Source organism: Streptomyces sp. NPDC007917 (assembly GCF_042959105.1).
In the GTDB taxonomy this organism is placed as follows: domain Bacteria; phylum Actinomycetota; class Actinomycetes; order Streptomycetales; family Streptomycetaceae; genus Streptomyces.
In genome coordinates this window covers 397,669-487,980 of the sequence record NZ_JBIBKK010000007.1, presented here as the reverse complement: position 1 = coordinate 487,980, position 90,312 = coordinate 397,669, and the positions used below count along the sequence as shown (strand labels likewise).

34 protein-coding genes (1 of these 34 only partly in view) are annotated in these 90,312 nt (G+C 74.7%); 19 read left to right on the top strand and 15 right to left on the bottom strand.

Annotated features, from left to right (window positions below; translation table 11 throughout):
- Positions 1-35 precede the first annotated feature (35 nt).
- The 8 genes from ACFZDL_RS17040 to fabD all read left to right on the top strand — a co-directional run bounded on the left by ACFZDL_RS17040 (position 36) and on the right by fabD (position 60,956).
- Positions 36-12,653 (top strand): SDR family NAD(P)-dependent oxidoreductase, encoded by a 12,618-nt coding sequence (locus ACFZDL_RS17040; protein WP_353593307.1) that lies wholly within the window; start codon positions 36-38, stop codon positions 12,651-12,653.
- Positions 12,650-16,204: an amino acid adenylation domain-containing protein gene (locus tag ACFZDL_RS17035; protein ID WP_353593308.1), complete on the top strand. Its 3,555-nt coding sequence runs from the start codon at positions 12,650-12,652 to the stop codon at positions 16,202-16,204. Before ACFZDL_RS17040 ends, ACFZDL_RS17035 begins: the two co-directional genes overlap by 4 nt.
- A gap of 70 nt (positions 16,205-16,274) precedes the next feature.
- A complete protein-coding gene (locus tag ACFZDL_RS17030) occupies positions 16,275-17,402 on the top strand; it encodes an OzmP (RefSeq protein WP_353593309.1) in 1,128 nt (375 codons plus the stop codon).
- Between the two features lie 13 nt (positions 17,403-17,415).
- The gene (locus ACFZDL_RS17025) at positions 17,416-20,289 is read left to right on the top strand and encodes a beta-ketoacyl synthase N-terminal-like domain-containing protein (protein ID WP_353593310.1); all 2,874 of its coding nucleotides are present in this window, start codon (positions 17,416-17,418) and stop codon (positions 20,287-20,289) included.
- Between the two features lie 71 nt (positions 20,290-20,360).
- Positions 20,361-46,322, top strand: a complete 25,962-nt coding sequence (locus ACFZDL_RS17020; RefSeq protein WP_353593311.1) for an amino acid adenylation domain-containing protein — start codon at positions 20,361-20,363, stop codon at positions 46,320-46,322.
- A gap of 3 nt (positions 46,323-46,325) precedes the next feature.
- Positions 46,326-51,347 carry a beta-ketoacyl synthase N-terminal-like domain-containing protein gene (locus ACFZDL_RS17015; protein WP_353593312.1) on the top strand — a complete coding sequence of 1,674 codons (5,022 nt, stop codon included), beginning with the start codon at positions 46,326-46,328 and terminating at the stop codon, positions 51,345-51,347.
- A gap of 49 nt (positions 51,348-51,396) precedes the next feature.
- Positions 51,397-57,408: an amino acid adenylation domain-containing protein gene (locus ACFZDL_RS17010; RefSeq protein WP_353593313.1), complete on the top strand. Its 6,012-nt coding sequence runs from the start codon at positions 51,397-51,399 to the stop codon at positions 57,406-57,408.
- A complete protein-coding gene (fabD, locus tag ACFZDL_RS17005) occupies positions 57,405-60,956 on the top strand; it encodes an ACP S-malonyltransferase (RefSeq protein ID WP_353593314.1) in 3,552 nt (1,183 codons plus the stop codon). Before ACFZDL_RS17010 ends, fabD begins: the two co-directional genes overlap by 4 nt.
- 87 nt (positions 60,957-61,043) lie before the next feature.
- Here fabD and ACFZDL_RS17000 read toward each other — a convergent pair whose 3' ends face one another.
- Together ACFZDL_RS17000 and ACFZDL_RS16995 are read right to left on the bottom strand one after the other, a co-directional pair.
- Entirely contained in the window at positions 61,044-62,423 is a 1,380-nt protein-coding gene (locus ACFZDL_RS17000; RefSeq protein ID WP_353593315.1) for a cytochrome P450, read from the bottom strand.
- 28 nt (positions 62,424-62,451) lie between these two features.
- On the bottom strand, positions 62,452-63,831 hold the full coding sequence (locus tag ACFZDL_RS16995; protein ID WP_353593316.1) for a cytochrome P450: 1,380 nt from the start codon (positions 63,829-63,831) through the stop codon (positions 62,452-62,454).
- A gap of 309 nt (positions 63,832-64,140) precedes the next feature.
- On the opposite strand from ACFZDL_RS16995, the gene ACFZDL_RS16990 reads away from it, so the two are divergent.
- The 3 genes from ACFZDL_RS16990 (at position 64,141) to ACFZDL_RS16980 (ending at position 66,933) form a co-directional block, all read left to right on the top strand.
- Complete coding sequence (locus ACFZDL_RS16990; protein WP_353593317.1) at positions 64,141-65,094, top strand: zinc-binding dehydrogenase; 954 nt, start codon at positions 64,141-64,143, stop codon at positions 65,092-65,094.
- Positions 65,091-65,828 (top strand): 4'-phosphopantetheinyl transferase superfamily protein, encoded by a 738-nt coding sequence (locus tag ACFZDL_RS16985; RefSeq protein WP_353593318.1) that lies wholly within the window; start codon positions 65,091-65,093, stop codon positions 65,826-65,828. The genes ACFZDL_RS16990 and ACFZDL_RS16985 overlap by 4 nt, the downstream gene beginning before the upstream one ends.
- A 64-nt stretch (positions 65,829-65,892) precedes the next feature.
- Positions 65,893-66,933, top strand: coding sequence for a dihydrodipicolinate reductase (locus ACFZDL_RS16980; protein ID WP_353593319.1), 1,041 nt, complete (start codon positions 65,893-65,895; stop codon positions 66,931-66,933).
- A gap of 39 nt (positions 66,934-66,972) precedes the next feature.
- On the opposite strand, the gene ACFZDL_RS16975 is transcribed toward ACFZDL_RS16980, so the two are convergent.
- Together ACFZDL_RS16975 and ACFZDL_RS16970 are read right to left on the bottom strand one after the other, a co-directional pair.
- Positions 66,973-67,650, bottom strand: coding sequence for a response regulator transcription factor (locus ACFZDL_RS16975; protein ID WP_353593459.1), 678 nt, complete (start codon positions 67,648-67,650; stop codon positions 66,973-66,975).
- Between the two features lie 65 nt (positions 67,651-67,715).
- On the bottom strand, positions 67,716-68,972 hold the full coding sequence (locus ACFZDL_RS16970) for a histidine kinase (protein ID WP_353593320.1): 1,257 nt from the start codon (positions 68,970-68,972) through the stop codon (positions 67,716-67,718).
- A gap of 77 nt (positions 68,973-69,049) precedes the next feature.
- On the opposite strand from ACFZDL_RS16970, the gene ACFZDL_RS16965 reads away from it, so the two are divergent.
- Positions 69,050-69,724 (top strand): hypothetical protein, encoded by a 675-nt coding sequence (locus ACFZDL_RS16965; protein ID WP_353593321.1) that lies wholly within the window; start codon positions 69,050-69,052, stop codon positions 69,722-69,724.
- Here the strand turns inward: ACFZDL_RS16965 and ACFZDL_RS16960 are convergent, their stop codons facing one another.
- Genes ACFZDL_RS16960 through ACFZDL_RS16950 form a run of 3 tightly spaced genes read right to left on the bottom strand, consistent with a single transcriptional unit; the run spans position 69,725 to position 71,892 of the window.
- Positions 69,725-70,297, bottom strand: coding sequence for a cob(I)yrinic acid a,c-diamide adenosyltransferase (locus ACFZDL_RS16960; RefSeq protein ID WP_353593322.1), 573 nt, complete (start codon positions 70,295-70,297; stop codon positions 69,725-69,727).
- 34 nt (positions 70,298-70,331) lie between these two features.
- The gene (locus tag ACFZDL_RS16955) at positions 70,332-71,087 is read right to left on the bottom strand and encodes an ABC transporter permease (protein WP_353593323.1); all 756 of its coding nucleotides are present in this window, start codon (positions 71,085-71,087) and stop codon (positions 70,332-70,334) included.
- Between the two features lie 22 nt (positions 71,088-71,109).
- On the bottom strand, positions 71,110-71,892 hold the full coding sequence (locus tag ACFZDL_RS16950; protein WP_353593324.1) for an ATP-binding cassette domain-containing protein: 783 nt from the start codon (positions 71,890-71,892) through the stop codon (positions 71,110-71,112).
- Positions 71,893-71,988: 96 nt separating this feature from the next.
- On the opposite strand from ACFZDL_RS16950, the gene ACFZDL_RS16945 reads away from it, so the two are divergent.
- The 4 genes from ACFZDL_RS16945 (at position 71,989) to ACFZDL_RS16930 (ending at position 76,961) form a co-directional block, all read left to right on the top strand.
- A complete protein-coding gene (locus tag ACFZDL_RS16945) occupies positions 71,989-72,630 on the top strand; it encodes a TetR/AcrR family transcriptional regulator (protein ID WP_353593325.1) in 642 nt (213 codons plus the stop codon).
- A gap of 90 nt (positions 72,631-72,720) precedes the next feature.
- A complete protein-coding gene (locus tag ACFZDL_RS16940) occupies positions 72,721-73,569 on the top strand; it encodes a 3-hydroxyacyl-CoA dehydrogenase family protein (protein ID WP_353593326.1) in 849 nt (282 codons plus the stop codon).
- 214 nt (positions 73,570-73,783) lie between these two features.
- A complete protein-coding gene (locus tag ACFZDL_RS16935) occupies positions 73,784-74,107 on the top strand; it encodes an STAS domain-containing protein (RefSeq protein WP_353593327.1) in 324 nt (107 codons plus the stop codon).
- Between the two features lie 190 nt (positions 74,108-74,297).
- Positions 74,298-76,961, top strand: a complete 2,664-nt coding sequence (locus ACFZDL_RS16930; RefSeq protein WP_353593328.1) for an ATP-binding protein — start codon at positions 74,298-74,300, stop codon at positions 76,959-76,961.
- A gap of 83 nt (positions 76,962-77,044) precedes the next feature.
- Here ACFZDL_RS16930 and nucS read toward each other — a convergent pair whose 3' ends face one another.
- Positions 77,045-77,707, bottom strand: a complete 663-nt coding sequence (nucS, locus tag ACFZDL_RS16925) for an endonuclease NucS (protein ID WP_353593329.1) — start codon at positions 77,705-77,707, stop codon at positions 77,045-77,047.
- A gap of 211 nt (positions 77,708-77,918) precedes the next feature.
- Between nucS and ACFZDL_RS16920 the strand changes: the two genes are divergently transcribed.
- The gene (locus ACFZDL_RS16920) at positions 77,919-78,311 is read left to right on the top strand and encodes an SCO5389 family protein (protein WP_353593330.1); all 393 of its coding nucleotides are present in this window, start codon (positions 77,919-77,921) and stop codon (positions 78,309-78,311) included.
- A gap of 71 nt (positions 78,312-78,382) precedes the next feature.
- Here the strand turns inward: ACFZDL_RS16920 and ACFZDL_RS16915 are convergent, their stop codons facing one another.
- A complete protein-coding gene (locus ACFZDL_RS16915; protein WP_353593460.1) occupies positions 78,383-79,462 on the bottom strand; it encodes an LLM class flavin-dependent oxidoreductase in 1,080 nt (359 codons plus the stop codon).
- A gap of 211 nt (positions 79,463-79,673) precedes the next feature.
- Between ACFZDL_RS16915 and ACFZDL_RS16910 the strand changes: the two genes are divergently transcribed.
- On the top strand, positions 79,674-80,000 hold the full coding sequence (locus tag ACFZDL_RS16910; protein ID WP_353593331.1) for an ATP/GTP-binding protein: 327 nt from the start codon (positions 79,674-79,676) through the stop codon (positions 79,998-80,000).
- A gap of 49 nt (positions 80,001-80,049) precedes the next feature.
- On the opposite strand, the gene ACFZDL_RS16905 is transcribed toward ACFZDL_RS16910, so the two are convergent.
- The 6 genes from ACFZDL_RS16905 to mce form a co-directional block, all read right to left on the bottom strand.
- Positions 80,050-81,099, bottom strand: a complete 1,050-nt coding sequence (locus tag ACFZDL_RS16905; protein WP_353593332.1) for an ABC transporter permease subunit — start codon at positions 81,097-81,099, stop codon at positions 80,050-80,052.
- Entirely contained in the window at positions 81,096-82,352 is a 1,257-nt protein-coding gene (locus tag ACFZDL_RS16900; RefSeq protein ID WP_353593333.1) for an ATP-binding cassette domain-containing protein, read from the bottom strand. The genes ACFZDL_RS16905 and ACFZDL_RS16900 overlap by 4 nt, the downstream gene beginning before the upstream one ends.
- Positions 82,353-82,431: 79 nt before the next feature.
- On the bottom strand, positions 82,432-83,277 hold the full coding sequence (locus tag ACFZDL_RS16895) for a hypothetical protein (RefSeq protein WP_353593334.1): 846 nt from the start codon (positions 83,275-83,277) through the stop codon (positions 82,432-82,434).
- Between the two features lie 163 nt (positions 83,278-83,440).
- Positions 83,441-84,379, bottom strand: coding sequence for a cellulose-binding protein (locus tag ACFZDL_RS16890; RefSeq protein ID WP_353593335.1), 939 nt, complete (start codon positions 84,377-84,379; stop codon positions 83,441-83,443).
- A 229-nt stretch (positions 84,380-84,608) separates the two neighbouring features.
- A complete protein-coding gene (gene scy, locus ACFZDL_RS16885; protein WP_353593336.1) occupies positions 84,609-88,610 on the bottom strand; it encodes a polarized growth protein Scy in 4,002 nt (1,333 codons plus the stop codon).
- A gap of 311 nt (positions 88,611-88,921) precedes the next feature.
- A complete protein-coding gene (mce, locus tag ACFZDL_RS16880; protein WP_353593337.1) occupies positions 88,922-89,392 on the bottom strand; it encodes a methylmalonyl-CoA epimerase in 471 nt (156 codons plus the stop codon).
- 135 nt (positions 89,393-89,527) lie between these two features.
- Here mce and ACFZDL_RS16875 point away from each other — a divergent pair, with 135 nt between their 5' ends.
- A protein-coding gene (locus ACFZDL_RS16875) for an acetyl-CoA C-acetyltransferase (RefSeq protein WP_353593338.1) crosses the window boundary here: on the top strand, positions 89,528-90,312 show its 5' portion. It continues 406 nt past the right edge of the window; the window shows 785 of its 1,191 coding nt (coding positions 1-785); its start codon is at positions 89,528-89,530; its stop codon lies beyond the right edge, outside the window.

Genomic DNA, 90,312 nt, shown 5'->3' with positions numbered 1-90,312 from the left:
TGCGGGTCACGGGTGGTGGTGTGGAGTCGGGTGCGGTGACGGTCGAGGTGTCACTGCTGGACCCGGACGGCACCGTCCTCGTCCGCATGCGCGACGTCGTCCTGCGGGTCACCCGCCCGGACCCGGCCGACGCCGCCACCACCGACGACGAAGCCGTACGCCTGCTGTTCCGCGGCGAGTGGGAGCAGGCCCCGCCGCCCGAGGGCGGCGAGCTGCCCGACGGCCCGTATCTGCTGCTGGGGACCGACGAGACCCAGCGCGACCGGCTGCGGGAGGCGCTGCGCGCGGCAGGCCGCCCGGCCGCGCCCGTGGTGCTCGCCCTGCCCGCGGACGCGTACGAGCGGCGCGACCGGCACACCTACGCCCTCGACCCGGCCGACCCGGAGCACTACGCCCGGCTGCTGTCCGACTGCGCCGAGGACACCGCCGCGCCCACCGCCGTCGTGCACGCCTGGGGCGGTGTGCCCGACCTGGAATCCGGTGTCCCGGACCGGGAGCTGACCCTCGGCGTCACCGCCCTGTTCCACCTCTCCAAGGCGCTGCTCGCCAGGCGCCGCGGCGGCCCGGTCCGCCTGGTGCTGGCGCACGCCGACGGCCCCGACGGGCCGTCCCCGCTCCATGAGGCGGCCGCCGGGTTCGCGCGCAGCGCCCGCCTGGAGAACCCGCGTCTGCGCTATCAGGTGGTGGGCACGGACGACGCCGACGGCGCGCTGTCCGCCGCCGTGCGCGAGCTGTCCGTCGCCGGAGAACCCCCCGCCCAGGTGCGGTACGCCGGCGGGCGGCGGCTGGTGCGGGTGCACCGGGCGGTCGAGGGCGCGCCGCGGGCCGACCGGCGGATCCCGGTGCGCGAGGGCGGCGTCTACCTCATCACCGGCGGCGCGGGCGGGCTCGGCCTGCTGCTCGCCGAACACCTCGCCGCCCGGGCCCGGGTCCACCTCGTACTCGTCGGACGCTCCGAGCCGGGCGCGCCGGTCCAGGAGCGGCTGGCGGCCGTACGGGCGGGCGGCAGCACCGTCACCCACCTGCGCGCGGACGTCGGCGACGACGACGCGGTCCGCGAGCTGATCGCCCGCGTCCGCGCGGAGCACGGCGCGCTGCACGGCGTCATCCACGCCGCGGGCACGCTGCGCGACTCGTTCCTGCTGAAGAAGACCGAGGCGGAACTGCGCGCCGTGACGGCCCCGAAGGTCGCCGGGGCACTGCACCTTGACCGCCACACCCGCGGTGCGGACCTGGACTTCTTCGTCCTCTTCTCCTCCATCGCGGCGGCCTTCGGCAACATCGGACAGACCGACTACGCCTACGCCAACGCCTTCCTCGACGCCTTCGCCGCGCACCGGGACCGCCTGGTGGCCGCCGGGCGGCGCTCCGGACGGTCGGTGTCCATCGCGTGGCCGCACTGGCGGGACGGCGGGATGGCGCTCGGCGAGCAGGACGCCGAGGCGCTGCGGGACCGGCTCGGGGTGGTGTCGATCTCCACCGCGCAGGGCCTGGCCGCCTTCGACGACGCGCTCGCGCTCACCGGCGGGGAGGTGCTGGTGGCCGCCGGGGACGCGGAGCGCATCGCCGAGCGGCTGGCCCCCGGCGCGCCGGCGCCGCGGCGGGCCCCGGACGACGGCGCCGGGGGCTCCGACGCCCCGGCCGAACTTCTGTCCGCCGCAGTGGAGTTGCTGCGCGGCCTCGTCGCGGACGCGATCGGCGCCGACCCGGCGGCGATCGACGGACGGGCACCGCTGCTCGCCCGCTACGGCATCGAGTCCATCGCCATCGCCCAGCTGAACCGGGCGCTGGAGGAACGCTTCGGCGACGGACTGTCCAAGACGCTGTTCTTCGAGCACGACACCCTGGAGGAGATCGCCGGACACCTGGCGGCCGAACACGGCGAGGCGCTGCGCCCGGCGGCCCCCGAAGCAGAAGCCGGGGCCGACACCGCGGTCGGCACCACCGGCCCCACGGCCGCCGTCGGCTGGCGCCTGCCGACCGCACAGACGTCGGGGACGACCGACGCGGAAGACACCGACGCCGACGACACCGACGCCGACGCCGACGCGGAAGACGCCGACGCCGACGACGCGATCGCGATCATCGGGCTGAGCGGCCGCTATCCGATGGCCGACGACCTGGACGCGTTCTGGCGCAACCTGGAGCAGGGCCGCGACTGCGTCACCGAGGTCCCCCGCGACCGCTGGGACCACGACCGCTTCTTCGACCCGGACCCCACCCGCAAGGGCGGCACCTACGGCAAGTGGGGCGGCTTCCTGCCCGACGTGGCGGAGTTCGACCCCCTCTTCTTCTCGATCTCGCCGCGCGAGGCCGAGCTGATGGACCCGCAGGAGCGGCTGTTCCTGCAGACCTCCTGGCACGCCGTGGAGGACGCCGGCTACCGGGCGGGGGAGCTGAGCCGCCGCCGGGTCGGGGTGTTCGTCGGCGTGATGTACGGCGAGTACCAGCTGTACGGGGCCGTGGACGCGCTGCGCGGCGGCCGCCCGGTCACCGAGTCCTCGTACGCGCTGATCGCCAACCGCGTCTCCTACGCGCTCGACCTGAACGGCCCCAGCCTCGCGGTGGACACCATGTGCTCGTCGTCGCTGACGGCGATCCACCTGGCGTGCGAGTCCCTGCGGCGGGGCGAGAGCGAGCTGGCCATCGCGGGCGGCGTCAACGTCTCCGTCCACCCCTACAAGTACGTGCTGCTCGGGCAGAGCCGGTTCCTGTCGGCGGACGGGCGGTGCCGGGCGTTCGGCGCGGGCGGCAGCGGCTATGTGCCGGGCGAGGGCGTGGGGGCGGTGCTGCTCAAGCCGCGCCGCAAGGCCGTCGAGGACGGCGACCACATCTACGGCGTGATCCTCGCGGGCGCCGTCAACCACGGCGGGCGGCCCAGCGGCAGCGGCTACACCGTGCCCAACCCGCGCGCCCAGCAGGAGGTCGTGCGGCGGGCGCTGGACTCGGCGGGCGTCGACCCGCGGTCGGTCTCGTACGTGGAGGCGCACGGCACCGGCACCTCGCTCGGCGACCCGATCGAGATCACCGGGCTGACGAAGGCGTTCCGCGCGCGCACGGCCGACACCGGCTTCTGCGCCATCGGATCGGTGAAGTCCAACATCGGCCACCTGGAGTCGGCGGCGGGCATCGCCGGGCTCACCAAGGTGCTGCTGCAGCTCAAGCACGGGCGCATCGCCCCGTCCCTGCACACCGAGGAGACCAACCCGAACATCGACTTCGCCGGCTCGCCGTTCACCGTGGCCCGCCGGGCCGCCGACTGGCAGCGCCCGGTGGTGGACGGGCGGACGCTGCCGCGCCGCGCGGGGCTCAGCTCCTTCGGCGCGGGAGGCGCCAACGCCCACCTGGTGATCGAGGAGCACCCGGCCGAGCGGCGCCACCCGGAGCCCTCGGCAGCAGCCGCCGCCCAGCGGGCCGCCGAGCCCCTGGTGTTCGTGCTGTCCGCGCGGGACGAGGAGCGGCTGCGGGAGTACGCGGGCCGGCTCGGCGCGTACCTGGAGCGCGAGCGGGCGGCGCTCGCCGACATCGCGTACACGCTGCGCGTCGGCCGGGAGCCGATGGCCGAGCGGCTGGCCGTGATCACCGCCGACGGCGGCGAACTGGCCCGGTCGCTGGCGGCGTTCGCACGCGGCGAGGACCCCGTCGGACTGCTGCGCGGCACCGCGGCGCCGGACGGCGACGCGGGCGGGCCGCCGCCCGCCCCGGCGGCGGGCGCGGGCGCGCGCGAGGCGGCCGCGCTGTGGGTCCGCGGGGAGCTCTCCGCCACCGGCCTGCCGGCGGGCGGTGCCCCTGGCGGCGCCGCGCCGCGCCGCGTACCGCTGCCCGGCTACCCGTTCGCCCGCGAGCGGCACTGGATCGCGACGGCCGCCGAAGCGCTCCAGACCGGTGTCGGCGCCCCGCTCCACCCGCTCGTGGACGCCAACGAGTCGACCGTCGAGGAGCAGCGCTTCCGCAAGACGCTGCGCGCGGACGACCCGCTGCTGACGGACCATGTGATCGGCGGCCGGCCCGTGCTGGCCGCGGCCACCACCCTCGAACTCGTGCGCGCGGCGGCCGAGCTGGCCAGCCGCCGCCCGCTGCGCGCACTGGCCGATGTGGTGTGGGGCCGCCCGGTGGCCGTGCCGGGCGAGGCCCTGGAGCTGTACGCGGGGTTCCGAGCCGACGGCGACGCGCTCACCTTCGAGGTGTACGGGGAGGCGGACGGGGCCCGCGTCACACATCTGCGCGGCAAGGCGTACTACGGCGACCGGGGCGCGGCCCCGGCCGTCCTCGACCTGGAGGCCGTGCGGCGGCGCTGCGCCACCCGCCGCGACGCCGAACTCGTCGACCGCGCCTACGAGGCCACCGGATTCCGCTTCGGGGCGGGCTTCCGCGTCATCCGGGGGGTGCACAGCGGGCCCCGCGAGGCCCTGGCCGAGCTGCGGCTGCCGCCCGCCGCACGCGGCGCGGACGGCTACACGCTCCACCCGGCCCTGCTGGACGGCGCGCTGCGCACCTGCCACTGGATCGGCCGCGAGAGCGCGCCGCGGGCGGACGAGCTGGCGGTGCCGTTCGGCATCGGCGCGCTGACGGTGGACGGCGCGCTGCCGGAGGTCGTCCATGCGCACGCCGAACTGCTGGAGGGCGGCGACGACCGGGAGACCTGGCGCTACGCCGTGACGATCGTGGACCCGGACGGGCGGCGGCTGGCCCGCGTCGAGGACCTGGTGGGTCGGCTGTTCACGGACGCCGGGGCGGCGCGGGAGCCGCGGGCCGTGGCGGAAACGCCCCGGGCCACGCGGTTCTACCGGCCCGTCTGGACGGCCGAACCGACCCCCGCGCCCGCCCGCCCGGCGGCCCGCACCCTGCTCGTCCTCGCCGACCGGACCGGCGCCGCTGCCGAACTGGCCCGCGCCGGGGGCTGGGGGCGGGCCGTGGAGGCGCTGGCGGGCGCGGGTTTCGAGCGCCGTACGGCGGACCGCTACACGCTCGACGCGGGCGACCCGGAGCACTACCGGCGGCTGCTCGCCGACCTCAGCGGGCCTGGTGAGGCCGGGCTCGACGTCGTCCATCTGTGGAGCCGTACGGCGCCGCCCCCGCCCGGCCACCCGGACCCCGGACCGGACCCCGAACCGGACCTGGCGGAGCTCGCGGCGCGGCACGAGGCGACCCTCGCCCGCGGGCTGGTGTCCGTGGTGCACCTGCTGCGCGCGGCCCACGAGGCCCCCGGCACCGGCCGGGTGCGCTGCGCGTACGTCCACGAAGGGGACGGGGAGGCGGGCGTTCCCGAGCACGAGGCCGTCGCCGGGCTCGCGCTGTCGACCGCGCGGCACGCACCGGACTTCGAGCTGTTCACGGTCCGCCACGACGCGGCGGGGCTGCCCGCGGACCGGCTCGCGGCCGAGCTGACCGCCGAGCGGCCGCGCCGCGGCGACGAGGTCCGTTACGCGGCCGGGGAGCGCACCGTGCGCCGCGTCAGCGGGCCCGCCGACCCGACGGGGCGGGACGCCGCACCGCTCGCCGAGCGCGGGGTCTATCTGATCACCGGCGGGGCCGGGGGCGTCGGGCGGCTGCTCGCCCGCCACCTGGCCGAGCGCTACCGGGCGCGGCTGGTCCTGCTCGGGCGCTCGCCACTCGAGCGGGAGCTGCGCGCGGAACTGGAGGAGCTGGGTTCCGAAGTGCTCGCGGTGCGCGCCGACGTGGCGGAGGCCGCGCAGGTGCGGGCCGCGCTCGTCGAGGCCCGGGGCCGCTTCGGCCGGCTCGACGGGGTCTTCCACCTCGCCGGGGTCGCCGACCGGCTGCCGGTGACCGGGACGGACGGCGACGGGTTCCGCCGGGCGCTGGCCGCCAAGGCGCGCGGTGTGGTCAACCTCGACGTGCTCACCCGCGCCGACGCCCTGTCCGTGTTCGCCGCCTTCTCCTCCGTCTCCTCACTCGCCGGGGACTTCGGCGCGGGCAGCTACGCGGCGGCCAACCGCTTCGTGGACAGCTACCTGACGGCGCGCCACGCGTGGGCCGCGAGCGGCGCGCGCAGCGGCCGCACGCTGTCGCTGGACTGGCCGCTGTGGGACGCGGGCGGTGTGGACGCCCTCGTACGCCCCGACGAGCTGGACACCTACCGGGAGGCGACGGGGATGGAGCGGCTGAGCCCGGCGCGGGCGCTGGAGGCGTTCGAGCGCGCCTGGGAGTTCGACGCGCCGGTCGTGGCGCCGGTGGCGGGCGACCCGGCCCGGGTGGCCCGGGCCCTGGGCGCCGCGCCCGCCCCGGCCGCGCCCGCCGCCACCGACCCTCCTGGCCCTGCTGCGTCCGTCCCCGCTGCGCCCGTGCCCGCTGTGCCCGTCCCGGCTGCGTCCGTCCCCGCTGTGTCCGTGTCGGCGTCCGTGCCCGGGGCCGCGTCCGCCCAGGCGTTCACGCCCGCGGTCGTGGACTATCTGCGGGAGCGGTTCTCCGAGGTGCTGCGGCTGGCCGCCACGGAGATCGACAGCCGCGCCCCGCTCGACCGGTACGGCATCGACTCCGTGATGATCATGGAGGTCAACGCCCTGCTGGGCCGGGACTTCAGCGGTCTGCGCGGCACGCTGCTGTTCGAGTACCGCACGGTGGCTGACCTGGCCGGGTATCTGGTGCGTGACCACGCCGACGACGTGGTCCGGCTGTTCGGCGCGGGACCTCGTACGGACGCCGGGAGCGGCACCGGCGCCGAGGCGGGCGCCGGGGAGCGGCCGGTCCCGGTCGCGGCGACGCGGCCGGCGGCGCCCGCCCCGCGCCCGGCGGCGCCCCGCCCGTACGACGGCGACATCGCGATCATCGGGATGAGCGGCCGCTACCCCAAGGCCCGCGACCTGGAGGAGTTCTGGGAGAACCTGAGCGCCGGGCGGGACTGCGTCACCGAGATCCCGGCCGACCGCTGGGACGCGGACGCCTTCTACGACCCGGACCCGGACGCGCCCGGCAAGAGCTACGGCCGCTGGGGCGGCTTCCTAGCGGACGTGGACGCCTTCGACTCGCTCTTTTTCGCGATCTCCCCGCTCCAGGCCAAGTCGATGGACCCGCAGGAGCGGCTGTTCCTGGAGTCGTCGTGGGCGGCGCTTGAGGACGCCGGCTACCGCCTCGACGCGCTGCCGCGGCCCGAGTACGGCGACGAGGGGCGCGACGTGGGCGTGTTCGTCGGCGTGATGTGGGACGACTACGCGATGCTGGGCGCCGAGGAGTCCTTCAAGGGCAACCACGTGGTGGCCATGGGGAACCGGGCGTCCGTCGCCAACCAGGTGTCCTACTTCGGCGACTTCCGCGGCCCCAGCGTCGTCGTCGACACCGCCTGCTCGGCCTCGCTGGTGGCGCTGCACATGGCCTGTGAGAGCCTGCGCGCCGGGGAGTGCGCCTACGCGATCGCCGGCGGGGTCAACGTCTCCGCGCACCCGCTGAAGTATGTGCACCTCAGCCGCAAGAAGATGCTGGCCGACGACGGCCGCTGCCGCTCCTTCGGGGCGGGCGGCAGTGGCTATGTGCCCGGCGAGGGTGTGGGCGCGGTGCTGCTCAAGCCCCTGGCGCGGGCCATCGAGGACGGCGACCAGGTGCACGCGGTCATCAAGTCGACGGTCGTCAACCACGGCGGCCGCACCAACGGGTACACCGTTCCCAACCCCAACGCCCAGCGGGCGCTGGTGGAGAAGGCCCTGGCGAGGGCGGGTCTCAGCGCCCGCGACATCGGCTGCGTCGAGGCGCACGGCACGGGCACCGCGCTCGGCGACCCGATCGAGCACACGGCGCTGGCCCAGGCGTTCCGCGCCCACACCGCCGACCGGGGATTCTGCGCCCTGGGGTCGGTCAAGTCCGCCATCGGCCACCTGGAGGGCGCCGCGGGCATCGCGGGGCTGACCAAGGCGGTGCTGCAGCTGCGCAACGGGCGGCTGCTGCCCTCGCTGCACGCCGAGGAGACCAACCCGGTGATCGACTTCACCGACTCCCCGTTCCGGGTCCAGCGGGAGGCGGCCGACTGGCCGCGTGAGCAGGGCGCCCCACGGCGGGCGGCGGTCAGCTCGTTCGGCGCGGGCGGCACCAACGCCCATGTGGTCCTGGAGGAGTTCGTGCCGGACCGGCCGCGTCCGGCGGCCCCCGGCGGGCCCGAGCTGATCGTGCTGTCCGCCCGCGACGAGGAGCGGCTGCGCGCGTACGCGGCCGAGCTGGGCGCCTTCCTGGGGCGCGCCGCGGAGCGGGCCGGGCTCCGGCCGGCCGACGTGGCCCACACCCTGCAGACCGGCCGGGAGCCGATGGCCGAGCGGCTGGCGTTCGAGGCCCGCGACCTGGCCGACGCGGCCGCGAAGCTGACCGCGTTCGCGCGCGGCGAGTCGGTCGCCGGGCTCTCGCGCGGCAACGCGCGGACCGACGGCGAGCTGGCCACCTTGTTCACCGAGGGCACCGGCGGGCGGGACTTCGTCCGGGCCCTGGCGGGCGCCGGACAGCGCGCCAAGCTGGCCGCGCTGTGGGTGGCGGGGGTGGAGCTGGACTGGGCCGCGCTGCGCGAGGGCCCCGCCGGGCGGGTGTCGTTGCCGACGTACCCGTTCGCGCGCGAACGCCACTGGCTGACGGCCACCCCGCCCACGGCCGCCGTCCCCGCCGCCCCGGCCGTCCCCGCCGCCCCGGCCGCCCCCGTGGCACGGAGCGCCGCCGAACTGCCGCTCACGCTGGAGCCGTCCGACCCGCTGGTGCGCGACCACGTCGTCAGCGGGCGCACCATCCTGCCGGGGGCCGGCTACCTCGACCTGGTCCTGGGCGCCCTCGGGGCCCGGGCCGGCGACGGGCCGGTCGACCGCGTGATCGACGACGTGTACTGGCTCGCTCCCGTCGTCGTCGGGCGCGAGGCCGAGCGGCTCACCGTGGCCACCCGCCCGGCGGGCGACACCGTGCAGTACGAGGTGCGCAGCGGGACGGGCGCGGCGCGCGCCGTGCACGCCCGCGGCATCCTGGCCCCCGCCGACGCCACCCCCGCCCCGCCGGACGTGTCCGTCGACGAGGTCAGGGCCGCCTTGCCCCGGTCGCTCGGCGGGGACGAGTTCTACGCGGGCATGGAGCGGCTCAGCGTCCGCTACGGGCCGTACTTCCGGCTCGTGGAGCGGATGTGGACCGGCCCGGGGCAGGCCCTCGCCCAACTGCGGCTGCCCGACCGGTTCACCGCCGACGCCGCGCGCCACCCGCTGCACCCGGCCGTGGTCGACGCGGCCCTGCACACGGTCGCCGCCCTGCACTTCGAGACCCGCGGCGCCGACGACCTGCCGCTGCTGCCGTTCGCCGTGGACCGGGTGCGGGCCCACCGCCCGGTGCCCCTCAGCGGCTACGCGCACGTTACCGACCTGGGCGCCAACCGCTACGACGTGGCGCTGCTCGACGCCGGCGGCCGGGTGTGCGTGCGCTTCAGCGGGCTGTCGGTGCGCGAACAGAAGGACCCGCACCCGCAGTTCGCGCACCGGCCCCACTGGGTGGAGAGCCCGCTGGGCGCCGACGCAGACGCCGACGCCGCCGATCACGCCACGGACGCCGAGCAGCGGCGCGGCGCGCGGGCGCGCGGCGTGCTGATCGCGGCCCCGCGCGAGGCCGGTCCGCTGGCCGCGGAGCTGGCCCGGGCGCACCCCGGTGCGCGCGTGGCGCGTCTGGAGATCGGCGCGGACGGGCTGTCCGCCGAAGCCGTCGAGGAGGCGCTGGCCGGTGGCCTCCGCCCGGACCTGGTGTACTTCCTCGCAGGCTCCGGCACGACCACCGCCACCGCCGACCGGGAGCAGGGCGTGATCGCGCTGTTCAGGCTGGCCAAGGCCGTGCTGCGGCACGCGGAACCGGGCCGCCCGCCGCTGCTGAAGACGGTCACCGCCGATGCCTTCCCGCTGCACGACGGCGACCCCGCCCGGCCCGGCCCCGCCGCCCTGCTGGGCCTGTGCTCGGCGCTGGAGAAGGAGCACCCCGGGCTGCGGATCGCCTGCGTGGACATCCGCGGGCGGGAGGCGGACGCCGCCGCGCCGCACATCCTCGCCGAGCCGTGCCGGGACCGGGTGCTCCCGGTGGCCATCCGCGGCGGTGTGCGGTACACCCGCCGGCTGGAGCGGCTGCGGCTGCCCGAGCCGGCCCGGCCGCCGCTGCGCGAGCGCGGTGTGTACGCCGTGGTCGGCGGCCTCGGCGTGATCGGCTTCGACACCAGTCTGCACCTGGCCCGCGCCTACCGGGCCCGGCTGCTGCTGCTCGGCCGCGGCGAGCTGGACGCCGAGCGCCGCGAGCGCGTCGCCACCCTCGAAGCGGCCGGCGCCGAGGTGCTGTACGTACGGTGTGACGCGGCCCGGACCGAGCAGGTGCGGGACGCCGTGGCCCGCGCCAAGGAGCGCTTCGGCGGACTGCACGGGGTGATCCACTCCGTGATGGACTTCGCCACCGCCACGCTGGCCGACATGGACGAGGGGCTGCTGCGCGCCGCCCTCGACTCCAAGGAGGCCACGACCCGGGCCACCTGGTCGGCGGTGCGCGACGAGCCGCTGGACTTCCTGGTGTTCTACTCCTCCGGCGCGGCCTTCCAGGGCGCCGCCGGACAGAGCGCGTACGCCGCGGCCTGCTGCGCCGCGGACGCTCTGGCGCTGAGCCTCGCCCGCACCGCGCCGTTCCCGGTCAAGGTCGTCAACTGGGGCTTCTGGCACGCCGCCGGGCGGCCCGAGCGGGAGCGGGTGCTGGAGGGCGCCATCGCCTCCGGCGCGACCCCGATCGGGGCGGCCGAGGGCATGGCGACCCTGGAACGGTTCCTCGGCAGCGCCCCGGCGCAGGTGCTGGCGGTGCGCGCCAAGGACCGGGTGCTGGCCGCGATGGGCGTGGACACCGGCACCGAGGCGCGCCCCCGGCCGGTCGAACTGCCCTCGCTCGTCGGCGCGCTGCCCGCGCCCGAGCCGCTCGCCCCGGACGAGCTGGCGCGCGTCGAGTCCTACCAGCGGGCCTCCCGCGAGGCCGAACACCTCGCCCGGCTGCTGCTGGTCGGGGCGGTGCGCCGGATGGGGGTCCTGCTGGCCGAGGGCGAGCGGCACACCCGCGCGGGGCTGCGCGAGCGGCTGCGCATCGCGCCCCAGTACGGGCGGCTCCATGAGTCCGTGCTCGACATGCTGACCGACGCGGGCTACCTGCGGGCCGAGGGAGCCGAGTTGGTGACCACCACCCTGGTCTCCGACGCGGAGGTGCTGCGCGTCAACGCCGACCCGCAGGCCGCCACCCGCGCCCTGATCGGCCGCTATCCGGAGATCGAGGCGGTGGCCACCTTGCTGGCCCGCTGCCTGGAGGCGTTCCCGAGGGTCGTCACCGGCGAGCAGAGCCACATGGACGTCCTCTTCCCGGACGGCTCCATGGACCTGGTGGTCGGCGTCTACCGGGGCAGCGCCCTCAGCGACGCCTACAACGAGCTGGTGGCACGGGCCGCGGCGGCCTGGGTGCGGCGGCGGCTGGAGGCGGAGCCGTCGGCCCGGATCAGGGTGCTGGAGGTCGGCGCGGGCACCGGCTCCACCAGCGGGCCCGTCCTCGCGGCGCTCGCCCCGTACGCCGACCGCGTCGGCTACACGTACACCGACGTCACCAGCGCCTTCGTCCGCCACGGGCGCAAGCAGTTCGCGGCCCGCTATCCCTTCGCCGAGTTCAAGGTCTTCGACATCGACGCGGACCCGCTGGCGCAGGGCATCACGCCGGACAGCTACGACATCGTCCTGGGCACCAACGTCTTCCACGTCACCCCGTCGATCGAGCGGACCATGCACCACACCAAGCGGCTGCTGCGCGCGGGCGGGCTGGTGCTGGCCAACGAGGGGACCGGGTTCGCCTGCTTCCTGCCGCTGATCTTCGGGCTGACCAGCGGCTGGTGGATGTACCAGGACACCGGGTACCGCATCCCCGGCTCCCCGCTGCTCACCGTCGCGACCTGGCGCGACGTGCTGGCGGTGTGCGGCTTCACCGGCACCGCCGTCCAGGAGCTGCCGCCCACGGCCGAGGGGCCGGTGCAGCAGAGCCTGATCCTGGCGGAGAGCGACGGCGTGGTGCGGATGGCGGGCGCCGATCGGCACGAGCCGGAACCGGAAGCAGAACCGGAACGGGAACCGCGGCAGGCGGCGGAGCCCGCGCGGGGCGGGGTGGCCGCCCCGGCGGCCGGTGCGGGACGCTCGGTGGACCTGGCCGAGGTGGCGGTGCGGCGGGTGACCGAGGTGTTCGCGCGGGTGCTGGAGATGAACGTCGCGCAGTTCGACCCCGACGCGCCGTTCGAGGCCTACGGCATCGACTCGCTGGTGGTGCCCGAGCTGAAGCGGGCGCTGGAGGCCGACTTCGGGCGGCTCCCGGCACCGCTGCTGTTCGAGCACACCACCATCGGCAGGCTCGCGGGCTACTTCCACGCCGAGCACGCCGAGGCGCTGAGGCGGCTCGCGGGCGGCGCGGAAGCGGAGCCGGAGCCCGCGGCGCCCGCGCCCGAGCCACGGCCCCAGGCCCAGCGGCAGCCACAGCCGCAACCACAGGAGCCACAACCACAGCCCCGTCCGCAGGCCGTGTCCGCCCCCGCGCCCGACCCCGCCGTGACGAGCGTCGTCGACGGGCTGTCGGACACCGAAGTGGACGAACTGCTGGGCGAGTTGATGACCGTGCTGGGCGGCGGCACCCGGGAGGAGACCTCGTGAGCGGGACCTTCAGCTGCTATGTGATCGGCGAGAACGCGCTCCTGGTGTCCTGCGCCGAGCTGCTGCTCGAAGCCGGCCACCAGGTGCTGGGCGTGGTCTCCCCCAACCCGGAGATCCGCGCCTGGGCCGGCGAACGCGGCCTCGCCACCGCCGACGTCGGCCCCGGGCTCGAAGGGTTCTTGTCGCAGCGCCCCTTCGACCACCTGTTCAGCATCGCCAACCTGCGCATCCTGCCCGCGCCGGTGCTCTCGCTGCCGCGCGGACTGGCCGTCAACTTCCACGACGCGCTGCTGCCGCGCCACGCCGGGGTGTACGCCACCACCTGGGCGGTGCTCGAGGGCGAACGGCGCCACGGCGTCACCTGGCATGTGATGACCGAGGAGGCCGACGCCGGTGACGTCCTCGTCCAGCGCGAGGTCGACGTCGCCGACGACGAGACCAGCCACACGCTCAACGTCAAGTGCCTGGAAGCGGGCGTGGCGTCCTTCGCCGAGCTGATCGCCGCGCTCGCCGAGGGGCGCGCCGAGCGCCGCCCGCAGGATCTGTCCCGGCGCGGCTACCACGGCCGCTACGACCGTCCCCCCGGCGGTGGCTTCCTCGCCTTCGACCGGCCCGCCGAGGAGCTGGCCGCGGCGGTGCGGGCCACCGACTTCGGCAGCCACCCCAACGAGTTCGGCACCGCCAAGGTGGCCGTCGGCGACCGGGCGGCGCTGGTGGGCGGCCTGGAGGTGCTGGGGGAGCGGTCCGGGGCCGCCCCCGGGACGGTGCTGGGGTGGGACCGGGCCGGCGCCGTCGTGGCGACGGCAACCCGCGACGTACGGCTGACCGGCCTGACCACCCCCGCCGGGGAACCGCTCGCCCCGGCACCGGCCACGGCCCCCGCCATGTCGTGGGCCGTGGCCGCCCCCCTGTCGGCCGCCGCGACGCGCGCCGAGTCGGCCGCCCTGCGCCAGGAGCGGTACTGGGCCCGCCGGCTGGGCGCGCTGCGCCCCGCCGAGCCGCCCTGCCGCGACGGCGCACCGGCGGGCGACGGCGAGCTGACGCTGTCCGTGCCGGTGCCCGCCGGCGCGCGGCGCGCGGCGGCCGACGCGGGGGTCTCCCGCCAGCAGTGGCTGCTCGCCGCCACGCTCGCCTTCCTCGCCAGGACCGCGCGGGAGGGCTTCGCCGACGTGGACCTGCGGATCGCGGACCGGACCGCCACCGGCACCGGACACCCCGTCACGGACACCCTGTACGCCCCGTACGCGCCGCTGCGCACACCCGATGTGGCGGACGGGTCGAGCATGGCGGAGTTCGCCCGGGAGGTGGCCCGGCGGGCCGAGGAGGTGGCCCGGCGCGGCCCCTACCCGCTGGATTTGTGGGTGCGCCGCCCCGAGCTGCGGGAGCGGCGCCCCGCGGCGCACGGGCTGCCGGTGGCCGTCGAACTCGCCGACCCGGCCGGGGCCGCCGCCCCCGCCGCGCCCCGCCCCGGCACCGCGCTGCTGGTACGCGTCCCCGCCACCGGAGAGCACTGTGAGTGGGTGGTGCGCGCCGACCCGCAGGCCCGGGCTGCCGCGGAGGAACTGGCCGGTCACGCGGGTGCGTTCCTGGCCGCCGTCGCGGGCCCGGCGGGCGCGGACCTGGCCGCCGCGCCGGTGTGCGACGACGCCGCGCGCCGCCGGGTCCTGGTGGAGTTCAACGACACCGCGGCCGACTATCCGCGCCACCGCGGCGTCCACCACCTCTTCGCCGAGCGCGCGGCCCGCAACCCCCAAGCGGTGGCCGTGACCTGCGGTGACACCAGCCTCACCTACGGGGAACTCGACCGGCGCTCCTCCGCACTCGCCGGGTACCTGCGGTTACGCGGTATCGGTCCCGGCGCACTCGTCGGCGTCTTCCTGGACCGCTCGGCCGATCTGCTGACGGCCCTGCTGGGGATCATGAAGTCCGGTGCCGCGTATGTGCCGCTCGACCCCATCTACCCCCGGGACCGCATCGCCCACATGCTGGAGGACACCGGGCTGCCGCTGGTGGTGACCGAGTCCGCGCTCGCCGGCGGGCTGCCCGCGGGCCGGGCCGAGGCGCTGGTCCTGGACCGGGACCGGCCCGAGATCGACCGGGCCGCCCCTGAGCCGGGCGCGGAGGTGAGCGCGGGGGACACCGCGTACGTCATCTACACCTCCGGCTCCACGGGACGGCCCAAGGGAGTGCGGGTCGGCCACCGGGCCCTGGTCAACTTCCTCACCTCCATGGCCCGCACCCCCGGCTTCACCGAGGCGGACCGGCTGCTGGCGGTCACCACCGTCTGCTTCGACATCGCGGGCCTGGAGCTGTACCTCCCGCTGATCACCGGCGGACAGGTCGAGATCGCCCCCACCGAGACCGCCGCGGACGGCTTCCGGCTGCGCGCCCTGCTGGAGGAGCGCCCGCCCACCGTCATGCAGGCGACCCCCGCCACCTGGAAGATGCTCATCGACGCGGGCTGGCAGGGCGGCGCCGCGGCGCCCCGGGTGTGGTGCGGGGGCGAGGCGCTGCCCCGCGACCTGGCCGGGGCGCTGACCGCGCGCGCCCCCGAGCTGTGGAACCTGTACGGGCCGACCGAGACCACCATCTGGTCCGCGGCCTGCCGGCTGGCGCCCGGCGACCCGGTCACCCTCGGACGGCCCATCGCCAACACCCAGTTCTATGTGCTGGACGAGCGGCTGCGGCCGGTGCCGCCCGGGGTGCCGGGCGAGCTGTACATCGGCGGCGACGGGCTGGCCTTCGGCTATCTGCGCCGCCCGGAGCTGACCGCCGAGCGCTTCGTCCGCAACCCCTTCGACCCGGCGGCGGGCGCCCTCTACCGCACCGGCGACCTCGTACGCCATCTGCCGCACGGCGCCCTGGAGTACCTGGGCCGGGTGGACAACCAGGTCAAGCTGCACGGCTACCGCATCGAGCTCGGCGAGATCGAGCAGGCGCTGCTGACGGACCCCGGCGTGGACCGGGCCGTGGCGGTCGTACGGGAGGACGAGCCGGGCGACCGCCGGCTCGTGGCGTACGTGGTGGCGCGCGGGCCGGGCCTCGACGTGGCGCGGCTGCGCGAGGGGCTGCGCGGCCGGCTGCCCGAGTACATGGTCCCGGCGGCTTTCGTGGAGCTCGCGGCCGTCCCGCTGACCGCGAACGGCAAGACCGACCGCAAGGCCCTGCCGCGCCCCGCGTCGGCGCCGTCCACCGGGGCCCCGCCGGCGGCAGCCGACAGCCGCACCGAGCGCGTCATCGCCGGGATCTGGCGCGAGGTGCTGCGCTCGGAGCGGGTGGGGGCCGAGGACAACTTCTTCGAGGCGGGCGGCAATTCGCTGCTGCTGATGCGGGTGATGGCGCGGCTGAAGGACGAGCTGCACCGGCCGCTGACCCGGGTCGAGATGTTCAGGTACCCGACCGTCCGGGCGATGGCCCGGTTCCTGGACGCGGGCGGCCCCGGGGCCGCCGACGCCAAGGGCACGCGCGCCGCCGGCCACGGCCGCGGCGCCCTCGGCACGCTGCGCCGACGGCGCCAGGCGCGCCCGGAGCGCAGACCGCTGCGCGGATGAAAGCGGATAAAAGCGGATGAAAGCGGTCATAGGTGAGCGCACTTATACGGGGAGTTGAGCAGAGATGCGCATGTGCACCACGTGTTCCCTCAAGGAAGGCCATCCCGGTGTCACGCTCGACGAGGACGGGGTGTGCAATCTGTGCAAGCTGGACTTCGCGAGTGAGCTGCTGGACAACTTCAACTACACCAACCGCGTCTACGAGGAGTTCACCAGCAGCGGCCCCAACCCGAACGGCGACTACGACTGCCTGTTCATGTACAGCGGCGGCAAGGACAGCACCTACATGCTGGACAAGTTCGTCAACGAGTACGGCAAGCGCGTCGTCTCCTACACCTTCGACGTCCCCTTCGAGAGCGCGCACGCCGCCCAGAACATCAAGCTGGCGCAGCAGAAGATCCCGGCGAAGTTCGTCCTCGACTCCGACGACGACAACATCAAGAAGATGATGCGGGACGTCTTCAACCGGCCCGCGCCCAAGAAGCCCGGCCAGTACCTCGACGAGAAGCTTCCGTGCGTCTCCTGCCGCACCTTCTTCGTGCTCCGCGCGATCCTCTACGCCTACCGCCACAAGATCCCCTACATCGCGCTGTGCGCCGACCCGCAGCAGATCCTGACCATGGAGTCCAACGCGCGCGAGGTCGTCCGCGGCTTCTACCGCACCTTCGGCCCGCGGATGACCGACGAACTGTTCCGCGGTGAGATCGAGGAGGTCCTGTTCGCCGAGGACAAGGACCTCCCCAAGATCGTCTTCCCGTTCATCGCGATGCGCTACGACTACGACCCCGACCGCATCGTCGCCGAGCTCAAGGCCAAGGGGCTGTACGAGTCCTCGCCGCTGGAGACCCACTGCACGCTCTTCCCGCTCCTGAACTACTACTCGTTCAAGAACTGGGACTGCATGTTCTACAAGCTCAACGCCTCCAGCCACCGCCGCTCGGTGCAGCGCAACAAGGACTACGACCGCTCCACCTTCTCGATCAAGTTCCCGCGCGCCGCCAACATCGCCGACATCGAGGAGCGGATGAAGCGGGTCGTGCTGGAGATCGCCGAGCAGCGCGGCGACCCGGCCGAGCACGAGCGGGAGCTCGTCGAGGTCTTCAAGCAGCTGGACGCGACCGAGGACGCCGCGCGGTTCGTCGCCCGCAGCTTCCTCGACATGCGCACCGTGGCCGCCGACATGGACATCAGGCTCTAGGGGGACGGACGGCATGGAGCAGGGCGACGAGATCAGGGACTCCGACGTCGCGATCATCGGAATGGTGTGCCGGTTCCCGGGCGCCGAGGGCGTGGACGCCTTCTGGCGGAACCTGACGGAGGGCCGCGAGAGCACCACGTTCTTCACCGACGAGGAGCTGAGCGCGGCCGGCGTCGGCCCCGACGAGCTGGCGCTGCCCGGCTACGTCAGGGCCGGGCAGATCCTGCCGGACATCGAGCTGTTCGACGCGGCGCACTTCAAGATCCCCGGCGATGAGGCGGAGATCCTGGACCCGCAGCACCGGCTCTTCCTCGAGTGCTCCCTGCACGCGCTGGAGGACGCCGGATACGCCCCGGGCACCCACGACGGCGAGGTCGGCGTGTTCGCCGGCGCCGGGCTGAACACCTACCTCCTGCACCACCTCGCCGCCCGCTACCGGGACGCCTCCTCCGTCGGGCACTACCGGCTGATGCTCGCCAACGACAAGGACTTCCTGGCCACCCGGGTCTCCTACAAGCTCGACCTGCGCGGCCCCAGCCTCAGCGTCAACACCGCCTGCTCCACCTCCCTGGTCGCCGTCCACCAGGCGTGTCTGAGCCTGCTGTCGGGAGAGTGCTCCATGGCCCTGGCCGGGGCGGTGCACCTGCGCGTGCCGCAGCACGCCGGCCATGTCCACCAGGAAGGCATGATCTTCTCCCCGGACGGGCACTGCCGCGCCTTCGACGCCGAGGCCCGCGGCACGGTCATCGGCAGCGGCGTCGGCGTGGTCGTCCTCAAGCGGCTCGCGGACGCGCTGGAGGACGGCGACACCGTGCACGCCGTCGTCAAGGGCTCGGCCGTCAACAACGACGGGGCGGCCAAGACCGGTTACACGGCCCCCAGCGTCGAGCGGCAGGCCGCGGTCATCGCCGACGCGCAGGACATCGCCGACTGCCCGCCGGAGACCATCGGCTACGTCGAGGCGCACGGCACCGGAACCCCGCTGGGCGACCCCATCGAGATCGCCGCCCTCAACGAGGCGTTCGGCGCCGCGGGCGGGCCCGGCAGCTGCGTCATCGGCTCGGTCAAGACCAACATCGGCCACCTGGACACCGCGGCCGGCATGGCGGGGCTGATGAAGACCGCGCTGATGCTCCGCGAGGGCACGCTGGTGCCCAGCCTCAACTACCGTTCCCCCAACCCCGACATCGACTTCGCCGCCGGGCCCTTCCGCGTGGGCACGGAGACCGCGGCGTGGCCCGCGGGCCCAGGGCCCCGGCGCGCCGGGGTCAGCTCCTTCGGCATCGGCGGCACCAACGCCCACGTCGTCCTCGAAGAACCGCCCCGGCGCCCTGCGGCCGCCCCGCCGCGCCCCGCCGAACTGCTGGTCCTCTCCGCCCGCACCCCGCAGGCCCTCGACCGGCTCGCCCTGGCCCTGGCCCGCCATCTGCGGCGCCACCCCGGACTGGACCTCGACGCGGTCGCCTACACGCTGACCGCCGGGCGGCAGCGGTACCCGCACCGGCGCGCCGTGGTCGCCCGCACCGTGCGCGAGGCCGCCCTGGCCCTGGCCATCGCCGACCCGGAGCGGATGGCACAGGGACAGCCGGGCGAGGAGACGCCCCGGCCCGCCTTCGTCTTCTCCGGCGCGCCCGGCGGCGCGGGCGGCGCGCGCGCCGTCGAGCTCTACCGGGAACTGCCCACCTTCCGGGCGGCGGTGCGGGAGTGCGCCGCCGCGCTGGACACCCCGCCCGGATACGGGGCCGACGCGCTGCTCACGGCGGACGACGGGGTCGCCGCGTTCATCACCGGGTACGCGCTGGCCCGGGTGTGGCAGGACGACTGGGGCCTCGCGCCCGGCGCGCTGCTGGGCACCGGCCCGGCGCAGGCCGTCGTCGGCGCCCTCGCCGGGGTGTTCGGCCTCGCCGACGCCCTCGCCCTGGCCAAGGCGTACGCCGCGGGCGAGGCCGCGCCACTGCCGCGCGCCCCGCTCGGCGCGCCCGAACTGCCGCTGGCCCTCGGCGCGGGCACCCGCTGGCTGACGCCCGAGGAGGCCCGCGACCCGGCCGTGTGGACCAAGCCGGTCGCGGCCGAGGCCGACGCCGAGGCGCGCTCCGCCCTGCTGGCCACCTCGGGGCTGATCCCGGTCGAGATGGCGTTGGATGACGAACCGGGCGAGCCCGGTGTGGCAGACGGGGCCGGGCAGCCGGCCGAGGGGGGCGGCTCCCCGGCGACGGCGGCGCTGCTGCGCGGCGTGGGCCGCGCCTGGGTCCAGGGCGCCTACCTCGACTGGGACGCCTGGTATCCGCGGGAGCGGCAGCGCCGGGTGCCGCTGCCCGGCTACCCGTTCGAGCGCGTACGGCACTGGGTGGAGCCCCCGCGGCGACAGACGGCACCGGCCGCGCCCGAGCCCGCCGCCGTCGCCCCGACCGCACCCGCCACGCCCGCCGTACCGGCCGGCCACGCCGTCGCCCCCGCGCCGCGGCCCGCGGACGGCGGCGGGCTGGCCGGCCGGATCGCGGGCGCCGACCGGGCCGAGGTGAGCCGCCTGCTGCAGGAGTACGTGCAGGGCCAGGTGGCCACGGTGCTCGGCCGGGGCCGCGACGACCTGCCCGAACTCGACCGCAACCTCTTCGACATGGATGTGGACTCGCTGATCCTCATCGACATCACCGCCCGGCTCGGCACCGAACTGGACCGGCCGGTGCCCTCCTCCGCGTTCGTCGAATACCCGACCATCCGCGCGTTCGCCGATCACCTGGTCGCCGAGTGGCACGGCGAGGCCGGTCCGGACGGCGGCCACGAGAAGGAGCCGGGCGGTGCGGCGGGGGGCGGCGAGGCCGTGAGGGGCCGTACGTCCCGCCGGGCCGCCGCCCGCAGGGGACCCGGGGGCGGGGGACAGGTGTGACACGCAGACCGAGCCAGGCCGGAGCGAGCGGACCGACCGGACCGACCGGGGGAGAGAACGGGGCACGGCACATGGACGACAAGCGCGCACTCCTGCACAAGCTGCTGCAGCGCGTCGCCGCCGGCCGGCGGCACGGCGCCGAGGCGGCCGACGAAGGCATCGCCGTCATCGGCCTGGCCGGGCGCTATCCGCTCGCGGACACCCCCGACGAGCTGTGGGCCAACCTGAGGGACGGCCGGAACTGCGTCACCGAGGTGCCCGCCGACCGCTGGGACGCGGACGCGCACTTCTCCCCGGACGGCTCCGACCCCGCCAAGGCGTACACCAAGTGGGGCGGATTCCTCACCGACGTCGACAAGTTCGACCCGCTGTTCTTCCAGATCTCCCCGACCGTCGCGGAGAACATGGACCCCCAGGAGCGGCTGTTCCTGGAGACCGCCTGGGCCACCCTGGAGGACGCGGGCTACCCGCCGGGCCGGCTGGGCCGTGACAACCCGGTCGGCGTGTTCGTCGGCCTGATGAACAGCAACTACGAGTGGATGGGCGGCGAGGCGGCGGCCCTGGGCGTGCCCACCGACGCCCACTCCGACCACTGGTCGATCGCCAACCGCGTCTCCCACGTGCTCGACCTCACCGGTCCCAGCCTCGCCGTGGACACCGCCTGCTCGGCCTCGCTCACCGCCGTGCACCTGGCTTGCGAGAGCCTGCGGCGCGGCGAGTGCCAGGCCGCACTCGCGGGCGGGGTCAACCTGATCCTGCACCCCAAGCACCTGGCCCTGTACGCCCGGCGCCGCATGGTCTCCCACGACGACCGCACCAAGAGCTTCGGGGTGGGGGCGGACGGCTTCGTGGCGGGCGAGGGCGTGGGCGCGATCCTGCTCAAGCCGCTGAGCCGGGCCGTCGCCGACGGCGACCGCATCCACGCCGTCATCAAGGGCTCGGCCCTGGGCGCCGGGGGCAAGACGGTCGGCTACACCGTGCCGAGCCCGGCCGCCCAGGCCGAGGTGGTCAAGGGCGCGCTGCGGCGCGCGGGCGTCGACCCGGCCGACATCAGCTACATCGAGGCCCACGGGACGGGCACCCCGCTCGGCGACCCCATCGAGATCTCGGGCCTCCAGGAGGCGATCGGCAGGGCCCTGCCCGGGCAGGGGCAGGGCGAGCCCATCCCCGTCGGGTCGGTGAAGTCCAACATCGGGCACCTCGAATCGGCCGCGGGCATCGCGGGCCTGACCAAGGTGCTGCTGCAGCTGCGGCACGGACAGATCGCGCCGTCCCTGCACTCGGCCGAGCCGAACCCCGAGATCGACTTCTCGGCCACGCCGTTCGTCGTCCAGCAGAAGCTGGCCCCCTGGCCGCGCCGCTTCGCCCCGGGCCCGGACGGCGAACCGGTGCCCGTGCCGCGCCGGGCCGGGGTCAGCTCCTTCGGGGGCGGCGGGGCCAACGCCCATGTGGTGATCGAGGAGTACGTGCCCGGGGAACGGCCGGAGCAGGCCGAGCCGGCCGGCGGGCCCCAGCTGTTCGTGCTCTCGGCCCGCACCGAGGAGCGCCTGCGCGAACACGCGCGGCGGCTCGCCGACTTCCTGGACCAGCGGCTGGCCGCCCTGCGCGGACCGGGGGCCACCCGGAACGAGGAGACGCGCGCCTACCAGCGGTGCGCCCGGCTGGCCGCCGCGATCCTGGGCGTCGCCGACACCGAACTGGACGGCCACGCGGACCTCGCCGACTTCGGCTTCGGCGCCGCCGAGCGGGTCGCCTTCGCCGAGCGGCTGCGCGAGGAGTTCGGCACCGACGTGCCCGCCGCGCGGCTGGTGGGCACCTCGCTGCGCGGCCTGGCCGAGACGCTGGCCGCGCCGGACGCGGAGCAGTCCAGGCAGACCGCCGAGGCCGGGTATCTGGCGTCGCTCGCGTACACCCTGCAGATCGGCCGGGAGGCGATGGACGCCCGGCTCGCCTTCACGGCGTCGGGGCTCGCGGACGTACGGGACCTGCTGCGCGCCCACGCCGAGGGCCGCGCCGACCAGCGCGTGGCGACCGGCCTCCTGGCCGAGCGGACCGCGCAGGACCCAGCCGCGCGCGAGCGGGCCGACCGCGCCCTCGACGAGCGCGACCTGACCGGTCTCGCGGCCGTGTGGACCCAGGGCGCCCGCGTGGACTTCGCCCGCCTCCACTCCGGGGCCGCCCGCTCGCTCGTGGGCCTGCCCACCTACCCGTTCGCCCGCAAGCGGTACTGGCTGCCGGACCTCCCGGAGCGCACGGCGGGCGTGGCGGGTACGGCGGTCGCGGAGCGCACGGCGGTCGCGCCCGAGCCCGCCTCCGTAGCCGAGACGGCCCCCACGGCCGTGACGGGCCCCACGGCCGTGACGGGCCCCACGGCCGTGACGGCCCCCATGGGCTACTACCGGCCGGTGTGGGTCCCCGCCGAGGCCGGGGCCCACTCGCGCCCCGGCGCGGCGGGCGGCCTGCGCGTGGCCGTGCTGGCCACCGCCGCCTCGGCCTGGCTCGCCGAGGGGATCGCGCGACGGCACGCGCACGACGAGGTGCGGGTCGTCCGGCTGGACGAGGGCCCGCACGGCACCACCGCCGCGTCCGCCACCGCCGCCGCCTCGGCCGCCGACCGCGTCTACCACCTCGGCGGCGTACGGCAGGGCCCGGCGCGCCCCGAGGAGCTCGCCCGGGACCAGGAGTGGGGCATCGCCACCCTGTTCCGGCTGGCCCAGGAGTGGGCCCGCACCGGGCGGGCGGCGCGGCTCACCGTCGTCACCAGCGATGTGCACCGGCCGCCCACGGGCAGCGGGGGCAATCCGCACGGCGCCGGACTGCACGGCCTCACCCAGGTGCTGCCCAAGGAGCTGCGCGAACTGCGGGCCGTCTGCGTCGACTTCGCCACCGAGGACGCCGCCGACGAGGCCGGGCGCGCCCGGGTGGTCGAAGCGGTGATGGCAGAGCCCTGCGACCGCTCCGGGGCCACGGTGCTGCTGCGCCACGGCGTCCGCCACCTGCGGCGGCTCCAGGCCGTGGCACCCGCCGCGCCGCCCACCCCCGTCTACCGCGACCAGGGAGCGTATCTGCTGGTGGGCGGCACCGGCGGGGTGGGGCTCGCGCTCAGCGAGGAGCTGGCCGTCCGCCACCGCGCCCGGGTGGCGTGGCTCAGCCGGGGCGAGCTCGGCGAGGCGCAGCGGCGCGCCGTCGAGCGGGTCCGGGCGGCGGGCGGCGAGGTGCTGCACCTGCGCGGCGACGCGCGTGACCCCGGCGAGGTGCGGCGCGCGGTCGAGGCGGCCAAGGCCCGGTTCGGGGCGCTGCACGGCGTGTTCCACTCCGCGATGGCCTTCAACGACACGCCGCTGGCCGGGCTGACCGAGCGCGAGTTCCGGGATGCCGTCGCCGTGAAGATGGAGGGCAGCGCCGCGCTGGCCGAGGCGGTGCGCGGCGAGCCGCTGGACTTCCTCGCCTTCTTCTCCTCCGTGGGCGCCTTCGCGGGCGCCCAGGGGAACGGCACGTACACCACGTCCACCGCCTTCGAGGACGCCTACGCCCTCGACCTCGACCAGCGGCTGCCCTACCCGGTCCGGGTGCTGAACTGGGGCTACTGGGGCGAGGTCGGCTCCGGCGACCGGCCGGGCCTGCGCCAGATGTTCCGCACCTTCGGCATCGAGGCGTTCAGCGTCCGCGAGGGGCTCGACGCCATCCCGCCGGTCATCGGCGGCGATCTGCCGCAGGTGATGCCCATCCGCGCCAACTCCCAGGCGCTGGCCGCGCTCGGCCTCGCCGGGGACGCGCCGCGCCGGGGGCTGGCGGGAGCCGCGCCCCGGCTCACCCGGCCGCGCCCCGGCGACCCCGGGATCGACCGGGTCGTCGACGCGTACCGGACGCTGGACGAGCTGAGCGAGACCGCGCTGCTCGGCGCCTTCCAGCGGATGGGCGTCTTCGCACGCGCGGGGGAGCGGCATCCGAAGGAGGGGCTGGCCGGCCGGCTGGGCGTCGCCGCCAAGCTGGACCGTCAGTTCACGGCGCTGCTCAACATCCTGATCCGCGCCGGTCACCTCGCCGACGACGGCGACCACGTACGCGCCCTGGCGGCCGTGGAGTCGGCGCCCGTCGCCCCGGAGGCGCTGCGCGCCGCGTTCGACCAGCTGGCCGCCGCACACCCCGACCTCGCCCCCACTGTGACCCTCACCCGGCTGTGCATGGAGAGCTACCCCGAGGTGCTGCGGGGACGGCTGCGCGCCACCGAGATCATGTTCCCGGACGCGTCCATGGAGCTGGTCCAGGACTTCTACAAGGGCAATCCGCTCACCGACTCCTTCAACGACATGGTCGCCGACGCCCTGCGCGGCTATCTGGAGTCCGGGCCCGCCACCGGGGACCGGGTGCGGGTGGTGGAGCTCGGCGCGGGGACGGGCGCGACCTCCGAGCGTGTGCTGCCGGTGCTCGCCCCGCTCGCGGACCGGGCCGAGTACTGGTTCACCGACATCTCGCCGCGGTTCCTGGAACACGGCCGGGAACGGCTGGGCGCCCGCTACCCGTTCGCCTCCTTCCGCGTGCTGGACCTGGAGAAGGACGTCGCGGCGCAGGGCTTCGCACCGGGCTCGTTCGACGTCGTGGTCGCCACCAACGTGGTGCACGCGACCCGTGATCTGCGGGCCACCCTGCGCAAGGCCCGCCTGCTGCTCAAGCCCGGCGGTTGGCTGGTGCTCAACGAGCTGACGACGCTGCGCAGCAGCAACACCGTCGGCGGCGGCGTGCTGGAGGGGTGGTGGCTGTCCCAGGACCCGGAGCTGCGCATCCCGGACGCGCCGCTGGCCCACCCGGCCGTCTGGGCCCGGCTGCTGGGCGAGGAGGGCTTCGGCGAGGCGGTCGTGCTCGGCCGCACCGACTCGCGGGGCACCGACCTCGGCCAGACCGTGATCGTCGGCGAGCACGACGGCGGCGCGGTGCGCGGCGAGGGGCCGCCTTCCGCGCCGGGGACGGCCGCCGAGCCGGCGTCGGCGGTTGCGGTGGCGGCCGACCCGGCCCAGGTTCAGGCCGACCGGGCCGCCGACCAGGCCGCCGACCGGGCCGAGCGGGCCGAGGCGGCACTGCTGGCCCGGCTGAACGCGATCGTGGAACGGGCCCTGAAGCTGGACGAGCCGGTCAACCCGGACCGTTCGCTGCCGGAGTACGGATTCGACTCGCTGACCGGGATGAAGATCGTCTCGGGGATCGAGGACGAGTTCGGCGTCAAGGTGTCGCTGAACGACTTCTTCGACTACCCGACGGTGCGCGAGGCCACGCGGTACTTCCTGGAGAGCGGCACCCTGACGGTGGACCTCCCCGAGCCCGCGCGCCCCGCACCCGTTCCGCCCGCTCCTGCTCCGCCCGCCCCGGCCCAGGCGGCCCCGCCCGCCCCCGTCACACCCGCCGCGCCCCGCTCCGCCGCGGCCGCGCTCCTCGGCGGGCCGCCCACCCAGCTCCCGCCGCCCACCCGCCACCCGCTGTCCGAAGGGCAGCGCGCCCTGTGGGTGATCGAGCAGCTCGCGGGCGACGGCCACGCGTACAACCTGCCCCTGGCGTCCTGGCTGGACCCGGCGGTGGACGTGACCGCCCTGCGGGTCGCCCTGCAGAGCCTGCTCGACCGCCACGACGCGCTGCGCACCACCGTCCGCACCGACGGGGACGGCACGCCCTACCAGCACGTCGAGGCGTGGCAGGAACTCTCCTTCACCCGTCGCTATCTGACGGTCACCGACGAGGCCACGGTGGTGACCCGCATCCGCGAAGCGGCGCGGGCCCCCTTCGACCTGGCCCGCGGGCCGCTGCTGCGCGCCACCCTCTTCAGCCTCGCCGACGGCCGCCAGGCGCTGCTGCTGGCCTTCCACCACATCGTCTTCGACGGTGTGTCGATCGGAATCCTGCTGCGCGAACTGGAGGACGCCTACCGGGACGCCCACGCCGGGCGCGCCCCGTCCGCCGTACGCCCCCGGGCCACCTACGGCGACTTCGTCGCACGGCAGCGGGCCATGCTCGACGGGCCCGAAGGGGAGCGGCTGCGCGCCTACTGGCTGCACCGGCTGGACGGCGAACCGCCCGTCCTGCAGCTGCCGCTCGACCGCCCCCGGCCCGCCGTCCCCAGCTACCGGGGCGCCAGCGTCGAGGGACGGATCGAGGCGGAGCTGACCGAGGCGGCCAAGGAGCTGGCCCGCGCCGAGCGGGTGTCGCTGTTCAGCGTCCTGGTCTCGGCGTACGTCACGCTGCTGCACCGCTACGGCGCCCAGCGGCGCATCCTGGTCGGCACCCCGGCCGGCGGCCGCCCGGCCGACGGCTTCGACGATGTGCTCGGCTACTTCATGAACATGGTGGTGCTCACCGCCGACGTCGAGAGCGACGACAGTTTCCGCACGCTCCTGGCCCGGCTCCACCGCACCGCCGCCGAAGCCGTCGAGCACAGCGCGTATCCGCTGATCAGCGTCGCGGAGGAGCTGCGGCGGGCCGGGCGGGGCGCGGCCGGGCAGCTGTTCCAGGCCGCCTTCTACTTCCAGAACTGGCTGGACCGGGGCCGCGGCGAGGTGGGCCTGGTGCGCGGCATGGTCGACGGGGTGCACCAGGAGGGCGAGTTCGACATCACCCTCGAGGTCATCGAGGAGCGCGCCGGCTGCCGCTACACCGTCAAGTACAACCCCGACCTGTTCGACGAGGGGACCGTGCGCCGGCTCGGCGAGGACTTCCTGCGGCTGCTGCGCGCCCTGGTGGCCGAGCCCGCACGGGCCATCGGCGACGCCCCGCTGCTGGACGAGGCCGCGCGGCGGACCCTGCACTCGGGGGCGAACGCCACCCGCCGCGACTATCCGCGCGACCGGCTCGCCTGCGAGCTGTTCGACGACCAGGTGGCCGCACGGCCCGACGCGGTCGCGCTGATCGACGGGGCCGAGTCCCTGACCTACCGCCGGCTCGCCGACCGCGTCGACGCGCTCGCCGGACATCTGCGCACCCTGGGCGTGGCACCGGGCCGCACGGTCGGCGTGCTCGTCGAGCGGTCGGCCGACATGGTGGTCGCGCTGCTGGCCGTCATGCGGGCGGGCGGCGCGTACGTTCCGCTCGACCCCGCCTACCCCGCCGACCGGCTCGCCTACATGGCCTCCGACGCCCGGCTGCACCTGCTGATCGCGCACTCCTCGACCGCGGGCCTCCTCGCGGCCAGTGGCGTGCGCACCGTCGTACTGGACCGCGACCGCGAGGCCATCGCCGCCTCCGGCGGCACCGGCGGCACCCCCGGTGCGACCGCCGAGGACACCGCGTACGTCATCTACACCTCCGGGTCCACCGGCGAACCCAAGGGCGTCGAGGTCGGCCACCGCGCCCTGGTCAACTTCCTGACGTCCATGGCCCGGGAGCCGGGCTTCGGCCCCGACGACCACCTGCTGGCGCTGACCACCGTCTGCTTCGACATCGCGGGCCTGGAGCTGTACCTGCCCCTGGTCACCGGCGGCCGGACGGAGATCGTGCCGACCGAGGTCGCGCGCGACGGGCAGCGGCTGCGCCGCCTGCTGGAGTCCGGGCGGGCGAGCGTCGTCCAGGCCACCCCCGCCACCTGGAAGATGCTGCTGGCGGCCGGGTGGGAGGGCGACCCGCGGCTGCGGGTGCTGTGCGGCGGCGAGGCGCTCGACCAGGACACCGCCCGTGAACTGGCCTCCCGCTGCCGGGAGCTGTGGAACCTCTTCGGGCCGACCGAGACCACCATCTGGTCCGCGGCCTGCCGGCTGGCGCCCGGCGACCGGGTCACCCTCGGGCGGCCCATCGCCAACACGCAGCTGTACGTGCTGGACGAGCGGCGCGAGCCGCTGCCGCCCGGTGTGCCGGGAGAGCTGTACATCGGCGGCGACGGGCTGGCCCGCGGCTACCTCGGCCGCCCCGCCCTGACCCGTGAGCGCTTCGTGCCCAACCCGCTGCCGGGGGCGCCCTCGCCGCGCCTCTACCGCACCGGCGACCTGGTGCGCGCGCTGCCCGACGGGCGCCTTGAGTACCTGGGGCGGCTGGACGCGCAGGTCAAACTGCGCGGGTTCCGCGTCGAGCTGGAGGAGATCGAGACCACCGTGCGCCGGCTGCCCGGCGTCCGGGAGGCCGTCGTCGTGGCCCGCGAGACCGCCCCCGGCGACCTGTCGCTGCGCGGCTTCCTGCTGCGGGACGGGGACGGGGACGGGGACGGGGACGGCGATGGGCACGGGGTGCGGGCCGGGTCCGCGCCATCCGCGCCCGACAAGGACGAGCTGCGCCGCTGGCTCCCCGATTACATGGTCCCCGACGTGCTGGTGGAGCTGCGGAGCTGGCCGCAGACGCTCAACGGCAAGGTGGACCGCAAGGCGCTCGCGGAGCTGCCCCTGACGGAGCTGCGCCGCCGCTACGGGTACGAGGACGGCGCCGGGTACGGGTCGGGGGAGGGCGCCCGGTCCGGCGAAGCCGCCGGGTCCGGGGACGGGCCGGCACTCGGCTCGGGCGCGGAGGACCTGGGGCAGGCCGGCGGGACGGACCCGCACGCCGCACGGCTCACCGCGGACCTCACCCGCATGGTGGGCGCGCTGACCGCCGTCGACCCGGCCGAGGTGCCGCTCGACGCCCCCCTGGGCGAACTCGGCATGAACTCGGTGAGCTTCACCGCCCTGGCCACCGAACTGGGCCGGCGCTTCGGCATCGAGGTCAGCCCGGTGGTCTTCTACCGCCACCCCACCCCCGCCACCCTCGTCCCGCATCTGCTCCGAACCCACCCGGGCGCGTTCACCGCCGCGTACGGCCGGCAGCGCCCCGAGCCGGCCGCGCGCCCGGTCCCGGCGCCCCGGCCCGATCCGGCCGCCGGCGACGCGGACGTCGCGATCATCGGCATGGCCGGCCGGCTGCCGTCCTCGCCGGACCTCGACGCCTTCTGGGACCACCTGGTCGCCGGGCGGGACCTGATCCAGGAGATCCCGGCCGACCGCTGGGACTGGCGGGAGTACGCCGAGGGTTCCGGCAAGGAGGCGACCTCACGCTCCCGGTGGGGCGGCTTCCTGCCCGACGTCGACCGGTTCGACGCCGCCTTCTTCGGCATCTCGCCCCGCGAGGCCGAACTGATGGACCCGCAGCAGCGGCTCGTCCTGGAGACCGTGTGGGCCGCCGTGGAGAACGCCGGCTACCGGCCCGGCGACCTCGCGGGCAAGCGGGTCGGCGTCTTCCTCGGCGTCACCAACTCCGACTACCCCGAGGTGCAGCGGCACGCCGGGCGCGGAATCGAGGGCCACACCGTCACCGGCTCGGCCCTCTCGGTGATCCCCAACCGCGTCTCGTACCTGCTGGACCTGCGCGGGCCGAGCCTCGCCGTGGACACCGCCTGCTCCAGTTCGCTGACCGCCGTCGAACAGGCCGTCACGGCGCTGCGCGGCGGGGCGTGCGACCTGGCCCTCGCGGGCGGGGTGAACCTCATCCTCACCCCCGCGCTGTACGTGGCGCTCAGCCGCGGCGAAATGCTCAGCGAGGACGGCCGCTGCAAGGCGTTCGACGACCGCGCCAACGGCTATGTGCGCGGCGAGGGCGTGGGTGTCGTCCTGCTCAAGCCGCGCGCCGCCGCCGAGCGCGACGCCGACCCCGTCCACGCGGTGATCAAAGCGGCCGTGGTGAACCACGGCGGCCGCACCAACTCCCTGACCTCCCCGAACCCCGAGGCCCAGGCCGACCTCGTCGCCGAGGCCCACCGGCGGGCCGGCACCGACCCGGCCACGGTCGGCTACGTGGAAGCGCACGGCACCGGGACCGCGCTCGGCGACCCGATCGAGGTCAGTGGCCTGAAGTCCGCCTTCACCGAGCTGTACCGGGAGGCGGGGCGCCCCGTCCCCGAACGGCCGACCTGCGGGCTCGGCTCCGTGAAGACCAACATCGGGCACCTGGAGGGCGCGGCGGGCATCGCCGGGCTGCTCAAGACCGTCCTGGCGCTGCGGCACGGCCTGATCCCCGCCAATCTCCACTACCAGCGGCAGAACCCGTATCTCGACTTCCACGGCACCCCCTTCGAGGTCGTCGCGGACACCCGGCCCTGGCCGGCCCCGACGGACGCCGACGGGCGCCCGCTGCCCCGCCGCGCCGCGGTGAGCTCCTTCGGCTTCGGCGGCGCGGGCGCGCACATCGTCCTGGAGGAAGCCCCGCGCCGGACCGCGCCGGACGAGGCCCCCGGCGAGCCCGGCATCCCCGGCGAGCTGGTCTTCCCGCTGTCCGCCCGTACGCCCGAGGCGCTGGCGGAAGCGGCGGGCAGGCTCGCGGCCTTCCTGCGCCGGGCCGAACCAGGCGCGGCGCGGCCCGCGCTGACCGATGTCGCCCACACCCTCCAGATCGGCCGTGAGCCCTTCGAGGAGCGGCTGGCCGTCGTCGCCACCGGCCGCGACGAGCTGCTGGCCCACCTCGACGCCGCGGCGCGCGGCTCCCACACCCCCGGCGCCGCGCGCGGCACCGTACGCGGGCGCGGCCGGGCCCCGCGCCCCGAGCCCGTGACCGGGCGCGGCCCGGCGGCGCTCGCCCTGGCGTGGACGGAGGGCGCGGACGTCGACTGGGCCGGCCTGTGGCCCACCCCGCACGGCGCCCGCGCACCCCGCCGGATCGCCCTGCCCTCCTACCCCTTCGCCCGCACCCGCCACTGGGTGAGCGCCGCGGGGGAGAGCCGGCCGGCGCCCGCGCCTGGCCGCGCGCCTGGCTCTGCGCCCGCTGCCGCGCACCCGGTGCCCCTGCACCCCACGCTGCTGGACGCCGAGGCGCCCGCGGGCCCCGGGCCCTCGGGCGGCCACACCTCCGGTCACGCCCACACCCACGCCTACGCCTACGCCTACGCCTACGACAAGACGCTCACCGGCGACGAGTTCTATCTGCGCGACCACGTCGTCAGCGGCACCCCCGTGCTGCCCGGGGTCGCCTATCTGGAGATGGCGCGGCTGGCCGGCGAACTGGCCCGCGGCGGCGACGCGCGGGTGAGCCGCGTCGAGGAGGTCGTATGGGCCGCGCCCGTCGCGCTGGACGGCGGGCGGCCCCGGCGGGTGCGGGTGCGGATCGCGCCGGAGGGGGATCGGGCCGGGTACGAACTGGTCTCCGTCGACGAGCGAGGGGAGCGCGGCACCCACGGGCGTGGCCGGCTGCTCTTCGGCTCGGGCGCCGCGGCGCCCGAGCGGCTGGACCCGGACGCGGTCCGGCGGCGCTGCGGGCGGCTGCTCACCCGGGAGGAGTGCTACGCCGAGTTCACCCGGCACGGCTTCGCCTACGGGCCCGCGCTGCGGGTCATCGAGGAGGTCGCGTACGGGGACGACGAGGCGCTGGCGGAGCTCCGGCTGCCCTGGGCGCTGCGGGCGGACGCGGCCGACTACCGCTTCCACCCCGCGCTGCTGGACGCCGCGCTGCAGACCGTCGGGGTCTTCGCGGCCGCCTCGGCCGGCGGAGTGCCGCATCTGCCGTACTCCATCGGCGCGGTGGAACTGCTCGGCGACCTGGCCGGGGCCCAGTACGCCCAGGTGACCCGCGCCGACGGCGGCGCGGCGGTCTTCGACATCCGCCTCGCCGACGCGACCGGGGCGGTGCTGGCCCGTATCGAGCGGTTCACCCTGCGGCCGGTGCCGGGTTCCCCCGGCCCCGTCGCGGGAGACGGCAGGACCGACGGGCACGCCGGTGTGTCCGCGCCCGGGCTGGTGCCCGCGTCCCCGTCGTCGTTCGAGCCGCAGCCGGTGCCCACGTCCCCGGCCGCGTTCGCGTCCGGCGCGCCAGACGGACCCGGCGAGCTGTTCGCGTTCGCGCCCGGCTGGGAGCGGGCCGACGCCCCCTCGGCCGATGCCGTGCCCAGCGGCAGCGGCAGTGTCGTCGTCCTTGACGCGCAGGGCACCGACGGGCCCGCGCTGGAAGAGGCGCTGGCCCGGCACGCCCCCGGCGTCCGGGTGACCCGGGCCCGGCTGCGGACCGCGGCCGACGCGGCGGAGGCCGTCGAGCGGCTGGCCACCACGGCGTCCGGCGAGCCGGTGCACGTGGTGCACCTGGCGCCGCGCACCGGGGACCACGAACGCGCCCTGGACCTGGGGTTCGGCGCCGCGCTCGCGTTCTGCCGGGCGTGGTTGGAGCGGCGGCTGGGCCCGGTGCGTTACCTGTACGCGTACGAGGAGAGCTCGCGGCACGCCGCGTTCGACGCCGCGCTCGGCGGCTTCGCCCGCTCCGTACGGCTGGAGAACCCGGGGCTGCGGATGTCCACCCTGGCCTGCGGGCCGGACGCCGACCCGCCCGCCGCGATCGTCTCCGAACTGGCCCAGGCCACCGGGGCGGACCCCGCCGGGGCGGACCCCGTCGAGGTGCGGGTGGACGGTACGGGTCGCCAGGTGCGCGCGTGGCGCGAGCTCACCCCGGGGTCCGCCGCGCCCTTCGGCGCGGGCGGGGCGCACCTGGTCACCGGCGGCACCGGCCGGCTCGGGCTGCTCATCGCCGAACGGCTGGCCGCCCGGCTCACCGGCACCGGCACCGTCGTGCTGGTCGGCCGCTCGGCACCCACCCCGGAGGCGGCAGCCCGTATCGCCGCGCTGCGCGCCGCCGGCGCCCGCGTCGAGCATCTGCGGGCCGACGTGGCCGACCGGCGGCAGGTGGCCGACCTCGTCCAGGAAGTGAGGCGGCGCTTCGGGCCGGTCACCGGCGTCGTGCACGCCGCCGGGCTGCTGCGGGACGGCTTCGTGCTGCGCAAGGACCGCGCCGACGCGGACGCGGTGCTCGCGCCCAAGGTCCTGGGCGCGCTGTGGCTGGACGAGGCCACCCAGGACGAGCCGCTGGCCTACTTCACCGCCTTCTCGTCGGCGGCCGCGGTCTTCGGCAACGTCGGCCAGGGCGACTACGCCTACGCCAACGCCTTCCTCGGCGCGTTCCTCGCCCGGCGCGAGCGGCTGCGGGCCCGCGGGCTGCGGTCCGGGGCGGGCCTCGCCGTCCACTGGCCGCTGTGGCGGGACGGCGGCATGAGCCCCGACGCCGACGGCGTCCGCCGGATGCGCGACGGCCTGGGCCTCGTGCCCCTGGACTCGGCCGCCGCCCTGGACGCGTGGGAGCGCGCTCTGGCGGCTGGGGAACCCGAGGTGCTGGCGGGGGCGGGCGACCGCGCGACGGTGGCCCGCGCGCTCGCGGCCACGCTGCCGGTAGGCGCGGTGGCGCCGGCCGGTGAGGCGGCGACAGCAGGCGCGGCGCCGCCAGTTGGCGCGGTGGCGTCGGCCGGCGCGGTGGCGTCGCCCGGTGAGGCCCTGCCGGTAGGCGCTGCGCCGTCCGTCAGCGCCGCGCCGCCCGCCGACCTCGCCGAGCGCGCCGAGTCGTTCCTCGTCGATCTGCTCGCCGAAGAACTGCGGATGCCCGCCGAGCAGATCGACCGCACCGAGTCCTTCGAGCGGTACGGCATCGACTCGCTGCTGGTGATGAGCCTGACCGGGGAGCTGGAGAAAAGGTTCGGCACCCTGTCCAAGACGCTGTTCTTCGAATACCTGACGGTGCGCCAACTGGCCGGGTACTTCGTCGAGAAGCACCCCGAGAAGCTGGCCGCCATGCTGAACCCGGCCACCGCCCCGGCCCCGGCCACCTCTCCGGCCCCGGCCGCCTCCCCGAGTGTCACCCCGAGCGCCGTTCCCACCGCGCAGCCACGGGCCGCCGTCACCGTCACGCTGCCCGAGGAGCCCCAGCCCGCCCCGCCCCCCACCCCCGCCCGCGAGGACATCGCGATCATCGGCGTCGCCGGGCGCTATCCGCAGGCGGAGACCCTCACCCACTTCTGGCGCAACCTGGTCGAGGGCCGGGACTGCGTCGAGGAGGTGCCCGCCGACCGCTGGGACCACGCGCGGTACTTCGACCCCGATCCGCAGGCCGTCGGCAGGGCGTATGCGAAGTGGGGCGGATTCCTCTCCGACGCGGACAAGTTCGACCCGATGTTCTTCCGCATGTCGAAGGCCGAGGCCGAACACCTCGACCCGCAGGAGCGGGTCTTCCTGGAGACCGTCTGGCATCTGCTGGAGGACGCGGGCCAGACCCGCGAGACCCTGGCCGCCGCCGGGCGCACCGGCCTGTTCGTCGGCATGATGTACGGGCACTACCAGCTGTACGGGGTGGAGGAGGCGCTGCGCGGCGAGGGCGCCTCGACCTCCTCCTCGTACGCCTCGGTGGCCAACCGGGCCTCGTACTTCTTCGGCTTCACCGGCCCCAGCGTCGCCGTGGACACCATGTGCTCCTCCTCGCTGGTGACCATCCACCTCGCCGCGCAGGCCATCCGCGACGGCGACTGCGAGACGGCCGTCGCGGGCGGGGTGAACATCTCCAGCCACCCGCTGAAGTACCTGCAGCTGTGTCAGCGCGGCTTCCTGTCCACCGACGGGCGGTGCCGCAGCTTCGGCGAGGGCGGCGACGGCTATGTGCCGGGCGAGGGGACCGGCGCGGTGCTGCTGAAGCCGCTGGCCGCGGCCGAGCGGGACGGGGACCGGATCCTGGCGGTGCTGAAGGGGTCGGCGGTCAACCACGGGGGCGCGAGCAAGGGCTACAGCGTGCCCAACCCGCGCGCCCAGGGCGAGCTGATCGCCGCCTCGATGGCCCGTTCGGGCGTGGACCCGCTGGCCATCAACTACATCGAGGCGCACGGCACCGGAACGGCGCTCGGCGACCCCGTCGAGATCAGCGGGCTGCTGCGGGCGTACGAGGAGCTGGGGGTCGACCTGACCGGCCGCCGGATCGCCCTCGGCTCGGTCAAGTCGAACATCGGACACGCCGAGTCGGCCGCCGGTATCGCCGCCGTGACGAAGGTGCTGCTGCAGCTGAGGCACCGGCAGCTCGTTCCCTCGCTGCACGCCGCCCGGGTCAACCCGAACATCGACCTGGACGCCACGCCGTTCACGATCCAGCGGGACGCCGCGCCCTGGCCCGCGCCCCGCGACGGGCAGGGCAGGGAGCTGCCGCGGGCGGCCGGGGTGAGCGCGTTCGGCGCGGGGGGCAGCAACGCCCATCTGATCCTGGAGGAGTACGTCCCCGCCGCCGCGCCGCCGCGGGCCCCCGTCCCCGGCCCGCACCTGTTCACGCTCTCCGCCCGGGACGGGGCGCGGCTGCGCGCCCACGCCGCCGGTTTCGCCGCGTTCCTGCGCGGCGAGGGCGCGGACACCGACCCGGCGGCGATGGCGCACACCCTGCACACCGGCCGGGAGGCGATGGCCCACCGGCTGGCCGTGGAGTTCACCGACAACCGCGAGCTGCTGGAGCGGCTGGAGGCGTTCCTCGCCGCGCCCGGACACCCGGCCCCGACCCCGGCTCCGGCCCAGGCCCCGGCTCCCGCCCAGGCCCCGGCCCAGGCCCAGGTCCCCGGCCTGTGGACGGGAACGGCCGGGCGCGGCGCCCAGCCGGTGCGCCGCGCGGACGAGCTGCCGCTGCCGGACCTGGCCCGGCACTGGGTCGCGGGCGGCCGCGTCGACTGGCCGCGCGACGGCCGCACCGCGCCCGTACCGCTGCCCGGCTACCCCTTCGAACGCGAGCGCTGCTGGCTGGACTCGGCGGTCCTGACGGGACCGGGGGACGAGCGCGGCGGCTCCGGCGGCGCGGGCGGCGAGCGGCGCGGCCCGCGCCGGGACACCGCCCTGCTGGCCAAGGCCTGGGAGCCCGCCCCCGCGCCCCCCGCCGAGCCCGGACGGCTGCCGCGCGGCGCCGCGATCCTGGCCCACCCGGGCAGCGCCGGCCTGGCCGAGCGGCTGCGGGCGGCCCTGCCCGGCGCCCGGGTGCTCGGGCCCGCCGAGCTGGCCGAGGCGGTGCGTACGGGCGAGGACCCGGCGGAGCGCTTCGACGCGGTGATCGACCTGACCGGATGGAGCGGACCCGTCGGACCGGGCCGGGACGACCTGGCCGACTGGCTGCCCTGGCTGCAGCGCCTGGTCGGCGGCGCCACCAAGGGCCTGATCGCACTGGGCGTCACCCGCGGACTCGAACGGCTCGGGACCGAACCGGCGTCGGCCGCGCACGCCGCGTCGGGCGCGACGCGGGCCGGTCTGTACCGGATGCTGCAGAGCGAGTACGGGCGGCTCCGCTCCCGCCACACCGACCTGGACCCCGGGGCGGACCCGGAGGGCGAGGTCGGCCAGATCCTGGCCGAGCTGGCCGAGTTGGCCGCGGGCGGCGAGGGCGCCGAGACCGCGCACCGGGGCGGCGAGCGGTTCCGGGCCGTCCTGCGGGAGCTTCCCGCGCCCGCGCCCGCGGTCGCCGATGCCCCCCTGGCCCCCTTCCCCGAGGACGCGGTCCTGTGGGTCACCGGCGGTACCCGGGGGCTCGGGCTGCTGGCCGCCCGCCACTTCGTACGCCGCCACGGGGTGCGCAAGCTGGTCCTCACCGGCCGTGAGCAGCTGCCGCCGCGCGAGCGGTGGCACGAGCTGCGCGACGAGCCCGGCGCGCGCGGCGAGAAGCTGCGGGCGCTGCTCGCGCTCGCCGACGAGGGTGTCGACCTGCGGGTGCTGTCCGTGCCGCTGACCGACGCGGACGCCCTCGCCGCCGCCCTGCGCGACGTCAGGGAGACCATGGGCCCGGCCGGCGGCGTCCTGCACTGCGCGGGCCTCGTCGACGGCGAGAACCCGGCCTTCGTCCGCAAGCCGCTGGAGCGGGTGCGCGATGTGCTCGCCCCCAAGTCGGCCGCGCTGGACGCGCTCCTCGGCTGCTTCGCGCACGAGCCGGTGCGCTTCTTCGCGCTGTTCTCGTCGGTCGCGGCCGCCGTGCCGGCGCTCGCCGTCGGCCAGAGCGACTACGCCATGGCCAACGCGCGGCTGGACTACGCGGCCGAGGCGGCGGCGTACGGGCTGCCGCTCGTCAGCGTCCAGTGGCCGAGCTGGCGCGACACGGGCATGGGCGAGGTCCGCAGCGCGGCGTTCCAGCGCACCGGCATGGGGAGCCTCGGCGACGAGGAGGGCCTGGAGCTGCTGGACCGGGTGCTCGACGGCCGGTACGGGCGCGTGGTGCTGCCCACGGCCATCGCCGACCCCGCCGCCTTCGACCCGGCGGCCCTGACCGGACGCCGCCTCGGCGCGGACCGCGAGGCCGCGCCCCAGCCGGCCCCGGCAGCCCCCGCCGCCCCGGCCGCTCCTGCTGGTCAGGCAGTGCCGCCGGAGGTGGTCGGCGCGGCGGCCGACTGGATGCTGGGCGTGCTCGCCGAGGACCTGCGCTTCGACCGGGACAAGCTCAGCGCCGACGTGCCCGTCGAGGACTACGGCATGGACTCGATCATGGTCACCCAGCTGCTGACGACCGTCGCCAAGCGCCTGGACACCGAGCTCGACCCGTCGGCCCTCCTGGAGCACTCCACGGTCTCGGCGTTCGTCTCCTGGCTCGCCGCCCGGCACGGGCCGGCGCTGACGGCGGCCTTCGGCGGCGCGACGCCGCCCGAGACCACCGCCACACCAGCCCCCACTACACCCGCCGCTGCCCAGGCCACGGCCCCGGCCACGGCACGGGCGTACGCCCCGTACGCCCCGGTGGACCCGCCGGGCCCGGCCGGGGCGGGCGGGCCGCTCGACATCGCCGTCGTCGGCATGGCCTGCCGCTTCCCGGGGGCCCGGACGCCCGAGGAGTACTGGCGGCTGCTGCGCGAGGGGCGCAGCGCCATCGGGCCGGTGCCGCGCGAGCGCTGGGGCCACGACAGTCCCTTCCAGGCGGGGCTCATCGACGGGTACGGGGAGTTCGACCCAGGGTTCTTCCTGATCCCCGAGGCGGACGCCGCCGCGATGGACCCGCAGGCGCTGCTGCTGCTGGAGGAGACGCTCGCGCTGTGCGCCGACGCGGGCTATCCGCACACCGACCTCAAGGGGCGGCCCATCGGCGTCTACATCGGGGGCCGGGCGCACCACGTCCCCGACGAGGAGACGCTGCTGCGCGCCCGCAACCCGATCGTGGCCGTCGGACAGAACTACCTGGCCGCCAACGTGTCGCAGTTCTTCGACTTCCGCGGCCCGAGCGTGGTCGTCGACACGGCCTGCTCCTCCGCCCTGGTGGCGCTGGGCATCGCCGCCCAGGCGCTGCGCGGCGGGGAGATCGAGGCCGCCGTCGTCGGCGGGGTCAGCCTGCTCAACTCCGACGACGCGCACCGGGTGTTCTCGCGGCGCGGCATCCTCACCGACGAGCCCGCCTTCCACGTCTTCGACCAGCGTGCCCGCGGCATCGTGCTGTCGGAGGGCGTGGGTCTTGTGCTGCTCAAACCGCTGCACCGGGCGGTGGCCGACGGCGACGACATCCGGGCCGTGATCAAGGGCCTGGCGGTCAACAACGACGGCCGCACCGCGGGCCCGGCCACCCCCAACATCGCCGCGCAGCGCGCCGTACTGCGCGCCGCGCTCACGGCGAGCGGCAAGCGGCCCCAGGACATCGGCTACATCGAGGCCAACGGCTCCGGCTCGGCCGTGACCGACCTGCTGGAGCTGAAGGCCGTCTCGTCCGTGTACGACGGGGAGACGGACGAGGAGACGGACGGGGAGACCCGGGAGCCCTGCGCCCTGGGGTCGGTCAAGCCCAACATCGGGCACCCGCTGTGCGCGGAGGGCATCGCCGGTCTCCTCAAGGTGGTGCTGATGCTCCGCCACCGCGAACAGGTGCCGTTCCTGTCCGGACAGCGGCCGCCGGACCACTTCGACCTGGCGGAGTCCCCGTTCCGGTTCGTCCGCGCCGCCGAGCCCTGGCCGGGCGAGCGGCCGGTCGCCGCCGTGAACTGCTTCGCCGACGGCGGCACCAACGCCCACGTGATCGTCGAGGCGTGGGCCGGGCCCGACGACGGACGCGAGCGGCGCGGCCGCGCCGCCCTGCCCCAGCTCAACCGCCGTCCGATCGGGCGGCCGACCACCGAGGGAGCGCGCGTGCGCGAGCGACTTGACCTGTCCGCCGCCGACCCGGCGGTCGCCGGCCACCGGGTGAACGGGCGGCTGCTGCTGCCCGCCCTGGCCTATGTCGACCTGGTGCACCAGGCGTTCCATGCGCAGGGTCACACCCCGGGCCGCCTGGAGCTGCGCGATCTGACCATTCTGCGGCCGCTCGAGGTGCCGGACGGAGGGCGCCGCGCGGTCGACATCGAGGGGGAGCCCTTGGCGGCGGGCGGATGGCGGGTGCGGGCCGTCGATCCGCGGGACCCCGGCCGCCCGTACGCGACCGTCTCGGTCCTGCCCTGCGAACCCCCGGCGTTCCCGGGACGGCTGGACGTCACGGCGCTGCCCGGCACGCCCGTCCCCCTGGAGACGGTGTACGCACACCACGGCGAGCGGGGCCTGACGCACAGCGGAGCGCTGCGGGCGCGGGGCGAGGTGTGGGAGGACGAGCGGCAGCTGGTCGCCTCCGTGGCGGTCGGCGACGAGGCCCCGGCGGACCGGTTCCTCTTCCACCCGGCGCTGCTGGACGGCGGCGCGATCGCGGCCGGGCCGCTGTTCCGGGCCGCGGCGGAGGAGGAGGGGAGCCTCTTCCTGCCCATCCACGTCGCGTCCTTCCGCGCGAGCGGGCCGCTGGGGCGGCACGCCGTGGCCCGGGTGGGCAAGGAGACCGTGGGCCGCGCGGGCGAGCTGGTGTATCTGACCCTCGACTTCTACGACGAGTCGGGCCGGCAGATCGCCCGTCTGGAACGGCTCACCAGCAAGCTCGTACGCGCCGGATCCCTCCCTTCGGCCACGGAGCCGGAACCGGCCCCGGCGCCGGAGCCGGCCAGGGCGCCGGAACCGGCCACGGCAGCGGAAGCGGAGCCGGCCGGCCCGCCTCCGCGCGCCGTGCGGCGCGGCGACCCGGCCCGGGCCGCGGCCTTCCTGTGCGCCCTGGTCGCCGAGCGCACCGGACGGTCGGCCGAGGACATCGACACCGGCACCGGCTACTACGAACTGGGCCTGGAATCAGCCCAGGTGCTGGAGCTCGTCGGCGCCATCGAGCGGGCCGTCGGGGCCCCGCTGTCGCCCACGCTGCCGTTCGAGTACGCCACCGTCCGCGACCTCGCGGCACATCTGGCCGAGGCCCATCCGCAGGCGTTCGGCGGCGACCGGGCGGCCCCGGCACCAACCCAAACCCCAACCTCAGCCCCGACCCCGACCCCGACCCCGACCGCGCCCGAGCCGGTGCCGGCTCCCGCGCCCGCGGCGGCCCCCGCTCCCGTATCCGCCCCCGTACCCGCCGCCGCGCCCGCCTCCGGCCCGGGCGAGCCGATCGCCGTCATCGGGATGGCGGGCCGCTACCCGGGCGCGGCCGATCTCGACGCGTTCTGGGCGAACCTGCGCGACGGGCGCGACACCGTCCAGGAGGTGCCCGAGTCGCGCTGGCCGCGTGCGGACGTGGCCCATGTGCGCGGGCCCAGCGGGCGGGAGGTGTCCCGGTGGGGCGGCTTCCTGGAGGACGTGGACTGCTTCGACGCGGGCTTCTTCCGCATCTCCCCGCGCGAGGCCGAGGGGATGGACCCCCAGGAGCGGCTGTTCCTGGAGACCTGCTGGCAGGCCGTCGAGGACGCCGGGTACACCCCGGCCACGCTCTGCCCGCCCACCGGCCCCGACAACCGGCGCCACGTCGGCGTGTTCGCCGGCGTCATGCAACACGACTACCTGCTGATCGGGGCCGACGCGCTCGCCGCCGGGGCCGCCGTCCCGCTGGTGCTCAACCAGGGGCAGATCGCCAACCGGGTCTCCTTCTTCTGCGACTTCCACGGGCCGAGCATCACCATGGACACCGTCTGCTCCTCGACGCTCAGCGCGGTGCACCTGGCGGTGCAGAGCGTGCGGGCGCGGGAGAGCCGGGTGGCGATCGTCGGCGGGGTCAACCTGTCGCTGCACCCGGCCAAGTACCTGACGTACGGGATGGCCAACATGCACGCCTCCGACGGCGTGTGCCACTCCTTCAGCGAGGGCGGCGACGGCTATGTGTCCGCCGAGGCCGTGGGCGCGGTGGTGCTCAAGCCGCTGGCGGACGCGGAGCGCGACGGCGACCACGTCTACGCGGTGATCCGCGGCAGCGCGGCCGGGCACGCGGGCACCACCAGCGGGGTCACCGTGCCCAGCCCGGTGGGGCAGGCGGACATCATCGCCCGCGCCATCGCGGACTCCGGGGTCGACCCCCGGACCATCGGGTATGTGGAGGCCCACGCCGCGGGCACCTCCCTCGGCGACCCGATCGAGGTGGAGGGCCTGGCGCGGGCGTTCCGGGCCGGGCCGCGCGGGACCCGGGACACCGGCTTCTGCGGGCTCGGCTCGGTGAAGTCCAACATGGGGCACGCCGAGGGCGCGGCGGGCATCGCGGCCCTGACCAAGACCGTGCTGCAGCTCAAGAACCGCACCCTGGTGCCCTCGCTCCACGCCGACCCGCCCAACCCGCACCTGGGGATCGAGCGCACGCCCTTCCGGGTGCAGCGCACCCTGCAGGAGTGGCGGCCGGTCCTCGGCGCGGACGGCGCGCCCCTGCCGCTGCGGGCCGGGGTGAGCAACATCGGCGCCACCGGCTCCAGCGCCCACCTGGTGCTCGAGGAGTACGTCCCGGCGCCCGTCCCGGAGCCTGAGGCGGGCGCGGCCGGTACGGAGGCGTGGCCGGGCCCGGCGGTGGTGCCGCTGTCCGCGCGCGACGCCGACCGGCTCACCGCGTACGCCCGCGCCCTGCTGGCCCGCCTCACCGCCGACCGCTCCACCGACGTACGGGAGCTGACGGGCCGGCTGCTCGCCGGTCTGCTCGGGGTGGACCGCGGCGACCTCGACACCGCCGCCCCGTGGCAGGAGCAGGGCGTCGAGCCGATCCACCTCGCGGCGCTGCAGGAGAGGCTGTACGAGGAGGCGCGGCTGAGGGTGACGACGGCGGAGCTGCTGGACGCCGGGAGCCTCGGCGCGGCCGTCGAGCGGCTTGGCGGGCGGACCGGGCCACCGCGCCACACGCTCGCCGAGGTGGCGTACACCTTCCAGGTGGGCCGCCGGGCGATGGCCGAGCGGGCCGCCTTCGTCGCCCGGGACCTGGACGAACTGGTCCGGCAGCTCACGGCGTTCGTCGACGGCGAACAGAAGATCCCGGGGGTGCACCGGGGCACGGCCAAGGGCAACAAGGACATGGTCGCCCTGTTCGCCGACGACGAGGCGTACCAGGAGGTGGTGCGCGGCTGGACGGCCCGCGGCGCCTTCGACAAGCTCGCCGCCTCCTGGGCCGTGGGCCTCGACGTGGACTGGCGGGCCTGCTACCCGGGCCGCGCCCCGCGCCGCGCCCCGCTGCCCACCTACCCGTTCGCCCGGGACCGCTACTGGCTCCCCGGCGCCCGGCCCGGTCTGCGCCGGTCCGGCGAGCCGGCGGCGGAGCCGCTGCGCAACACCTCGACCCTCGACGAGACCCGCTTCACCGCCGAGGTGACGGCCGGACACCCGCTGCTGACCGCCGCCGCCACCACCGCGGACGGCCGGGCCGCGCTGCCCGACGACGCGGTGCTCGGCCTGGTGCGGGCCGCCGCCGCGCGGGCGCTTGAGGCGCCGGAGGAACTGGTCGAGCCGTACGGCACCGAGTGGTACGAGCCGGTGTCCGTGCCGGTCGGCGACGGGGCCGCCCGGCTGCATGTGCTGCTGGACGCCGAGGAGGACGGGACGGTCCGCTTCGAGGTGGCCACCGAGGCTGCGGACCGGGCGGACGGATATCTGACGCACTGCGCCGGGCTCATCGGCGGGGACCTGGGCGGCGCCGAGGAGGAAGAGCGGCGCCACGTCTTCCTCACCAAGCGGTGGCGGCCGGCGGAGCCGGCACCGCCCGCCCCCGAGGAGCCGGACGGTCCGCGCCGCCGGGTGGTCGTGCTGTCCACCGCGCAGACCCGCGACCTGGCATGGGCGCTGGACCGGCATCTGCCGCCGCGCCATGAGGTGGTGGTGCGCGAGGTGGACGGCCCGGCGGACCTCCCCGACCCGCGCTGGGAGAAGTGCGACGGCTGGATCGACCTGGTGGGCTGCGCGTCCGCCGACGCCGCGGGCGGCACAGGAGGCGGCTCGGACGAGTGGATCGGGCTGCTCCAGCGGTTCATCGAGTCCGGCCGCCGGGACCGGATGCGGGTGCTGGGCGTGACCCGGCGGCTCGAACCGTTCGACCCCGCCGGCCCGCTGAGTGACGGTCCGGTGAACCTGACGGGCGCGACCCGGGCCGGGCTGTACCGGGCGCTGCAGAGCGAGTACGCCCATCTGGCCTCGCGCCACCTCGACACCGACGCCGACCTCGCCGATGTGGAGGCCCTGGCCGCTCAGATCGGCGCCGAGTACGCCGCACAGGACGAGCCACCGGCCGTCTGCTACCGCGACGGCGCCCGCCATCTGCCGTATCTGCACGAGGAGCCCGGCGCGCCGGAGGCGCCCGCGCCCGAGCCGTTCCCCGCCGACCAGGTGCTCTGGGTGACCGGTGGCACCCGGGGGCTCGGCCTGCTCGCCGCGCGCCACTTCGTACGCCGCCACGGCGCGCGCAAGGTGGTGCTGATGGGCCGGGAGCCGCTGCCGGAGCGGGCCCGGTGGGCGGAGCTGGCCGGGCAGGACTCCGCGCTCGGCCGGAAGGTGGCGGCGTTCCTCGCCCTGGAGGCGGATGGCGCCGAGGTACGGGTGCTGACGACCCGGCTCGGCGACCGGGACGCGATGCGGGAGGCGGTGCGCGCGGTCGTACGGGACATGGGGCCGGTCGGCGGACTGCTGCACGCCGCCGGGGCGGGCGACCCGGAGAACCCGGCGTTCATCCGCAAGCCCCTGGATTCCGTCCGGCGGGTGTACGAACCCAAGGCGGACGGCCTGGACGTGCTCCACGAGTGCCTGGCCGACCAGCCGCTGCGGTTCTGGGTGCTGTTCTCCTCGACGGCCTCGGCGGTGCCCAGCCTCGGCGCGGCCAACTGCGATTACGCGGCGGCCAACGCCTACCTGGACTTCTTCGCCGGCGCGCACGCCGGGCGGCTGCCGGTGGTCAGCGTCCAGTGGTCCAGCTGGCGGGAGAGCGGCTTCGGCGAGATGACCACCCCCGCCTACCGGCGGACCGGCCTGGGCAGCCACACCGACGAGGAAGGGCTGCGGATGCTGGACGAGATCCTGGCCCGCAGGCCGGCGGCGGTCCTGCTGCCGTCCATCCCCGACCGGGACAACTGGCGCCCCGGGGACCTGCTCGGGCGGCAGATCCCGGCCCTGCCGGAGGCGGTATCGGACGAGCGGCCCGCCCCGCACGCCGCCCCCGCCCAGGCCGCCCCCGCACCGGCCCCGGTCGCGGCGGAGGACCTGGTCGCGGTGGTCCGGGCGTGGCTCGTCCAGCTCTTCTCCGAGGAGCTGCGGATGCCCGCCGAGCAGCTGGACGGCGAGGTGCCCTTCCACGAACTCGGCGTGGACTCGATCCTGCTGGCCCAGGTGCTGCAGCCGATCAACCGGAAGATCGCCGAGCCGATCGACCCGTCGGCGCTGTACGAGTACGCGACCTTCGACGAGTTCGCCCAGTGGCTGGCCGACACCCGGGGCGGCGAACTGGCCCCGGTGGTCGGCGCAGCCCCCGCGGCCCCCGCCGCCGAAGCACCCGCCGCCGCGCCCGTACCCGCGGCGCCCGCCGGACCGCGCCCGCGGCCGGCCCCGGCCCGCCGCTCGCCCCGCCGCGCCAAGCGGCGCCCCGCACGCGGCGCCGCCCCCGCCCTCGCACCCGCGGCCGCCCCCGGGGCCCCCGCCGTCACCGATGTCGCGATCGTCGGGCTGGCCGGGCGGTTCCCCGGCGGCAGCGACCTGGACGACTACTGGCGGATGCTCAGCGAGGGGCGCGGCGCCATCGCGCAGGTGCCCGCCGAGCGCTGGGGCGCCCGGCCGGGGGACCACGCGGCGCTGCTGCCTGAGGTGACCTCCTTCGACACGGACTTCTTCGGCATCCCGCCCGAGGAGGCCGCCGCGATGGACCGGCAGGCGCTGGTGCTGCTGGAGGAGTGCGCCGCCCTGATCGCCCACGCCGGATACACCCGGGAGGAGGTCAAGGGGGCGCGCACCGGCGTCTACATCGGCGCCCGGGGCAGGCTGCGCGCCGAGGACGAGACCCGGCACTCGATCCGCGCCGTGGGCCAGAACTACCTGGCCGCGAACCTGTCCCAGTTCTTCGACCTGCGCGGGCCCGGCGTCGTGGTCGACACCGCCTGCTCCTCCGCGCTGACCGCGATGCACATGGCGGTCCAGGCCCTGCGCACCGGCGAGATCGACTCCGCCGTCGTCGGCGCGGTCTCGCTGCTCACCAGCGGCGAGGCCCACGACGGGATGCGCAACCGGGGCATCCTCAGCCCCGAGCCGGTCTTCCACGTCTTCGACCGCAGGGCGAGCGGGGCCGTGCTCGGCGACGGCTGCGGCCTGGTCCTCCTCAAGCCGCTGGAGGCGGCGGTACGGGACGGGGACCGTATCCACGCGGTGCTCAAGTCCGTCGCGGTCAACAACAGCGGCCGCACGGCGGGCCCGACGGCGCCCAGCTTCGAGGCCCAGAAGGCGGTGCTGCGCGCCGCCTTGGACCGCAGCGGGCTGCGCGCCGAGGACATCGGCCATGTGGAGACCAACGGCTCCGGGTCGCAGGTCACCGATCTGCTGGAGCTGAAGGCGATCCAGGCCGTCTACCGCCCGGACTCCACCGAGCCGTGCACGCTGGGCTCCATCAAGCCCAACATCGGGCATCCGCTGTGCGCGGAGGGCATCGCGGCGTTCCTGAAGGCCGTGCTCATGCTCCGCAACCGGCAGCAGGTGCCGTTCCTGTCCGGGCAGCAGCCGCTCGACCACTTCGACCTGGCTGCCTCGCCGTTCCGCTTTCCGCGCGAGGCGGCTCCGCTGCCCGGGAAGCGGCCCGTCGTCGCGGTCAACTGCTTCGCCGACGGCGGCGCCAACGCCGCCGCCGTCCTCCAGGCGTGGGACGAGGAGGCGGCCCCGGCCCCCGGCCGCAAGCCGCTGTCCCCGCCGCTGCTGGACCGCCGCCCCCTGCCAGGCGCCGAACGCGGCGCCGCGGCCGGGCCGTCGGTCTGGGAGAAGTACTCGGCTCCGGCTGCCCCCGCGCGGCCCGAGGGCAATGCCACGCAGCTCACCGTCTGGGAAAGGTACTGAGCCTTGCTGACCGCACACTTCGACCTCACGCAGCGCAACCCGCTCGTCGCCGGGCACGTGGTGCGCGGGCAGGCGCTGCTGCCCGGCCTGGCCTATGTCGACCTCGTCCTCCAGGTCATCGCCCGGCACGGGCATCCGTTCACCGAACTGGAGCTGCGCAATCTGAGCATCTACGCGCCGCTGGTGGTGGGGCGCGACCAGGCCGTCCCGCTGTCGGTCACCGCCGAGGAGGCCACGCCGGGGGTGTGGCGGGTGGAGGTGACCGGGCGGCCCGCCGGCGCCGCGGCCCCGGTCGGCTACGCCTCGGCCGATGTGCACCGCGTGGCGCCCGCCCCGTTCGACCGCGTGCTGGACCCGGCCGCCGAGCGGGCCGCGGCCGAGGAGGTCACCGACCTGGAGGAGGTCTACCGCCGCTGCCGCGAGCGGGAGCTCACGCACAGCGGCGCCATGAAGACCCGCGGCCGCGTCCACCGCTCCCCGGCCGGTGTGCTCGTCGAGGTGGAGCTGGGCCCCGAGGCGCTGCCCGACGCTGCCGAGTTCCTGGCCCACCCCGCGCTGCTGGACGCCGGCGCCGTCGCCGCCGGGTTCGCGCACGCGAGCGAGACGGGCGGGGCGGGGCTGTATCTGCCGCTGTGCTACGAGTCGTTCCGGGCCGCGGGCCCGCTCACCGGCCGGTGTCTGGCCCGTATCCCGGCCGACTCGGTGCGCCGGGAGAACGATCTGCTCACCCTGACCGTGGAGTACTACGACACACACGGCCGGCAGATCGCCGAACTGCGCGGCTTCACCAGCAAGCCCGAGCGCACCCCGGCCATCGCCCCCGCCGCATCCAGTCGAGCTGCGGAGCCGCAGGACGCCCAGGAGCTGCTGCGCGGTCTGCTGGCGCGGGAGTTGGGCGTCGCGCCGGGCGCGGTGGACGTCCGCGCCGGGTTCTACGAGATGGGGCTCGACTCGGCCGCGCTGCTGCGCGTGGTGAGCGCGCTGCAGCACCGGCTGGACGCCACCCTGCCACCGACGCTGCTGTTCGAGCACACCACCGTCCAGGACCTGGCCGCCTGGCTGGCCCCCCGGCTGCCCGCCGCGCCCGCGCCCACCACACCCACGCCCCCGCCCGCGCCGGTGGCACCGCCCGCGCCGGCGGCCGTCGCAACGCCCGCCCCCGCGCCCGCCCCCGCCACGGCGCCCGCCCCCGTGCCGTCCCCGCCCGCCGAGGGCGACCTCGCCGTGGTCGGCATGTCGGGCCGCTACCCCGGCGGCGCCGACCTCGACGCGTTCTGGCACAGCCTGCGCACCGGGCGCGACTGCGTGACCCCGATCCCCCCGGAGCGCTTCGACCACCGGCCCTACGGCGGCGGCAGGCCGGGGCAGCTCGGCTACAGCTACTGCGACCGCGGCGGCTTCATCGACGAGGCCGACCGCTTCGACCCGCTGTTCTTCTCCATCGCGCCGAACGAGGCGGTGGCCATCGACCCCCTGGAGCGGCTGTTCCTGGAGCACTCCTGGGCCGCCCTGGAGGACGCCGGACACACCCGCGACAGCCTGCGCGGCCGCAGCGTCGGCGTGTACGCGGGCGTGATGTTCCAGGACTATCCGCTGCTGGCGGGAGAGCGCACCGGGCCCGACGGCCGCCGGGTGGGCCTGGGGGCGGGCGGCGCGTCCATCGCCAACCGGGTCAGCTACGTCTGCGACTTCGACGGCCCGAGCATGATGGTCGACACCGCCTGCTCCAGCTCGCTGACCACCCTCCACCTCGCGGCCCGCGCGCTGCGCGCCGGGGAGATCGACGCGGCGCTCGTCGGCGGCGTCAACCTGTCCCTGCACCCCAACAAGTACCTGGTGCTCAGCCAGGGCGAGTTCCTGTCCGCCGAGGGCCGCTGCGCCGCGTTCGGCGCGGGCGCGGACGGCATGGTCCCCGGCGAGGGCGTCGGGGTGCTGTTCCTCAAGCGGCTGCGGGACGCCGAGCGCGACGGCGACCACATCCACGGCGTCATCAAGGGCACCGCCGTCAACCACGGCGGCAAGGCCGGCGGGTTCACCGTGCCCAGCCCCCGGGCGCAGCGCCAGGTGATCACCGCCGCGCTGCGGGACGCCGGGGTCGACCCGCGGTCCGTGAGCTACGTCGAGGCCCACGGCACCGGTACGGCGCTGGGCGACCCGATCGAGGTCGCGGGGCTCGGCGAAGCGCTCGGCGGCCCGCGCCGGGACGGCACCTCCTGCGCCCTGGGCTCGGTCAAGTCCAACATCGGGCACTGCGAGGCCGCCGCCGGAATCGCGGGGGTCACCAAGGTCCTGCTGCAGCTGCGCCACAAGGAGCTGGCGCCCACCCTGCACGCCACCCCGCTCAACCCCCAACTGGACCTCTCCGGCACGCCGCTGGAGGTCAACACCGAGCTGCGCCCGTGGCGGCGGCCCGTCGTGGACGGCCGCGAGCAGCCGCTGCGCGCCGGGGTCAGCAGCTTCGGCGCGGGCGGCTCCAACGCGCATGTGGTCCTGGAGGAGTACCGCGGCGATCGGACGCGCCCGGCCTCTCCAGCGCCCGTCGGCCCGGCGCTGGTGGTGCTGTCCGCCCGGGACGCCGGCCGGCTGCGCGCGTACGCGGAGCGGCTGCGGGACTTCGTCGCGGGCGCCGCCCCCGCCGGGCGGACCGGCTCCGCCGCCCAGGAGCGGGTCAGGGAACGCCTCGCCGCCGTCGCCGCCCGCGTGCTCGGCAGGCCCGTCCGGGACGTCGAGGCCGTCGCCGGCGCCGATCTGGTGGCCGCCGGGTTCGACGGCATCGCGCGGGCCCGGCTGCTGCTGGGCATCGGCCGGGAGTTCGGGGTGGTGCTCGCGCCGACCGCTGCCGAGCGCCACCCCTCCCTGGACGCGCTGGCCCGCCATCTGTGCGAGGAGCACGCGGACCGGCTCGGCGAGCTCGGCCCGGAGCCCGGCCGGGCCCCGGAGCCCGCCGCGCCCGCCCGGGAGCTGCCGACGGTGCACGAGATCGCGTACACCCTGCTGACCGGCCGTGAGCAGCTTCCGGAGCGGCTGGCCGTGGTGGCCCGCGACCTCGACGAGCTGGCGGCCGGGCTGACCGCTCACCTGAACGGCGCGGCCTCGCCCACGACGTTCCACGGCAACACCGGCACCGCCGAGGCCGCGAACGCCAGGGCGCTGGTCGCCGGGGACGAGGCGGCGGAGCTGGTCCGCGCGGCCGCGCGCGGCGGCGACCTGACCGAAGCCGCCCAGCTGTGGGTCAGCGGCGTACCCGTCGCGTGGGACCTGCTGCACCCGGCCCGCCCGGCGCGGGTCCCGCTGCCCACCTACCCCTTCGCCCGCGAGCGCTACTGGATCACCGACGTGCTCACCGACGCGCTCACCCAGGCGCCCACCGGCGACCTGCCCCAGCAGCCCCGCTCCGCCCCGGCGGCCCCCTCCCTGCTGTCCGACGTCGAGGAGGCCACGGCCACCCGCCCGCGCGTGTACGAGGTCGAGGCCGGTCTCGCCGACCTCGCCGCCTACCAGGACACGGTGGCCGCGCTCAGCCGCATCTGCCGGGTCTCCCTGCTGAGCACCTTCCGGGAGATGGGCGCGTTGCGGGTGGCGGGGGAGCGGGTCGGCCGCGCCGCGCTGCGCGACCGCATGGCCGTCGCGGCCCAGCACCACCGGCTCTTCGACGCCCTGCTCGGGCTGCTCGCCGAGGCGGGCTATGTCCACCTGGACGGCGACGACGTGGTCACCGCCCCGGTGGACGAGCACGATCTGCAGGCCGAGGTGGACAAGCTGGCCGGGGAGAAGCGCGCCCTGCTGGAGCGCGCCCCGGACAACGACGGCCTGCTCAAGGTGTTGGACGTGTGCGTGCGCGCCTACCCGGACGTGCTCACCGGCCGCCGGGACCCCCTGGACGTGCTGTTCCCCGGCGGCTCCTTCGACCTGATGGACCAGATCTACAAGAACCAGCAGCAGACCAACGAGCTGATGGTGCGCGCCGCGACCGCCTATGTGCGCACCCGGCTGGAGCGCGACCCCGGGGCCCGGGTGACGGTGCTGGAGATCGGCGCGGGCACCGGCGGCACCAGCCGCGGTGTGCTGGCCGCCCTCGACCCGTACGCCGACCGGCTGCGCTACCTCTACACCGACCTGGGCAGCAGCTTCGTCCAGTACGGCGCCCAGGAGTACCGGCGCCACGGGTACGTGGAGTTCAAGCAGCTGGACATCGAGCGCCCGCCGCTCGACCAGGGCTTCGAGGCCGGGTCGGTCGACCTGGTGATCGCCAGCAATGTGCTGCACGCGACCCGGAACCTGGACCGCACCCTGGCCCACGCCAAGTCCCTGATGCGGCCGAACGGGCTGCTCGCGCTCTTCGAGATCACCCGCCTGCACGAGCTGCTGACCATCGCCTTCGGCCTGCTGGAGGGGTGGTGGGCGTTCGAGGACGAGCGGCTGCCGGGCTCGCCGCTGCTGAGCGTGCCGATGTGGCGGCGGGCCATGGAGCGCAACGGCTTCCGCGGGATGCGGGTGCTGTCGGGGATGCCGCTGCGCGAGGACCGGCTCTCGGAGAGCGTGCTGCTGGCCGAGAGCGACGGGCTCCCGGCCGACCCCGACCGAGCCCCCGCCCCCGCCCCCGTCCCTGCCGTAGCCCCGGCCCCGGAGCCCGCCCCGGCCCCGGCCCCGGCCCCGGTACAGGCGAGCGCCCCCGAACCCGAGCCCGAGCCCGTATCCGCCCCCGAACCCGTACCCGCCACCGCCCCCGAGCCCGCCACCGCGCCGGACAACGACATCGAGCGCCTGGTCACCGAGGCGTGGAAGGAGGTCCTGGGGGTGGCGGAGGTCCGCGAGAGCGACACCTTCCAGGACCTGGGAGGCGACTCGATCATGGCCTCCCGCATCAAGGCCCGGCTCAACGACAACCTCCCCTTCGAGCTCGAGCTGCGGGAGCTGATGACGGCCACCACCGTCCTTGAGATGGCGGCGCTCGTCGAGGCGGAGGTCATCGAAAGGATCGACGAGTTGCCGGACGAGACCGCCCGCGCCATGTCCGCCAACTGATCCCGGGACGCAGAAGAAGGGACCAGGAACGGACGAGGAAGGGATTCGTATGTCATTGGACGATGCGCTGGCGGCCCGCCGGGCCCAGCTCTCGCCCGCCAAGCTCGCGCTGCTGCGAAAGCTCAAGGGCACGGCGCGCGGCGAAGGGCGGGCGGTCATCCCGCGCCGATCCGGGGGCGGCCGGCCGCCGCTCTCCTTCCACCAGCAGCGGCTGTGGTCGCTCGACCAGCTGGTGCCGGACAGCCCGGCGTACAACGTCGCGCTCAGCTTCCGGCTCAACGGCCCGCTCGACCCCGCGCTGCTGGAGCGCGCCGTCAACGAGATCGTGCGGCGCCACGAGGTGCTGCGCACCACCTTCCCGAGCACGGCGGGCGAGCCCTGGCAGGAGATCGCACCCTCCCTGACCCTGCCGCTGCCCGTGGTCGACCTGTCCGCGCTCGAAGCCGGGGAGCGCGAGGCCGAGTTCCAGCGGCTGGCCAGGGAGGAGGCGTGTCACATCTTCGATTTGGCGCGCGGGCCGCTGCTGCGGGTCACCCTCTTCCGGCTGGACGAGCACACCCACAACTTCGTGCTCAACACCCACCACATCGTCACCGACGGCTGGTCGATCAACAACTTCGTCCGCGAGATGCTGCTGCTCCACACGGCGTACGCGGCGGACCGGCCGTCCCCGCTGCCCCCGCTGCCGCTCCAGTACGCCGACTACACCCTCTGGGAGCGCGAGCGCATGAGCGGCGACGCGCTCCAGGAGCGCCTTGCCCACTGGCGGCAGCGGCTCGGCGACCGCAGACCCGGATCGGAGCTGCCGCTCGACCGGCCCCGGCCGCCCGTGCAGACCTTCCGCGGCGGCTCCACCCGCTTCGACCTCGACCCCGAACTGGCCTCGGCGCTGCGGGACCTGAGCCGCAAGCAGAACACCACGCTGTTCGTGACGCTGGTCTCCGCGCTGAAGATCCTCATGCACCGCTGGACCGGCGACGACGAGGTGGTCGTCGGCACCCCGATCGCCAACCGGCACCACAAGGAGATCGAGGGCCTGATCGGGTTCTTCGTCAACACCCTGGTGCTGGACACGGACCTGTCCGGGAACCCCACGGTGGAGGAGGTCCTGGAGCGGGTCGGGGACACGGCCAAGGGCGCCTACGCGCATCAGGACGTGCCCTTCGAGATCCTGGTCAACGAGTTCCGCCCGGAGCAGGGCATGAGCATGAACCCGCTGTTCCAGGTGTGTTTCGCGCTGCAGACCGCACCCGCCGAGGCGGCCGGGGCCGACTCCATCCTCGGGCCGGTCCAGGAGATCAGGAACGGCACCAGCAAGTTCGACCTGTGGATCTCCATCGCCGAGCGGGAGGGCCTGCTCACCGGCTCGGTCGAGTACAACGCGGACATCTTCGAGCACGGCACGATCCAGCGCTTCATCGACGGCTATCTGGTGCTGCTGCGGTCCCTCGCGGACGCCCCGGGGCAGCGGGTCGGCGAGCTGCGGGTGCTGTCGGAGGAGGAGCGGCACAAGATCCTCGTCGAGTGGAACCGCACCGCGCGCGACTACCCCGACGCGGACGGCCGTACCCTGCACGAACTGGTCGCGCACCGGGCCGCGCGGGCGGCGCCCGGCGACCTCGCGGTCCGCCTCGGCGACGAGGGCCTGACCTTCGCCGAACTGGACCGGCGGGCCGCCCAACTCGCCCATCTGCTGCGGGAGATGGGCGTCGGCCCCGACAAGCCGGTGGCCATCTGCATGGAGCGCTCCCTGGAGATGGTCGTCGGGCTGCTGGGCATCCTCAAGGCGGGCGGCGCGTACGTCCCCATCGACCCCGGCTATCCCGCCGAGCGGCTGGCGTTCATGATGGCGGACGCCGCGCCCGACATCCTGCTGACCCAGGAGCGGCTGCGGTCGGCGCTGCCGCCGCACTCGGCGCGCGTGGTGTGCCTCGACGCCACCTGGCAGGCGCTGGCCGGCCGGCCCGAGGAGTCGCCGGACTCCGGCGCGGGGCCCGACAGCCTCGCGTACATGATCTACACCTCCGGCTCCACCGGAAAGCCCAAGGCCGCGATGATCACCCATCGGGCCATCCGCAACCGGCTGCTGTGGATGCAGGAGGAGTACGGGCTCACCCCGGACGACCGGGTGCTGCAGAAGACGCCGTTCAGCTTCGACGTCTCGGTGTGGGAGTTCTTCTGGCCGCTGATCACCGGCGCCGGCATGGTGCTCGCCCGGCCGGGCGGCCACCGGGAGCCGGGCTATCTCGCCGATCTGATCGCGGCGGAGGAGGTGACCACCTGCCACTTCGTGCCCTCGATGCTCCAGGCCTTCCTGGAGGAGCCGGACCTGGAGGGCCGCACCGGCTCCCTGCGGCGGGTGTTCGCGAGCGGCGAGGCCCTTCCGTACACCGTTCAGGAGCGCTTCTACGAGCGCCTGGGGGCCGCCCGGCTGCACAACCTGTACGGGCCCACCGAGGCCGCCGTCGACGTCACGTACTGGGCCTGCCCGCCGGAGGGCGGTCCGCGCGCGGTGCCGATCGGGCGGCCCGTCGCCAACACCCGCGTCCACATCCTCGACCGCTATCTCAACCCCGTGCCCGTCGGCGCCCCCGGCGAACTGCACATCGGCGGCGTACAGGTCGCCAAGGGCTACTACAAGCGGCCCGAGCTGACCCGCGAGCGCTTCATCCCCGACCCGTTCTCGGCCGCCCCCGGGGACCGGCTCTACAAGACCGGCGACCTCGCCCGCTATCTGCCCGACGGCACGATCGAATACCGGGGCCGCACCGACTTCCAGGTCAAGGTGCGCGGCTTCCGCATCGAGCCCGGCGAGGTCGAGGCGGCGCTCGCCGAGCACCCGGCCGTGCGCGAGGTCGCGGTGCTCGCCCGCGCCCTGGGCGGGAACGACGAGAGCGCGCCGGACGAGCACAAGCGGCTGGTGGCCTACGTGGTGCCGCACCCGGACGCGCCCCTCGACGGCGACGGCGACGGCGGGGACAGCGGTGGGGCGGAGGCCGACGCCCAGGTCGCCGAGTGGGAGAGCGTCTTCAGCCGCACCTACGACACACAGGACCCGCAGGACGCCGACTTCAACATCGTCGGCTGGAACTCCAGCTACACCGGCGAGCCGCTGCCCGCCGACCAGATGCGCGTCTGGGTCGAGTCGACCGTCGAGCGCGTGCTGGAGCGGGCGCCCCGCCGGGTGCTGGAGATCGGCTGCGGCACCGGGCTGCTGCTGTCCCGTATCGCGCCGCACTGCACCCACTACACCGGCACCGACATCTCCGGGCGCGCGCTGGACTTCGTGCGGACGCGGATCGTGGGGCAGCTCACCGGCGACGCCGAGGTGACGCTGCTGGAGCGCGGCGCCGACGATTTCGAGGGCCTGGCGGAGGAGACCTTCGACGTCGTCCTGGTCAACTCGGTGGTGCAGTACTTCCCGGACACCGCGTATCTGCGCGATGTCATCGCCCAGGCCGTCACCAGGCTCCGGCCGGGCGGCGTCCTCTTCCTCGGCGACCTGCGCAGCCTGCCGCTGCTCGAGGCGTTCCACACCGAGGTGGAGACCGAGCGCGCCCAGCCGGACACCCCCGTCGAGCTGCTGCGCCGCCGGATCGCCGGGCGCGTCGCCCAGGAGCAGGAACTGCTCGTCGACCCCGAGCTGTTCGCCGTGCTGCGCCAGGAGCTGCCGCGGATCTCCCACGTCGAGGTGATGCTCAAACGCGGCGCCTTCGCCAACGAACTCACCCGGTACCGCTACGACGTCGCCCTGCACATCGGGGCCCAGGCGCCCGACGCCCCCGCGCCGCTCGAGCTGGACTGGGAACGGGACGGCCTCGACCCCGAGCGGGTGCGCCGCACCCTGACCGAGCGCGCCCCCGCCGCCCTGCTGCTGCGCTCCGTCCCCAACTCCCGTACCGCACCGGCCGCCGGGCTGCTGCGGGCGCTGGCCGCCCGCCCCGGCCCGGCCACCGTCGCCGAGCTGCGCGCCGCGGCGGCGGCCCGGACGGCCGAGAGCGAGGGCGGGGCCCAGGGCGGGGCCGACCCCGAGCAGTGGTGGGGGCTGGCCGGCGAACTCGGCTACCAGGCCGACGTCGCCTGGGCCGGCGGGCGCGCCGACGGCGGCTACGAGGTGTGCTTCCGCAAGGGGCCCGCGCCCGGCTGGAGCCACCGGCCCGAACGCCCGCGCCCGCTCCACTCCTACACCAACAACCCGCTGCTGCACCGCCTCAGCCGCCGTCTCACCGCCTCGGCCCACGCCTTCCTGAGGGAGAAGCTTCCGGAGTTCATGGTGCCCTCGGCGGTCGTCGCGCTGCCCGAGATGCCCACCGACGCCAACGGCAAGCTGGACCGCAGGGCGCTGCCGCTGCCCGTCCTGGACACCGCCGGCGCCGACACCGAGTACGTCGCCCCCCGCACCCTGGAGGAGGCGCAGCTCGCCGAGGTGTGGGCCGAGGTCCTGGGCGTCCAGGGCACCGGCGTCACCAGCAACTTCTTCGAGGTCGGCGGCGACTCGATCCTGAGCATCCGGCTGGTCAACAAGGCGGTCAGGCGCGGGCTGCCGCTGACCGCGCAGGACGTCTTCCAGTACAAGACGGTCGCCGAGCTGGCCGAGGCGGCCCGGCTGCGCAAGGAGTCGGGGGACGGCGCCCCGGCGGCCGACGTGGGCCGCGACGCCCCCGCCCTGGACGACGAGACACTGGCCCGGGTCCGTGAGCGGTTCCCCGACGCCGTCGACGCCTATCCGCTCACCGGTACCCAGCACAACGTCCTGCACCGCCTGCTGACCACCCGCGAGCCCGGCGGCAACGTCGTCCACCAGCGGTTCCGGATCACCGGCGCCGCCTTCGACCCGCGCGCCTTCGCCCGCGCGTGGCAGCACACCGTCGACCACTTCCCCGTGCTGCGCACGTCCTTCCTGTGGGAGGGGCTCGCGGAGCCGGTGCAGGTGGTGCACCGCGAGGCGGAGCTGGAGGTGCGGCAGCTGGACTGGCGCGGCCTCAAACCGTCCGAGCAGGAGCGCCGGCTCCAGGCGTATGTGGCCGCCCGCCGCCGCGCGGGCTTCGACCCGGCGCGGGCCCCGCAGAGCCATGTCGCCCTCTTCCGGCTGGAGGAGCACACCTACGACTACCTCTACATGTTCAACCTCGCGCTCCAGGACGGCTGGAGCTATCCGATGATCATGAAGGTGCTCTTCGACGCGTACGGGGAGTACGCCGCCGGGCGCGAACCCGCCGCGCCGCGCCCGGACACCGTCTACCGGGACTTCTGCGTCTCCCAGCGCCACCGGGACCTCGGCCCCGCCGAGACGTTCTGGCGCGCCGAACTGGCCGGGCTCGACCTGCCCGCACCGGCCCTGGCCCCGCCCGCCGCCGAGCGGGTGCCGGTCGCGGAGGAGCCCGATCTGCTGCACGACGGGCTGCTGGTGCCCGACGAGGTCACCCGGGACCTGCTGGCGCTGGCCAAGCGGCTGGAGATCACCCCGTTCACCGTGGTGCAGGCCGCCTGGGCGCTGCAGCTGCACCACGGCTCGGGGGCGTCCGACGTCGTCTTCGGCTCGGTCTTCTCCGGCCGCGGCTCCGCGCTCGTCGAGGTCGACCAGGGGGTCGGCCAGTTCTTCAACATCCTGCCGGTGCGGGTGCGGATCGACCGCCAAGCGCCGCTGCGGGACTGGCTGCACGCGCTGCAGCGCACGGTGGGCGAGATCGCCCGCCACGAGTACGTGCCGGTGCGGCTCCTGCGGGAGTGGGCGGGGGTGGCGGAGGACGGCTTCCTCTTCGACAGCTACCTCGTCAACGAGACCTTCCCCGAGCTGTCCGGGGTCTTCGGCCGGTTCGACGGCGACCTGGGCGCCGAGCCGGTGGAGTTCGTCAACCAGACCGAGCACCCGATGCGCATCGAGGCGATCTTCCTGGATTCGCATTTCGTGCTGAACCTGAACACCTACTCGGGCGGGTTCCCGCCCGGCGAGCCGGCCCGCAGGCTGCGGCTCTTCGCCGGCCTGATCCAGGACATCGTGGCCCGCCCCGACCGCTCGGTGGGCGAGGTCCTCTCCGGTATCGAGGAGGTTGCCCCATGACCGCGACCGAGACCACGACCGACGCGAGCACCGAGCTCCCCACCGTCTTCATGTTCTCCGGGCAGGGCTCGCAGTACTACCAGATGGGCCGGGACCTGTACGGCTCCGAGCCGGTCTTCGCGGCCGCGATGGACCGGATGGACGCCGTCGTCCGCACCGAGCTCGGCGAGTCCGTGCTGAGCCGGATGTACGACGACGGCCGCTCCAAGGCCCATCCGTTCCTGGAGACCGCGGTCACCCACCCGGCCATCGTCATGGTCGAACTCGCCCTGGCCGAGACGCTGAGAGCCGAGGGCATCCAGCCGGACCTGCTGCTCGGCGCGAGCCTCGGCGAGTTCACGGCCGGCGTGCTGGCCGGGGTGCTGGCCGAGGACGAGTGCCTGCGGATGCTGGTGCGCCAGGCGCGCGCGCTCGACGCCTGCCCGCCCGGCGGAATGCTGGCCGTACTCGCCCGGCAGTCGCTGTACGAGGAGCTGCCCGAGCTGCGCGACGGCACCGAGCTGGCGGCCCGCAACTACGACCAGCACTTCGTGGTCGCCGGAACGGAGGAGGCGCTGACCGCCGCCGAGGCGCGGCTGCGCGCCCTGGACATCCCGTACCAGCGGGTGCCGGTCGAACGCGGCTTCCACTCCCGGCTGATGGACCCGGCGTACGACGCCTGCGCGGCCGCCATGACCCAGGTGCGACCCGGGCCGCCGGCCATTCCGCTGGTGTCCAGCGCCGCGGGCGGGCCGGTGGCGGCGCTGAGCCCCGAGCACTTCTGGCGGGTGGCCCGCGAGCCGATCGAGTTCCAGCGCACCGTCGAGGCGCTGGAGGCCCGCGGCCCGCACCGCTATCTGGACCTCGGCCCCTCGGGCACGCTCCACAACTTCGTGCGCAACAACCTCCGCCCCGGCTCCCGGTCCACCTCGATGCCGCTGCTGAGCCCGTTCGGCACCAACACCCATCTGCTGGCCGCGGCCCGCGCGGCGGTCCCCGCGCGCGGCGCGGCCCCCGCCCCGGCCGCCCCCGCACCCGTCCCGGCCGCCCCGGCGAAGGCCGCGAGCGACAACGGAGGCAGCGTGAAGGTCTACGGGTTCCCCGGCCAGGGCTCGCAGGTCAAAGGCATGGGCAAGGGCCTGTTCGCGGAGTTCCCCGAGCACACCGCGCAGGCGGACGCCGTGCTCGGGTACTCGATCGAGCGGCTGTGCGTCGAGGACCCCGACAAACAGCTGAGCCTCACCCAGTTCACCCAGCCCGCCCTGTACGTGGTCAGCGCGCTGTCGTACCTCAAGCGGCTGAAGGAGGACCCCGAGCCGCCCGCGTACGTCATCGGGCACAGCCTCGGCGAGTACGTGGCGCTCTTCGCCGCGGGCGTCTTCGACTTCGAGACCGGGCTGCGCCTGGTGCGGCGCCGGGCCGAGCTCACGGCCCGCTCCGAGGGCGGCGGCATGGCCGCCGTGGTGGGCCTGGCACAGGAGCGCGTCGAGGAGACGCTGCGCCGCCCCGAGCTGGCCGGGCTGACGATCGCGAATTACAACTCACCCGAGCAATTCGTGCTGACCGGGCCGCGCGACAAAATCGACATCGCCCGCGCCTTCTTCGAAGCGGACAAGGCGTTCTACACCCGGCTGAGGGTCAGCGGCGCTTTCCATTCGGAGTTCATGCGGCCCGCGGCGGAGGAGTTCGCGGATTTCCTGAACGGGTTCCGGTTGAGCTCGCCGCGCATTCCGGTCATTTCCAACGCGGACGCCCGTCCGTATCCCTCCGACCGGGACGGGCTGACCGATACGCTCACCCGGCAGATCTGGAGCGGTGTGCGGTGGATCGAGACGATCCGCTTTCTGATGGGGAAAGGCGAGCTTGAATTCGAGGAGATCGGTCCGGGGACCGTTCTGACCAAGCTGGTCAGGAAGATCCGCGAGAAGTCCGAGCCGCTGTACCTCGAGGAGCAGGCCCCCCAGCCGGTCCCGCACCCCGCGGCCCAGCCGGTCCCGCAGCCGGTCCCGCAGTACGTGCCCGCGCCGGAGCCCGCCGTCCAGCAGCGCGCCGTGCCCGAGCCGGTGCCGGTTCCGGTGCCCGAGCCGGTGCCCGTGCCGGTGGCCCAACCCGCGCCCGTACCCGTACCCGTGCCCGTACCCGTACCCGTACCCGTACCCGCGCCTGTGCCTGAGCCCGTCCCCGTGGCCCAGCCCGTCCCCACGCCCGAACCCCTCACGCCCGCACCCGTCCTCGCCGCCCACCCCACGCCCCTCTCACCGCGCGAGCTCCCCGCCGAGGACCTGGGGGCCCGCGGCTTCCGGGAGCGGTACGGGCTGCGCTACGCGTATCTGGCCGGGTCCCTCCACGGCGGGGTCTCCGGCACGGACATGCTCACCAGGCTCGGCAAGGCCGGAGGCATGGGCTTCTTCGGCACCGGCGGTCTGCGGCCCGCCGAGATCGAGGAGGGGCTGCGCGCCGTGATCGCCGCCCTCGGCGACGACGGGCCGTTCGGCGCGAACCTCCTCTACCGCCACGACAGCCCCGAGGCCGAACTGGCCCTCGTCGACCTGTTCCTGCGCCTGGGCATCCGCACCGTCGAGGCGTCCGGATTCCTGCAGATCACCCCCGCCCTGGTCAAGTACCGCCTCAAGGGCGGGCGGGTGCTCGCCAAGGTGTCGCGCGCTGACATGGCCAGGGCCTTCCTCTCCCCGCCGCCCCGCGCCGTGCTCGACCGGCTGCGGGAGCAGGGGCAGATCGGCGAGGCGGAGATCGCCCGCTACGGGAGCCGGCCGGTGGCCGACGACCTGTGCGTGGAGGCGGACGGCTGGCGCCCCGACGCCGGGTCCCTGGCCGCGCTGCTGCCCACGGTGACCCGGCTGCGTGACGCGCTGGACGCGGGCGGCCCACGGGTGCACGTCGGCGCGGCGGGCGGGATCGGCACGCCCGAGGCCGCGGCCGCCGCGTTCCTGCTGGGGGCCGAGTTCGTGATCACCGGCTCGGTCAACCAGTCCACCGTGCAGGCCGCCACCAGCGACCCGGTGCGGCGGATGCTGCAGGAGGCCGAGGTCCACGACGTGGACAGCGCCCCCTGGAGCGAGGAGTTCGAGATCGGCGGGCGGGTGAGGTCGCTCAAGCGGGGGGTCTTCCAGCCCGCGCGCGCGGCCAAGCTGCACGATCTGTGGCGCCGTCACGAGTCGTTCCAGGAGATCGACGCGGCGACCCGCGAGCAGATCGAGAACACCTATCTGCGCCGCTCCTTCGACTCGGTGTGGGCCGAGCTGGCCGCCGCCCTGCGCGAGAGGGACCCGCGCGAGCTGGCCAGGGCCGAGGGAAGCGCCAAGCACCGGATGGCGCTGGTCTTCCGCTGGTACCTGGACCGGTGCGCCCGGTTCGCGGTGGCCGGCGACCCGGACCGGCGGGTCGACTACGCCGTCCACTGCGGCCCGGCCATGGGCGCGTTCAACGAGTGGGTGCGCGGGACGGACCTGGAGGACTGGCGCGGCCGCCATGTGGACGTCGTGGCCGACCGCATCATGTCCGGCGCGGCCCGCGTCCTGCGCGACCGCTTCACCGGCCTGTTCGGCTAGCCGCCCGGCGCGCCCCCCCATGGCGAGGGCGCGCGTACCGGGTCGGTACGCGCGCCCTCGGGGAACTCCTCCCGGCCCCCGCCGCGGTCAGCGGGCGGTGAGCGAGGCCCAGACCGGTTTGTCCGGCCGCAGGTTGCCCGTCTGCTGGTACGAGACGGTCTTGTCGGCGGACTCCACCCTGAAGCGCCGCACCACGGCCTCCAGCAGCACCGTGGCGGCCAGCAGCGCGAAGTGCTCGCCGATGCACACGTGGGGGCCGCCGCCGAAGGGCAGATAGGCGTAGCGCGGCCGGTCGTGCTCGCCGATGAACCGGGTCGGGTCGAACCGCTCGGGGTCCGGCCAGAAGTCCGGGCGCCGGTGGGTGACCCACGGCGAGAGGAACACCGCCGTGCCCGCGGGCACCTGGTAGCCGCCGAGCTCGATGTCGCTGGTGGCCAGGTGCTCGGTCATGTAGACCGGCGGGTACAGCCGCATGGCCTCCAGCAGGCTCGCCCGCGCCAGCGTCTCGCGGGCCTGCGCGTACGTGGCCGCCGTGCCGCCGTCCGCGATGTGGGCCGCGGCCTCCTCGGCCACCTCCTGCTGGATGTCGGTGTGCAGGCCCAGCAGGTGGAGGGCGAAGGTGAGGGCCGTGGCCGTGGTCTCGTGGCCCGCCATCATCATCAGCAGGGTCTGGTCGCGGATCTCCGCGACGCTCAGCCCCTCACCGGTCTCCGGGTCGCGCGCGTCGCGCAGCCGGGTGACGATGTCGTCCCGCTCGACGCCGGCGGACTCCTTGTCCGTCCGCTCGATGATGCGGTCGATCAGCGCGTACAGCTGCTCCCGGGTCTTCACGAAGCGGCGGTTGCGCGGGGTGGGCACGGACAGCGGCGGCTTCAGCAGCTGCGTCGTCCGGCCGATGATCAGCTCGTTGGTGAGCGGGATGAGCCCGTGCAGCTCGGGCCCGGTGTCGTCGATGTCCCCGCTGAACAGCGCCCGGCCGACGACCCGCAGCGAGTAGCGGAGCATCAGCTTGTGCAGATCGACCCGGTCCGTGTGCTCGGGCACCTCGCGGGTCACGATCCGCTCGGCCTCGGCGGCCATCAGATCCGTGTAGCGGGCGACCCGCTTGGGGGTGAACAGCGGCTGCAAGGTGCGCCGCTGACGGCGCCACACGGGCCCGTCGGTGGTCATCAGGTTGCAGCCGATCATGTCCTCGAGCACCTGGGTGCTGGAGGGGCCGCGGCCGATGGTCCGCTCGGTGTCGGTGAGCACCTGCTGGGCGGCGTCGGGGTGGTAGGCGGCCACCACCACCTTGCCGAGCGGTCCGCGCGGGCCGAAGGGGAACGACACCAGGTCGCCGTGTTCCCGGTAGGCGCTCTCCAGCACCGCGATCGCGTCGCGGAGGAATTCGGGGGCCACCCCGGCGAGCGCGTTGCCCTTGGGCCCGGGCACCTCGGAGAAGGGCCGGGCCGATGTGGTCGTGGTCATCCTTGGGCTCCTCCCGTCCTGTCCGTCACTACCGCGCGGTGAAGGTCGTGCGGACGGGCTTGTCCGGGCGGATGCTGTTCAGGACCTTCATGGAGATCTTGTCGTCGTGCGAGGTGATCCGGTACTTGCGCAGCAGCGCCTCCATCAGCACCCCGGAGGCCAGCAGCGCGAAGTGCTCCCCGATGCACACCCGCGGGCCGCCGCCGAACGGGAAGTACGCGTAGCGCGGCCGGTCGTGCTTGCCGATGAACCGGCTCGGGTCGAACTTCTCCGGGTCGGGCCAGAAGTCGGGGTGCCGGTGGGTGACCCACGGCACCAGGAACACCGAGGTGCCCTTCGGGACGAGGTAGCCGTTCAGCTCCAGGTCCTCGCGGGCCACCCGCTCGGTCATGTGCACCGAGGGGAACAGCCGCAGCGCCTCGTTGAGCGAGGCGCGGCCCAGCGTGTCGCGGTTGCCCGCGTAGTCGGCGGCCGTGCCGCCCGCCTTGTGGTGGGCGGCGATCTCCTCGGCGATCCGGTCCTGGATGTCCGGGTGCAGGCCGATCTGGTGCAGCCCGAAGGTCAGCCCCATCGCCGTGGTCTCGTGGCCCGCCATGAACAGCAGCAGCGCCTCGTTGCGCACCTCCTGCTCGGTCAGCGGCTCGCCCGTCTCCGGGTCCCCGGCCTGGCGCATACGGGAGACGATGTTGTCCCCGGCCTCGGCCGCCCCGTGGCTGCCGCTGCGCTCGATGACCCGGTCGATCAGGTCGTACAGCCCCTCCTTCGTCTTCAGGAAGCGGCGGTTGGTGGGGGAGGGGAAGCCCAGCGGGAGCTTGGGGATCTGGGTGGTGCGGGCCATGATGCCCTTGTTGGCCTCCGGGATCAGCCGGTGCAGATCGGCCTCGGCGTCGTCCAGGTCGCCGCCGAACAGGGCGCGGCCCACCACTCTCAGCGAGTAGCGCATCATCGCCTGGAACAGGTCGATGGGCGTGCCCTCGTGCTTCTCGTGCTCGACGATGATCCGCTCGGCCTCGGCGGCCATCAGCTCCGTGTAGCGGGCGACGCGCTTGGGGGTGAACAGCGGCTGGAGGATATGGCGGCGGCTGCGCCAGTAGGGGCCCTCGGTGGTCATCAGACCGCGCCCGACCAGCTCGTACGTGGCGCGGAAGCCGTCGCTGTCCCGGCCGAAGGTGCGCTCGGTGTCCATCAGCAGCTGGTGCACCAGCTCGGGGTGGTAGGCGGCGAGGATGGTCTTGCCCACCGCCACCTTGGGGCCGAACCGGTAGGAGACCAGGTCTCCGTGGTTGTGGAAGCCGTTCATCAGGAAGCCGAGCGGGTCCGCGTTGAAGTCCGGGAGCAGGCCGGCGATGGGGTGCCCCTTCGGGCCCGGAATCTCCTGGAACGGCAGCAACTGGCTCGTGGTTGACATGGGTTCCTCTCCCCGTGGCCCGGCCACCGGGGTGGTGCCCGGTGCTGCCTGGGCTGCTAAATCCGCACGTGTAAAGCAGACTTGCGATGGAACACGCGACATATGTGACGTGAAGGCCGTCAAGTCGACGTATACGTCGTCAACGCGCTGAATTAGTAGGTGGCTTGGTTCCTCTGGTCGGCGTGATCCTATATGGGGTGGCCATGTCGGCGGTACCCTCAATTTCCCGCGAGCTCCCCCAACTCGCCCTCCGCATCAATTGCTTGAATGCTCTGGAAACTCATCGACGCACCCTCTATGGTGAAGATCGTGCGAGCTGTCCACATCAAGAATTTCGGCGGCCCCGAAGTCCTCGAACTGGTCGAACTCCCGGACCCGCGCCCCGCTGAAGGGGAGCTGCTCGTCGACGTCACCCTGGCCGGAATCAACTACCGCGACACCCATCAATCCGAGGTCGGCGCCCTGCCCGGCGACGCCCTCCCGCTGATCCCCGGCATGGAGGTGGTCGGCACCGCCCCCGACGGCCGGCGCGTGGCGGCGGTCGTCCCGCGCGGCGGCTACGCCGAGCGCGTCGTCGTGCCCCAGGGGCTCGCCGTCGACATCCCCGACGCCGTGGACGACTTCTCCGCCCTGGCGCTGCTCGTCCAGGGCACCACGGCCTGGCTGCTGCTGCACGAGAGCGCCCGGCTGCGCGAGGGCGAGTCGGTGCTCGTGCACGCGGCGGCCGGCGGCGTCGGCAGCCTCGCCGTGCAGCTGGCCAAGGCCGCGGGCGCGGGCCGGGTGATCGCCGCGGCCGGCACCGAGGCCAAGCGCGCGCTGGCCCTGGACCTGGGGGCCGACGCCGTGATCGACTCCACCGCGCCCGGCCTGGCCGCCGCCGCCCGCGAGGCCAACGGCGGACGCGGCCTGGACATCGTGCTGGAGATGACCGGCGGCCACATCACCGACGAGAGCCTGACCGCGCTCGCGCCGCTCGGCCGGCTGGTCTTCTACGGCATGGCGAGCCGGAAGCCGCCCAAGCCGGTCGAGCTGCCCGCCCTGATGCAGTCCTCGGCCACCGTCTGCGGGCTGACGCTCGAAGGCGCCATGAGCCGCCCGGGGCTGCTGGAGCGGGCCATGCGCGAGCTGTTCGACGAGGTCGCGCGGGGCGGGCTGCGGGTGATCTCCGGCGGGGTCCGCCCGCTGTCCGAGGTGCGGCAGGCGCATGAGGACCTGAGCGCCCGGCGGACCGTGGGAAAGCTCGCCCTGGACCCCAGGCGGTGACCACCTGGGCCGTCGACACCGTGCGCGGCGGTGAGTGCCATGTGTGGTTCGCCGAAGCCTGCTCGGACCTCGGTCTGCTGGACCTGCTCGACGCCACCGAGCGCGAACGGTACCGGCACACGGTCGTGGAGTCCGCCCGCGCGCTGTACCTGACCGCACACGCGCTGGCCCGCCGGGTCATCGCCGCCCAGCTGGGCGCCCGCCCCGCCGATCTGCGCTTCACCGCCAGCTGCGGACGCTGCGGCAAGGCACACGGCAAGCCCGTCCTGGTGGACTCCCCGCTGCCGCTCCGACTGTCCCTCTCGCACTCCGGCCGGCGCGTGGCCGTGGCGCTGGCGCTGGGCACCGAGATCGGGGTGGACATCGAGCGGGTGGCCGAGTCGTACGACGAGCACCTGCCGTCCACCGTGCTCGCCGCGTCCGAGCGGCAGGCCCTGGCGCGCCTGCCGGAACCCGACCGGACGGCGGGCTTCACCCGCTACTGGTGCCGCAAGGAGGCCGTGCTCAAGGCCACCGGCCACGGCCTGCTGGTGGACCCGGCGCTGCTGACCGTCAGCCCGCCGGACGCCCCGCCCCGGCTGGAGCACTGGCGCGACCGGCCCGGGCCGCCGGTCCCGCCGCACCTGACCGATCTGCACCCCGGCCCCGGCTACCGCGCGGCCCTGTGCGCGCTGGGCGCCGACCCGCGCGTGATCGAACACCACGAGGCCGACGTCATGGCGGCACTCGGCTGAGCACTTCCCCGCCCTTCCCGCCCTTCCCTTCCCGACGCTCTTCCCCGACCGAGGAGGTAGCCCGATGTTCCGGGTGATCCAGTGGTACACCGGCACCATCGCCAAGAAGCAGATCAAACTCCTGGCGGAGCGCTCCGACATCGAACTCGTCGCGGTCGTCACCCAGACACCGGAGAAGGACGGGGTGGACGCGGGCGAGATCGCCGGCATCGGCCCGATCGGCGTCCGGGCCACCACCGACGTCGAGGCCGCGCTCGCCGTGGAAGCCGACTGCGTGCTGCTCAACCCGCCCTTCTGGGACGGCGAGCTGGTGGCCCGCATCCTGCGGTCCGGCAAGAACGTCGTCACCCCCACCGGCGGCTTCGACCTGCGCGGCACCCCCTTCCACGACGCGCTGGAACAGGCGGCGCGGGACGGCGGCACCACCCTCACCGGCGGCGGCAACATGCCCGGTCTGCTCAACGACGTCATGCCGCTGGTGCTCTCCGGCTACACCAGCAACGTCCGCCGCATCTGGACCCGCGAGCGCAACTTCCACCGCGACTACGCCGCCAAGGAGGTGCTGCAGCTCCTCGGCTTCGGCGCCCCGGTGGAGGAGTGCGCCCAGGACAGCGGCCGCGCCCAGATGCTGGGGCAGGCCTTCCACTGGTACGAGGGCCAGGCCGCGCACCTGGTCACCGACGCCCTCGGGCTCAAGCTCGACGAGCTGCGCACCACCGCCTGGGAGATCCTGCCCGCCCCCCGCGAGCTGCACCTCCCGGCCAGCGGGCTGACCATCCCCGAGGGCACGGCCGCCGGGATGCGCTACGAGTTCACCGGTTACGTGGACGGCAAGCCCTGGCACACCACGGTCATCGAGCACGTCGCCGAACTGGGCCTGGGGGAGGGGTGGCAGCAGTCCGAGAGCGACCCGGAGTTCACCATCCGGGTCGAGGGCGACCCCACGATCTCGGTGGACTTCGCCCACCTGGGCGTGGACGGGCTCATCCAGCTCAACGCCTCCCGCATCGTCAACCTGATCGGCCCGGTGTGCGCCGCCGAGCCCGGCTGCCGGACCATCCTGGAGCTGCCGTTCGTCAAGGCCGCCACCGCGACCACCGACTGACCCCCGCCCCGGCCGCGCCGGGCTCCGGTGGCCGGGCCTTCAGGGCCCGGCCACCCCCAGCTCCTGGGCCAGCACCGCCGCCTGTACCCGGCTGCGCAGCCCCAGCTTGCCCAGCACCCTGCTGACGTGGGTCTTCACGGTGGCCTCGGCCATGGCGAGGTGGTCGGCGATCTGGGCGTTGGACAAGCCTCGGCCCAGCGCGCCCAGCACCTCGCGTTCGCGCGGGGTGAGGGAGGCGAGCGCCGCCGGGTCGGCGGTCAGGGGCACCGGTGCGGTCTGCGGGCGGGCGAACTCGGCGATCAGCCGGCGGGTCACGGCCGGGGCGATCATGCCCTCGCCGCGGGCCACCGTCCGTACGGCCTCCAGCAGACCGGCCGCGTCGCTGTCCTTGAGGAGGAAGCCCGCGGCCCCGGCGCGCAGGGCGCCGAAGACATACTCGTCGAGGTCGAAGGTGGTCAGGACCAGCACATCGGCCAGCTGCCCGGCGACGATCTCACGGGTGGCCGAAACGCCGTCCAGGCGCGGCATCTGGATGTCCATCAGCACCAGATCGGGGCGCAGCTCCCGGGCCAGGCGTACGGCCTGCTCGCCGTCGGCCGCCTCCGCGACCACCTCGATGTCGGGCGCGGACCGCAGGATGAGCACCAGCCCGGCCCTTACGGCCAACTGGTCCTCGGCGACCACGACCCGGACCCTGCCCGACCCCGCCTCGCCCACCGCCCCGCTGACCGCCTCGCTCGCGGTGCCTCCCTCGGGTCCGTTCACTCCGGCGTACCGCTCCTTCACCGTGTCATGGCTCCTTTGCCGTCGAGGGGCAGCACCGCCCGGACTCGCCACACCGCGCCGGACGGCCCGGTGTGCGGGCCTGCGTCAAGCGTGCCGCCGAGCAGGGAGACCCGCTCGCGCATCCCGATGAGGCCCATGCCGGAGCCGGGCGCGCGGGGGCCGGGACGGGTGCCGCCGGGGCGGGTGTCGAACGGGCTGGTGACGCCGACCTCCAGGACGCCGCCGTCCAGGGGCCCGTCGGCGTCCTGGGTGAGGCGTACGGTCACCTGGCCGGGCGCCGCGTGCTTGAGGGCGTTGGTCAAGGACTCCTGAACGATGCGGTACGCGGCGAGCTCGACGGGCGCGGGCAGCGCGGCGCCGCCCGGCGGGCGGTCGTCGCACAGCGCGAACTTCAGCCCGCTGACCGGGGCGGCGTCCGAGCGGGCGCGCTCGACCAGCGCGTCGAGGGCGTCGAGGGTGGGCGCGGCGGCGGGCTCCGGCGCCCCGTCCGCGTCGCGCAACAGCTCGATCAGGCGCCGCATTTCGGCCAGGCCCAGCACGCTGTTCTCCCGGATGACGGTGAGCGCCTGGTCGGTCGCGGCGGCGTCCCCCAGGGACAGCGCGGCGGTGGAGTGGATGGCGATGGCCGACAGATGCCCGGCGACCCGGTCGTGCAGTTCGCGGGCCATGCGGCCGCGCTCGGCCACCACCGCCTCCCGCCGGTCCAGCTCGGCGAGCAGGGCCGTCCGCTCGGCCTCCAGCCGGGCGGCCTCGGCGGCCTCCTGGTGATTGCGCACGATCGCCCCGGTGCCGGCCGGGGCAAGGGTGAGCAGGGCGGTGACCAGGCCGATGAACAGCGACTCGGGGGTGCGCAGCAGCGCCACCGGGACGACCGTGGTGATCACGGTGGCCAGCGCGCACCACGGGGGCAGCCGCCGGGCCAGGGACGCCGGTCCGTAGAGGACCGCCGCGTACACCACGTCCGTGTACATCAGAACGGTCGCGATGAGCGAACCGCCGCCGCACAGGTCCACAGCGAGGGCGGCGGTGCCCAGCGCCAGGGCGGCGCGGGTGGCCACGCGGCGCAGCAGCTCGGCGCCCGCCATGGCGATCAGCGCGGTGATCGTCGACCAGGGGGGCAGCGTGACGGGGGACAGCTCGCCCAGATACACCCCGCCGCGCAGCCCCAGCCCCATCAGCAGCAGTCCGCCGAGGAGTCCGCCCAGGGCGATGGCGACGTCGACGCGGTGCGGCGGCGGCAGTCGGGGCGGCATGGGTCCATCACAACACGCGGTGGCCCCGCCTTCGTCCGCTTCCGGACGGGTCGGGGGCGCCCGGCGTACATCGAAGGATGCAGTCCGGATTCGTCGTCGCCGACGACGCGACGGCCCGGACCGCGCGGGACGGTAGGGAAGACGGGCGCGAGAAGGGAGAACGGGCCGTGATCGTCGGACTGATCGTCGCGAGCGAGGTCGGCTTCTGGGTGGTGCTGCTCGGCGGCCTGTGTGTGCGGTACGTCCTGCGCAAACCGCGGGCCGGGGCGGCGGTGCTGGCCTGCGTTCCGGTGCTGGACCTGGTGCTGCTGACCGCGACCGTGATCGATCTGCGGCGGGGCGCCGAGCCGTCGACGGCGCACGGGCTGGCCGCGGTCTACCTCGGCTTCTCCCTCGCGTACGGGCACTACATGATCACGTGGGCGGACGGGCGCTTCGCCCATCGGTTCGCGGGCGGGCCGCCCCCGGTCAAGCCGCCGAAGTACGGTGCGGCGCGGGTGCGGCACGAGTGGCGGCTGTGGCGGATGACGCTGATCGCCGCGGTGATCGCGGTGGCTGTGCTCCAGATGTGCATCTGGCTGATCGGTGACGGGGACCGCACCGACTCGATGGTGGCGTGGCAGTGGCAGATGGCGCGGATCGCGGGCATCCACTTGCTGATCGCCGTCTACTACACCATCTGGCCCCCGGAGGAGAAGAAGCCGGCCGACGAGGGGGACCGGGACCAACCCCGGTCCCTCACCAAGTCCTGATCAGCGGCTCTCGCCGGGCACCCACAGCACGTCCCCGACTTCCTTGTTGGCCGCCCGGGCCAGGATGAACAGCAGGTCGGAGAGGCGGTTGAGATAGGTGGCGGTGAGCGGATTCATGGACTCCGCGTACTCGTCGAGCGCCGCCCACGTGGAGCGCTCGGCCCGGCGCACGACGGTGCACGCCTGGTGCAGCAGGGCCGCACCGGGCGTGCCGCCGGGGAGGATGAAGCTGCGCAGCTTCTCCAGCCCTTCGAGGAAGAGGTCGCAGTCCGCCTCCAGCTTGTCGATGTAGCCCTGCTCGACGCGCAGCGGCGGATGCTGGGGGTTCTCGACCACCGGGGTGGACAGGTCCGCGCCTACGTCGAACAGGTCGTTCTGGACGCGGACCAGCACCTTGACGATCTCAGGCGGCAGCGCCCCCAGCGCGATGGCCACCCCGATCGCGGCGTTCGCCTCGTTCGCGTCGGCGTATGCGGCGATCCGCGGATCGGTCTTGGCGGTACGGCTCATGTCGCCGAGGGACGTGGTGCCCTTGTCCCCGGTGCGCGTGTAGATGCGGGTGAGTCTGACCATGCGCCCGAGCCTACGCGCGCACCGCTGCGTCTCCCTACGCCCCGGCCTTGCGGAACACCCGGGTGCCGACCGCCGTGGAGACGGCGCACAGGACGAGCCCGACCAGTGCGCCGAGACCGACGCCGCCCCAGGCGTAGTCCCCGACATACGCGGCGCGCACCGCGTCCACCAGGTAGCGGAACGGCACACAGCGCGAGACGGCGTCCAGCCAGCCCGGCGCCAGGGCCATCGGCAGCAGAACGCCGGAGAGCAGCATCGCGGGCATGTTGACGGTGCTGATGACCGGGGCGAAGCCCTGCGGGCTGTCGACCCGCATGGCCAGGGCGTACGACAGCGAGGCCAGCGAGATGGTGAGCAGGCCGACGAAGACGAAGCCGACGACCACCCCGAGCACCGGGGCGCGCAGCCCCAGGGCGACGCCGACGACCACCAGGACCAGCGACTGGACCAGCAGCAGGACCACGTCCTTGAGCGCCCGGCCCAGCAGCAGGGCGAGCCGGCTGACCGGGGTGACCCGCATCCGCTCGATCACCCCGAACTGCTTCTCGACCAGGATGCCGAAGCCCGCGAACGCGGCGCTGAACAGACCGAGCTGGATGAGCAGCCCGGGGACCAGCGTCTGCCAGGAGTCGCCCTCGCCGCCGAGTGGGACGTCGTGCAGCAGCGGGCCGAAGAAGACGAGGTAGAACATGGGCTGCAGCAGCCCGAAGACCACGCCGACCTTGGAGTCCAGGGCCTGGCGCAGATAGCGGCCGAAGATCAGGCCGGTGTCGGAGAGCAGAGGGGACACGGGTGGAGGGCTCCTTGAGTCGTCAGACGGCGAGCGGGGCGGTGTCGGGCTGTGCGGTGCCGCGCCCGGTGATGGCGATGAAGGCGTCCTGCAGGGTGGCGTCGGGCGATCCGCCGTACTCGGCCTTGAGCGCGGCGGCGGTGCCCTCGGCGACCACCGTTCCCTTGTCGACGATGACGAGCCGGTCGGCGAGCGCTTCCGCCTCGTCGAGGTAGTGGGTGGTCAGGAAGACGGTCATGGCGTGGTCGTCTCGCAGGCGTCGGATCAGCTTCCACAGGTCGGCCCGGCTGCCCGGGTCGAGCCCGGTGGTCGGCTCGTCGAGGAAGAGGACGGCGGGGCGGTGGGCGAGGCCCATGGCGATGTCCAGGCGGCGCCGCTGCCCGCCGGACAGGGCGCCGCACTTGCGGTCGAGCAGCTCGGTCAGCCCGAGGTCGGCGGCGAGTTCCTCGGCGCGGGCGGCCGCCTCGGCCTTGCCGAGCCGGTACAGCCGGCCCTGGGTGACCAGTTCCTCGCGGACGGGGACGGACGGGTCGACGCCGCCGGACTGGGCCACGTAACCGATCTTCCGGCGCACCCCCTCCGGATCGCGGGCGAGATCGCATCCGGCGACGGTCGCGGCCCCGCCGGTGGGCGGCAGCAGCGTGGTGAGCATGCGCAGGGTCGTGGTCTTGCCCGCGCCGTTGGGGCCGAGGAAGCCGACGATCTCACCCGGCCGGACGGTGAGGTCGATGCCGCGGACGGCCTCGACGGGGCCGTGCTTGGTCTGGAAGGTCCGGGCGAGCCCGGCCGTGCTGATGACAGGCATGCGCCTAGAAAAGCAGGGACACTTAAATTTTGCAACGACCCCAAAAATGCGTGGACCTCAAAAATATGGCGACACCATCGAAGCTAGGATGAGGGCATGGCGGAAGGACACAGGGAGCGGAAGAAGCGACAGGTCAAGCAGCGGATCTCGGACATGGCCACCGGGCTCTTCCTGGAGCACGGCTTCGACGCGGTCACCATCGCCGCGGTCGCCGAGGTCGCCGACGTCTCGGTCAACACCGTCTACAACTACTTCCCCGCCAAGGAAGACCTCTTCTTCGACCGCGAGGACGAGGTCGTCGAGCGCCCCTCGCAGCTCGTCCGGGAACGCGCGGCGGGCGTGCCGGCCGCGCGGGCGCTGCTCGACCAGCTGCGCCGGGACATCGCGGAGCGGAACCCGTACGCGGGGATGGAGCCGGGCTTTCCGCGCTTCATGAAGGTCGTCATGGACTCGCCCACGCTGATGGCCAGGCTGCTGCGGATGCAGGGCCGGACCGTCGACCGGCTCGCCGCCACCCTGCGCGAGGAGACCGCCGCCGCCGCGGACGACCCGACGCCCGAGTTCATCGCCCACCAGCTCGTCGGCATGCAGAACGCCGTCCACCGCAGCATCGGCCGCGCCCAGGCCGCCGGCCGCACCCCCGAGCAGATCTCGGTGGAGCTGCTGCGGCAGATCGATGTGATGGAGTCGCTGCTCAGTGATCGCGTGCTCAACTATGCGGTGAAGAACACACCGTGACGCGCCTTACTAGGGGCTGCCAGGAGGCGTGAACGGGCGTTAAGGTCCGGCCAACGGCGTCAGTTACGCAACGTACGAAAGGACGTGAACGTGGCCAGGAAGCTCGCGGTCATCGGGGCCGGACTCATGGGATCCGGCATCGCGCAGGTCTCCGCCCAGGCGGGCTGGGACGTCGTGCTCCGTGACGTGACCGACGAGGCGCTGCGCCGCGGCACCGACGCCATCCGCGCCTCGTACGACAAGTTCGTCGCCAAGGGCAAGCTGGAGGCCGAGGCCGCCGAACAGGCCCTGGCGCGCATCACCACCACGACCGACCTGGAGGCCGCCGCCGACGCGGATGTCGTCGTGGAGGCCGTCTTCGAGAAGATCGAGGTCAAGCGGGAGATCTTCCGCACCCTCGACGGTCTGGTCAAGGACGGGACGATCCTCGCCTCCAACACCTCCGCCATCCCCATCACCAAGATCGCGGCGGCCACCGAGCGCCCCGAGCGGGTCGTGGGCACCCACTTCTTCTCGCCCGTGCCGATGATGCAGCTGTGCGAGCTGGTGCGCGGATACAAGACCAGCGACGAAACCCTCGCCGCCGCACGGGAGTTCGCCGAGGGCGTCGGCAAGACCTGTATCGTCGTCAACCGCGACGTCGCGGGGTTCGTCACCACCCGTCTGATCTCCGCGCTCGTCGTCGAGGCGGCCAAGCTGTACGAGTCCGGGGTGGCCACAGCCGAGGACATCGACACCGCGTGCAAGCTGGGCTTCGGCCATGCGATGGGACCCCTCGCCACGGCCGACCTGACCGGTGTGGACATCCTGCTGCACGCCACCGAGAACATCTACACCGAGTCCCAGGACGAGAAGTTCGCGCCGCCGGAGGTCATGCGCCGCATGGTCGACGCCGGGGACATCGGACGCAAGAGCGGCGGCGGGTTCTACCGCTACTGACCAGGCCCGCCCGCACGGCCGCCCTGCCCCTGTCGCGCATCTCAAACGCAATCAGGGGCAGGTGCACCCTTGCGGGTGAATTCGGTCTCGGTTCGCTTACAAGCGGCAACTTCACCGCATGAGACACAGTCAATTCGGTAGACCAGATTGACTCAGGGGAGACAGGGGGCCCATCCCGGCGACAGCCGGGGGAGCACCACATAGGGGAGCGCATATGCACATCAGGGGCGACCACGCCGAGCTCGCCGTCGGGGGCCGACTCGACGTCCGGAGCGCGGCGGACGCCCGTACGGCCTTGCACACCGCCCTGGAATCCGGCGGTGGGGACCTCGTACTCGACCTGACCGAGCTCGACTCCTGGGACGCCACCGGGCTCGGCGTCATCATGGGGGCGCACCGGAAGGCCGGCCGGGCGGGCCGGCGGCTGGTGCTGCGCGGGGTGCCGCCCCAGATGCAGCGGCTGCTGGTGGCCACCCGGCTGCACCGGATCCTGGCCATCGAGGGCGGGCTCGAAGTGGAGTCGCTGCCGCGGGTGTGAGCGCGGAGCGGCGCCCGCGGGGCGGCGCGAGCGCGCTCCACATCGGTGGATACTGTGTGGAGATCTAGGGTTCGGTAACTCCGCCGGACACCATTCCCTTCGGCGGGCACCGCACCGGAGCGACGGCAAGGCGAGCGTGCGGACGGGCCGGAAGCTTGGGACAACGCCACGCACCTGGGGGGCTTTCACCATGGATCCGACGAACCGCGGACCCGAAGAGCACGGCCGCGACACCCCGACCCCGCACCCGGCGGAGAGCGGAAGCCCCGCACCCGCACCCGTGCGCACGGTCCAGCTGGTCTCCGGCGACCACCTGCTGACGATCAATCCGGTCGACGGCAGCGAGATAGAGCCCTGCCCGCCCGGCGAGCGGCCCGCCCGCCCCGAGCGCCGCGGCCCCGACGACCGCGCCGAGCTGCGCCGGGCCGCCGCCCCGCCGCTGCCCGCGGGGGCGGTGGCCTTCGAGGTGCCGATGCTGGAGCGCGAGGAGGAGCGCGAGCGCCTGGCGCGGCTGCTCGCCCGCGGCCGGTCGGTGCGGGTCACCGGGCCCTCCGGCGCGGGCCGCAGCACGCTGCTCGACGCCGTCGCCGCGGACTGCGACGACCTGGCGCCCGACGGGGTCGTACGCCTCTCCGGCTACCGCCGCACCGCCACCGACCTGCTGTACGAGCTCTACGCCGCCGTCTACCGCGCCCCCCTGTACCGCCCCGGCCGCGCCGAGCTGCTGGCGGCGGTCGCGGAGATCGGCGCGATCGTCGTGCTGGACGACATCGAGTTCGGCGGCGCCGCGCTGGACGAGTTCCTGGACGCGACGCCCGAGTGCGCCTTCCTGATCTCGGCCACCCCGTCCGTCGCGGCCCCTTCCACTGAATCGCACCTCGAAGAGGTCTTCCTCTCCGGGCTGAGCCGCACCGGCTCCCTGGAACTGCTCGAGCGGGCCGTACGGCGCCCCTTGGCGGAGGACGAGCGGAGCTGGGCCGCGGACCTGTGGTTCGAGTCCGAGGGGCTGCCGCTGCGGTTCATCCAGGCCGGAGCGCTGCTGCGGCAGCGCGACGCGCTGCGGGGCGAGGGCCGGCCCGCCGAGGCGCCGGGCCCGGCTGAGGCCTCCGGTGCCGCGGGGGTCCCGGGCTCCGCCGAGGCTTCCGGTTCCGCCGAGGCCTCGGGCACGGCCGGGGACCCGGGCGCGGACGCCTCCGCCGACCCCTCCACCGAGACCGGCGTACGGGGCGGCAGCCCGCTGCCGACGCTCGCCGAGGGCGCGGCCCCGGTCGCGCTGATCGCCTCCCGGCTGAGCGAGGCGGCCCGGGACACCCTGCGGTTCGCGGTCGCGCTCGGCGGCGAGTGCCCGCACCAGACGCATCTGCCCGCACTGGCCGGGGACACCCACGCCGACTCGGCCCTCGGCGAGCTGATCGCCGGCGGACTGGTCACCCCCGCGGGACAGCACTACCGGCTGGCGGTCGGCGTGGCCGAGCAACTCTCCGCCGTCGGCTACGCGGACGGGACGGCCGAGCGGGCGGGCGCCGTCGCCCGGCACTACGCCTGGTGGGCCGGCCACCCCTCGGTCGCCCCCGAACGGGTCGCCGTCGAGGCCGACGCGATCCTCACCGCCATGGCGGCCCTGGTCGCCGCCCGCGAGGCGGGCCGCGCCGAGACCGCCGTACTGCTGGCCCGCAGCGCCACCCCCGCCTTCGCCGCCGCGCTCCGCTGGGGCGCCTGGGAGCGCGCCCTGCGCCACGGCCAGGAGGCCGCCCGACTGGCCGGACAGGTCGCGGAGGAGGCGTACTTCCACCACGAGCTGGGCGTCCTCGCGCTGTGCACGGGCAATCTGGACCGGGCGCGGGCCGAGCTGGAGGCGTCGATCGGGCTGCGCGGTGTGCTGGCCGACAAGCGCGGCACGGTCGCGGGCCGGCGCGCCCTGGCCCTGGTCACCGACCGCTCCGGCGGCCCGGCGGCCGCCGGCGCCTTCGCCGCGCCCGGCGGCCGTACGGCGGCGGGCGAGGAGGTCCCGGAAGCGCGCCACGACGAGTCGGCCTCCCCGCCCGGCGGGGTGCCCGCGGGGCGGCGGGACCCGGCCGACACCGAGATCACGGTCGTCACGCCGCGGGTCGAGACGACCGAGCGCCTGAGCCGCACCGACGTGCTCGCCGCGGTCGGCACCGGCGGCGGCACGGCGGGGGACGGCCCGGGGAGTGCGGGCGGTGCCGGTTCTCCCGGCGGCGGCAGGGCCCCGCTCGGCCGCCGCTTCGCGGCGCTCACCGGCGCCCGGCGCAACCTGGTCGCGGCGGGCGCGGGCGCCCTGCTCGTGGCCGTCCTCGGCACGGTCGTGACGCTCGGCGTCACCTCGGGCGACGGGGACAAGGGCTCGGCCGACACCGTCAAGCCGAGCGGGTCGTCCTCCCGCGAGGACGACGACAAGGGGGTGACCGCCGAGGAGCCCACGACCGGCACGGGCGAGAGCCCGCAGCCGGGCCCCAGCGGCGTCTCCGGGGCGCCCACGTCCCCGTCCACGCTCGTCAGCGGCTCGCCCACCGGCTCCGGAAGCCCGACCGCCCCGTCGTCCAGCGGCGGGGCGTCCCCGACGGGTGAGCCGACGACGGCCCCGCCCTCGTCCGGGTCCACCCCGCACACCCCGACCCACCGCCCGACGACGCCGACCACCCCGCCGAGCAGCCCCACGACCAAGCCGCCCACCACCAAGCCGCCCACCACGACCCCGCCCACCAGCTCCACCACGGACCCCGGAGGCGGCACCACGACCACGGCCAGCGGCCCGGCGACCACGGCGAGCAGCTCCGCGTCCACCGGACCGACCTCATCGGCCTCGCCGGCTTCGTCGGCGTCGTCGATGTAGGAACACATGACACGGCGCGCGGCGCGGCCCGGCGATACCGGACCGCGCCGCGCGCCGTGTCGGACCCCGGACCAGCCGCGGCCTCAGAACAGCCGCAGCTTGTCGTCCTCGATGCCGCGCAGCGCGTCGTAGTCCAGGACGACACAGCCGATGCCGCGGTCCGTGGCGAGCACCCGCGCCTGGGGCTTGATCTCCTGCGCCGCGAAGATCCCCTTCACCGGGGCCAGATGCGGATCGCGGTTGAGCAGTTCGAGATAGCGGGTGAGCTGCTCCACACCGTCGATCTCCCCGCGCCGCTTGATCTCCACGGCCACCGTGCCGCCGTCGGAGTCCCGGCAGAGAATGTCCACGGGGCCAATGGCAGTGGGGTATTCACGCCGAATAAGCGTCCAGCCATCGCCAAGTGTCTCGATACGATCGGCCAGCAACTCCTGCAGATGGGCTTCCACGCCGTCCTTGATCAGACCGGGGTCCACCCCGAGTTCATGCGAGGAGTCGTGCAGCACTTCCTCCATGGTGATGATGAGCTTCTCGCCTGCTTTGTTCACCACCGTCCACACGTCGCCGTCGCCCTCCTTGAGCGTGCACGGCGGAGACATCCAGTTGAGGGGTTTGTAGGCCCTGTCGTCCGCGTGGATGGAGACGCTGCCGTCGGCCTTGATGAGGATCAGACGGGGCGCCGAGGGAAGGTGGGCCGTGAGCCGGCCGGCGTAGTCCACGGAGCAACGGGCGATGACGAGACGCATGGTCGGCAACGCTACTCGACGGCGGGTGGCCTACGCGATTCGCCCGACGGCGGGCCCCTGCGGGGGTGGCTGGTTGTGCACTCATTCTCCTGGTGCGGCCACAGTGGCCGAATTACCGTTGAATCGGGCGGTCGTCATGCGGGTACGCTCCGCCGCCGTCCGCTCATCCGTCCCTGAGACCCCCGTCACGGGGGTCGCGAGAGGAGAATCCATGTCGCTCGACGTCTCACCGGCCCTCCTTGCACAGGCCGAGCGAGGCGAGGTCGACGAAGCCGACTTCGTCGACTGCGTCCGGAACTCCCTACCTTACGCATGGGAGATGATCAGCTCCCTGGTGGCCCAGTTGAAGGTCGACGGCGGGGAATTCGCCGACAATCAGACACCGCCGCCGGACGAGCAGGCCCGCGGTCAGCTGCTGCGGGCACTCGCGAGCGACGCGATACGAGGCGCGCTGCAGCGCCACTTCGGGGTGCGGTTGGCCTTCCAGAACTGCCACCGGGTGGCGGTGTTCCCGCTGGACGCGTCGTCCGACGAGAGACTCAGCCGCTTCACCTCGCCACGCGGGCAGCTGCTGAACCAGTCACCCGAGCTGCGCGACTGCTGACCCGACTGTCCGGCTGCCGCTCCACGAGGGGGAGGTGTCTTGAGCGCGCAGGACTTCGGCACAGGAGGTCTTCAGCGCAGGAGCGGCAGCACCTCGGCGCCCAGCCGGCGCACGTTCTCCTCCGTGGCCGCCAGATCTCCCGAGCCCTCGACCAGCAGCGCGAAGCGGCGGATACCGGTGCGCTCCGCCGTCGCCGCCAGCCGGTCCGCGCACAGCCGCGGCGGCCCGACCGGGTGCAGCTCGCACAGCAGCTCGGCATAGGCGAGCGGATCGCGCATCCGGCGCGGTCGTCCGTCCACCGTCACATGCGCGTCGAGCCCCTGGCGCAGCCAGCCGGGCATGGACTTGACCAGGGTTTCCGCCGCCACGGGGCGCGCGTCCGCGATCTGCACCACTCCGGCCGAGACATGCTCGTCGGCCACCGCCGCGACCTCCTCCGGGGAGCGGCCGGCGGCCAGCGCGGATTCTCGCCACAGCCCGACCGCCTCGGCTTTCTCCTCGTCCCCGCAGTGCATCCCCAGCATCATGGGCAACCCGCGCTCGGCGGCCAGCCGCACGGTGCCCGGTGACGTACAGGCCACGATCACCGGAGGACCGGACGCCGCCCGCCCGTCCGCCGCCCCGCCGCCCAGCGCCCCGTGCGCCGCATCCGTCAGCGCCTCGTCGGGGCGTGGTACGACCGGCACCTCACGGAAGGCGAACCGGTCCCCGGCCGCGCCGACCCGTGGCTCGCGCAGCCAGCGCAGCAGCAGGTCGAGCGACTCGGGGAAGTCCCGCTCGTACGCCCGCAGGCCGGTGCCGAACACCTCCAGGTCCACCCAGGGCCCGCCCCGGCCGACACCCAGCGTGAAGCGGCCCCCGGAGACGAGGTGCAGCAGCGCGGCCTGCTCGCCCAGCGCGACGGGGTGCGCGGTCGGCAGCACGCTCACCGCCGTGCCGACGCCTATCGTGCGCGTACGGCCGAGCAGCAGCGCGGCGAGGGTGACGGCGGACGGACAGACGCCGTACGGAACGAAGTGGTGCTCGGCGAGCCACACCGCGTCCAGCCCCGCCTCTTCGGAGAGTTGTGCGGACCGTACCGCCCGGTGCAGCGCCTCCCCCTGGCCCTGACCCGGAAATTGAGCGGCGAGGATGAAAGCCCCCACACGCATTGCCATCTGCCTCCTCTTGCGGCCATCGCCGCAGCCACGGGCACCCTCCCTCGCGTAGGCATTAACGCCTGACACGTGCCAAGGGCACGGCCTGGCAAGAAGTTTTCATGATGATCGGAGGATGGTTGTGGACGCGGCTTTCCGGGACCGTGACGGTAACGCGTACGCTGGTCACAGTCAGTAGCTCTCCCAGCGTCCTTCGAGGTGCCCCGTGTCTCCACGCCGAAACCGCCCGCGAGGCGGCGACAAGCCAGTCGGCCGCCAAGACGAAGACCGCGCGGACCGCTATGGGCTGGAGTCGACGCAGAGCTGGCGGGGCGAGGAGTGGGTGGTGCGCCAGATCGGCGGTGGCGCCGCCACCAAGCACTACCGCTGCCCCGGCTGCGACCAGGAGATCCCGCCCGGTGTGCCCCATGTCGTGGCCTGGCAGCAGCACAGCGGCGTGGACGACCGCCGCCACTGGCACAAGTCCTGCTGGAACGCGAGAGACCGCCGGAGCGCGAAGCTCCAGCGGTCTCGTAACGCACCGAAGTACTAGCCGGGGTATCGGCGGATCCCGGAGGGCGTCGGCCGGTCACCCCCTGCTGTCACACGTCGCGCTTCTCCAGCAGCGCGAACGCCGCGATGAGCGCCGCGGCCGTGACCCCGGCCAGCAGCCCCAGCTGCGACCAGCCGGTGCCGAGTTCGTCGTCGATCTGGAAGAGCGCGGCCAGCGAGTTGGGGGAGGAGTACTTCTGCATCTTCTCGCCCAGGGTCTGCAGGCTGCTCGACATCATCAGGAAGGCGGGGAGGATCGCGGGCAGCAGCACCACACCGAGCATCGCGGTGATCGCGCCGGCGGAGTGGCGCAGCATGCTGCCGACCGCGAGCGAGAGAAGCCCGAGCAGCGAGACATACAGCCCGGCCCCCACGGTCGCCCCGAGCAGCTGCTTGCCGGTCGGCTCCAGGACCTCCGCCCCGCTGTGCATCCCCGAGCTCGCGAAGGCCACGAGCGCGAGCGCGGCGGTCGTGGTCACGAAGGAGAGCAGGAAGAAGACGATGGCCTTCGCGGTCAGCACGCGCGAGCGCTGCGGCGAGGCGGTGAAGGTCGTGCGGATCATCCCGGTGCCGTACTCGGAGGAGACGACGAGCACACCGAGCGTGACGATGCACAGCTGGCCGAGGAGCGTGCCGAACAGACCGGGGATGGTGGTGGGGGTGTTGGAGTAGTCGCTGTCGTTGGTGCCCGAGGCCACGAGCAGCCCGATGCCGACGACCAGCGCGCCCATGACGCTCAGCGTCCAGATCGTCGAGCGCACCGACTTGATCTTGGTCCACTCGGAGGCGATCGCATGCCCCAGGTGCGTGCGCCGGATCGGGATCGGCGAGGTGTACCCGGCGGGGGCGGCCGCGTAGGACTGCTGCGGTGCGCCCTGCATGCCCGGCTGCTGGGGCTGCATGCCCGGTTGCTGGGGCTGCTGGACCGGCTGGTGGGGCTGCATGCCCGGCTGGTGGGGTGCCTGCGGCGGCGCGGCCGGCATGCCCGGAGCGCCCGGCACGCCCTGCTGCTGGTGTGCCTGCTGGGGTGCCTGCTGCGGCGGCTGCGGCGGGGCGGACGGCTGGCCGGCCTGGGCCTGCTGCTGGTAAGGGGTCGTCATCGGGCGTCCTCGCTGTCGCGCTTGTTCAGGTCGGCGGGGGCCGGAGCGGGGGGAGCGGCCGGAGTCGGGGGAGCGGCCGGCGGCTGCGCCGGGGCGGCGGGCTGCTGCGGCGCGCCCTGTCCGACGAGGGGCTGCTGCGGCTGCCAGGGGGCCTGGCCCCCAGCGGACTGGCCCGGGGCCGCCTGACCGGGCGCGGGCGGCGGGTTGTAGCCCGGCATGGCGCCCATGGGCGGATAGCCGCCGGGCGCGCCGCCCGCGGTCGGCGGGGCGTAGCCGTACGGCCCGCCCTGCGGGGCCATGCCCGGCACGGCCTCCTGCAGCCCCGCCCGCTGGTCGGCGGTCGAGCGGTAGTCCACGGCGCCCTGCGTCATCCGCATGTACGCCTCCTCCAGCGACGCCTGGTGCGGGGAGAGTTCCCACAGGCGGACGTCCGCGTCATGCGCCAGATCGCTGATCCGCGGCAGCGGCAGCCCGGTCACCCGCAGCGCGCCGTCCTGCTCCGGCAGCACCTGGCCGCCCGCCTCGCTCAGCGCGGCGGTCAGCTTCTCGCGCTGCTCCGTCTCCCCGTCGGGCGTGCGCACCCGCGCGAAGTCCGCGGAGTTGTAGGAGATGAAGTCCTTGACGCTCATATCGGCGAGCAGCTGCCCGCGCCCGATCACGATCAGGCGGTCGGCGGTCAGCGCCATCTCGCTCATCAGGTGGCTGGAGACGAAGACCGTACGGCCCTCGGACGCCAGCTGCTTCATGAGGTTGCGGACCCACAGGATGCCCTCGGGGTCCAGGCCGTTGACCGGCTCGTCGAAGAGCAGCACCTGCGGGTCGCCCAGCAGCGCGGCCGCGATGCCCAGGCGCTGCCCCATGCCCAGCGAGAACCCCTTGGAGCGCTTCCTGGCGACGCTCTGCAGCCCGACCACGCCCAGCACCTCGTCGACCCGGCGGGCGGGGATGCCGGACAGCTGGGCCAGGCACAGCAGGTGCTGGCGGGCGCTGCGGCCGCCGTGCACGGCCTTCGCGTCGAGGAGGGCGCCCACCTGACGCGGGGCGTTGGGCAGCTTGCGGAAGGGGTAGCCGCCGACCGTGACATGGCCCGAGGTGGGCTCGTCGAGCCCCAGGATCATGCGCATCGTCGTCGACTTGCCGGAACCGTTGGGCCCCAGGAAGCCGGTGACAGTGCCAGGCCGCACCTGGAACGAAAGGTTGTACACGGCTGTCTTGGCGCCGTAGCGCTTCGTCAGGCCGACTGCCTCGATCATGCTCCGCCCCTCGTGCGATGCGTCCGGGGCGCTTGCCCCCGTGCGGGTAAGGAGGATAACCGCGCCAGGGTGGTTCCCGTTAAGCGAGAGTCGAGAGCGGATCGTAACCGCGCAGCACCCAGCCCTCCTCGGCGAAGACCGAGGCCGCCGTCTCCCGCAGCGCGAGGTCGGCCGCCGCGCGCCGGATCCAGGCCCGCGGATCGGGCCCCAACAGGCCCCGCAGCCGCGCCGAGGACGCCAGCAGCCCGGCCAGCAGGGCGCTCTGGTCGCCGCCGCCCGGCCGGGGCCTGCCGGAGGGACGGTCCGGGGCGCCGTCGGCGCCCGCGAGCACCCCCCGCGCGCTGACGTAGAGATACGCGCCGCCCAGCCGCTCCCCGGACGGCAGCACCATCGGGACGCTCGCACCCGGCAGCAGAATCCGCCGGTAGTTGGGGAACTCGGTGGCGTCCACCGACGCCAGCTGGCCGTCGTCGAGCCAGCTGACCACCAGCGGGGTCTCGGCCGCCGGGTCCGCGTACGGCGCGGTGGCGACGTACCCGTACCGCCCGATGTGCGCCGAGCAGCCGACACCTATGCCGCGCACCCGCACCGGCACCATCGGCACGGCGGCCGGGTGTCCGAGCGCGGTCAGCTTGTGGTGCAGCTGCGCCGGGGAGGCGTTGGAGCCGACCGCGATGACCGGATGGCGCTGCTCCAAGGGCGCCTGTCCGAGCCGGGCCAGCACGGCGTCGAGCGGCTCGCGCGGCGGGCCGAGGGGCGCCCCGAGCACCTGCCAGCCGCCCGGCGAGCCCGGCGAGGGCGTCAACTCCCACAGCTCGGACCCCGCGAGGAGCGCGGGCGCGGTGACGGGTCGGCCCGGATAGGTCAGCGGCCGCAACGCGGGCACATCGGCGAACCCCAGGGCGGCGAGGCTGCGGTCGGTCACAGGGGGAGGGTACGCACCGGGCGGCCCGCCCGTAAGACGGCGTGCGCCCGCGGCGCCCGATGCGCCGTCATGCGCGTGCCCCGCGCCGCACGAAGCGGGCGCGGGGCACGGGATGCGCGCATGATCCGGCGTCAGCGGATCGGGACCTCAGCGGTTCTGGACGTCAGCGGCTCTGCTGGGCCGGGACACCACGCGAGATCGGCTCGTCCTCGGTGGGGGAGCCGGCCGCGGCCACCGCGGCACCGGTCAGCGTGGCCAGCATCTCGCGGACGTTGGTCAGCTGGGCGTTGATGCTGTCGCGGCGGTTGGTGAGCGCCGCCAGCTCGCGCTCGGATTCGCTGCGGATGCGGTCGGCCTTGGCGTTGGCGTCGGCCACGATGTCCTCGGCCTGCCGCTGCGCGGTCTCCACCGTCTGGCGGGCGCGGCGCTCGGCGTCCGTACGCAGCTTCTCGGCCTCCAGGCGCAGCTGCTCCGCCCGGTGCTCGATCTCCGCCAGCCGCTTCTCGGCCTTGGCCTGACGCGAGGCCAGGTCACGCTCGGACTGCTCACGGCGCTTGGCGAGGTTCGTCTCGAAGTCCGCGGCGGCCTGGGCGGCCTTGGCGCGGGTCTCCTCGAAGAGGGAGTCGGCCTCCTCGCGCTTCTGCTGCGCGTCCTTCTGGGCCTCCTGGCGCAGCGTCGCCGCGTCGCCCTTGGCCTTCTCGACGATACGCGCGCCCTCGTCCTCCGCCTTGGCCTTGCGGTCGGCGGCGAACGACTCGGCGTCGTTGCGCACCTGCTGGGCCGCCGACTCGGCGAGCTCCCGGTGCTGCTCGGCGGCGCGGCGGGCCTCCTCGCGCAGGTCCTTGGCCTCCTCCTCGGCGAGACGGAGGATCTTCTCGACGCGTGCGCCGAGCCCCGCGTAGGACGGCTCCGCGTCGTTGATCTGGGCCTGAGCGTTCTGCGTCTCGAGGTGCAGCTCCTCGATGCGCTTTTCCAGAGAGGTGATACGGGCCAGTGCACTGTCACGGTCGGCGACGAGCTTGGTAATGCGGTCGTCCACCTGACCGCGGTCGTATCCACGCCGCACGAGCTCGAAGCCGAAGGGGGAGGAAGTGTCGCTCATGGGGTTCCTGTCGAAAGAGACCGGTGAGGTGATAGAGGGAATCCTAGGGGGCCAAACGGCGTGTCATCGAGTCAACGTCCGTTTGATCTGGAGAATGTCCAGCCTTTTGAGTGGCAGACAGCCAGACGGCTTGTCACTCGTCGGGATGATACGGACACGACACGGGCTGTGTCTCTAGCGCCCCCTCACGGAACCACTTTCACTCAGCTGCACCCGGCCCCCAGGGCCCTCAGCCGTCCGAACGCTTGCCGCTCGCCCGGGTCCCGGCACCGGCCGCCGTCTTGACCCCGCCGTTCTCCTTCCCGCCCGAGCTGCCCCCCGATGCCGGGGCCTCAAAAGACTCCAACGCCGCCAGCACGTCCTGGACACGGGAGATCTCCGCGTTGATGTCCTCTTGACGCCGTTTGAGCAGCTCCAGCTCGCGCTTGCCCTCGTCGACGATCCGCTTGGCCTCGGCCTCCGCCTCGGCGCGCCTGCGCTCGGCGTCCCGCGTGGCGTCGGCCTTCTTCTGCTCGGCCTCCTTGAGCAGCGACTCGGCCTTCTTCACGGCCGCGATACGGACCCGGCTGGCCTCGCTGTTGGCGTCGGAGACCAGCGTCTTGGCCTTCTCCTCGGCCTTCAGCAGCTGCGCGGTCGCGGCCGCGACCAGCTTGTCCACGCGCTCGCCGGTCGACTTCATCTGCTCCGCCGACTCCCGGCGGGCCCGCTCGTGCAGCTCCTCGACGTCCGCCTCGGCCCGCGCCCGCAGCTCCTCGGCCCGCTCCCGGATCGCGATCGCGTCGCCCCGGGCCTCGCCGAGCATCGTGTCGGAGTCCGTACGGGCCTTCTCCACCAGGGCGTTCGCCTGCGCGGTCGCCTCGCCGACGAGCCGCTCCGCCTCCTTGCGGGCCGCGCCGACCATCGTGTCGGCCTGCTCCTCGGCGGCGGTCGCGGTCCGCAGCGCGGCCTCCCGCGCCTCCTTCGTCAGCCGCTCGGCCTCCGCCGTGGACTCGGTGATCAGCCGGTCGACCTGGACCGCCGCCTCCGAACGCCGCTTGTTGGCGTCCTCGCGCGCGCTGTCGACCGTACGCTCGGCCTCGGCCTGCGCCTTGGAGCGAATCCGCTCCGCCTCCGCGGCGGCCTCGGCGGCCACCCGCTCCGCCTCCGCGCGGGTGCGCGCCGCGTGCTGCTGCGCCGCACCCACCGTCTCCGACGCCTCGGTGCGCAGCCGCTCGGCCTCCGCACCCGCGTCCGCCAGCAGCCGCTCGGCCTCCTTGGTCGCCTCGCCGACCAGCCGGTCGGCCTGCCCGGCCGCCTCCGAGCGGATGTTGTTGGCGTCCCCGCGGGCCTGGGCCCGGGTGCGCGCCGCGTCCTGCTCGGCCGCCGCCCGCGCGTCGGAGGCCTCCGTACGCAACTGCTGCGCCCGGGCACTCGCCTCCGAGACCAGCCGCTGGGCCTCCTCGGTCGCGCCGCTGACCAGCGTGTCGGCCTGCTCGGCCGCCTCGTTGCGGGTCTTGTTGGCGCTGCGGCGCGCGTCGTCCAGGACCTCCTGGGCCTCGGTGCGCAGCCGCTCGGCCTCGCTCGTGGCCTCGGTGATCAGCCGGTCCGCCTGCTCGGCGGCGTCCGAGCGGCGCCGGTTGGCCTCCTCGCGGGCCTGGGCCGAGAGCCGGTCCGCCTCCGCGATCGCCTCCGCGACCGTGCGCTCCGCGAGCGCCTTGGCGGCCTCCGCCTCCTCGTGCGCCTCGCGCCGCAGCCGCGCCGCGTCCTCGGCCGCCCGCTCCCGCTCGGCGTGCGCGTCCGCGCGGACCCGGTCGGCCTCCGCCTGCGCCTCGTGGCGGGTGCGGTCCGCGGCGTGCTCGGCGGCCGTACGCAGCCCGGCGATCTCCGTCTCGGCCTGCTCGTGCAGCCCCGCGACCGAGTCACGCACCGCTTGCGCGTGCTGCTCCGCCGCGGCCACCAGCTCCGCCGCGTGCCGCTCGGCCTCCTCGACCAGCCGCTGCGCCTCGGCCTGCGCCTCGGTGACCCGGTTGCGGGCGGCGGCCAGCAGCTCCTCGCTCTGCTCGTGGGCCAGGCTCCGCTCCCGCTGGGCCTCCTCGCGGGCGTCGCTCAGCGTCTCCTCGGCCTCGCGGCGGCGGCGGGCCGCCTCCTCCTGAGCGGCCGCCAGCGCCTCGGCGGCCTCCGCGCCGATGCGCTCGGCGGCGGTGTTCGCCTCCGCGCGCACCCGGTCGGCCGTGTCCTGCGCCTCGGCGCGCAGCCGCTCGGCCTCCGCGGCGGCCTCGCCGCGCAGCCGTACGGCGACCGCCTCGCCCTCCGCGCGCATGTTCGACGCGTCCGCGACGGCCTCGTCGCGCAGCCGGTCCGCCTCCGTCTCGGCCTGCTGACGCAGCGCGGCCAGCCGCTCGGCGGTCTCGCCGCGCAGCCGCTCGGTGTCCTCGGCCGCCTCCCGGCGCAGCCGCTCGGCCTCCTCGCGGGCGTCCCGCAGCGCCTGATCGGCCGAGGAGAGCCGCTGCTCGGCCTCCCCGTGCAGCCGGGTCAGCTCGGTCTCGGCCTCCTCGCGGCGGGCGGCGGCGGCCGCCTCGGCCTCCTCACGGATCCGCCGGGCGGCCTCCGCCGCCTCCGTCCTCAGCTGCTCGGCCTGGGCATCGGCCGAGGTCACCAGCTCCTCGGCCTCGCCGCGGGCCCGCTCGAGCGCCTCGTCTGCCTGGCGGCGCAGCGACGCGGCCCGCTCGATGGCCTCGGTCCGTACCCGCTCGCTCTCGGCGGTGGCGGCCGCGCGGGTCTCCTCGGCGCCCGACTTCGCCTTGGCCAGCAGGTCCTCGGCGGTACCGGCCGCCTCCTCGATCTGCTGGACGGCCTCCCGGCGGGCCTCGGCGCGGATCCGCTCGCCCTCGGCCACCGCCTCCGCGCGCAGCTGCTCGGCCTCGCCGCGCAGCCGGCGGGCCTCCTCCTGCAGCTCGACGGTCTTGGCGCGGTACTCCTTGGTGTCGTCCTTCGCCGCGCCCTTCAGCTGCTCGGCGGTGTCATGCGCCTCGGCCCGCAGCCGGTCGGCCTCGGCCTCCGCCTTGGCCCGGATCCGCTCCGCCTCGTCGGCCGCCGCCTTGGTGGTGGCCTGCGCGTTCTCCGAGGCCCGGGTCAGCACCTCCTCGGCGCTGCGGGCCGCCTTGGCCAGCTGGGCGGCCGAGTCCTCGGCGGCCTTGGCGCGCGCGGTCTCCTCCGCCTCGGCGATCAGCCGCTCGGCCTCGGCGCGGGCGTCGTCCCGTACCTGCTCGGCCTCGGCGCGCAGCGCCTCGGCCTCCTTGGTGGCCTCGCCGACCAGCCGGGCGATCTCCGCCTTGGCGGTCCGGGCGCGCTGCTCGTTGTCCGTCTCGGCGGCCGACAGGCGTTTCTCCGCCGCCTCCTTGGCCTCCGAGAGCACCTTCTCGGCCTCGAGACGCGCCTCGCGCAGCGCCGTCTCGGCCTCCTGCATCCGCAGCTCGGCCGCCCGGGTCAGCTCGGCGGCCTGCCGGCGCGCCTGGTCGGACTCGGAGGCGGTGGAGGTGCGCAGCTGCTCCGCGTGGTGGGTGGCCTCCTGCGCCTGGGCGCCGGCCGTGTTCACCAGCCGCTCGGCCTCGGCGCGGGCGCGGCGCAGGATCGCTTCGGCTTCCGAGCGGGCCGACTCCGCCTCCGCGCCGAGCCGGTCGCGGGTCTGGTCGGCCAGCCGCTGGGCCTCGGCGCGGGCCGCGGACAGGGCCTGCTCGGCCTCGGTCCGCGACTCGTCCAGGAGCCGGCGGGCCTGCGCCTCGGTACGGGCGCGCAGTTGCTCGGCCCAGGCGACGTTCTCGTTGACGTGCGACTCGACGGTGGCCCGGCGCTCGGCGAGCTCCTGGTCGAGCCGCTGACGGCGCGCCACCGCCTCGGCGTGCAGCTCGGCTTCGAGCCGCGCCTGGCGCTCGGCCTGCTCCTGCAGCAGCCGCTGGGTCTGGGCACGGGTCTCGCGCAGCTCGCGCTCGGCGTCGGCACGCAGCTGCTCGGCCTGGACCTGCGCGTTGCGCAGCAACTGCTCGGCCTGGTAGCCGAGGTTGGCGCTGTCGTAGGCAGGGCGGCTCGCGAGATTGCGGCGCGCCTCGTGCAGCTTGGCGCGCAGCACCTCGACTTGGTAGCCGAGGTCGTCGGCGTGCTGGACGGCCTTCTCCCGCTCGGTCTTCAGCCGCTCCATCTCGGCCTCGAACTTCGAGAGGTGGTCGTCAGGCTCGTAGCGGTCGTAGCCCCGCACTGCGCGGTCCCATCCGTCCCCTGGTCGCGTTGGCGGCCGGCTCCGTACCTGGGGGTGCCACGTGGCACCTCGCGGTCCCGACCTGGCGTCCGGCCGTGGCGGCCGGACCGGAGCTAGCCCTTCCGAAGAAATGGTGTCAGATCATCGGCAAAGCCTGGGCCGGACCCCGATCCCTTTCTGATCCCGTTCCCGTACCCCGGCCGAGGTTGCACTCTACCGGCCGGGGAAGCGGAAGGTCAGTGGTCCGCTTGAGTGGTGGACTTCCCCGGTCCCGCTTGTGCGGGGCGCGAGGGTCGGGTAGCCGGTCGTGATCAGCTGTTCGTGCGGTCCTCGGGGGTGCGGTCCTCGGGGGCCTGGTGGTCCGCCGCCGCCGTGACGAGCTCGGTGAGCACCCCGTGGCAGTCCTTGGGGTGCAGAAAGGTGATCCGGGAGTCCATGGAGCCGCGGCGGGGCTCCTCGTACAGCACCCGGATGCCCTTGGCGCGGACGGCCTCGGAGTCGGTGTCCACATCCGCCGTGCCGAAGGCGATGTGGTGCACCCCCTCGCCGTTCTTGGCCAGCCACTTCCCGACGGCCGAGTCCTCCCGGGTGGGCTCCAGGAGCTGCAGGTACGAGGCCCCGCCGTCCGAGGTCTCGTTGATCTTGAGCATGGCCTCGCGGACCCCCTGCTCATCGTTGGTCTCGGTGTGGAACACCTCGAAGCCGTACGTGGCACGGTAGAACTCGACGGTCTTGTCGAGGTCGAAGCAGGCGATCCCGATGTGGTCGATTCTGGTCAGCATGGTCCCAGTGCACCGCTCAACGGGTGGTTACGCAACGTGCGCGCGATCACACTGATGGCACGGTGACCCGGCGGGTACTCGTCAGTACATTGACGATAACCCTCGTTAACTTCCTTCTCCTCTGGAGGACGCACCATGACTCGGACTTCTGTGATCGTGGCGGGCGCGCGTACGCCGATGGGACGGCTGATGGGCAGCCTGCGACCCTTCTCCGGGGCGGACCTCGGCGGGGTCGCGATCAAGGGGGCGCTGGAGCGGGCCGGGATCGGCGGCGACCAGGTGGAGTACGTGATCATGGGGCAGGTGCTCCAGGCGGGCGCCGGGCAGATCCCCGCCCGGCAGGCCGCCGTGAAGGCGGGCATCCCCATGGCGGTGCCCGCGCTCACCATCAACAAGGTCTGTCTGTCCGGGCTCGACGCCATCGCGCTGGCCGACCAGCTGATCCGGGCCGGTGAGTTCGACATCGTGGTCGCCGGCGGCCAGGAGTCCATGACCAACGCCCCCCATCTGCTGCCCAAGTCCCGTCAGGGCTACAAGTACGGCGCCGTCGAAATGCTCGACGCGATGGCGTACGACGGGCTGACCGACTCGTTCGAGGGCATCGCCATGGGCGAGTCCACCGAGAAGCACAACACCCGGCTGGGCATCCTGCGCCCCGAGCAGGACGAGATCGCCGCGCTCTCCCACCAGCGGGCCGCCGCGGCCCAGAAGAACGGCGTCTTCGACGCCGAGATCACCCCGGTGGAGATCCCGCAGCGCAAGGGCGAGCCGGTGATCTTCGACAAGGACGAGGGCATCCGCCCGGAGACCACCGTGGAGTCGCTCGCCAAGCTGCGGCCCGCCTTCACCAAGGACGGGACGATCACGGCCGGGACGTCGTCGCAGATCTCGGACGGGGCGGCCGCGGTGGTGGTGATGAG

Coding starts and splice junctions, on each gene's coding strand:
- mce (WP_353593337.1), bottom strand. CDS start 89,392: ATGCTGACCAGAATCGACCACATCGGGATCGCCTGCTTCGACCTCGAC.
- nucS (WP_353593329.1), bottom strand. CDS start 77,707: ATGCGTCTCGTCATCGCCCGTTGCTCCGTGGACTACGCCGGCCGGCTC.
- ACFZDL_RS16905 (WP_353593332.1), bottom strand. CDS start 81,099: ATGACGACCCCTTACCAGCAGCAGGCCCAGGCCGGCCAGCCGTCCGCC.
- ACFZDL_RS16900 (WP_353593333.1), bottom strand. CDS start 82,352: ATGATCGAGGCAGTCGGCCTGACGAAGCGCTACGGCGCCAAGACAGCC.
- ACFZDL_RS17020 (WP_353593311.1), top strand. CDS start 20,361: ATGGACGACAAGCGCGCACTCCTGCACAAGCTGCTGCAGCGCGTCGCC.
- ACFZDL_RS16920 (WP_353593330.1), top strand. CDS start 77,919: ATGTCGCTCGACGTCTCACCGGCCCTCCTTGCACAGGCCGAGCGAGGC.
- ACFZDL_RS16980 (WP_353593319.1), top strand. CDS start 65,893: ATGTTCCGGGTGATCCAGTGGTACACCGGCACCATCGCCAAGAAGCAG.
- ACFZDL_RS16960 (WP_353593322.1), bottom strand. CDS start 70,297: ATGGTCAGACTCACCCGCATCTACACGCGCACCGGGGACAAGGGCACC.
- ACFZDL_RS16890 (WP_353593335.1), bottom strand. CDS start 84,379: ATGAGCGACACTTCCTCCCCCTTCGGCTTCGAGCTCGTGCGGCGTGGA.
- ACFZDL_RS16965 (WP_353593321.1), top strand. CDS start 69,050: ATGCAGTCCGGATTCGTCGTCGCCGACGACGCGACGGCCCGGACCGCG.
- ACFZDL_RS16995 (WP_353593316.1), bottom strand. CDS start 63,831: ATGTCAACCACGAGCCAGTTGCTGCCGTTCCAGGAGATTCCGGGCCCG.
- ACFZDL_RS16950 (WP_353593324.1), bottom strand. CDS start 71,892: ATGCCTGTCATCAGCACGGCCGGGCTCGCCCGGACCTTCCAGACCAAG.
- ACFZDL_RS16930 (WP_353593328.1), top strand. CDS start 74,298: ATGGATCCGACGAACCGCGGACCCGAAGAGCACGGCCGCGACACCCCG.
- ACFZDL_RS17030 (WP_353593309.1), top strand. CDS start 16,275: ATGTGCACCACGTGTTCCCTCAAGGAAGGCCATCCCGGTGTCACGCTC.
- ACFZDL_RS17010 (WP_353593313.1), top strand. CDS start 51,397: ATGTCATTGGACGATGCGCTGGCGGCCCGCCGGGCCCAGCTCTCGCCC.
- fabD (WP_353593314.1), top strand. CDS start 57,405: ATGACCGCGACCGAGACCACGACCGACGCGAGCACCGAGCTCCCCACC.
- ACFZDL_RS16935 (WP_353593327.1), top strand. CDS start 73,784: ATGCACATCAGGGGCGACCACGCCGAGCTCGCCGTCGGGGGCCGACTC.
- ACFZDL_RS16970 (WP_353593320.1), bottom strand. CDS start 68,972: ATGCCGCCCCGACTGCCGCCGCCGCACCGCGTCGACGTCGCCATCGCC.
- ACFZDL_RS17000 (WP_353593315.1), bottom strand. CDS start 62,423: ATGACCACGACCACATCGGCCCGGCCCTTCTCCGAGGTGCCCGGGCCC.
- ACFZDL_RS16915 (WP_353593460.1), bottom strand. CDS start 79,462: ATGCGTGTGGGGGCTTTCATCCTCGCCGCTCAATTTCCGGGTCAGGGC.
- ACFZDL_RS16945 (WP_353593325.1), top strand. CDS start 71,989: ATGGCGGAAGGACACAGGGAGCGGAAGAAGCGACAGGTCAAGCAGCGG.
- ACFZDL_RS17025 (WP_353593310.1), top strand. CDS start 17,416: ATGGAGCAGGGCGACGAGATCAGGGACTCCGACGTCGCGATCATCGGA.